Genomic DNA, 113,535 nt, shown 5'->3' with positions numbered 1-113,535 from the left:
GCCGAGTCGGCGGCGGGCCTGACGGCCCGTCACCTCCCGCCGCGTACCGCCGCCCGCCTCCCCCGTACCGCCGCCCGCCTCCTGCCGCGAGGCCGCCCGCCTCCGCCCGCCCGTGAAGAGAATGTGCGGGGCGGGTGGTGGACGGGTGACACGGCTGTCCGGCCCGCTCCGGCTGCCGTACGGTTTCCGCGGATGAGAGAAACACCTCGCCCGCGGGGAACCGCAGGCGAGACCGAGTCGGCGCTTCCCCAGCCCCGGCCCGGCCGTGCCTCGCGCACACCTACGGAGTCCTGGACTCCGGATCTCCTCACCGATCGGACGGCCGCCCGCCCCACACCCCCCGGGGCGCGCGGCACCCGGTCAGCATGGCGGCCCCGGGTCTCCCCCCTGCTCCGGGGCCGCCCCCCTCTCCCCCACTCCGTACGCTGCTGACGTGCCGCTCTCCCCACTGATCCCGCCGCTGTGCGCGCTGCTCCTGGCCCTGCTGTCCTGGCAGGCCGCGACGGACGGGCCGGTGCGCTCGCTCGACGAGCGGTTCGGCCACTGGCTCGCGGAAAGCTCCCTCCCCTCCCCCGCCGCGCAGTTCTTCGCCGACCTCGGCGACGCGGCGGTGGCGCTGCCCGTACTGGTCCTCGCGCTGGCGTACGCGGCCCTGCGCGGCCGGCGCGCCCGCGCCCCCCGCTGGTGGCTGCCCCCGCTCGCCGCCGCCCTCGCGATGGCCGCCGTGCCCGCGCTCGTCGTGCCGCTCAAGACCTGGATCGGCCGCCCGGGACCGCCGCGCATGGCGGGCGGCGCGCACGAGGGCTTCTTCCCCTCGGGGCACGCGGCCACGGCGGCGGTCGCCTACGGCGCCGCGCTCCTGCTACTGCTCCCGTACGCCCGTGAGCGCGCCCGTACGCGTCGGCCTACGCCGTTTATCGCGTACGGGCTGCTTAATGTCGCCGTCGGCGTGGGCCTCGTACGCCAGGGCTACCACTGGCCGCTGGATGTCCTGGGCGCGTGGTGCCTGGCGGGCCTGGTGCTGTGGTGTCTGCACCGGGCCCTGCTCACCGCTCGCCGTCCTGGGCCAGTCCGGCCGCGGCCTCGTGCATCGCGAGCTCCAGGACCGCCGGGTCCGTGAGGGTGCCTTCGCCGTCGGGCACCACGACCCAGCGGACGCCCCCGGTAGCGCGCCCCGGGTAGGGCACGACGATCCAGGTGCCGCGCCCGGCGCCGCGCACGCCGGTGGCCAGCCAGCGGGCCGCCGTGCCCGGCGGCACGAAGAACCCCAGCCGGGAGTCGCCGAAGTCGGCGAGGACCGGGCCGGTCCGGTCCATGAAGCGGGAGAGGACGTCCAGGGTCGGGTAGCCGAGCTCGCCGGGCAGGATCAGGACGTCCCAGAGCCGGCCGGCGGGCAGCAGGGCCACCCCCAGGGGGTTGCGTTCCCACTCCCACCGGCAGGCGTCCGGGTCCGGTGCCACCGACGCCAGCCACTCCACCGCGCTCTTGGCACCCGCGCCGCCACTCATGTCCAAGCCTCCATTCCGTTTCCGCTTGTCGTGCGTTCACGGGTGAGAGGCCGAACGGGGGACGCTGTTACGCGACTTCGGGCTACCAGTTGGTAGTGATATGGCGCACAGGGAACGGACCGCCGTGCGCCCCGGCGCGCCGGGAGGCACATGAGGCGCGCGGGACGCGGCGCGGCGACCCGAAACGTGACGTGCAGTCAACTTCCGTCTCGGTTCGGCTCGGTTCGGCTGCCGAGTCGGACTGCTCGGGCTGCTCGGACGGCGGCGTCAGCTATCGAAGCCGAAACCGGCCCGGTCCAACGCCCGCAGCCACAGATCGCGCCGCCCGCCCCGCTCGTCCGCGCGGGTCATGGACCGCTGGATGAGCCCGATGCCCAGCGACCGGACCGGCTCGGGCGGGAACGGCAGCGGTTTCGTACGGACCAGCTCCAGCCCCGTGCGCTCCGTACGCTCCCCGGCGAGCAGGTCGAGCATCACATCGGCCCCGAACCGGGTCGCGCCCACGCCGAGCCCGGTGAAGCCGAGCGCGTACGCCACGCGTCCGTGGTGCGCCGTGCCGAAGAAGGGCGAGAAGCGGGAGCAGGTGTCGATCGCGCCGCCCCAGGCGTGGCTGAAGCGCACGCCCGCGAGCTGCGGGAAGTACTGGAAGAAGTGGTGCGCGAGCCTGCGGTACGTGGCCGGGTGGTGGTCGTACTCGGCCCGGACGCGGCTCCCGTAGTGGTGCACGATGTCGTAACCGCCCCACAGGACGCGGTGGTCGGCGGTGATGCGGAAGTAGTGGAAGTGGTTGGCGCTGTCGCTGAGCCCCTGGCGCCGCCGCCAGCCGACGGCCGCGAGCCGCTCGGCGTCGAGCGGCTCGGTCATCAGCGCGTGGTCGTAGACGGGGGCGATGTACGGGCGTACGCGCCGGATCAGGCTGGGGAAGGCGTTGGTGCCGAGGGCCGCGTGTCGCGCGAAGACCCGGCCGTACGGGGTGCGGACGGCGACCCCGGGGCCGCGCGAGGACAGCGCGGTGCCCGGGGTGTGCTCGTAGATCCGCACGCCCAGGGCGCGGCAGGCGCGTTTGAGGCCCCAGGCGAGCTTGGCGGGATGCAGCATGGCCACGCCCGTACGGTCCCAGAGCCCGGCGAGGAAGGCCGGCGAGTCGACTTCGGCGCGCACCGCGTCCCGGTCCAGGAACTCCCCGCCGTCCAGCCCGAGTCCGGCCGCCAGGGCCGCCGCCTCGCGCACCTCCGCGACCTGGTGCGGGGCGGTGGCGACGGTGATCTCGCCGGTCCGCTCGAAGTCGCAGTCGAGGCCGTAGCGGGCGACGGCGGCCTCGATGGCGTCGAGGTTGCGGGCCCCGAGTTCTTCGAGCCGGAGGAGTTCACCGGGCCAGCGGGCCTGTCCGTTGGCGAGGCCGTGGGTGAGGGAGGCGGCACAGAAACCTCCGTTGCGGCCGGAGGCGGCCCAGCCGGCCTCCTGGGCCTCGATCAGTACGATGTCTCGGCCCGGGTCGCGCTCCTTGGCGCGCAGCGCGGTCCACAGGCCGCTGTAGCCGCCGCCGACGACGAGCAGATCGCAGCGTTCGTCGCCGACGAGCGCGGGCAGGGCGCGCGGCCGAGCCGGGTCGTCGAGCCAGAACGGGCGCGGTTCGGCGTCGGCGAGCGCCCGAAGCGGGAACGATCCGGGGTTCATGGCAGCTCGTGCCATGTTCTCAGCTCCTTCTGCGGCTGCTGCGACGTGCTTTGTTCCTCGTACGGCGTCCGCCGGCCACTCTGGCGGCCAGGACGCAGCCCACGGCGACGAGGAACATCGCCGTCCCGATGACATTGATCTGAACGGGTGTACCGCGTTGCGCCGATCCCCAGACGTACATGGGGAAGGTCACGGTCGAGCCCGCGTTGAAGTTGGTGATGATGAAATCGTCGAAGGACAGCGCGAAGGAGAGCAGCGCGCCGGCCGCGATCCCGGGGGCCGCGATCGGCAGCGTGACACGCAGGAAGGTCTGCGGCGGGGAGGCGTACAGATCCCGCGCGGCCTGCTCCAGCCGGGGGTCCATGGACAGCACGCGCGCCTTGACGGCCGTGATGACGAAACTCAGACAGAACATGATGTGCGCGATGAGGATGGTCCAGAAGCCGAACCGCACGCCCATGTTGAGGAACAGCGTGGCGAGCGAGGCGGCCATGACGATCTCGGGCATGGCCATCGGCAGGAAGATCAGGGAGTTGACGGCGGTACGGGCGCGGAAGCGGTGGCGGGCGAGCGCGAAGGCGGTCATCGTGCCCAGGACGGTCGCGCCGAGGGTGGCCCACAGGGCGATCCGCAGGCTCAGCCCCAGCGAGCCGCAGAGGTCGGCGACGCCGCACGGGTCGGTCCAGGCGTCGGTGGAGAAGCGCTGCCACGTGTAGTTGAAGCGGCCGTCGGGATCGTTGAACGAAAAGAGCAGCACGACGGCGTTGGGCAGGGTCAGATAGCCGAGCGTGGCCAGTCCCGCCACCACGACCAGGTTGCGGCGCAGCCACCGCCACGGCGCTCTCACAGCAGCTCCTCCGTCCCCGATGTGCGGAGGTAGAGCGTGACCATGGCGAGGATCGCCGCCATGAGGAGGAAGGAGAGCGCGGCGGCCGTCGGGTAGTCCAGCACCCGCAGGAACTGCGACTGGATGACGTTGCCGATCATCTTCTGGTCGGTGGAGCCCAGCAGTTCGGCGTTGACGTAGTCGCCCGCCGCCGGGATGAAGGTGAGCAGGGTGCCCGCGACGACGCCCGGCATCGACAGCGGGAGCGTCACCTTGCGGAAGATCGTGGCGGGCCGCGCGTAGAGGTCGGCGGCCGCCTCGTGCAGTCTGCCGTCGACGCGTTCCAGGGAGGAGTAGAGCGGCAGGATCATGAAGGGCAGGAAGTTGTAGGTCAGGCCGCAGACCACCGCGAGCGGCGTGGCCAGCACCCGGTCCCCCTCGGTGATGCCGAGCCCGCTCGTCACGTCGAGGACGTGCAGCGAGCCGAGGGCGGAGACGACCGGGCCGCGGTCGGCGAGGATCGTCTTCCAGGCGAGCGTGCGGATCAGGAAACTGGTGAAGAACGGCGCGATGACCAGGACCATCAGCACATTGCGCCAGCGGCCCGCCTTGAACGCGATGAGGTACGCCAGCGGATAGCCGAGCACCAGGCACAGCGCCGTCGCGGCGGCCGCGTAGCCGACGGAGCGCAGGAACTGCGGGCTGTAGCGGGCCAGCGCGTCCGCGTACGTCGAGAAGTGCCAGGTGACCCGGAAGCCCTCTTCGAGGGAGCCGGTCTGGAGCGAGGTGGACGCCTGGTAGACGAGCGGGGCGGCGAAGAAGACGAGCAGCCAGAGCATGCCGGGGAGCAGCAGCCAGTACGGGACGAGGCGCTTGCGCGTCGCGGGACCGAGGGGCCGTACGGGCGGCCTGGGCCCTCGTACGGCCGGACCGCGGCCCCGTACGGGCCCGAGCACGCGTACGGGCCTGAGCGCTCGCCTGAAGCGCCTTCCGGGACGCTCCTGGGGCCGTGTCCCGGGGGCGGTGGCCATCAGTTGCCCGCCCCGGAGGGCCCGGAGCGGCGGGCCGCTTCCGCCTTGGCCTCCCTGGCCTGATCGGCGTCGAGCCCGAAAGTGTGCGCCGGGTTCCAGTGCAGGACGACCTCGGCCCCGGGCCTCAGCCGTGTGTTGCGTTCGATGTTCTGCTCGTAGACGACGAGCCCGGCCGCGGCCGGGCTGTCGATGACGTACTGCGTGCTGACGCCGGTGAAGCTGGAGTCGGCGATGCGGCCGGTCAGCCGGTTGCGGCCGGCCGGGATGGCGGCGGCATCGGCGGCGTGGGCGAGGGATATCTTCTCGGGCCGGACGCCGGCCAGCACCTTCCGGCCCGTACGGGCGGAGGCGCGGCACCGCGCGGCGGGCAGCGTCAGCTTCGCCCCGCCGGCCGCCGTCAGCACGAGATCGCCGCCCGCCCGGCTGGACCTGTCCGCCTCCACGTGCTCCGCGACCTCCACGAGACCCGCGGACTCAACGACCTCCGCGACCTCCGCGGCGATGAGGTTGGACGTACCGAGGAAGTCGGCGACGAAGACGGTGCCCGGGTTCTCGTACAGGTCGGCGGGGGCGCCGAGTTGTTCCACACACCCGCCGTTCATGACCGCGACTGTGTCGGCCATGGTCATGACCTCCTCCTGGTCGTGGGTGACGTGCACGAAGGTGATGCCGACCTCCGTCTGGATGCGTTTGAGCTCCAGTTGCATCCGGCGGCGCAGCTTGAGGTCGAGGGCGCCGAGCGGCTCGTCGAGCAGCAGGACCTGCGGGCGGTTGACGAGCGCGCGGGCGAGGGCGACGCGCTGCTGCTGGCCGCCGGAGAGCTGGTGCGGTCTGCGGCGGGCGTGGTCGCCGAGCTGTACGAGGTCGAGCATGTCGCCGACGCGCTGCTTGACGGATCTGATGCCCCGGCGGCGGAGGCCGAAGGCGACGTTCTCGTAGATGTCGAGGTGCGGGAAGAGCGCGTAGTTCTGGAACACGGTGTTGACGGGCCGCTTGTGCGCGGGTAGGGCCGTGACGTCCCGGCCGGCGAGGGAAACGGTGCCGGTGGTGGGTTCCTCCAGCCCCGCGATCATGCGCAGGGTGGTGGTCTTGCCGCACCCAGAGGCGCCGAGCAGGGCGAAGAACGAGCCTGCCGGGATGTCGAGTTGGAGCGGGTGGACTGCGGTGAAGGCGCCATAGGTCTTGCTGATGCCGGTGAGGCGGACGTCGCCGCCGAAGGACTCCGTCATGTGTCCCTTCCGTCAGGGGCGTACGCCCGGTCGGCCGCCGGCAGGGGGCGGCTGGTCGGCCGCCCTGGGCGGATAACCGGTCAGCCGCCGATGAGCCGCGCGAACTTCTCCTCGAACGCCTTCTCCTCCGCGGCCGACAGCGACCTGAAGGTGTGGGACTTCGCCGTCATCTCCCGGTCCGGGATGATCAGCGGGTTCTCCGCGAGCTTTCTGTCGATCCTCGCCAGCTCCCCGCGGACGCCGTCGACCGGGCAGACGTAGTTGATGTACGCGGCGAGCCGGGCGGCGGTCCTGGGCTCGTAGTAGTAGTCGATGAGGCGCTGGGCGTTCCCCCGGTGCCGGGCCCCGGCCGGGACCAGCAGGTTGTCGGTGGACGTCATGTATCCGGCGTCCGGAATGGCGTACGCGACGTCCGGGCTGTCCGCTTGGAGCTGGATGAGGTCGCCCGCCCAGGCGAGGCAGGCCGCGAGGTCTCCCTTGGCGAGGTCCCCGGTGTAGTCGTTGCCGGTGAAGCGGCGGATCTGCTTGCGGTCGACGGCTTCCTGGATACGGGCGACAGCCGCGTCGAAGTCGTCAGCGGCGACGTCCTCGGGCCGCTTGCCCATGTCGAGCAGGGTCAGACCGACGGTGTCGCGCATCTCGGAGAGCAGGGCGACCCGGCCGCGCAGCGCGGGATCGTCGAGGAGCTGGGTGACGGAGGTGACCTGACGGCCGCCGGTCGCCCTCTTGTTGTAGGCGATGACGGCGGGGATGCCCGTCCAGGGATAGGAGTGGACGCGCCCCGGGTCCCAGTCGGGGTCGCGGAACTGGGCGGAGAGATTGGCGCGCGCGTGCGGCAGTTCGGCCGCGTCCAGCCGCTGCGCCCAGCCGAGGCGGATCATCCGCGCGGCGAGCCAGTCGGTGACCACGATCAGATCGCGCCCGGTGTCCTGGCCCGCGGCAAGTTGCGCCTGGATCTTGCCGAAGAACTCGACGTTGTCGTTGATGTCCTCGGTGTACTTGACGCTGATGCCGGTCCGGCGCCGGAACTCGTCGAGGGTCGGGCGGTGCCCGCCGTCCTCGCTGACGTCCATGTACTCGGTCCAGTTGGAGAAGGCGATCCTCTTCTCGCGGGCGGAGTGGTCGGTGGAGGTGTCCGCCTCGCCCTCGCGCCCGGCGGGCGGGATGCCGCAGCCGGCCAGCGCCGCCGGTCCCGGCGCTGCCAGCGCGAGGGCGCCGCCGGCTCGCAGCAACGAGCGGCGGGAAAGCGCCGTCCGGCCCTTGGCCGCGCCGCGGCACGAGGCGGCGCATCGGGCTGAGGAAGGGAGGGCGGGAAGGGCGGGGAGTGCGGCGAGGGGCCGGGCGGGCGGTGCGGGCTCGTGCTGCTGCTCCATGCGTGACGCCCTTCCGAGAAGCGTGCCGCTGCGCATGCGTGCCGATCTCCGGGCAGACGTCGCCCGAAACGAATTCGGTGGCTGATCCTGGCAGAGTCGGCCACCCCCAACAAGGGATTCCGTCGCTGCTTTTTGTTTCCGCGACGGATTCGGTTAAGCGGCCCGCCGCTCCCCCGGCCCCTGCCCGACGCGTTGTCAGTGGCGGCTGTCAGGATCTCCGTAGAAGAAACGGGGGCGGAACAACGGGGGCGAAATGAGCGAGGCATCACCGGGCGGGACGATCGGCACGGCGGCCCGATGGGCGGCCGTCGGCGCCGCGGACGGGCCGCGCTCCGTGGCGGAGCTGACGGCGTCGGCCGCGCGCGGCGAGAAGCTGAAGTACGTCTGGTTCTGGGGGCATCGGCCGCCGCGCGGCGGTGGGGTGGGCAACGGCTGCTTCAGCCAATGGTGGCCCGCCCCGTTCACCGTGGACGGCGTGCCGTACGCCACCGCCGAGCACTGGATGATGGCGGGCAAGGCCCGGCTCTTCGGGGACGCGGAGGCGTGGGAACGGGCCGTGGCGGCGGTCCATCCCAAAGCGGCCAAGGACGCGGGCCGCTCGGTGCGCGGCTTCGACGAGGACGTATGGCGGCGCCACCGCTACGGCCTGGTCGTCGAGGGCAGCGTGCACAAGTTCGGCGGGCACCCGGAGTTGGGCGCGTACCTGCTGAACACGGGGCGCCGGGTGCTCGTCGAGGCCAGCCCGGTGGACCGTGTCTGGGGCATCGGGCTGGCGGCGGACGACGAGGGGGCGCGGGACCCGGCGCGCTGGCGCGGGCTGAACCTCCTGGGGTTCGCGCTGATGGAGGCGCGTCAGCGGTTGGCGTCCGGGCCGGGTACGCGCGCGGGAGCGGACACATGGACGCCGTAGACGTCACCGGGGTCCCCGTGGGTGGTGTGCTCCTCGTCGTCGGCGGCCTGGACGTAGACGACGAGCAGCGCGGCCGTGGCGACGAGCGCGGCGGCGCCCAGGATGATGCCCGCGACGGACTGGCCGCCGGTCCGCGACTCCCCGCGCTTCGCCTTGCCGCGGCCGATGATCCCGAAGATCAGGGCCAGCACGCCGAGGACGAGGCCCATGACGATGGTCGGCGACAGGACCAGGCCGACTATGCCGAGGACGAGGGCGGCGACGCCGAAGCCGTTGTCGGCCGCCGGATGGGGCGCCTGCCACCCGTAGCCGTAGGGCGGCGGCGCGGCGGAATAGCCGTAGCCGGAGCCCGCTCCGGGACCCTGCGCACCTGGCTGCCCGGGGAACGCCTGGCCGTGGGGCGGCGGTCCGTACGGGCCCGTCCCGTACGCGGCCGGTCCGTACGGTACGGGCACGCCGGGGCCGGTCGGCGCGATCGGCGGGGGCGGGACGGAGGCGGGCAGCCCCAGCGCGGGCGCGGGCCCGGGGAAAGGCGGGCCGGGCGGCGCGAAGGGCGGCGCACCGGGGTACGGAGCGGGCGCCGGCCCCGGGCCGTCACCGCGCTCGAAGCCGCCGGGGTACGGGCCGGGGCCAGGTGCCCCGCCGGGCCCGGAGCCATCCGGGCCACCGGCAACGGCCGCCTGCCCCGCCGCCGGCTGCCCTCCGGCCGAACGCTCCGCGCCAGGCTGCCCGTCCGCCGGCGGCCGGGCCGTCGGTACGGAAGGGGGTGCGGCGGCGGTGACCGCCCTCGGCGCGGGGGGCTTCTCCAGATCCACGCGCTGCGCTCCGCGCGCCTCCGGCGGGGCCCACGGGTCGCGGTCCCGTGGCTCCGACGGCTGCCCACCGGCCTTGTCGGCGATGTCGGCCATGGCCCTCCCCTGTCGCTTTTCCGTCATGCTACGGCCTGGGTCCCGCCGCGGCTGCGGCCCCGCATACGATGATCCGAACCTATTGCCCAGCCCTCACCAGCAGTTACCGGAGGCTCCAGGTGCCCGATCTCGCCCCCTTCATCGCCGGTCTCCCCAAGGCGGAGTTGCACGTCCACCACGTGGGCTCGGCGTCCCCGCGCATCGTCGCGGAGCTCGCGGCCCGGCACCCCGACTCCCCGGTGCCCACCGACCCCGAGGCGCTCGCCGACTTCTTCACCTTCCGCGACTTCGCGCATTTCATCGAGGTCTACCTCTCCGTCGTCGATCTGATCCGCGATGCCGAGGACGTGCGGCTGCTGACGTACGAGGTCGCCCGCGACATGGCCCGGCAGAACATCCGCTACGCCGAGCTGACGGTCACCCCGTACAGCTCGACCAGGCGCGGCATCCCGGACGCCGCGTTCGTGGAGGCGATAGAGGACGCCCGTATCGCCGCGGAGGCCGACCTCGGCGTCCGGCTGCGCTGGTGCTTCGACATCCCGGGCGAGGCAGGGCTGACCTCCGCCGAGGAGACCGAGCGCATCGCCACGAAGCTGCGACCGGAGGGGCTCGTCTCCTTCGGGCTCGGCGGGCCCGAGATCGGGGTGCCCCGCCCGCAGTTCGCGCCCTACTTCGAGCGGGCCATCGCGGCGGGCCTGCACTCCGTGCCGCACGCGGGCGAGACGACGGGCCCCCAGACCATCTGGGACGCCCTCACCGACCTGCGCGCCGAGCGCATCGGCCACGGCACCAGCGCCACCCAGGACCCGAAGCTGCTGGCCCACCTGGCGGAGCACCGCATCCCGCTGGAGGTCGCGCCCACCTCCAACATCGCGACCCGCGCCGTGGCCACATTGGAGGAGCACCCGCTGAAGCAGATGGTCGAGGCGGGCTGCCTGGTCACCATCAACAGCGACGACCCGCCCATGTTCGGCACCGACCTCAACTCGGAGTACGCCATAGCGGCCCGCCTGCTGGACCTCGACGCCCAGGGCGTCGCGGACCTCGCGAAGAACGCGGTCGAGGTGTCCTTCATGGAGGCGGCGGACAAGAAGAAGCTGGCCGCGGAGATCGACAGCTACACGGAGGCGGCGCTGCGCTAGCGCGGCGCCGCGTTGGCCACAATGGGCGCCATGATCTGCACCGCCGTCGCCCACCGGGGCGACCCCTATGTCCGGCGTGAGAACACCCTCCCCTCCATCCGCTCCGCGCTGCGGGCGGGCGCCGGGGCGGTGGAGATCGACGTCCGCCTCACCCGCGACGGCGTGCCCGTGCTCCTCCACGACGCGACTCTCGAACGCCTCTGGGGCCACCAGCGGCCCCTGTCCCGGCTCTCGGCGGCCGAGGTGCGCGGGCTGACGGGCGGCGGCGTGCCCACCCTGCGCGAGGCGCTGGAGGAGATCGGGAAGTCCCCCGCGGCCCGGGCGTTCATCGACTTCCCGGACGCGTCGGCGGTGCCGGCCACGGTCGCCGAGGTCCACGCGTGCGGCGCGGCCGAGCGGGCGTACTACTGCGGCGGGCCCGCCGCCATGCTCGCCGTGCGCCGCGCCGACCCCGCCGCCGAGACGGCCCTGACCTGGACGACACTGGCCCGGCCCCGGCCCGTACTGCTGGCCGACATCCGCCCGCGCTGGCTCAACTACCGCTTCGGGCTGGTCTCCCCGGAGCTGGTCGGCCGCGATCACGCCGACGGCCTGCTCGTCTCCGCGTGGACGCCCGACACCCGGCGCTCGATGCGGCGCCTGCTGCGGGCGGGCGTCGACTCCATCACCACGAACCGGGTGGACGCGCTCTGCGCGCTGCTCGCCCGGTGACCGGGGCGGCGGCTCACGGGGGCGGACACGGAGCGGGCCGTACGGGCACCGCCACACGCCGGTGTCCCGTACGGCCCGCGAAGCCGTAATCCAGCTCAGGCGTCGATCGGCTCAGCCGTCGATCGACGTCATCACGTGCTTGACGCGCGTGTAGTCCTCGAAGCCGTAGGCGGAGAGGTCCTTGCCGTAGCCGGACTTCTTGAAGCCGCCGTGCGGCATCTCGGCGACGAGCGGGATGTGGGTGTTGATCCACACGCAGCCGAAGTCGAGCTTCTTGGACATGCGCATCGCGCGCGCGTGGTCCTTGGTCCACACCGACGAGGCGAGCGCGTACTCCACGCCGTTGGCGTGGTTCACGGCCTGCTCCTCGTCCGTGAAGGACTGGACGGTGATGACGGGGCCGAAGACCTCGTGCTGGATGATCTCGTCGTCCTGCTTGAGGCCGGAGACGACGGTCGGGGCGTAGAAGTAGCCCTTCTCGCCGACCCGGTGGCCGCCCGCCTCGATCTTGGCGTGGGCGGGCAGCCGCTCGATGAAGCCGGAGACCTGCTTGAGCTGGTTGGCGTTGTTGAGCGGCCCGTAGAGCACGTCCTCGTCGTCCGGCAGGCCGGTCTTGGTGTCGGCGGCGGCCTTGGCGAGGGCGGTGACGAACTCGTCGTGGATGCTCTCGTGCACGAGCACGCGGGTGGCGGCCGTACAGTCCTGGCCCGCGTTGAAGTAGCCCGCGACCGAGATCTCCTCGACGGCCTTGGCGATCTCGGCGTCCTCGAAGACGACGACGGGCGCCTTGCCGCCCAGCTCCAGGTGGACCCGCTTGAGGTCCTTGGACGCCGTCTCGGCGACCTGCATGCCGGCCCGTACGGAGCCGGTGATCGAGGCCATGGCGGGGGTGTGGTGCTCGACCATCAGCCGGCCGGTGTCGCGGTCGCCGCAGACGACGTTGAAGACGCCCTTGGAGTGGCCGAGGCTCTCCAGGACGCCGCCGATGATCTCGCCCAGCAGGACCGTCGAGGCGGGCGTGGTGTCGGAGGGCTTGATGACCACGGTGTTGCCCGCGGCCAGCGCCGGCGCGAACTTCCAGACGGCCATCATCATCGGGTAGTTCCAGGGCGCGACCTGAGCGCAGACGCCGATGGGCTCGCGGCGGACGATGGAGGTCAGACCCTCCATGTACTCGCCGGCCGAGCGGCCCTCCAGCATCCGCGCCGCTCCCGCGAAGAAGCGGATCTGGTCCACCATCGGCGGGATCTCCTCGGAGCGTACGAGCGCGAGGGGCTTCCCGGTGTTCTTGGACTCCGCGGCGATCAGTTCCTCGGCGCGCTCCTCGATCGCGTCCGCGACCTTGAGCAGCACCTTCTGGCGCTCGCCGGGGATGAGGTCCCGCCAGGCCGGGAACGCGGCCTCGGCGGCGGCCATGGCGGCGTCGACGTCGGCGGCCCCGGAGAGCGCGGCGGTGGCGTATGCCTCGCCCGTGGTCGGGTCGACCACCTCCGTGGTCCGCCCGTCGGCGGCGTCCCGGAACTCCCCGCCGATGTAGTTGCGCAGTGTGCGAAGCCGTCCAGGCTCGGTGGTCACTTGCCACCCCTCCTGTCAGATGTCCGATGGGTGAGATGCCCAGCCTAGTCAGGAAGGCGACGCTTTCGACACACCCACCACGCACAGACAACGGAATCCGTGAAATGCAGAGCTTTCTGCAACGGATTTCATCGATTCAGGGTTGCGGGACAGTCGAGTCCCGTGCACAGTGGGACGCGTGGCCACTCGTAGTACTGATCCGAGAAGCACGCACGGCGCGCAGCCGATCGACGCCGTCTCCCTGGCGATCATCGAACAGCTCCAGGAGGACGGCCGCCGCCCCTACGCGGCGATCGGCAAGGCCGTGGGCCTCTCCGAGGCCGCGGTGCGCCAGCGCGTACAGAAACTGCTCGACCAGGGCGTGATGCAGATCGTCGCCGTCACCGACCCGCTCACCGTCGGGTTCCGGCGCCAGGCGATGGTCGGCATCAACGTCGAAGGGGACCTCGACCCGGTCGCCGACGCGCTGACCGCCATGAACGAGGTCGAGTACGTCGTCATGACGGCGGGCTCCTTCGACCTCCTCATCGAAATCGTCTGCGAGGACGACGACCAACTGCTGCAAATGATCAACAAGCGCATCCGGACCCTCCCCGGCGTGCGCTCCACCGAGAGCTTCGTCTACCTGAAGCTGCGGAAACAGACCTACACCTGGGGAACGCGATAGCCGTGAGCAAGGACCTCTCGAAGACGGCGTACGACCACCTGTGGATGCACTTCACCCGCATGTCGTCGTACGAGAACGCGCCCGTGCCGACGATCGTGCGCGGCGAAGGCACGTACATCTACGACGACCAGGGCAGGAAGTACCTCGACGGGCTGTCCGGGCTGTTCGTGGTCCAGGCCGGGCACGGCCGCGCGGAGCTGGCCGAGGCCGCCGCCAAGCAGGCCCAGCAGCTCGCCTTCTTCCCGGTGTGGAGCTACGCCCACCCGAGCGCCGTCGAGCTGGCCGAGCGGCTCGCGCACTACGCGCCGGGCGACCTGAACAAGGTCTTCTTCACCACCGGCGGCGGCGAGGCCGTCGAGACCGCGTGGAAGCTCGCGAAGCAGTACCACAAGCTGACCGGCAACCACACCAAGTACAAGGTGATCTCACGGGCCGTCGCCTACCACGGCACCCCGCAGGGCGCCCTGTCCATCACCGGCCTGCCCGCCCTCAAGGCCCCCTTCGAGCCGCTGGTGCCCGGCGCGCACAAGGTGCCCAACACCAACATCTACCGCGCGCCGATCCACGGCGACGACCCGGAGGCGTTCGGCCGCTGGGCCGCCGACCAGATCGAGCAGGAGATCCTGTTCGAGGGCCCGGAGACCGTCGCGGCCGTCTTCCTGGAGCCCGTACAGAACGCCGGCGGCTGCTTCCCGCCGCCGCCCGGCTACTTCCAGCGGGTCCGCGAGATCTGCGACCGGTACGGCGTGCTGCTCGTCTCGGACGAGGTCATCTGCGCCTTCGGCCGCCTCGGCACGATGTTCGCCTGCGACAAGTTCGGCTACGTGCCGGACATCATCACCTGCGCCAAGGGCATGACCTCCGGCTACTCCCCGATAGGGGCCGCGGTCGTCTCGGACCGCGTCGCCGAGCCCTTCTACCAGGGCGACAACACCTTCCTGCACGGCTACACCTTCGGCGGCCACCCGGTCTCCGCCGCGGTCGCCCTCGCCAACCTCGACATCTTCGAGCGCGAGGGCCTCAACCAGCACGTCCTGGACAACGAGGCCGCCTTCCACGCCACACTCTCCAAGCTGACCGACCTGCCGATCGTCGGCGACGTGCGCGGCAACGGCTTCTTCTACGGCATCGAGCTGGTGAAGGACAAGGCCACCAAGGAGTCCTTCGACGAGGAGGAGTGCGAGCGGCTGCTGTACGGCTTCGTCAGCAAGAAGCTGTACGAGAACGGGCTGTACTGCCGGGCCGACGACCGCGGCGACCCGGTCATCCAGCTCTCCCCGCCGCTGATCTCCGACCAGTCGACCTTCGACGAGATCGAGTCCATCGTGCGGGGCGTGCTCGAAGAGGCGTGGACCAGGATCTGACGCGCCGACAGTCGCGGTCGGCTCGCGGCGGCCGCTTCCTCCGGCTTCGGTGGAAGCGGCCGTTTTCGCGTGCGTTCGCACCTACACATTCGCGTACGTTCGCCCCTACACATCTGTCATCAGCCCAATGTAATGAGCCCGACCGGAGGAAAGTGGGCCGGTCCTGCGCCGAGCCTCGACGGCAGCTAGTATCCGGGTTCCGTACGGTGCCAGTGACCCATTGGCCTCCGGTTCGTTCACCCGGACAGGGGAACGGACCCCACAGCGACCCGAGGTGCTCGACATGGCGGCCCCGCCGGACAACGACGTGCTCTGGGCACGCGGACTGCACTATTCGCACAGCGGCTCCCCCGCTCTCGCCGGTATCTCCCTCGGTGTCCGCGAGCGCGAGATCCTCGCCGTCACCGGGCCCCGCGGCTCCGGGAAGACCACCCTGCTGAAGTGCCTGTCGGGCCAACTGCCGCCGGAGAGCGGCGAGGTGTGGTTCAACAGCGCGCCGGTGCACACCCTCACCCCGCTGGGCCGGGAGCGGCTGCGGCGCGAGCGGTTCGGCTGGATCGACACCGAGCCGCATCTGGTGCCCGAGCTGACGGGCTGGGAGAACGCCGCCCTGCCGCTGCTGCTGCGCGGCACCGGCAACCGGGCCGCCCGGCAGAAGGCCGTCGAGTGGCTGGAGCGGCTCGATGTCGGTGACTGCGTTCGCAAACGGCCCGCCGCTCTCCTCCAGGCGCAGCGGCAGCGCGTCGCCATCGCCCGCGCCCTCGCCGCCGAGCCGACGGTGCTCTTCGCCGACGAGCCCACCGCGCCGCTGCACCGCCCCGACCGCGCCCAGGTGCTCCGTACGATCACGACGGCGGCCCGCTCGCACGGCATCACGGTCGTCCTCGCCACGCACGACACGGAGGCGGCCACCCTCGCCGACCGGATGGTCTCGGTGGTCGACGGCCGCCGCGTCGGCGCGGTCCCGGCCCCCGAGGCGGAGGGCAAGGCCGCGTGCTCAGTCTCCGCCTAGCCCGCGGCGCCCACCCCCTCGTCCTCCTGCGGCGGCTGCTGCTCACGGCGGTGGCCGGCGGCGTGGGCTTCCTGCTGCTGTGCACGCTGGGGCACGCCGCGACGCACCCGAAGGACATCGACGGCTCCCTCGTGCGCCTCGCCTGGTGCGCGGTGCCGCTGGCCGCCACCGCCCAGCTCGCGGTGGCGATCGCCCGTACGGACCCGGCCACGGGCCCGCGCTCCGGGCTGGCCGCCGCCGGATACGGGCCGGGCCGTCTCACGCTGCTGACCGCCGTGTCGGCCGCCGTGTTCTGCGCGCTCGGCAGCGGCCTCGCGCTCCTCGTCTTCCTCCAACTGCGCGGCGACCTCCTCGGACGGCCGGTCGCCGCGACCGCCGAACTGCTCGGTGCGGGCGAACCGCTGCCCTGGGCCGCGGTCCTCACGCTGCTCGCCGTGGGCCCGGTGACCACCGCAGTCGCGAGCGCCATCGCGCTGCGGCCCCGCGAGCCGCGCGCCGAGAAGTCCGCGCCGTCGGGGATCTCGCACGGCCTGCCGTGGGGCATCGCGCTGACCGCGACGGGCCTCGCGCTGGAGGCGTACGCGGGCCGCGGCCCCGCCCCGGCCCCCGAGTCGCTGTTCCCGCTCCCCGGCCGTCTCGACGGCAGCCCCCCGGGCGTGGTCGGCGGCTGGGCGCTCACCGCGATCGGGCTCGTCCTGGCCGGCCCCGGCCTCGCGCAGCTCATCGGCAAGGTGCTGTCCGCCGGACGGCCGGGCGCGCTGCGGCTGCTGGCCGGCCGGGTGCTCCAGGACGACGCCGTACGGATCGGCCGCCCGCTCGGCGTGGTCTGCGCGGTCGCCTCGGGCGCGCTGGCGGCGGCCGAACTGTACGGCACCGCCTGGGAATCTGCGGGCCCCCGCCCGTTCGGCCCGCTGACCGGCCTGGGCGCCGCGGTCGTCATAGCGTGCGCCACCGCGACGGCGATCACCGCGGGCATGGAGACCCGCGACCGCCGGGGCGAGACCACGGCCGCCCTGCTGCGCCTCGGCGCCCCGGCGTCCGTCCTGCGCGGCGCGGCGGCGCTCCGTACGACCGTACTGCTGACCGTGCTCGCCGCGCTGACGTGGGCGGTCGGGGTGCTCGCGGCGCTCCCGCTGACGCGGTGAGCGGTGGGACGCGCGTCCGCTTCCGGCAGGGAGCGGACGGGCGCGCGTCCGCTTCCGGCGGAAAGCTGCGGGGCGCGCGTCCACGTACGAGGGAGAGCGGCGGGGCACGCGCGTAGGGCTGTGAGCGGTGGGGCACGCGTCCGCGCACGGCGGAGTGTGCCTCACGCCGGGGGGTCGGCCCTGCGGGCCCGGCGGACCCGGCCGGTCGGCACTGGTCCACGGACGACTAACATTTGACCAGTTCTTGACCCGAGGCAACTCTTCCCCCGAAATGCGCGTCTGCCTGACAGAACACAGAGTGCGCACGCGCGAACGGAGCTACTGGTGATCATCGGCCTTCTGACGGCTGTCGCGGCATCCGCCTGCTACGGCACAGGGTCTGTCCTGCAAGCCGTGGGCTCGCGCAAATCCGCCCGGCGGGAGGCCGCGGCCGCCTCCTCGACCGGCACCACCCAGCACGGCGGCCCCAGCCTCGCCTCCACCGCGAAGGCCGCGGTGACCTGGGAGTTCATGGTCGGCACGGTGCTCGACTTCATAGGGTTCGCGCTCGGCGCGCTGGCCGCGCGGCTGCTGCCGCTCTTCCTCTCCCAGACCGTCATCAGCGCCAACCTGGTGATCACCGCCGTGCTCAGCATCAAGCTCCTCGGCATCAAGCTGACCCGCCCCGAGTGGGCCTCGATCGCGGTCGTCTGCTCGGCGCTGGTGCTGCTCGCGACGGCGGCCGGACACGAGGGCGGGGGCAACAGCTCCACGGCCACCCACTGGTGGCTGCTGATGATCTCGATCGTGCTGATGGCGGGCGGCACGGTGGCCGTGCGGCTGCTCGGCTCGCGGGCCGCGATCCTGGCCGGTCTGCTCTCCGGCCTCGGCTTCGGCGCGCTGGGCGTCGGAGTGCGCGTCCTGAACGGCATCGACCCATTCGACCTGCCCACGCTCCTCGCGGACCCGGCGCTCTACGCCATCCTCGTCGCGGGCATCGGCGGCATGTACCTGCACACGGTCGCCCTCCAGATCGGTTCGGTCAACGGCGCCACGGCGGCGCTCGTGGTCGGCGAGACGGTGCTGCCGGGCATGATCGGCGTGCTGTGGCTCGGCGACGCCTCGCGGCCCGGCTTCGCCTGGGTGGCGATCCTCGGGTTCGTCCTGGCGGTGGCGGGCGCGGTGGCCGTGGCCTGGTTCGGCCAGCCGGAGGGCGGCCCGGCGGAGCCGGGGCCGGAGGCACCGCTCCCGGCGCAGGGCTCCGACGACGATGCCCTACGGCACAAAACGGCCTCGCCCACGGGGGGCTGACCAGCGGGGAGCCGGCTCCTAAAGGCTCCCCAGGGGGCCTAAGGGGCGCTGAGCACCACCACTTCGTCCGCGTCGAACGCGACGCCGACCCGCGCCCCCGCCTCCGGCGCGTCCCGCAGCGCGCACGCCGCCTCCAGTCGCGGCCCGTCCCCGGGCCGCAGCATCAGGGCCACGTGGTCCCCGCGGAAGGTGCGCGCCTCGACCGTGCACGGCAGTCCGTCCCGTACGTCCGTCAGCCGCACCCCTGCCGGGCGTACGAGCAGCCGCTGCGTGCCTTGGGGCGCGCCCGGGGGGACCGGGACCTTGCCCCAGACCGTATCGGCGGCCTCCCCCAGCACATCCGCCGCCACGACGTTGTCGAAGCCGAGGAACCGGGCCACGAATTCGGTGGCGGGGCGCTGCCACACCTCCAGCGGCGTGCCGCTCTGCGCGATCCGCCCGTCGCGCATGACGACCACCCGGTCGGCGAGCGCGAACGCCTCGCCCTGGTCGTGGGTGACGGCGAGGACGGTGGTGCCCAAGGTGCTGAAGAGGGTGCGCAGTTCGACGACCAAGCGCTCCCGCAGCCCCCGGTCGAGCTGGCCGAAGGGCTCGTCGAGCATCAGCAGCCGGGGGCGCGGGGCCAGCGCGCGGGCGAGCGCGACGCGCTGCTGCTCGCCTCCGGACAGCGCGCCGACCGCGCGGCGCTGCGCGCCCGGCAGGCCGACCAGGTCGAGGACCTCGTCGACCGTGCGGGCCCGCTCGGCGCGGCCGGCCCCGCGCATCCGCAGCCCGAAGGCGACGTTCCCGGCCACATCGCGCTGCGGGAAGAGCTGGTGGTCCTGGAACATCAGGCCCACGCCGCGCCGGTGGGTCGGAACGCCGCTCTGGTCGCGGCCCTCCAGCGTCACCCGCCCGGCGTCGGCCCGCTGGAGCCCCGCGACGACCCGCAGCAGCGTGGACTTGCCGCTGCCGCTCGGCCCGAGCACGCACACCGTCTCGTGCTCGGCGACCTCCAGGTCCACCGCGTCCAGCGCGGTCCTCGCGCCGAAGCGGACGCTCACGCCGTCCAGTCGCAGCAGGGCCATCTAGAACTCTCCCGAACGGTCGGTGCGCACGCGCTCCAGCGCCAGCAGCGCCACCGCGCACACCAGCATCAACATGGTGCTCAGGGCCATCGCCTGCCCGTAATTCAGCTCCCCGGGCCGCCCCAGGAGGCGGGCCACCGCGACCGGCAGCGTCGGGCTCTCCGGCCGGGCGATGAAGACGGTCGCCCCGAACTCGCCGAGCGAGACCGCGAACGCGAACCCCGCCGCGACCGCCAGCGCCCGCCCCACCAGCGGCAGGTCCACCTCCCGCCAGGCCCGCAGCGGGGACGCCCCGAGCACCGCGGCGGCCTCCCGCAGCCGGACGTCGACGGCGCGCAGCACGGGCAGCATGGTCCGTACGACGAAGGGGACGCCCACCAGCGCCTGGGCCAGCGGCACCAGGATCCAGGAGTCCCGCAGGTCCAGCGGCGGCTTGTCGAGGGTGATGAGGAAGCCGAAGCCGACGGTGACGGCGGAGGTGCCGAGCGGCAGCATCAGGAGCGCGTCGAAGCCCCGTACGAGCCGTCCCGCGCCCCTCGCGCCCCCCTTCGCACCGCCTTTCGCGCCGCCCCGGAGCGTCAGGGCGGCCGCGGCCAGCCCGCCGATGACGACGGCTATGGCGGTGGCGGCGAGCCCGTAGGAGAGCGAGTTGCCGATCGCCTCCAGCGGCGCGACGACGAAGGTGCCGCCGTTGTCCGCGGCCGATTGAAGGGCGCGGTAGAAGACCGGGCCGTAGCCGTCGGGCCCGTCGAAGGAGCGCTGCACCAGCACCGCCAGCGGCAGCAGGATCAGCAGGGTGACGCAGGTCAGCACCCCCGCGAGCAGCGCCCACTGCCCCGCGCCGCGCGGCCGGTGCGCGGTCCGCGCCGCGTCGACCAGCCGGAGCGTCGACTCCCGGCGGCGTACGGTCCAGGCGTGCACGGCGAGCAGTACGCACACGGCCAGCAACTGGACGATCGAGAGCACGGCGGCCGTCGGCAGGTTCAGGAGCTGCGCGGTCTGCTGGTAGATCTCCACCTCCAGCGTCGCGTAGCGCGGGCCGCCGAGGATCTGGATGACGCCGAAGGAGGTGAAGGTGAAGAGGAAGACCATGAGGGCCGCGGCGGCGACGGCAGGCGCGAGCGCCGGGAGCGTCACCCTGCGCCAGGCCGCGAAGCGCCCGGCGCCCAGCACCCGCGCCGCCTCCTCCTGGCGCGGGTCGAGCTGCGCCCACAGGCCGCCGACGGTCCGTACGACGACCGCGTAGTTGAAGAAGACGTGGGCGAGGAGGATGGCCCAGACGGTGGTGTCGAGGCGGACGCCCCACAGTTCGTCGAGCAGCCCGCCGCGGCCGAGCAGCGCCAGGAACGCCGAGCCCGCGACGACGGTCGGCAGGACGAAGGGGACGGTGACCACGGCGCGCAGCACCTGCTTGCCGGGGAAGTCGAAGCGGGCGAAGACGTACGCGCCGGGCAGCGCGAGGGCGAGGGTCAGCGCGGTGGAGGCGGCGGCCTGCCAGGTGGTGAACCACAGCACGTGCCCGATGTGCGGGTCGCCGAGCACCTCCCCCATCCGGCCGAACTGCCATCTGCCGCCGTCCTTCAGCCCCCGGGCGACGATCGCGGCTACCGGGTAGGCGAAGAAGACGGCGAAGAACGCGAAGGGCACGGCCATCAGCGCGAGCCGCGACGCGATGCCCCGCGCGGCGGCCCGGCGGTCCGCCGCGCGGCGTGCGCCGGGGCCGTCCGGCGCGTGCCCGGGGGGCTCTACTTCAGGAGGAGCGACGACCATGACTTGACCCACTGCTCACGGTTCTTGGCGATCTGCTCCGGGGCCAGGGTCTCGGGGTCGGGGATCTTCGCGCCGTACTTCGTGAACACCTCGGGCAGCTTCGCGTCCTGGTTCGCCGGCTTGACGAACATCTGGAGCGGCATGTCCTCCTGGAACTCCTTGCTCACCAGGAAGTCGAGGAGCGCCTTGCCGCCCTCGGTGTTCTTCGCGCCGCTGAGCAGTCCGGCGAATTCGATCTGCCGGAAGCACGTGCCGGTCGCGACCCCGGTGGGCCCCTCCTGCGGCTGCGGCTTGGCGTCCAGCACCTCGGCGGGCGGGCTGGAGGCGTAGGAGACGACGAGCGGTTTGTCGCCCTTGGCCTTCTTTCCGGCGGCGGAGCCGGAGAACCGCTGGTTGTAGGCCTGCTCCCAGCCGTCCACGACCTCGACGCCGTTGTCCTTGAGCCGCTGCCAGTACTTCTGCCAGCCGTCGGCGCCGTACTTGGCGACGGTGCCGAGCTGGAAGGCGAGGCCGGGGGACGAGGTGGCGACGTTCTCGGTGACGAGGAGGTTCTTGTACTCCGGCTTGACGAGGTCGTCGAAGGACCGCGGCGGCGCCAGCTTGTGGTCCTTGAAGTAGGCGCGGTCGTAGTTGACGCAGATGTCCCCGGTGTCGACAGGGGTGGCGCGGTGCTTCGCCGCGTCGAGCTGGAGGTCGCGCGGAACGCGGTCCAGCCCCTTCGCCTCGTACGGCGTGAACAGGCCGTTGTCGAGGGCGCGCGAGAGGAGGGTGTTGTCGACGCCGAAGAAGACGTCCCCCTGCGGGTGCGATTTCGAGAGGATCGCCTGGTTGACGGCCGCGCCGGCGTCGCCGCTCTTGACGACCCGGACCTTGTAGCCGGTCTTCTTGGTGAAGTCGTCGAGCACGGGCTTGGAGGCGTTGAACGAGTCGTGCGAGACCAGGGTGACCGTCTTGGAGTCCGACGCGTCCGAGCCGGAGCCGCCGCAGGCGGCGAGCGTGGCCACGCCGAGGGCGCCGACGACCGCGGCGCCGATGGCACGCCGGATGTTGCTGTTCATGAGTGAGCTGACTCCCTACGCCGGTATGACCCGGATCAGGTCCGAGGGTCTGCGGCCGGGCCGCACTCTCAGCGCTCTGTGCGCTCCCCTGTCGGATTGTTCAATTGTGCGAAAGCACCATATCAGCGCTCGGATGCGGCCAATTGTCCGCAGGCGCCGTCGATCTCCTGCCCCCGCGTGTCCCGCACGGTCACGGGCACGCCATGGGCCGCTATCGCCTCGACGAACGCCTTCTCGTCCTCCGGGCGGGACGCGGTCCACTTGGAGCCGGGCGTCGGGTTGAGCGGGATGAGGTTGACGTGCACCCGCTTGCCCCGGAGCAGCCGTCCGAGCAGGTCGCCGCGCCACGCCTGGTCGTTGATGTCGCGGATCAGCGCGTACTCGATGGAGACGCGGCGGCCGGACTGCTCCGCGTACTCCCAGGCGGCGTCGAGGACCTCGCGGACCTTCCAGCGGGTGTTGACCGGTACGAGCGTGTCGCGCAGCTCGTCGTCCGGGGCGTGCAGGGAGACCGCGAGGCGGCATTTGAAGCCCTCGTCGGCGAAGCGCAGCATCGCGGGCACGAGGCCGACGGTGGAGACCGTGATGCCGCGCTGGGAGAGGCCGAGCCCGTCCGGCTCGGGGTCCGTGAGCCGGCGGATCGCGCCCACGACGCGCTTGTAGTTGGCCAGCGGCTCGCCCATCCCCATGAAGACGATGTTCGAGAGCCGGGCCGGGCCGCCGGGCACCTCGCCGTCGCGCAGGGCGCGCATGCCGTCGACGATCTGGTGGACGATCTCGGCCGTGGACAGGTTCCGGTCCAGCCCGGCCTGGCCGGTGGCGCAGAACGGGCAGTTCATCCCGCAGCCCGCCTGCGAGGAGATGCACATCGTGACCCGGTCCGGATAGCGCATCAGCACGGACTCGACGAGCGTGCCGTCATGCAGCTTCCAGAGCGTCTTACGGGTGGTGTCGTCGTCGCACGAGATGTGCCGCACCACGCTCATCAGCTCCGGCAGCATCTCGGCCGCCAGCCGCTCGCGCGCCGCCGCGGGGATGTCGGTCCACTGCGCCGGGTCGTGCGCGTACCGCGCGAAGTAGTGCTGCGAGAGCTGCTTGGCGCGGAACGGCTTCTCGCCGATCGCGGCCACAGCCTCGCGGCGCTCGGCGGGGCTGAGGTCGGCGAGATGGCGCGGCGGCTTCTTGGCTCCGCGCGGCGCGACGAAAGTGAGTTCTCCGGGCTTAGGCATGGTCCATCCAGTGTGGCAGACATCGGGAAAGGGGCCCGCCGCCCTGTGGACAACGGCCCCCTTCCGGGAAAGACGCAGGTCAGCCGCTGCCGACGAAGATCACCATCAGCAGCCACACCACCGGAGCGGTGGGCAGCAGGGAGTCCAGCCGGTCCATGATCCCGCCGTGGCCGGGCAGCAGCGTGCCCATGTCCTTGATCCCGAGATCCCGCTTGATCATGGACTCGCCGAGGTCGCCGAGGGTGGCGCTGGCCGCGACCGCGCAGCCGAGCAGCAGCCCGTGCCACCAGGTCCCGTCGTCGATCAGGTACTGCATGCACAGCGCGCCCGCCACCATCGCGAAGGCGACCGCGCCGACCAGCCCCTCGCGGGTCTTGCCGGGGCTGATCCGCGGGGCGAGCTTCTTCTTGCCGAACTTCCAGCCCACCGCGTACGCGCCGGTGTCGCTGACGACCGTCAGCACGAGGAAGGTGAGCACCCGCCACGGGCCGTCCTCCGCGGCGAGCATCAGCGCCACGAACGTGGCGAGGAAGGGCACGTAGAACGCCGCGAAGATGCCCGCCGTGACATCCCGCAGATAGTCCTCGGGCGGGTCCGTCATCCGCCACACGAGCACGGCGAGCGCGGTGAAGGCCATGGCCACCCACGCGCCCTCCGGGCCGTCCAGGTAGCCCGCGACGACCATGGCGGCGCCGCCCACCGCGAGCGGCACCAGCGGGGCCTTGACCGCCTTCTTCTCCGCCAGGCGGGAGGTCAGCTCCCACAGGCCGACGACGACGGCGACCACTATCACGCCGAGGAAGACGGGCTTGTAGATGAACAGGGAGGCGACGATGATCGCGCCCAGGCCCAGGCCCACCCCTATGGCGGCCCGCAGGTCGCGGCCCGCGCTCTTCTTCACGGGCGCGGCGGCGGGCTCCGGCGCCATGGGGACGGGCTCGGGCACCGGAGTGGGCTCCTGTTCCCCGTGGGGCCGCTCAGCACGGAACTGTTCGTCACGGGCCCCTTCCTCAGGGAACTGTTCATCGCGGAACAGGGGGCCGCCGAGGTAGGCGGCCCCCTTCTCACGGTCGTCCTGCTCTCCGCCTGCGTCGGGCACGATGGGCATGGGCCGAGTCTGCGCCGCGTCACCCATGTCGTGCACGGGACCCGCCGCACGGGCCGGCCCCCGGTCGGTGGGCCCCCGGTATCCGGCGCTCGGCGGGGCCCCCCAGGAAGAGTCGTTCATCAGACCTCGAGCAGCTCGGCTTCCTTGTGCTTGAGCAACTCGTCCACCTGCGCGACGTACTTCGCGGTGGTGTCGTCGAGCTCCTTCTCCGCGCGGCGCACCTCGTCCTCGCCGGACTCCTTGTCCTTGACGAGCTTGTCGAGGGATTCCTTGGCCTTGCGGCGCACCGAGCGGATCGAGACCTTCGAGTCCTCGGCCTTGCCCTTGGCGACCTTGATGTACTGGCGGCGCCGGTCCTCGGTCAGCTCCGGGAACGTCACCCGGATGATCGTTCCGTCGTTGCTCGGGTTGACGCCCAGATCCGAGTCGCGGATCGCCTGCTCGATGTTGCGCAGCGCGCTCTTGTCGAACGGGGTCACCACGGCCATCCGCGGCTCCGGCACCGAGAACGACGCCAGTTGGTTGATCGGGGTCAGCGCACCGTAGTAGTCCGCCACGATCTTGTTGAACATCGCCGGGTGCGCACGCCCCGTACGGATCGCCGCGAAGTCCTCCTTGGCGACCACGACGGCCTTCTCCATCTTCTCCTCGGCCTCGAGGAGGATCTCTTCGATCACCACTTGCTCCTGGTGTTATCAGTAAGCAGAGCCTCGCCCCTGCGCGCGTCTTCTCCTGCACGGTGTCCGACCGGCAGGCCGTTGTCCATCCCCGTGCCGCGCATCTCGCGCGGCGGGGGTTGCCGTCGTGGCCGCACGGTCCCGGATGGAGGGCGCGTGCCGCTCGTACGGCCGTACGAGCCGTCAGGCCCGGGTACCCCGGTCGCTCACGAGCGTGCCGATCTTCTCACCCTTCACGGCGCGCGCGATGTTCCCCTCGGCGAGCAGCTCGAAGACGAGGATCGGGAGCTGGTTGTCCATGCACAGGGTGATGGCCGTGGCGTCGGCGACCTTGAGTCCGCGGGAGATGACCTCGCTGTACTCCAGCGCGTCGAACTTCACCGCGTCCGGGTTCTTCTTGGGGTCGGAGTCGTAGACCCCGTCCACGCCGTTCTTGCCCATCAGCAGGCACTCGGCGTCGATCTCCAGCGCGCGCTGGGCGGCGGTGGTGTCGGTGGAGAAGTAGGGCATCCCCATGCCGGCGCCGAAGATGACGACGCGGCCCTTCTCCAGGTGGCGCACCGCCCGCAGCGGAATGTAGGGCTCCGCGACCTGGCCCATGGTGATGGCGGTCTGGACGCGGGAGTCGATGCCCTCCTTCTCCAGGAAGTCCTGGAGGGCCAGGCAGTTCATGACCGTGCCGAGCATGCCCATGTAGTCGGACCGGGCCCGGTCCATGCCGCGCTGCTGGAGTTCGGCGCCGCGGAAGAAGTTGCCGCCGCCGATGACGACGGCGATCTCCGCGCCGTCCCGGACGACCGCGACGATCTCTCTGGCGATCTTGTGCACGACGTCCGGGTCGACGCCCAGTCCCCCGCCGCCCGCGAAGGCCTCACCGGACAGCTTCAGCATGAACCGGCGGTGTTTGCCGCCGGCGCCCTTGTCGTCGGCAGCCTGGGTGGCGTCCGCGCCCTGATTCATTGGAGATCTCCTCGTGCACATACGAAGAAGGCCATTGCCGGTGGTCCCTTTCGGTTCCCTCTGCGGCAATGGCCTCCTCGTCACATCTGCGGCCGGCCGGTGGACGGTCGGCTGCGTACGACCCTAGCGGGTCGTGGGTCATTCGCTGACTTCGTCAGGCTCAGACGCCGACGCGGAAGCGGGCGAAGTGCTTGAGCGTGACGCCGGCCTCGTCCAGGACCTTCTGGACGGTCTTCTTGTTGTCCTTGGCGAACGGCTGGTCCAGCAGCACGCTCTCCTTGAAGAAGCCGGTGACGCGACCCTCGACGATGCGCTCCAGGGCGGCCTCGGGCTTGCCCTCCTCGCGGGCGGTGGCCTCGGCGACGCGACGCTCGTTCTCGACCGTCTCGGCCGGGATGTCGTCACGGGTGAGGAACTTCGGCGCGAACGCGGCGATGTGCTGGGCCACGTCCTTGGCGGCCTCGGCGGCGGCCTCGTCGGAGGCGGTGCCCTTGTCCAGCTCGACCAGGACGCCGACCTGCGGGGGCAGGTCCGGGCTGGTGCGGTGCATGTACGCGGCCACGTAACCGCCGGAGTACTGCGCGAAGCGGTCGAGGACGATCTTCTCGCCGAGGGTGGCGTTGGCCTCGTCCACGAAGGCCTGCACGGTCTTGCCGGGCTCGATCTCGGACGCGCGCAGCGCCTCGATGTCGGCCGGGGAGGTCTTGGCGACGTGCTCGGCGAGGGCATCGGCGACGGCGACGAACTTGTCGCCCTTGGCGACGAAGTCCGTCTCGCACTTCAGCTCCAGCAGCACGCCGGAGGACTTGTCGTCGGCGATCAGGGAGACGACGGCACCGTTCTCGGCGCTGCGGCTCTCGCGCTTGGCGACGCCCTTCTGGCCCTTGACGCGGAGGATCTCGACGGCCTTGTCGACGCTGCCCTCGGCCTCGTCCAGCGCCTTCTTGCAGTCCATCATGCCGGCGCCGGTGAGCTCGCGGAGCTTCTTGACGTCAGCGGCGGTGGTGTTCGCCATGGTCTGTGAATCTCTTCTCGAAAGTCGATGTGACTACGGGTGAACGGCGGGGACGGTGCGCGCGGCACCGTCCCCCTCCGTCATCAGCCGTGACGTGTGAGGTCAGGCCTGCTCGGCGTCCGCGGCCGGAGCCTCGGCGGCCGGGGCCTCGGCGGCGGCCGGGGCGTCAGCGGCGGCCTCGGCCGGCTTCTCGGCCTCGGCGGCGGGGGCCTCTTCCTCGGTCTTCTTGGTTTCGAGCAGGTCGCGCTCCCACTCGGCCAGCGGCTCACCGACGGCCTTCTCGCCCTTGGCGTCACCGGAGGCGGCGCCGGAGCGGGCGATGAGGCCCTCGGCGACGGCGTCGGCGATCACGCGGGTGAGCAGGGTGACGGAGCGGATCGCGTCATCGTTGCCGGGGATCTTGTAGTCGACCTCGTCGGGGTCGCAGTTGGTGTCCAGGATCGCGACGACCGGGATCCGGAGCTTGCGCGCCTCGCCGACGGCGATGTGCTCCTTCTTGGTGTCCACGATCCAGACGGCGCTGGGCACCTTCTGCATCTCGCGGATGCCGCCGAGGGTCTTCTCCAGCTTGGCCTTCTCGCGGGAGAGGACCAGGAGCTCCTTCTTGGTGAGGCCGGAGGCGGCCACATCCTCGAAGTCGATGAGCTCAAGCTCCTTGAGACGCTGGAGGCGCTTGTAGACGGTGGAGAAGTTGGTGAGCATGCCGCCCAGCCAGCGCTGGTTGACGTAGGGCATGCCGACGCGGGTCGCCTGCTCGGCGATCGCCTCCTGCGCCTGCTTCTTGGTGCCGACGAACATGATGGAGCCGCCGTGCGCGACGGTCTCCTTGACGAACTCGTAGGCGCGGTCGATGTACGACAGCGACTGGAGCAGGTCGATGATGTAGATGCCGTTGCGCTCGGTGAAGATGAAGCGCTTCATCTTCGGGTTCCAACGGCGGGTCTGGTGACCGAAGTGGACGCCGCTCTCCAGCAGCTCCCGCATCGTGACGACGGCCATGGCCGTACTCCTATGTGCTCGGTTCCCGCGCCGGCCGGGCGGCCGTCGCGCCTGACGCCCCGTCGCGCCCGCCGTGGGCGGCGCCTTTGCGAGGAGCCGTTCCGCGGACCGAGGGACACGGCCACCGGGCTGCCCGAGAGGGCCTGAATCGCCGGTGGCGGGGCGTGCGAAGTCGATCCGGTGACCCGGATCGCCACAAGAAGTGTACGGGACCGCCGCACCGACGGGTGACGCCGTTGTCCACAACCCACCAGTAGTCCACAGATTCGCTCCATGATCCCCGAGCGCCGCGCCTTCTCCGCCACGGTTCTCCCATGCGCCGACCCACGACGACCGCGACCACGGCCCTGCTCTGCGTCCTCCTGACCCTCTACGCCCCGGCCCTCAGCCATGCGGCGGTCCCCGTACCCGCTCAGGTCGGGGCAATCGCTGAAGCAGGCGCCGCGCCCACCCCGCACCCACCTCGTCCGGGCGCGCACGCCGGCGGCCGGACCGAGGCCGACGGGCGGGCCGAGGCCGACGGGCCTGCGCCGGGAGCGAGCCAGGCAGACGCGCCCGCTCGCGCCTGGCCTGTGACCGGGAATGGGGGTGCGCCGCGCCCCCTGGTCGTACGGGCGTGGGAACCGCCCCCAACGCCGTGGGCGGCGGGCCACCGCGGCGTGGACCTCGCCGCCCGCTCCGGTCAGGCAGTACGGGCGGCCGGGGCCGGAAAGGTGTCCTTCGCGGGGAAGGTCGCGGGCCGCGGGGTGCTGTCGATCGAGCTGTCCGGGACCGGCAGCCCGCCCTTGCGCACCACGTACGAGCCGGTGCGCGCGACGGTGCACGCGGGCGACCGGGTGACCGCGGGGCAGCCGGTGGGCGCCCTCCTGCCCGCCCCCTCCCACTGCGGGGCTACGGCCTGCCTGCACTGGGGCCTGCTACGCGGCCACCGTTACCTAGACCCACTCTCCCTGCTCCCGCCGGACATGCTGGGCAGCGGCCACTCCCGGCTCCTACCAGTCTTCGGCATCCCCCTGGGCGCCCCGGCCCCGCCACCCGCACCCCTCCCCGCACACACCTCAGAACGGCTACAACCCGCCGGCTGGACGGACCACACCGCCCCAACCCACGCGATCACGGCTGCCGCCTTGATCACAGCCGCAGCATGCGCCTACCGCATACTGCGCCCCACCCAACGCCCCCAGCGCACGCCGAGCGCCCGCCACGTCAGACCCCAGGAAGCACCATCAGCAGCCACGCGGGGATGAGCGGCACGAATGGCGGGCGAGCCCACGGGACAGCCGACACAACCAACCGAGTACGGACACGGCGGCTCCGGCCCGACTCGGCCGACGGATGAGACGACCGGCGTACGAGTGCGGGGGGCCGACGGGCTGCGCGGAGGGACAGCCACCCGCCCACAAAGGCAAAGGTCCTCGCCCCGCGGAGGCAATCGGCGGGCACCCCATAAGGCTGAGCGACAGGCGGGCTCGGAGCGGGGCGAGGGACAACCCGCCAAGGCCGAGCGGCAGGCAGACAGCACAGGCGAGTCTGAGACAAGCCCGCCAGGCCGCAACAGCGGGCGCCCTCAAAGACAAGCGGCCGAACCACGCGGGAAGGGGGGCCAGCCGACCAAGCCCAGCAGCGGGCACCCTCACAGACGAGCAGTCGACCCACGCCGGAGGCGGGCCAGTCGACCAAGCCAAGCAACGGGCACTCCCGGAGGCAAGCGGTGGGCAACCCACGAGGTCGAGTAGCGGCTGGCCCGCGCAGACGGACCGGGGGCCGCCAGTTCGTCAGGCCGGGTGCCGGGTCCTCGCGCAGGCGAGCGGCGGGCAAGCCACGAAGCCGAGCAGCGGCCGGACCGCCAGGCAAGCATGGGGTCAGCCGACCAGACCGAGTAGCAGCCCTCCCGCGAAAGCGGGGTGGCAGGCAACCCGCCAGGCCGAGCAGCGAGAAGCCCCGCAAAGGCGGGTGGCAGGCAACCCGCCAGGCCAAACGGCGGCCGAAACCGCGAAGAGGGGGCTCGGGCGAGCCCATCAAAGGGAGTGGCGGGGCGTCCCACGAAGGCGAGCGGTGGACAACCCGCCGGGCCGAGCAGCGGACGAACCCCGAGGAGGGGCGCTGGTACGAGCCCGTCAAGCCGAGCTGCGGGCGCCCACGAAGGCGAGTGGCGCTGGCCTCCGCTGAGGCCGTGCAGCGGACGAACCACGCGGGCGGGCACCGCAAGGGGGTGATGGCCGGCCCGCGAGGGCCGTTGGTCAGCCGCGGACGCCCCGCAGGGCCATGGCCACGGCCGCTTCCGTGATGCGGTCCGGCTCCTCGGCCGCGCCGAGCTCGATGCGGCGCACGGCGGCGTCGACCACGCCCTGAAGCAGCATGGCCGCCAGCCGTGGCTGCTCGTGTCCGAGACCGCCAAGCGCCTCCACGACCATCGCGATCAAGCCGCCGTGCGCGGCGCGGATCTTCTCGCGCGCTCCGGCGTCCAGCTCGCCCGCCGAGATGGCGACGACGGCCCGGTGCCGGCGGTCGCCGACGAGCGCGAGCTGCTGCCGCACGTACGCCTCGATCTTCGCCTCCGGCGTGTCGACCCGCTCCATGGCGGACTCGACCTCCGCCGCCCAGACGGGGAAGTCGACGGCGCACAGCTCTTCGACGACGGCCGCCCGGGAGCGGAAGTACTCATACACGGAGGACCGCGCGAGCCCGGTCCGCTCGGCGAGGGCGGGGAAGGTCAGCGCCTCCGTGCCGCCTTCGGACAGCAGGGTGCGGGCGGCGTCCAATAGGGCGCCGCGCTGCATCGTCCGGTGCTCGGCCACTGAAGCCGCTCGAATCCTTGGCACCCTTCCACTCTACGGATGCTCCGCGCGAACGACGACGCTGGTGGGACGATTCAGCGTCCGACATCGGCCAGTTTGGCCCGCAACTGGAGCACGGACTTGGTGTGGATCTGACTGACCCGGCTCTCCGTGACCCCGAGGACATTGCCGATCTCGGCGAGCGTGAGCCCTTCGTAGTAGTAGAGGGTGACCACGGTCTTCTCCCGGTCCGGGAGCGTGTTGATGGCGCGCGCCAGGAGCCGCCGCAACTCCCTGTCCTCGGCGATCTCGACCGGGTTGTCGGCGGCGGTGTCCTCCAGCGTGTCCATCAGGCTGAGCCGGTCGCCGCCGTCGCCGCCGACGTGCAGCAGTTCCTCCAGAGCCACCACGTTGGCGAGCGACAACTGGCTGAAGACCCCGTGCAGTTCCTCCAGCCCGATGTCCATCTCCCTCGCCACCTCCGCCTCCGAGGGCGTGCGGTGCAGGGCCGCCTCCAGTGTGGCGTACGCGCGCTCGACCGCCCGCGCCTTCTGCCGGACCGACCGGGGGATCCAGTCCAGCGCCCGCAGCTCGTCGATCATCGCCCCCCGGATCCGGGTGATGGCGTACGTCTCGAACTTGATGGCCCGCTCGGGCTCGAACTTCTCGATGGCGTCGATGAGCCCGAAGACCCCGGAGGAGACGAAGTCGGCCTGCTCGACATTGGGCGGCAGCCCCACGCTCACCCGCCCCGCCACGTATTTGACCAGGGGCGAGTAGTGCAGGATGAGCTGCTCGCGCAGCCGCCCGTCGCCCGTCGCCTTGTAGGAGCGCCACAACTCGTCGAGCGTCGAGGGCGCGGGAGGGCGCACTGTGCCGCGGGCGGCGGGCGGCGCTGCCGCGCGGTCAGAACCCGAGGTGTGCTGGGGCATTCTTCGCCTTGAGCCGTTCTGCCGTGACGTGGGTGGAGTGCTCCATGGGAACCGGAATTCTTGTGAGCGTAGCGTGACTGGAGCGTCGCAGTGCGCGAAGAGGGAGGGTTCGGTGGTGCGCAGATACGTTCCGCTGCCCGCACTCCGGGATGACGGCCGCCGGGTCGAACGGCGACCGCGACGGGGACGCATCGCGCGCTGTTGCGGTCATCGTCCCTAGCCTTCCATCGAAGCGCCCCAGGTCAAGGACCGCCCCGCCGCGCGCCCGCGCGTTGCCCGGCGCCCTCCGCGCCCCCTGTCCCGCCGATCAACTGCCAGCGTTCGCCGGTGCGTTCGACAAAGCCGAGAGCCCGCAGCTCATAGAGCCTGCCGAGCACCTGGTCCCGGCTCAGACCGGTCTCCCGTGCCAGGCGGTCCCAGGTCGACGCGCCGCTCCCGGGCAGCGCGTCGAGCACCCGCGCCGCCGTGGCCTCCAGCAGGTCCCTGGCCACCACCGGCCCCTCTCTGGCCGGCGCCAGGTCTCCTATGGACCCGACCAGCTCGATCACTTCGTCGGCGTCGCTCACCAGCACCGCCTCCCCTCGCAGGAGTTCATGGACCCCGGCGGACAGCCCCGAGGTCACGGGCCCCGGCACGCCCATCGTCGACCGTCCGAGCCGCTGCGCCTGCCGCGCGGTGACCAGGGAACCGCTGCGGTACTCGGCCTCCACCACGACCGTCCCCCTGGTGAGGGCCGCGATGACGCGATTGCGCAGGACGAAGCGGCTGCGCGTGGGGTGCCCGCCCGGCGGCAACTCGGCCACGACGAGCCCCTGTTCCGCTATCCGCTGGATCAACTCGGCGTGGCCGCGCGGATACGGCACGTCCACCCCTGAGGCCAGCACGGCGACCGTCGCTCCGCCCGCGGCGAGCGCCCCCCTGTGTGCCGCCCCGTCGACGCCGAACGCCGCGCCCGAGACCACCACCCAGCCCCGCTCGGCCAGCCCCGCGCCGAGGAGGGCCGCCATGCGCGAGCCGTAGTCCGTACACGCCCGGGCGCCGACGACGGCGACGGAGCGCAGCGCCCACAGGCGCAGGTCGGCGTCGCCTCGCACCCAGAGGCCGATCGGCACGGCATCCCCGAGGTCGTCGAGTTGCCGCGGCCACTCCAGGTCGCCCGGGCACAGAAAGCGCCCGCCGAGCCGGGCGACCGCCGCGAGATCCCCGGCGGGGTCGCACGCCGCCGCCCGCCGCCGGCACCCCTCGATGCGGTCGGGCCCCGCTCCGGGCGGCGGCTGCGCGCGCCCGGTCAACGCCTCGACCAGCCGCGCCGCCCCCAGCTTCCGCAGCCACCGCCCCACGGCCTCGTCGCCGGGCTCGGTGAGCCGGGTGAGCGCCGCCCGCGCGAGCCGCTCCTTGCCCGGGACGCTCATGGCAGGCTCCCCGCCATGACGGTGCCGCGGGCGATGCCCGTACGCAGCTCCAGCGCGTGGCCGACGTCCTCTTCCAGCGGCCGGTCGTGTCCGGCGAGGTCGGCGACCGTCCAGGCGACGCGCAGCACCCGGTCCAGGCCCCGCGCGGTCAGAAGCCCGCGCTCCATGTCCCGTTCCGCGTCGCTCAACGCGCCCGGCGCGGCCTGCCACCGGGTCCGCAGTTCATGCCCGGGGACCTCGCTGTTGGTGCGCCAGGGGGTATCGGCGTACCGTGCGGCGGCTCGGTCGCGGGCCTCCCGTACCCGCGCCGCGACCTCCGCCGTGGTCTCCGTCGCCGCGTCGGCGCCGACCAGTTCCGATCGGGTGACCGGTTCGACCGTGACCGTGACGTCGACGCGGTCCAGCAGCGGCCCCGACAGCCGGGCGCGATAGCGCTTGACCATCTGGGGCGAGCACTCGCAGCCCGCCCCGGAGAGTCCGTGCCGCCCACACGGACAGGGGTTCGCCGCCAAGGCCAGCAGAAACTTGGCAGGAAGTCTCATCACTCCGCCGGACCGCGCGACGATCACATGCCCCGACTCCAGGGGCTGCCGCAGAGCGTCGAGGACCCGCCCGCTGAACTCAGGCGCCTCGTCCAGAAAAAGCACCCCGTTGTGGGCCAGGGAGACCGCCCCGGGCCGCGGGAGCCCACTGCCACCGCCGACGAGGGAGGGCATGGATGCCGAGTGGTGGGGCGCGTAATACGGGGCGCGTTCGATCAAGGGCTGGCCGGCAGGCAACGCTCCGGCCACGGAGTGCACGGCGGTGACTTCCAGTGACTCCTGCGGCGTCAGCGGCGGCAGCAGCCCGGCCAGCCGCTCCGCCAGCATGGTCTTGCCCGCGCCCGGCGGCCCCTTGAAGAAGAGGTGGTGCCGCCCGGCCGCCGCCACCTCCAGCGCCGCACGGGCCTTGACCTGTCCGGCCACGTCCGCGAGGTCGGGGGGCCGCTCGGCGGCGAGTGCCCCGGCGCCGAGGCCGGCCCCGGGCACCGCCAGCCCGGCCAGCATCGGGTCTGGTCGCCCGTCCATCGGCGATTCCTCCTCGTCGGGCACGGGCTCGTCGCCGAGCACCGCGATGAGCTGGCGCAGCGTCCGTACGCCGAGCACGGAGACGCCCGGCACCAGTGATGCCTCGGCGACGGTGCGCTCTGGGACGACGACCTGCTCGTATCCGGCGTCGGCCGCCGCCAGTACCGCGGGCAGGATGCCGCGGACCGGACGGACCCGGCCGTCCAGGCCGAGTTCGCCGATCATCATCAGATCCGCGATCTGCCTCGGGTCGATCCGCTCCGCGGCCCCGAGCACCGCGCAGGCGACCGCCAAATCGAAACCACTGCCCCCCTTGGGCACGGATGCCGGGCTGAGTCCGACCGTCAGCTTCTTCTGCGGCCACTCGGCGCCGGAATTGACGACCGCGGCCCGGACCCTGTCGCGGCTTTCGACGAGGCTCTTGTCGGGGAGCCCGACCAGCGCGAAGGCCGCGAGGCCGGGTTCGAGATCGGCCTGGACCTCCACGACGACACCTTCGACGCCGACGAGCGCCACGGAGCACGTACGGGCGAAACCCATCACGCCACCCCCTTGGCGTGTTCGACGACCGGAGCGCCCCGGTGCGGCAGCAGCACGCCGATCAAGTCGATGCGCACGCCGCCGGGCGGCGGCCCGCCGTTCCGGTCGAGCCAGCACTCCGCCAGCCGCCGCAGCCGCGCGGCTTTGGCCGGCGTGACAGCGGCCATGGGGTGTTCGTACGGCCCCGCTCGCCGGGTCTTGACCTCGCAGACCACGAGTGCGTCGCCGTCGAGCGCGACGATGTCGATCTCCCCGTCACGACATCGCCAGTTCCGCTCCAGGACGGCCACCCCGGCCTCGGTGAGCTGCCGCGCCGCCAGATCCTCCCCGTACCGCCCCAGCGCGCGACGCCGCACCTGCGCCGGATCACGCCCGGCGCTCGCCTCCCCGTTCACCCCGGCGTGCGCGCCCGCTGGAGATGCTCCACTGCGCGACGCCGCACTCCGTGACGCGGCATCGCGCGTCTCGCCACCGTCTCGTCGGCGCACTCGCCGCGCCCGTCGCGCCTCCCCCGCCTGCTGCGCCCGCCCAGCCTGCAAGGACGACGGCGAAAGTGACGGGCGTGGCGGATGTGACGGCGGCGATGCCTCCACCACCTGCAACGCGGACGTTGCCTGCGATGCCTGTAGTGGCTCCAGCGGCAATCGGGGTTGCTGTGGTCGGCAGGACTGCCGTTCCGGCCGTGCCCCTCGCGCTCGCCGCGACGGCGCAAACTCCGGCTCTCGCGCCTGTCGGGCCTGGCCTGCCAGTAGTGGGGCTGCGGTCGGTCGCTCCCCGGGGTGCAGCAGCATCGGCACCACCTCCGACACCGACTGTGACGCCCCCGGCCAGATCTATTGGATCTTGGTGGATAACTCCGGCGGTTACCGACGGGTTGTGGACAACTCAGCCACTCGGAAGGTCGAGGTCGCTCTTGTTGAGCTCCTCGATATTCACGTCCTTGAACGTCAATACCCGCACCTGCTTGACGAAGCGGGCCGGCCGGTACATGTCCCAGACCCAGGCATCGGCCATCGAGACCTCGAAGAACACCTCACCCTGAACCGAGTGGACCTGCATCTCGTAATCGTTGGTGAGATAGAAACGCCGCTCGGTCTCGATCACGTATTTGAACAAGCCGACGACATCGCGGTACTCCCGGTAGAGCTTCAGCTCCATCTCGGTCTCGTACTTTTCGAGGTCCTCGGCGCTCATGGCGTGTTCCCCTTCAGCCGTGCGTCCCCCCATTGTGCGTCAGGCGCGCTCCGTCTCCAGGAGCACCGGCGTACTCGGGGGCCCCTCGTCGAGCAGGGCGTGCACCAACTCGGCGAGTTTGGTCGGATACACAGTCTCACGCGTCATGAGAAGTTCCTCGCAGGTCCACCACCGCAACCCGGTCACGCTGCGCCGCTCCAGATCCGTCGCCCCGCCGGTCCAGGCCGCCTCCTGATCGGTCCGTGCCAGGTAGTACCACTCCTCCTGGTCCCAGACCCGCCCGTCGAAGAAGAACGAGCAGTGCCGCTGCCAGAGCACCGGCCCCAGCTCGATATCTGTGATCCCTGTCTCCTCGGCCAGCTCCCGGCGCGCCGCCCGCTCCCACGCCTCGTCCCCCTCCAGCCCGCCGCCCGGCGTGAACCACCAGGTCAGCGACGGGTCCTCCGGATCGAAGCCGTGCATCAGGAGGACACGGTCCCGCCCGTCGAGCAGCACCACGCGCGCCGCCTTCCGCCGCCCCTCGACCCCGGGCTCCCGGGCCACGCAGCCCTCGGCCACGGCCTCCCCGGCCGCGGACCCCCAGGCCACGGGCTCCCCAGCCGCGCACGCCTCGACCACAGGCTCCCCGGCCCCGGGCCCCTCGACCACGTGCCCCTCAACCACAGCCCCCTCGGCCCCCTCGGCCGTCACTTCCTCGGCCCCGTCGGTCGCCCGTTCCTCAGACACGAGCCCCACCTCCTTCCACAGCGGCGGTCCCGCCCCGGCCCCGCCGCCCCATGCGGCGCGCGATCGGCCCGTACGCCGCACCGCCCAGGATCAGCACCGCGCCCGCGACCACCGATATCACCACCAGCCGCAGCGGCCCCGGCTGCGAGGTCCCGCCCGGCAGCGCCTCGAAGGCCGCCGGCCGCGGCATCATGCCGAAGCTCTTCATCGGCCAGGCCGTGGCGTCGACCCGCGCCTTCACCGCGCCACGCGGCACGGACCCATGGTCACTGTCGCTCAAGTGCACGCGCGAGTCGAGCGAACTCATGCGGTGGTCGCCCAGCAGGAAGAGCTGCCCGGTGGGGACCGTGGAGGTGAAGGCGGTCGGCGAGGCCGGTCCCTTGTCCGCCAGGTATGGCTCCTCGACGGGTTCCCCGTTGACGGTCAGGTGGCCGCCGCGGTCACAGCAGGCGACCTTGTCGCCGCCGACGGCCACGACCCGCTTGACCATCGGAACCTTGCCCCACACCTTGTCCTCGAAGACGACCACGTCGCCGCGGCGCACCGCCGCGCCGTCTATTCGCTCCGCGAGCACCCGGTCGCCGCGCCCAATGGTGGGGGCCATCGAGTCGGTCGGCACGGTGTAGGGCTGGTAGAGCACGGCGCCCCAGGCGAATCCGCCCAGGAAGAGCACACAGCCGACGGCCACGGCCAGCCCGGACAGCACCCTGCCCGCGCGGCCGTGGCCGTCGCCCGTACGTACAGCTCCGCTCATCCCTGTGCTCCCGCCCCGCGTCGAAGTCGGACCCCATGTGCCAACAGGCACGGAATCGCACACTACCCGGCGGTACGGACCAGGGTCAGCCCACCTGCGAGGCCTTGCTGATCAGCCGGCGCCTGCGCCACAGCACCAGCGGCACCGCGCCCGCGAGCCCCGCGACCGGCGGCGCGACGGCGCCCGCCGCGCTCAGCCCCGGCTGGTCGAAGGTGCCGGGGACGGGGAGCGTGCTCCAGCGGTTGATCGGCCAGGCCACGACGATGGCGCGACCGACGACCTTGCTGACCGGAACGGTGCCGCCGCCGGGCAGGTCCTGGTGGTAGCGCGAGTCCAGCGAGTTCTGGCGGTGGTCGCCCATGACCCAGATCTTCCCCTTGGGGATCTTGATCGGGCCGAACGGCTTGTCTCCGCACGGAGTGTTGCCGGGGAAGATGTACGGCTCGTCGAGTGCCTTGCCGTTGACCTTCACGGGCCCGGTGTTCTGGCATTCGACGGTGTCCCCGCCGACCGCGATGACCCGCTTGATCAGGTCCTTCTCCTGGGACGAGGGCATCAGTCCGATGAAGCTGAGCGCGTCCTGGATCGCGTTGGTCTTCGGGGTGGGTTCGTCGTCGAGCCAGTGCCCGGGGTCGTGGAAGACGACCACCTCGCCGCGCTCGGGCTCCGAGCCGAACCATGGCGTCAGCTTGTCCACCAGCACTCGGTCGCCCTCCAGCAGAGTGTTCTGCATCGAGGCCGACGGGATCGAGAAGGCCTGCACCAGGAAGGTCTTGATCAGCAGCGCGAGCACCAGGGCGATGCCGATCAGGATCGGCAGTTCCTTCCAGAAGGAACGCTGTTTCTTCTGCTTCACGCCGCGGCTCCCCCGTTGCGAGGGGTCCTCCGGTGGCTGCTCCGGGGGCCCGGCCGCTTGCGGCACACCGGTCTCCGGAGCCCCCTCAGTCCCATCGGGCCGCTTTTCGGGCTCTTCGTGACCGGATCGTGCGCCGACCGCCAAATCCCCCACATCCACTCCTCACTCCGCGCTGCCGCCAGACCCACGACCGACGCAGGCCCACAACTCCCATAACGAGCGGGAGTTCCGCAGGGGTCGGGAGTTGGATCATTCCTTGCCGATCCGTGGGGGACAGACTATTCGGCGAACCCCGTGCCCGTGTCGCCTCGGACCGCGCGTCTCGCACCGATGCGAAGGTGTCCGATTCCGAGAGCCGGCTCCAGTGCGAGAACGGCCACGCGATGACGACGGCCCGCCCCACGACCTTCTCCTCGGCGACAGTGCCCTGGTGAGCGTCCTGCAAGTGGTAGCGGGAGTCGCCTGAGTCGGAGCGGTGGTCGCCCATCATGAAGTACCGGCCGGGGGGCACGGTGACGGAGAACTCGATCTTCGAGGGCGGGTTGCCGGGGTGCAGATACGGCTCGTCGAGCGGCGTTCCGTTGACGGTGATTTTGCCGTTCTTGTCGCAGCACTTGACCGTATCGCCGCCGACGCCGATGACTCGCTTGATCAGATCCTGCTCGTCCGCGGACGGCAGCAGCCCAATCGCCGCCAGCCCCTCCTTGACCTGCTTGATCCCCACCGGGTCGGGCTTCGGCTTCGGCTCGTCGCGGAGCCAGCCGCCCGGGTCCTTGAAGACCACCACATCACCGCGGTGCGGCGTGGACCCGAACCAGGGCGTCAACTTGTCCACCAGCACCCGGTCACCGATTCGGATGGTCTGCTCCATCGAACCCGTCGGAATCACGAAGGCCTGCACGAGGAAGGTCTTCAGCACCACGGCGATCAGCAGTGCCACCCCGATCAGGATCGGCACCTCCTTGACCGCGGACCGGCGCCGCTTCCGCTTGGCGCGCTTCGCCGTCTTCCGCCGCTCGGCCCGGCCCCCAGTGCCCGGCGACGCCTGAGGTATCTCGCCGTCGTCCCGCTCGTGCTCGCGCTGCCGTCCCCGGCTACCCATGCGCGCCACCGGGCTCCGGTACGTCCGCGAAGCCGCCCGGCCGCTTCAGCGACGTCATCCGGCCCAAGGGCCAGCCGATCCAGTCCGCGCGCCCGATCACCCGGTCGACGGGCACAGTGCCGCCTCCGGGCTCCCCCAGGTGGTCACGCGAGTCCCGGGAGGCGCCCCGGTGGTCGCCCATGACCCACAGCTTCCCGTCGGGCACCACGACATCGAACGACACCGTCGACGGCGCGTCCCCCGGATACAGGTACTTCTCGGTGATCGGCCGGCCGTTCACCATCAGCCTCCCCCGCTTGTCGCAGCAGGTGACATGATCCCCGCCGACGCCCACGACCCGCTTGATGTAGACGGTGTCGGCCGGCTCCATCAGCCCGACCGCCGAGCCCACTCTGCGCACCAGGCCCACGACCGCGTTCTCGGATGGCGCGTTCTGGAGGAAGGAGTCCGTGCCGTCGAAGACCACGACGTCCCCCCGGCGCGGCTCGTCCCCGAAGCGGTACGCGAGTTTGTTGACCAGTACCCGGTCCCCCACGTGGAGGGTGTTCTCCATGGAGCCGCTGGGGATCAGATAGGGCTGTACCACGAAGCCGCTGACGACCAGTATCAGGACGATGCAGGTGGCCAGCAGCACGCCCGTCCTGCGCAGCGTCCCGCCGCCCGTGAGCCACCGCCAGGCCCCCCGTGGCGAGAGGCCGGGAAAACGCGTGGAGCGCGACCCCTGCTCCCGTCCCTCGTGGGGTTCGGGAGAGCGGTCGCGCTCCGTGAGCTGTGCGTCGGTGTCCATCGAGCCGAGAGCCTATCCGGCCCGACCCGGCCACCGGACGGCAGACTACTTGTCGCGCTTCTCCTTGATCTTCGCGGCCTTGCCGCGGAGCTCACGGAGGTAGTACAGCTTCGCGCGGCGCACGTCACCGCGGGTGACCAGCTCGATCTTCTCGACGATCGGGGTGTGCACGGGGAAGGTGCGCTCCACGCCGACGGAGAAGGAGACCTTGCGGACCGTGAAGGTCTCGCGCACGCCGGCGCCCTGGCGGCGGATGACTACGCCCTTGAACTGCTGCACACGGGAGCGGCTGCCCTCGATGACGCGCACGTGGACGTTGACGGTGTCGCCGGGGCGGAACGCCGGGATGTCGCTGCGCAGCGATGCGGCATCGACGTTGTCGAGAAGGTTCATGACCGTCTGCTTTCTTCGCCGATGCCACAGGTCATCAGCGGAAATTCGTGATGAGAAGTTGAGGGGTGCCGCTCCCGGGGAGTGGCGGCGCTGTGTCGGGCGGACGTCGTTCCCCCTGTGGCAGGGGCGCACGCCGGACGTACAGCAGCGGCCTATTGTTCCACGGCCTGGCCCGGCCGCCCAAATCGGCCGTCGGGGAGCTCCGCCCAGCCCAGTGCCGCGAGGATTTCGCGGTCCTTCTTGTCGAACGACGCGGGGTCGGCGCGCTCGATCAGGTCGGGCCGGTTGGCGGTCGTACGGCGGAATGCCTCGTCGCGCCGCCAGCGGGCGATCTTGCCGTGGTGGCCGCTGATCAGGACGTCGGGGATGCCGTGGCCGCGCCATTCGGGCGGCTTGGTGTAGACGGGCCCTTCCAGGAGGTCGGCCATCGCCCCGGGGGCGAAGGAGTCGTCGCGGTGCGATTCGGCGTTGCCCAGGACGCCCGGCAGCAGTCTGGCGATGGCCTCGACCATCACGAGGACCGGGGCCTCGCCGCCCGCGAGCACGTAGTCGCCGATGGAGACCTCGCGCACGTCGAACCGCTCGCCGTACTCGGCCATGACGCGGCGGTCGATGCCTTCGTAGCGGGCCGGGGTGAAGACCAGCCAGGGCCGCTCGGAGAGCTCCACCGCGAGCTGCTGGGTGAAGGGCACCCCGCTGGGGGTCGGGACGACCAGGGTGGGCCGCGCGTCGTCGGCGCCCGACTCGATGACGGCGTCCAGGGCCTCGCCCCAGGGCTCGGGCTTCATGACCATGCCGGGGCCGCCGCCGTACGGGCTGTCGTCGACGGTGTTGTGCCGGTCGTGCGTCCAGTCGCGCAGATCGTGCACCCGTACGTCGAGCTGCCCCCGGGCGCGCGCCTTGCCGACCAGCGAGACGTTCAGCGGCTCCAGGTACTCCGGGAAGATCGTGATGACGTCGAGGCGCATCAGGCGTCGCCCTGCTTGGCGTCCGAGTCGTCCTGATCGGCGTCCCGGGGGCCCTGTCCGGCCTCCCGGGCGCTCGCGATCTCGGCGCGGCTGTCGTCGATCAGTCCGGGAGGCGGGTCGATGACGGCCCGCTGCGCCTCCAGGTCGATCTCCGGGACGATCTCGGCGACGAAGGGGATCATCACCTCGCTGCCGTCGGGCCGCTCGACGATGAAGAGGTCCTGGGAGGGCAGGTGGGAGATCTCGGTGATACGGCCGACCTCGGTGCCGTCGACGGTGACGACGTCGAGGTCCATGAGCTGGTGGTCGTAGAACTCCTCGGGGTCCTCCGGGACCTCCTCGGGGTCGACCTCCGCGATCAGGAGCGTGTTGCGCAGGGCCTCGGCGCCCGTACGGTCGGTGACGCCCGCGAAGCGCAGCAGCAGCCGGCCGCTGTGCACCCGCCCGGCCTCGATGGTCAGCGGACCGGCGGCGGCCGGGTCCGTGGCCAGTACGGCGCCGGGGCCGAGCCGCAGTTCCGGCTCGTCCGTACGCACCTCCACCGTGACCTCGCCCTTGATGCCGTGGGCGCGGCCGATCCTGCCGACTACGAGCTGCACTGTGCCTGTCTCCTCCGTGCGGCCGGGCCGCGACCGCTCCGGCGGCCGTGGCCGCGCGCCGTCGCGGTTGCTCGTTTCTTGGTCGCTGCCGACAAAGGCCGGGGGCGGCCGAAGCCTCCCCCGGCCCATGCCGGTGCTGTATCGCTGCTCAGTGGACCTGGTCCACGTCGACGAGGTCGACGCGGATGCCGCGGCCACCGAGCGCCCCTACGACGGTGCGCAGGGCACGCGCGGTACGGCCGTTGCGGCCGATCACCTTGCCGAGGTCGTCGGGGTGCACCCGGACCTCCAGAACGCGCCCGCGGCGCAGGACGCGCGAGGCGACCTGTACGTCGTCGGGGTTGTCGACGATGCCCTTCACCAAATGCTCGAGGGCTTCCTCGAGCATCCTCAGGCCTCGGTCGACTCGGTGGACGCGGTGGCCTCGGCCGCCTCGTCCTTCTTCTCCGACTTCTTCGCCTTCGGGGTGATCGCCTCACCCTTCGGCTCGTCGCCGGAGCTCTTGGCGGCGGCCTCGAAGAGGGCGCGCTTGTCGGCCTTCGGCTCGGCGACCAGCATCGGGGCCGGGGCGGGCAGGCCCTTGAACTTCTGCCAGTCGCCGGTCACCTTGAGGATGGCCATGACGGGCTCGGTCGGCTGCGCGCCGACGCCGAGCCAGTACTGAGCCCGCTCCGAGTCGACCTCGATGCGCGACGGGTTCTGGACCGGGTGGTACAGGCCGATCTCCTCGATGGCCCGGCCGTCACGGCGGGTGCGGGAGTCGGCGACGACGATGCGGTAGTGAGGCGAACGGATCTTGCCCAGACGCTTCAACTTGATCTTGACTGCCACGGAAGTGGTGTCTCCTGGTCTTGACGTGGTTGGGCACAACGAGATGCCACGTGGGGTTGCGGTACCCGATCTGCCCGATGGACGCGTCAGCCGGAGGAGAGAGGGATCCTGTGCGACTGTCGAGTACAGCTGTCCATTCTGCCACACGGCGGCCGATCAGCCGACCGCCAGTGCCTCGGGGATGCGGAACGGCTGTCCGCAGCCGCCGCACATGATCGGCGCCTGCGCCAGCACCGATGGCACCACACGGACATTCCGGCCGCAGTCGCACACGGCCTTCACTCGCACCCCGCCGCCGGACGAGCCGTGCCGGGCGGCGGGTCCCCGGAACGTACGGGAGGTGTCGGCGGTGGTGGCGACGGTGTGGGCCTTGAGCGCGCGCTGGAGTCTCTCGATGGTCGGGCGGTAGCGCTTTCGGGCCTCGGGGTTGAGCACGACCAGCGAGAAACCGCTGCTGGGATGCGGCTCCTCGGAGTGGTCCAGGCCCAACTCCTCGGCGATCGCCAGGAATCGGCGGTTGTGGTAGCGGCCGGCGCGTGAGGTGTCGCGGACGCCGCGGGCGGCGGCGATGCCGTGGACTGCCTCATGCAGCAGCCGTTCGAAGGAGAGCTCCGCGCCACAGGCGGACGAGGACTCTCCGATCAGGGATTCGGGCGCGGCCAGGTCCGGCAGCTCGGGGTGGTGCCGTTGAATGTCGGCCCAGGCGAGCGCCAGTTCGGCGGCGAGAACAGGCGGTGTCGTGCTCACGTCGTGACAACGAGCCGGGATGGCCCGGTGTTCCGATACCGGGCCATCCCAAATAATTTGCACGTACCAGTCAGTTCACGCTCATGCGTCCCGACGAGGGCGGGCGCGCCCATGTGCGGAGAAGTCGCGCACCCGTTCCCAAGCCGGGACGTAACCCCGGGTAGGGCCGGAGTCTCAGTAGGCGCGCGCGACGATGGCGACAGTACCCGGGGCGTCGTCCGCGTCCGGCACCGACCCGTCCTCGGCCACCAGGCACCGCACGGACGCCGCCTGCTCGGCGAGGGCCGCCTCGCCCGCCGGGCCCAGATCGGCCCACGGGATGCGCGCCCAGCCGCCGCCGGCCGCCACCTCGGCCGCCTCCGCGACGGTCGTCACCTCGGCCGTACGGGACTCCCGGCGCTCCCGCGACTGGCGCAGCAGCGTCTCCTGGTCCTCTTCGAGGATCTTCGGGAGCAGATCGGCCAGCCCCTCCAGGCGTACGGGCTCCTTGCCGCCCGGAACGCGGCGGGCGAGCATCGCGGTGCCGTTCTCCAGATCGCGCGGGCCGACCTCGATGCGTACGGGCACGCCCTTGAGCTCCCAGTCGACCGCGCGGCGCCCGAAGGGGGTGTCGACGCGGTCGTCGACCTGGACGCGGATGCCCGCGGCAGCCAGCAGGTCGCCGATCTCGCGGACCTTGGCGACGGCCTCGTCGCCCTTGATCGCGAGGACGACGGCCTGGACGGGGGCGAGGCGCGGCGGCACCCGCAGTCCGTTGTCGTCGCCGTGCATCATCACCATGGCGCCGACCATGCGGGTGGTGGAGCCCCAGGAGGTCTGCCAGACGTGCTCCTGGTGCCCGTCCTTGGAGAGGTACTGGGTGTTGAACGCCTTGGCGAAGTTCTGGCCGAGCTCGTGGCTCGTCCCCATCTGGAGGGCCTTCCCGTCGCCCATCATGCCTTCGAGGGTCAGGGTGTTGATGGCGCCCGCGAAGCGCTCCTTGGGCGTCTTGCGGCCGAGGACGACGTCCATGGCGAGGACGTTCTCCATGAAGTCCGCGTAGACCCGGCGGTGGATGAGGGCCGCGAAGTCCCGGGCGTCCTCGTAGGTGGCGTGCGCGGTGTGGCCCTCCTGCCAGAGGAATTCACTCGTCCGCAGGAAGAGGCGCGGACGGAGTTCCCAGCGCACGACGTTGGCCCATTGGTTGATCAGCAGGGGGAGGTCGCGGTAGCTCTGCACCCACTTCGAGAAGTACTCGTTGATGATCGTTTCCGAGGTGGGCCGGATGACGACCGGCTCTTCCAGCTCCTTGCCGCCACCGTGCGTGACGACGGCCAGCTCGGGCGCGAAGCCCTCGACGTGCTCGGCTTCCTTCGTCAGGTAGGACTGCGGGATGAGCAGCGGGAAGTACGCGTTCTGGGCGCCGGCGTCCTTGATGCGCGCGTCCATGCTCTGCTGCATGCGCTCCCAGATCCCGTACCCGTACGGTCGGATGACCATGGTGCCGCGCACCGGTCCGTTGTCCGCCAGCTCGGCCTTGTTGATCAGGTCCTGGTACCAGCGGGGGAAGTCATCCGCCTGAGGGGTGAGAACGGGAGCCTTTGCCATGGCGGGAATGGTACGGGGCACCCGCGACAGAGCGTGAATCGCTCCCAGGGGGGCATCCCCCACTGGACGAGTCGGCGGATGCGGAGTTCCCTGGCATACGGGGGTGTTCCACAACTGCGCGCACGACGGCGTACACGGGGGCGGCGAATCTTGAATACATCACGTCTCTCGGCGGATTGGGGCGCTTTCGATGACATCCACGCTCGTGCGGCGGCATCACCAGGACTTTCGCGCACCCCAGGAGCGGGCCCGTGACTGGGCCGAGATCCAGGAAAGGATGCTGGTACCGCTCTACGAGGCGGTCTACGAACGGCTGGAGGTGGGGTCCGGGACCCGGCTGCTCAGCCTGGGCTGCGGCTCCGGGCTGGCGCTGCTGATGGCGGCGGCGCGGGGCGCGACGGTGAGCGGGGTCGACCCGGACGACCGGCGGCTGGAGCTGGCCCGGCAGCGGCTGCTCCCGGAGCGCACGCCGGCGGACGGTACGCGCCTGGGGCACGGCGGTCCCGGATGCGTCACGGACCCGAGCGGGGCAGCCTTCAATATGGTGACCGCCTTCGACCCTTTGTACTGCGCGGGCGGCAGCGCCCGGACCATGTCGACTGCGCTCGCGGAGGCGGCGGCTCGCGCGGAGCGGGGCTCCCCGGTCGTACTGGCCGGGTGGGGCCCCCAGGAGCGGTGCTCGACGTCTGGGGCGCTGCGGGTCGCGGCCCGGCTGGCGGACCCCATGTGCGCGCCCGCGCGGTGGCGGCCGAGCGGCCGGGACGACCTGGAGAACCTGGCCCGTCTGGCGGGGCTGCGCCCGGCCGGTTCGGGGCGGGTGGCGTGCCCGTTCGGTTACGCGGACATGGACTGCGCGGTACGGGGCCTGCTCTCCACGGGCGCGTTCGACGCGGCGGCGCGGGCGACCGACCAGGCGCAGGTGGTGAAGGAGCTGACCGAGTCGCTCCACCCGTATCTGCGGGAGGACGGCACGGTCTGGATGCCCAATGTCTTCCGTTACCTGATCGCCCTGGTCTGATCGGCCCTGGTCCGGATGGCGGTACGCCGGGCCGCCGGGGTCCTCGTCAGCCCACGGGCTTGTCGAGACGGGTGATCCCGGCGACGCGGTACGCCTCATCCTCCTCCAGGGTCTCGTTGGCGAGCAGCGCCTCGGCCAGGGCGTCGAGCTGCGCCCGGTGCTCGGTCAGCAGGCGGCACGCCTCCTCGTAGCAGTCGTCGACGATGCGCCGCATCTCGTTGTCGACGGCGTCCAGGGTGGCGGGGGCGGCGGAGAGCCCGTACGCCTGCTGGGCGTCGCTGGGGATGGCCGTGAGGCGGCCCACGCGCTCGCTCATCCCCCAGCGGCCGACCATGCCGCGGACGATCCCGGTGACCTGCTCCAGGTCGTTCTCGGCGCCGGTGGTGATCACTCCGAAGACGGTCTGCTCGGCCGCCATGCCGCCGAGCGCGCCGATGATCCGTCCGCGCAGGTACTCCTCGGTGTAGGCGTAGCGGTCGGCGTCGGGGGTGGAGAGGGTGACGCCGAGCGCCCTGCCGCGGGGCACGATGGTGATCTTGCGGACGGGGTCGGCGCCGGGCTGGAGCATGCCGAGCAGGGCGTGGCCGCTCTCGTGGAAGGCGGTGCGGCGCCGTTCCTCCGCGGGCATCACCAAGGGCCGTTCGGCGCCGAGCTGGACCTTCTCCAGGGCGTCGGAGAACTCGGCGGGGCCGACGACCGACTGTTTGCGCTTGACGGCGAGGAGCGCCGCTTCGTTGGCGAGGTTGGCCAGGTCGGCTCCGGTCATGCCGGGGGTCGTACGGGCGACCTGGGCGAGGTCCACGTCGTCGGCGAGCGGGATGCGGCGGGTGTGGATGCGCAGGATCGCTTCGCGGCCGTCACGGTCCGGCGGGCTGACGGTGACGGTGCGGTCGAAGCGGCCGGGGCGGGTGAGGGCCTTGTCGAGGATGTCCGCGCGGTTGGTGGCGGCGATGACGACGACGCCTTCGGAGCCGGAGAAGCCGTCCATCTCGGTGAGGATCTGGTTGAGGGTCTGCTCGCGCTCGTCGTGGCCGCCCATGCCGCCGCCACCGCGGGCCCGGCCGATGGTGTCGATCTCGTCGATGAAGATGATCGAGGGGGCGACCTTGCGGGCCTCGGCGAACAGCTCCCGGACCCGGCCGGCGCCGACGCCGACGATCATCTCGATGAACTCGGAGGCGGAGGCGGAGAAGAAGGGCACGCCGGCCTCGCCCGCGACGGCGCGGGCGAGGAGCGTCTTGCCGGTGCCGGGCGGCCCGGCGAGCAGGACGCCGCCGGGCATCCGGGCGCCGAGCCTGCGGTAGGCGTCGGGGTTCTTGAGGAAGTCGACGATCTCGGTGAGTTCGGCCTCGACCTCGTCGATGCCGGCGACGTCCTCGAAGGTGGTGCGCTTGCCCTCTTCGGGCACCACGGGCTTGGGCGGGGCCTTGCGGCCGAAGCCGCCCATTCCGCCGCCCATGGCGCCGCGCATCCTGCGGGCGATGAAGATCCAGAGGACCACCAGCAGCAGCATGGGCGCGAGGGAGATCAGCAGGTTGTAGAGGAAGCTGCGTTCCTTGACGACCGGCTCGGCGGTGACGGTGACCTTGTTCTTGGCCAGGGTCTCCCAGAGCTTGTCGTTGGCGAAGGCCGGGCGCTGGGTCTCGAACTGCGTGTAGTCGCCCTTGCCATCCGGAATGGGCTTCTTCGCCTTGAGTTCGCCCTGGATCGACTCGCCCTTGGAGTAGAGCTTGGCGATGTTGTCGGCGTTGAGCTGGTTGCTGAACTCCGTGTACGAGATCGACTTGGTGTCGCTGCCGCCGAAGAAGGAGAGCAGGACGTCGGTGATCAGGAAGACGGCGATGGCGGTGAGGACCAGCCGGCCCCAGCCGCCGGGCATCTTGCGCTTCGGCCCCGGTGCTGGCGGCGTGCCCTCGGCCCGCCAGGGCTGATCGGGGTTGCCACGCGGGGGTACGGGGTTGCTCACTCCTGGTCTCCTTCTGCCAGAGCCCTGCCGTCGGACCCTGCCGCCGCGACCGCCTCGGAGAAATCACACTAATCGGAGCATCACGAAGTGCATCTCCGGACCCCTTGTCAATATCCAGAATCCTGGTTACTGTCGTATGCGTGAACGGGATTGATGAGCGGTTCCTGACCCGCAATGGCCTGGCTGCCCGGCAGCTCGCGGCCCTGCTGCTCAACCACGAGCAGGACACCCGGCTGCCCCGCGTCCGCGACTTCGCCGGAGAGCTCGGCGTCGGCAACGGCACCGTTCAGGCGGCGCTGCAGATGCTGGAGGAGGCGGGCGCGATCGAGACGGTCGCCCGCGGCCACCTCGGCACCTTCCTGGTACGGGCCGACCGGACCATACTGTGGCGGCTGGCCGGCCTCGGCACCCTCCTCGCGGCGATGCCCCTGCCCTACTCGCGGCGCTACGAGGGCCTGGCCACCGGCCTGCGGGACGCCTTCGAAGACGCCGGCGCGCCCTTCGCGATCACCTTCATGCGCGGTGCCAGCGCCCGCGCAGCCGCCCTGCTGGAGGACAAGGTCGACCTCGTCGTCCTCTCCCGCTTCGCCGCCGACCGGCTCATCGAGGAACATCCGCTGGAGCTGGTCGCGGACCTGGGTCCGGCCACGTACGTCGGCGCGCACGGCATGCTGCTGCGCCACGGCACCTCGCTGGAGCAGCGGCTGCGCGTCGCGATCGACCACTCCTCCGAGGACCAGCGGATGCTCACGGAGCGCGCCTTCGCGGGCCGCACGGACATCGAGTGGGTCGAGACCTCGTACATGCAGTTGGGCGACCTCTTCGCGAGCGATCAGTTGGACGCCACCGTGTGGAACCTCGACGAGGTGCCGCATGGCCAACTCGGCGCTTCGGTCGACATATTGCCGCTCGGGGACGAGATCACCCGGGATCTGTCGCTGCGCAACTCCAGCGCCGCCATCATCGGCCGCGCGGCGGGGGCGGCGGCGCTGACCGCCGTGCGGGAGGCGCTCGATCTGTCGGTCATCACCACATCGCAGAGCGAGGTGCTGCGCGGTGAGCGCATCCCCTCCTACTGACCATCCGCACTGCTTGACCATCCGCACGGCTGAAAGCAGACCCCTATGTACGACCAAGGGCCGGGGGCGGTGGCACTCGCCGCCGGTGGGCACCACTCACTGAGCCTCTCCCCCACGCAGATCGTTCTGACCGTCGTCATCTGCGCGCTCTCGGCGCTGCTGGTGAACATGGCGGTGGCCGTCTTCCACGACGGCGTACGGCCGTTCATGCTCGACTACCGCCAGGGGCGGATGAAGCGGCGCGAGATCGCGACCATCGCCTTCAGCCTCTCCTCCGGCTTCATCTTCGGGCTCGGCGCGCCGATGGCCTTCTCGACCGGTGTGCTCAACCCCTGGCTGCTCTTCCTGCCGACCGACATCCTCGGCCTGCTGGCGCCGCGGCGGTGGCTCGCCCCGGTGCTGGGCGCGGCCTGGGCGCTGCTGGTGATATTCGGTCTCGCGGGTGCCACGGACGCCGCGCAGGCGCTGCCGGTGGACTTCCTCACCGCGATGCAGGCGCTGTCCGACCCGGTGATGTATCTCTTCGCCTTCTTCCCGGCCGTGGCCATCGCCTACCAGTTCGGCAAGGCGCGCGGCGGGATCGCCTTCGCCGTCGAGGGCCTGATCATGCTGGCCACGGCGTACTTCTGGAAGAGCCTCTTCCCGGGAGCGCTGGCGATGGCCGTGGGCATGGCCATGCTGGTCGCCTTCGCGGTACGGCGCGACGTCGTCAACCGGCGCACGGCGCGGGCGGAGGCCGCCGCGAGGGGTGAGGAGTTGCCCGTGGTCGACACGTCGGCGGCCGACTCGCTCTTCGGGGAGAACGCGAGGCGGCTGCGCAAGTATCTGCCGTGGCTGCTGCTGCTCGGCGGGCTGACGGGCGCGCTCTGCGCTACCGGGGTGTTCGCGGGCGGCGAGGCGACGAGTTACATCGTGCAGAAGGGAGACATGGGCAATGCGGCGCAGATCGACTTCTACCGCACCTTCGGCTTCATCCCGCTGATCGGCCTGACCTCGCTGGCCTCCGGCGTCTACGCCACCAACGGCATGAACTTCGTGTACGCGGCGGGTTATATAGCGGCGCCGAACCTGCTGGTCGGCGGCGTGGCCGGGGTGGTGGTCTTCGGCGTGGAGGTCCTGGCGCTCTCCCAGCTCGGCCGGCTCTTCGCGAAGGTGCCGTCCATGCAGGACGCCTCCGACCACATCCGCAACGCCATCAACCAGGTTCTGGAGATCGCCGTGCTGTTCGGCTCGATCCTGGCCGGGATGCATATGGGCGGCGGGGTCGGGGTGGCGCTGGTCGGCGGGCTCTATGTGCTGAACGAGGCCATGGGGCGGCCCGTCATGCGGCTGGCGGCGGCGCCGTGTGCCGTGATCCTGGTCGGCATCATGCTGAACCTCGCGAGCTGGGCCCATCTGTTCACCCCGATCAAGATAGCCGGGTGATCGCGTGTCCGCTGCCGCCCTCGATCGTACGAATCGGGACTTAAGTCACTCCCGAAAATCCAAAATCCTGGTTACTGTCGAATTTGTGGAAAGGATGACCATGGATGACAAGCTCGCCCTCCGCATCCAGCTCTTCCGCGAGAGCGGTCAGGTACGGCCCGAGGTGGCCGACTTCGTGACCAGTGAGCTGCGGGCCCTCTCCTCCGAGGGCCGCACCGTCACCGAGGACACCGCCGGGATGCTCACCAGCCATCTGATGATGGCCCTCACCCGGCTGCTGGACGGGGAGCCGATCGAGCAGTTCCTCACCGACGACCAGGTGGCCGCCGAGCTGGCCGGGCACCCCGACGCCGTCGACCGGGCCCACGCCATCTCCGCCCGCGCCAAGCGGGTGCTGGGCGCCCCGCTCCCGGAGTCCGAGATCAACTTCCTCGGTATGCACCTCGCCGTGCTCGCCCAGCACTCCCCCGCTTCCTGACCGTCCGAACGCACACCATCAGCAGAGAGAAGGCCCCAGTCATGACGAAGATCCTCACCGGCGGCGTCGGCAAGGTCGAGGTCGCGGAGACCGTCAAGAAGCTCGCTCTCGACGGCGTCGAGATCACCGTCTCCAGCGACATGGACGCCGCGATGAAGCTCCGCGCCGGCCAGGCCGACTACTTCCTCGGCACCTGCCACACGGGGGCCGGCGCCTCCCTCGGCGTCCTCGTCGGCCTCATGGGCAAGGACGCCTGCCACACCTTCGGCCGCACCGTCCCCACCGAGGACGACGTCAACGGCCTGCTCGCCGAGGGCAAGAAGGTCTTCGGCTTCGCCATCGACCAGATCGACCTGGTGGCCCCCGTCATGGCCCGCGCCATCGCGGCCCGCGGCTGACCCAAGGACACCGGGACGCCGGGAGAAACACCTGCCGGAACACCGGGGCACAAAGGAGTGACCTGTGAGTACGACCCTCGCCGCCGCGAGCCACGGCCTCAGCTTCACGCTGCCGCAAGAGCTGACCGTCATCGTCCTGTGCGCGCTGACCGCGCTCATCTCGCACATGGCGCTTGCCGTCTTCAACGACGGCGCCCGCCCCTTCATGCTCGACTTCATCCAGGGGCGGTCGACGCGCAGCGCCATGACCGCGGTGTCGTTCGGGCTGTCGGCGGGCTTCATCTTCGGCCTCGGCGCGCCGATGGCGCTGTCCACGGGCGTGCTGAACCCCTGGCTGGTCTTCCTGCCCACGGACATCCTCGGCATCCTGTCGCCGAAGAAGTGGCTCGCCCCGATTCTCGGCGGCGCCTGGGGCGCGGTCATCGTCTTCGGGCTGAACGGCGCGAACAACGTCGCGCATGACCTGCCCGTCGACTTCATCACCGCCATGCAGCAGATGTCGACGCCGATCCTCTTCCTCTTCGCGCTCTTCCCCGTCCTCGCCATCACCAAGCAGTTCGGCAAGGTGCGCGGCGGTATCGCGGGCGTCGTCGAGCTGGCGCTCGTCGTCATGACGATGAAGCTCTGGCCCAACATGTTCGCGGGCGCCCTGGCCATGGCCGTCGGCGTGCTGATGCTGATCGGCTTCGCGATCGACAAGGACATGCGGCAGCGGAAGGCGGACCGTGCCGCGGCGGCCGAGGCCGCGGCCGCGGACACGGGCAAGGGCAAGGGCACGGATACGGACACGGGGGCCGATGAGGCGGCGGAGGACCCGATGGCCTCGCTGTTCAGCGCGAGCGCGGCCCGGCTGCGCAAGTACCTGCCGCTGTTCATGGTGCTCGGCGCGGGCGTCTGTCTGCTGGCGCAGATGCACATCTTCGGCGGCGGCGAGGCCACCAGCTTCCTCATCGCCAAGGGCGACTACAGCGGCGCCGCCCAGGTCGACTTCTACCGGGTCTTCGGCTTCATCCCGCTGATCGCGACCACCGCGCTCGCCTCCGGCGCGTACGGCATCGCCGGCTTCACCCTCGTCTACCCGATCGGCTACCTGCTCCCGAACCCCTGGCTCGCGGTCATCGTCGGCGCGCTCGTCTTCGCCTGCGAGGTGCTGGCCCTGTCCTGGATCGGCAGGGTGCTGGGCAAGCTGCCGTCCGTCCGCGACTCCTCCGAGCACCTGCGCAGCGCGATCTCCGAGACCCTGGGGCTCGCGATCCTCTTCGGCTCCCTGATGGCGGCGAACGCCATGGGCGGCGGCCTCGGCATCCTCATAGTCGGCGGGCTCTACATGCTCAACGAGGCGATGGGCCGGATCGTGGTCCGGATGGCGGCGGCCCCCGCCGCGGTCATCGTCGGCGGCATCATCCTCAACCTCCTGTACTGGCTGAACCTGTTCACCCCCGTCAAGGGATGACGACAGGGCCCCTCGCCAGGAAGGCACAGCTTTCATGAACCACCTCCAAACCGTCACCGGCCCCCTCTCCCCCACCGACATCCAAGGCCCCGTCCTCACCCACGAACACCTCGTCCTCGACCTCAGCCGGGACGCCGACCGCGCGGCGGTCCTCAGCCCGGCGGAGCACGCCGGGCCGGTGACCGCGGAACTGGCGGCGCTGCGCGAGGAGTTCGCGCTGTCGCTCGTCATCGAGCAGACCTGCCGGGGCATGGGCCGTGACCCCGACGCCCTGGCCCGTATCTCCGAGCGGTCCGGCGTCGCGGTCGTCGCGGCCACCGGCTGGTACTACGAGCCGTTCCACCCGAGCGAAGTGGGCGCGGCCGGGCCGGCCGAGCTGACCGAGACGCTCGTCCGCGAGATCGAGGACGGGTTCGGGGCGAGCGGCATTCGGCCGGGGCTGATCGGCGAGGTCGGAAGCCACGGCGACCGTCCGAGCCCCGCCGAGAGGCGCACCCTGCTGGCCTCCGCCCGCGCCGCCGTCGCCACGGGGCTGTCCCTGGCCACCCACGCCCAGCTCGGCCACGGCGGGCTCGCCCAACTGGAGCTGCTGACGGGCGCCGGGCTGCCCGCGCACCGGGTCTGCGTCGGCCACCAGGACCTGCTGGACGACCCGGCGGTCCACCGGGAGCTGGCGGCGGCGGGAGCGTACGTCGCCTTCGACACGGTGGGCAAGGAGAGCTATCAGAGCGACGACACGCGGCTGCGGCTGCTGCTCGCGCTGGTGGAGGCCGGGCACGCCGACCGCGTACTGCTCAGTTGCGACATCTCGCGCCACGGCTATCTGGAGAGCGAGGGCGGCCAGGGCTACGGGCACCTGTTCCGCTCCTTCCTGCCCAAGGCGCGGGCCGCCGGGCTCGACGACGGTCTGATCGACCTGATGACCCGCCGCAACGCGGTGCGCTTCCTGACCGGCTCGACCACGGAGGAGTTCTGAGATGAACGCGGTACTGCCGCAGACCTTCCCGCTGGCGACGGTCCCCCTCGACAAGGCGGTCGCCAAGCAGTTCCGGCTGATCGAGTGCACCGCCCGGCACTTCGAGGGGGCGCAGCTCTTCGAGGCGGACGCGGGCGTCGTACCGGGCCTCGGCCGGCCGCGCACCACCGCGCGGGTCGAAGCGGTCCTCACCGACTACTTCGGGGCCGAGGACGCCGCGTTCGTCCAGGGCGCCGGCACCGGGGCGATCCGCGCCGCGCTCAACGGGGCCGTCAGCGCGGGCGCCCCGCTGCTGATCCACCGCGCGCCCGTCTACCGCACCACCGAAGTCACCCTGCGCGGACTCGGGGTGGAGACCGTGGAGGTCGACTTCAACGACCCGGCGGCGCTGGCCGACGCGTTGGCCTCCGGCCGCTTCCGGTGGGCCTATGTGCAGCACACCCGGCAGCGGCTCGCCGACTCCTACGACCCGGGCGGGGTGCTGGCCGCCTGCCGCGCCGCCGGGGTGCGCACCATCGTGGACGACAACTACGCGGTCATGCGGGTCCCCGAGAGCGGGGTGGAGCTGGGCGCCGACGCCTCCTGCTTCTCGCTCTTCAAACTGCACGGCCCGGAAGGCGTCGGCGTCGTGGTGGGCGCGCGCGACGTCGTCGAGCGGGTGCGGGCCGACAACTACTCGGGCGGCGGCCAGGTCCAGGGCCACCAGGCGCTGGACGCGCTCAGAGCCCTCACCCACGTGCCCGTGATGTGGTCCGTGCAGTCGAGAGTCGGGGCGGAGGTCGCCGAGCGGCTGGCCGCGGGCGAGGTGGCGGGCGTGGCGGAGGTCCGTATCGCCAACGCGCAGGACCGCTGCCTGCTCGTACGCCTCGACCGGCCCGTCGCGCGCGACCTGCCCGCGGCCGCCGCGCGGTACGGCGCGGCCCCGTACCCCGTCGGTTCGAACTCCCGTTACGAGGTGGCCCCGCTCTTCTACCGGATGTCCAGCTCGTCGCTCGACGACGCCCCGGAGCTGGCCGACTGGACGGTGCGCATCAACCCGATGCGGGCCGGCGCGGACCTCGTGATCGACATCCTCCGCCGTGCCCTGCGGGACATCCCGCGCGACGCGCACCACTCTCGCGAACTCAAGGATTGACCGTGTTCCTCGACACCGTCCTCACCCGCAACCCTCGACTGGCCGACGCCGCGACCGCGTTGCACCAGTCCGGGGAGGTCCCGCCCAACACGTACGTGGTCGACCTCGACGCCGTCGAGGCCAATGCCGCGATGCTGGCCGCCGAGGCCGAGCGCGTCGGCCTCAACCTCTGGTTCGTGGTCAAGCAGATCGGCCGCAACCCCGAGCTGATCCGCGCCATCGCCCGGCACATCCCCAAGTTCGCCGCCATCGAGCCGCCCGAGGCGCGCGTGCTGCATGCCGCCGGGGCCCGGGCCGGGAACCTCGGCCACCTGGCGCAGATCCCGCGCCGCGCCCTCCCGGAGATGCTCGCCTGGCGGCCCGAGACCGTCACGGTGTACGACCTCGACAACGCCCGTGCCGTCTCCGAGGCCGCCGGCCGGCTCGGCTTCGTCCAGGACATCCTGATCCGGCTGGAGGGCGCCGAGGGCTCCGTCTACCCCGGGCAGGAAGGCGGTGTCCCGCTCGATGGGCTGGACGCCTTCGCGGCGGAGGCGGAGCGGCTGCCGGGCGTGCGGATCGCGGGCGTGACCGCGTTCCCCTGCGTCCTGTGCGACCCGGCGGACTCCCTGCCCCGGCCCACGCCCAATTTCGAGCTCGCTCTCAAGGCACGGCAGGCCCTGGCCGCCCGCGGCCACTCGGGCCTGGCGCTCAGCGCCCCCAGCGCCACCTCCATGGCCACCCTGCCGATGCTCGCCGAGCTCGGCGCCACACACGGCGAGCCGGGCCACTCCCTCACCGGCACCACGCCGCTGCACGCCGTGGACCCGCACCAACCGGAGATCCCCGCGTACGTCTACGTCAGCGAGGTCGCCCACACCCTCGCGGACGGCCGGCCCGCCCTGTTCGGCGGCGGTTTCTACGCGCGTTCCGGCGTCAAGGAGGCCCTGCTGCCGCGCACCGGGCTCCGGCTGCCCGTCCAGGACGCGCCCGCCGAGAACATCGACTACTACCGCCTGCTGGAGGCCCCCGCACCCGGCCAGGACGTACGCGCCGGCGACACCGCCGTCCTCGCCTTCCGCACCCAGATCTTCGTCACCCGCAGCACCGTGGCCGTCGTCTCCGGCCTGTCCTCCGGCGCGCCGCGGCTGACCGGCCTGTACGACCCGCTGGGCCGCGCCTACTGAAAGGCACCGCGGCCGTCGAAGGGCACCGAGCGTACTGAGCGGCACCGAGCGCGCCGAACGGCACCGAGCGTTCTGAAAGGCACCGACATGAGCAAGACCGTCATCGTCGTCATCGACGGATTCGGCATCGGCGCGATGCCCGACGCGGGCGCGCTGCGCCCCGGCGACATCGCGGCCGACACCTGCGGCCACATCCTCGACCGCTGCCGCGAGAAGCTGGGCCGCCCGCTGCGCCTGCCGTCCCTCGGCGCGCTCGGCCTCGGCCTGATCCACGGGCACCGGGACCTCGTGCGCACCACCCGGCTGCCGGTCGCCGTCGGCCGGGCCGCGCTCGGCTACCCCGGCGCGGACACCTACGCGGGCCACCAGACGATGATGGGCGCCGACTTCAGCAAGGTCACCGTGGCGCGCCTCGGCGAACACCTCGACGAGGTGCGCGCCGCGCTGGAGGCGGCGGGCCACCGGGTGGCGGAGCTGAACGGCAGGCCGCTGCTCGTCGTCGACGGGTGCGTCCTCGTCCACGACAACCTGGAGGCCGACCCCGGCATCAATTGGAACGCCTCCGGGAGCCTCGACGACTTCCCCTTCGACCACATCCTGTCCATCGCCCGCACGGTCCGCGCCGTCGCGCCCGTGGCCCGCGTCATCGCGGTCGGCGGCCACGCCGACGGCCCGCTCCCCGGCTTCGTACGGGACGGCGAGCACGGCACGTACGGGCTCGACACCCCGGCGACCGGCTTCTACCGCAACGGCGGGCTCGAAGTGCAGCACCTGGGCGCGCCGCTGGACCACACCCGGCAACTGCCCGACCTGGCGGCCCGCGCGGGCGTCCCCGTCACCCTGGTCGGCAAGGCCGCCGACATCCTCGCCTGCGACGCCGCCGTGCGCCGCCCGGCGGTGCCCACGGCCGACGTGCTCGCCCACACCCTGGAAGCCGTACGGACGCCGGGTCCGGGCCTCGTCGTCGCCAACGTGCAGGAGACGGACCTGGCCGGACACCAGCAGGACGTGCTGCGCTACGGCGAGGTCCTGGAGCAGCTCGACGCGGGCCTGGCCGAGCTGATCGCGCTGCTCGACGCCCCCGGCGACCGCCTCGTCGTCACCGGCGACCACGGCAACGACCCGACCATCGGGCACGCCTTCCACACCCGCGAGTACGTGCCCGTCCTCATCCACCGCCCCGAGGCGGCCGGTCTGGAGCTGCTGCCGGACGCCGCGTCGCTCGCGGACGTGGGCGCCACCGCGGCGCTCTCCCTGGGCCTGAGCCCGTCGGGCCTGGCGAACGGTGCGCCGATACGCGCCGCGTAACGCGTCACGGCAGGCGGCACTTCGCGGTGCCCGGTGTTCACCACGGCACGCGCCGCGCAGGCAACACAGCCGATTTGGCCATGAACAGCGCGACCCCCGCCCTCGCTCCGGAGGGCCGGGGCGGGGACGGGGGAGGAAAACGCTATGGACGGCGCGTACCGTCGCTTACTTGTCCGACGGCGGAAGCATGTCCCGGAACTCCTTGGGGAGTTCGAACGAGCCCGCGTCCTGGCCGGCGCCCGGGAGACCGAAAGCACCGCCCTGCTGACCGGGCTGCCCGCCCTGGGCGGCCGCCTCGCGCCGCGCCGCCGCGGCCTGCTCCTCGGCCTTGCGCTTCATCGGGTTGCCGCTCTTGCGCTTGCCCTTGGCCTGCTTGGCCTGCTTCTTCTGGCGGCCCGGGCCACCGCCCGTACCCGGCATGCCCGGCATCCCCGGCATTCCGCCGCCCTGCGCCATCTTCGACATCATCTTGCGCGCGTCGAAGAAGCGCTCCACGAGGCTCTTGACCGCGCTCACGTCCACGCCCGAGCCCCGGGCGATACGGGCCCGCCGGGAGCCGTTGATGATGTGCGGGTCCTTGCGCTCCCCCGGCGTCATCGACTTGATGATCGCGGCGGTGCGGTCCACGTCCTTCTCATCGAGGTTGTTGATCTGGTCCTTGATCTGCCCCATGCCGGGCAGCATGCCGAGCAGCTTGGAGATGGAGCCCATCTTGCGGACCTGCTCCATCTGCGCCAAGAAGTCGTCGAGCGTGAACTCCTTGGGCCCCTTCGCCAGCTTGGCCGCCATCTGCTCGGCCTCTTGCTGGCTGAAGGTCTGCTCGGCCTTCTCGATCAGGGAGAGCATGTCGCCCATGCCCAGGATGCGGGACGCCATGCGGTCCGGGTGGAACGCGTCGAAGTCGTCCAGCTTCTCGCCGTTGGAGGCGAACATGATCTGGCGGCCGGTGACGTGCGCGATGGAGAGCGCGGCGCCGCCTCGGGCGTCGCCGTCCAGCTTGGACAGGACGACGCCGTCGAAGCCGACGCCGTCGCGGAACGCCTCCGCGGTGTTCACCGCGTCCTGGCCGATCATCGCGTCGACGACGAACAGCACCTCGTCGGGCTTGACGGCGTCGCGGATGTCCGCGGCCTGCCGCATCAGCTCCTGGTCGATGCCGAGGCGGCCGGCGGTGTCGACGATGACGATGTCGTGCTGCTTGGACTTGGCGAACTCGATCGAGTCCTGCGCGACCTTGACCGGGTCGCCGATGCCGTTGCCCGGCTCCGGCGCGTAGATGGCGACACCGGCGCGCTCGGCGACGACGGAGAGCTGGTTGACGGCGTTGGGGCGCTGGAGGTCGCAGGCGACGAGCAGGGGGGCGTGCCCCTGGCCCTTGAGCCAGTGGCCGAGCTTTCCGGCGAGGGTCGTCTTGCCGGCGCCCTGGAGGCCGGCGAGCATGATGACGGTCGGCGGGTTCTTGGCGAACCGCAGGCGGCGGGTCTCGCCGCCGAGGATGCCGATCAGCTCCTCGTTGACGATCTTGATGACCTGCTGCGCGGGGTTCAGCGCCTGGGAGACCTCGGCCCCGACCGCGCGCTCCTTGACCTGCTTGATGAAGGAGCGGACGACGGGCAGCGCCACGTCCGCTTCGAGCAGGGCGATGCGGATCTCACGCGCGGTGGCGTCGATGTCCGCCTCGGACAGGCGGCCCTTGCCCCGGAGGCTCTTGAACGTCGCTGCAAGGCGGTCGGAGAGGGTATCGAACACGGTGGTCGCAGATCCTTCGGGTCGGAAGCCGTTCGCCGGTCTCGTCGTGCCGGTGGCCAGGACGAGAGCCTGACTGTTGTCAGGGGACGAGTACGTCGCGCCCCCAAGGGTATCCGGCCCTCCAGGGTACGGTCAGCCGCCCAGCGCCCCCTGCACGGTACGGGCCAGTTCGGCGGCCTCCACGCTGCCCAGCGGGGAGCCCTTCGGACCGGTCACGTAGAAGGCGTCCACCGCGTTCGCCCCCAGCGTCGAGACGTGGGCGCTGCGGACCGCGACCCCGGCGTCCTCCAGGGCGCGCCCGATGCGGTGCAGCAGGCCGGGGGCGTCCTGGGCGCGTACCTCGACGACCGTCGCGAGCCGCGAGCTGTCGGGCACGACGGTCGCCGTCGGGGGCGGCGCGGGCATCCGGCGGCGCCGCTTGCCGTATGCGGCCTCCCGCTCCGCCAGCCGGGCCGCGATGTCCAGCTTTCCCGCGAGCGCGCGCACCAGGTCGTCGCGGAGCCGGACCGCATGCGGCAGCGAGCCGTACTCGGCGGCCACCCGCCATCTGAGCAGCAGCACCTCCGCCCGGGGCGCTACGGCGTCCGCGTCCGCCCGCGCCCCCTCGACGGCCCTCGGATCAGCCGGTTCGCGGCGGGCCCCCGGGTCGGCCGGCGGGCGGACAGCCAGCAGGTCCTCCCCTACGGGCACCGCCCGCGGCCCCTCCGGTACGGGCACGGCCCACAGCTCCTCCGGTACGGGCACGGTCCGCAGGTCCGCGGCGCGTACGGTCAGCCGGTGCAGGGCGAGCACGCCGGCCGCCGCGGGCAGCACGCCCGGCTGGTCGGGCACGGCGATGAGCAGTTCGACGCCCACAGGCTCGCCGCCCTCGGTCCCGCCCCCTTCGGCGTCGTCCCGCACGGGCTCGGCATCCCCGGGACCGGCACGGCCCCCACTCGGCTCCCGCGGCCCCTGTCCTTGCGGCCCCTCCTGCCGCTCGCTCCGGGTGCACAGGGTCAGGACGGGCCCGCCCGTGCGCCACGCCTCGACGGCCAGGCGCTCGTGCTCCGCCGTCGGCGCCCGCGGTTCATCGCGCTCCGCGACCGGTTCGCCCGCCAGGACCGCCGCGACGCGCTTGACCAGGTCCGCCACGAGCGAGCCGCGCCAGGTGCTCCACGCGGCGGGCCCGGTGGCGAGCGCGTCCGCCTCCGTCAGGGCGTGCAGCAGCTCCAAGGTGCCGGGGCCGCCGACCGCCTCCCCGACGGCGCGCACGGTCGCCGGGTCGTCGAGGTCGCGGCGCGTGGCCGTGTCGATCAACAGCAGATGGTGACGGACGAGCGTGGCCAGGACGGAGGTGTCCGCGGAGTCGAACCCCAGGCGCGCGGCCACGTCGCGGGCGATCGTCTCGCCCGAGACGGAGTGGTCGCCCGGCCACCCCTTGCCGATGTCGTGCAGCAGCGCGGCGACCAGCAGCAGGTCGGGGCGGCCGACGCGGCGGGTCAGTGCGGCGGCCCGTACGGCCGTCTCGATCAGGTGACGGTCGACGGTCCAGCGGTGCACCGGGTTGCGCTGCGGGCGGCAGCGGACCCGTTCCCAGTCCGGGAGCAGCCGGGAGACGACGCCCCCGGCTTCGAGGGCCTCCCAGACCGAGACGGTCGGCTCACCCGCGCCGAGCAGCGTCACCAGCGCCTCGCGGGCCTCGGCCGGCCACGGCACGGGCAGCACGGCCGCGGTGGGCGCGCCGAACCGGCGGACCGCGTGCGGCGAGAGCGGCAGCCCGGACAGCGCGGCAGCGGCGGCCGCCCGCAGCGGCAGCACCGGGTCCCGGTCGGGCCGCGCGGTACGGGCGAGCACGGCCTCGCCGTCCTGCTCGACGACGCCCTCGGCGAGCGGGCTGCGCTCGCCCTCCCCGGCGCCCCGGCCGCCCAGCAGTCCGCGCAGCCGGGGCCGCGCGGAGCGGGCCCGCAGTACGCGTTCCACTTCGCGCCAGGTCACGTCGCTCGCGTACGAGACGGCGCGCGCGGCCTCGTACACCCGCCGCAGCAGGGTGTCCGCGTCCAGCACGCCGAGGTCCGCGGCCACTTGTTCCTGCTCCTGCAGCGCGAGCCGGTCCGTGGCCCGGCCGGTGGCGAGGTGCAGCGCGTCGCGCGTGTCCAGCAGCAGGGTGCGGGCCTCCTCCAGCCCCTCGCGCGGGGCGTCCGCGATCCAGGAGGCGGCGACGGCCCGCAGCGCGGTCGCGTCGCGCAGCCCGCCGCGCGCCTCTTTGAGGTCGGGCTCCAACAGGAACCGCAACTCGCCGTGGCGGCGCGCGCGTTCCGCGCAGAGTTCGGAGAGTTCCGGCAGCCGTTTGGGGGCCTGGGCGCGCCAGTCGGCGTAGGCGGTGGCACGCAGGGCGGCGGTCAGTTCCGCGTCGCCCGCGAGGTGCCGGGCGTCGAGCAGCCCGAGGTGCACCTTGAGGTCGCGGGCCGCCGCCCCGCGCGCCTCGACGGGGGTGCGCACGGAGTGGTCGAGCGCGAGGCCCATGTCCCACACCGGGTACCAGACGCGGTCGGCGAGGGCCGCGATCCGTCCCGCGTCCGCGGAACCGTCGTGCAACAGCACGACGTCGAGGTCGCTGCGCGGGGAGAGTTCACCGCGCCCGTAGCCGCCGACGGCCACGAGCGCGGCGCCCGGGGCCGCGCCGAAGAGCGCGCCCAGCCATTGGTCGGTGAGCGCGGCGAGCGCGGCGCGGCGCGGCGGCCCGGCCGTCGATCCCTCGTGGAGGAGTCGCAGCCGGGCCGCCGCGTAGCCGCCGGGCAGCGGGTCGCCGCCGGTCTTCGTCCGTACGCTGTCCGTCACTTCCGGCTCCCTGTCGACCCGTACCGCGTCCCTGTCCCGCCCCCTTCACGGCCTTCCCGAGGCCGCCCCGCCCGCGCCGCGGCCCGTGCGCCGCCCGCGTCCCTCAGCCGCTCATACCGCGTCCGGGCCGCGCTCGCCGGTACGGACCCGTACGGCCGTGTCCACGGGTACGGACCACACCTTGCCGTCGCCGATCTTGCCCGTTCGGGCCGCCTTGACGATCGCCTCGATGACCTGCTCGGCATCGTCGTCCTCGACGAGCACCTCGATACGGACCTTCGGCACGAGGTCGATGGTGTACTCCGCGCCGCGGTAGACCTCGGTGTGCCCGCGCTGCCGGCCGTAGCCACTCGCCTCAGTGACCGTCAGGCCGCGCACGCCCGCGGAGCGGAGGGCTTCCTTGACCTCGTCGAGCCGGTGCGGCTTGACGACCGCGGTGATGAGCCTCATACATCCACCTTCTTGCCCGTCGTACCCTTCTCGTTCTTCTCGTCCTTCTCTCCCTTCGACCGGATGGCCGCTCCGGGCGCACCACCCGCTCCGGGCGCACCACCCGCGCCGGACGCACCAGGCGCGAGAGCCGGCACGTGGGCGCGGGACTGCGCGACGCCGCCCACCGCGCTGAAGTCGTAGGCGGCCTCGGCGTGGAACGCCTGGTCGACGCCGCTGATCTCGTCGTCCTCGGCCGCCCTGAAGCCGATCACCCGGTCGATGAACCGGGCGAGCAGCCACGAGACGGTGAAGGAGTACGCCATCACTGCGAACGCCCCGGCGGCCTGCCGGCCGAGCTGGGCCGCGCCGCCGACGCCGTCGACGGCGAGGACGCCGACGAGGAGGGTGCCGATGACACCGCCGACCAGATGCACGCCGACCACGTCCAGCGAATCGTCGAATCCCAGCCGGTACTTGAGGCTGACGGCCCAGGAGCAGGCGGTACCGGCGGCGACCCCGATGACGAGCGCGCCCAGCGCGTTCACGGCGGCGCCGGACGGGGTGATGGCGACCAGCCCCGCGACGGCCCCGGAGGCGGCGCCCAGCGTGGTGAACGCGCCGTGCCGCACGCGTTCGTACCCGAGCCAGCCGAGCATCGCCGCGGCGGTGGCGACCTGGGTGTTGAGTGCCATGGTGGCGGCCGTGCCGTCGGCGGCCAGCGCCGAGCCCGCGTTGAAGCCGAACCAGCCGAACCACAGCAGCCCCGCGCCCAGCATCACCAGCGGCAGGCTGTGCGGCCGCATCGGGTCCTTCTTGAAGCCGACGCGCGCCCCGACGACCAGGACCGCCGCGAGGCCGCCCACGCCCGCGTTGATATGGACCGCGGTGCCGCCCGCGAAGTCGATGACCTTGAGCTGGTAGAGCCAGCCGTCCGGCTGCCACACCCAGTGCGCGACCGGGAAGTAGACGACCGTGACCCACAGCGTGATGAACAGCGACCAGGCGCTGAACTTCACCCGGTCCGCGAGCGCCCCGCTCATCAGCGCGGGGGTGATCACCGCGAACATGAGCTGGAACAGGGCGAAGGCGAAGACGGGGATGCCGGTCCGCCCACCGGTCAGCGTCCCGGCGTCGATGCCCGCGAGGCCGAGGTGGTCGAGGCCGCCGACCAGCCCGGCGCCGCTGTCCTCGCCGAAGGCAAGGGAGTAGCCGTAGAGCACCCACAGCACGGAGACGATGCCCAGCGAGATGAACGACATCATGAGCATGTTGAGCGCGCTCTTCACCCGCACCATGCCTCCGTAGAAGAAGGCCAGGCCGGGTGTCATCAGCATCACGAGCGCCGCACTGATCAGTACGAACGCGGTATCTGCGCCATTCAACGTGGACGTCTCCTCGGGGCGGGCGGCCCGCGCGGGGCAGGGACTCGGTGGACCGGCTGACGCCATGAGGCTGTCGCAGCGCGGTTTCCGCCGATGCGCGGGCGTGTTTCACCGCGGTGACGAAGGGCGCGGGAGTGTTACGGGCGGGTGAATCACCGGACGGCGGGCGGCGTCGGCCGTTACGGTCCCGTCCACACAACAGACCGACCGCGGCGATCACCCGGTTGACCTGGCGTGGGGGAGCCGAGTCGGGCTGTACGGGGTGGTCGCCGCGGCCGGAGTCCAGAGGCCGGTCGGGCGGTCGGCGGAGAAGCGAGTCGGGCCGTCGATGGCGGTGGATCGGGCGGTCGGCGGCAGTGGATCGAGGGCGAACGAGTCCGAAGAGACGGGGGCCGGCTGTCTGGTGCGGAGGGGGCGGGGGCGGCGGTCGCGGGGCGCTGCCCTCCCCGGCGAGGCACCGCCCCAGCGGGCCGCCGCCCCCGAAGGGCCCCGCCCCCGTCCTCAGATCGCCTGAGCGGCGGCCTCCGTCACGTCCGGCAGTTCGACGGCGAGTTTCTCCGTGAGGTCGACGACTTCGGCGACCTCACCGAAGTCGCGGACCGCCACGTCGACGGTCTTGCGGAGCCGGTTGTTCACCCGCTCCGAGCGCACCCGCTTGGCGATCTTCAGCGCCCGGCCCGCGAGTTCGGCGGACTGCTCGGGCTCGCGCCGCATCAGATGGACCGTGGACATTCCGATGAGGTTGAGCGCGTACGACCGCTGGTGCTCGTCGTCCTTGCCGAAGAGCTCCACGGCGCGCTCCATCCTCGGGAACGCCAGGTGCGCGTAGGTGGGGCTGCGGCCCGCCACATAGGCGAGGTCGCGGAAGGAGTGGGCGTTCTCCGCGTTCAGTTCGGCCTCGGAGAAGAAGCGGATCCAGTCGGGGTCGCCCTCGTCCGGAGTGCAGTCCTCGAAGGCGTCCTCGGCCATGTTCACGGCGCGCTTGCACTTCGCGGGCTGCCCGGCGTTCGCGTACGCGCGCGCCTCCATCGCGTACAGCATCGCGGTCGTACGGGAGGTGGCCTGCTCCCTGGAGCCGTACTGCGCGAGGTGGATCAGTTCCAACGCGTCGTCCGGCCGGCCGAGATGGATCATCTGGCGGCTCATGCTGGAGAGCACGTACGAGCCCAGGGGGCGGTCACCGGCCTCCTTCGCGGCGTGCAGCGCGAGGACGAAGTACTTCTGCGCGGTGGGCTGGAGCCCTATGTCGTAGCTCATCCAGCCGGCCAGCTCGGCCAGCTCGGCGGCGACCTTGAACAGCCGCCGGGACGTCTCCTGCGGATGCGACTCCTGCAACAGGTCGGTGACCTCGTGCAGTTGGCCGACGACGGCCTTGCGGCGCAGCCCGCCGCCGCACTGGGCGTCCCACTGGCGGAACATCATCGTCGTGGACTCCAGCAGTTCCAGCTCGGGCTGGGAGAGCCGGGAAGCGCGGCGGGAACGGTCCGCGGTGGCCTCCGCGGCGACGGCGCGCGCCCCCTCGTGGCCGACGGGCCCGGGCACCAGCCAGCGCTGCATCGGCTCGATGAGCGCGGGCCCGGCCGCGAGCGCCAACGACGTGCCGAGGAAGCCGCGCCGCGCCAACATCAGGTCGCTGCGGGAGAATTCGCTGATCAGCGAGACGGTCTGGGGGCCCGCCCAGGGCAGGTCGACGCCGGATACGGACGGTGACTGATGCGCGGTGCGCAGCCCGAGGTCCTCGATGCCCACGACGCAGCCGAACAGCTCGGAGAACAGCTCGGAGAGGATTTTCGGGATCGGCTCGCGCGGCTGTTCGCCGTCGAGCCAGCGGCGCACCCGGGAGGTGTCCGTACTGATGTGGTGGGCGCCCAACTGCCGCGCGCCCCTGTTGACTTGGCGGGCTAGTTCGCCCTTGGACCAACCACTGCGCAGGAACCATGAACCCAACCGCTCGTTGGGGCGCTTGTCAGCGCTGCCACTCCCGCTGCCGTTGCCGCCCACTGGAAGGCCCCCATTTCGACTGTGCTGTGCGCGAACCGCCAACAGAATGCCGCCTCCTGCGGCTTCCTGTCCGGTGATGCACCGACTCGACGGAGCGTAAACAGCCGACGTGACGAGGCGTCATGCCTCCGGCATACCCGCCGGGTGGGCACCTCCGGGGTTCATGCACCGAAAGTAATCCTACGATCACGGGCGTCGCGAGTCCGTTCCGGTAAACGCCACCATTCGCCACCCCACCGAATGGCCCTCCGCGCCACCCCGCGCGATTGACTGGGGCGCGGGAAGATCGGGAGCTGGCGCAGTGAGGCGCGAGGGAGCGCGGCCGCCACGTTGCACCACCGGCCGCACCGCCTCACGCCCCCCACGAACGGGTGTCGACAACCGTGCGTGTTCGCAAGACTCCGGGTCGTAACCATCACTGAAGACGACCCGTTGGAGGGAGCATGGGCTTCACGATCGGCGGTATCCGGGACATGCGTTCCGGCACCCGGCGGCGCGCACGCGCCACCGGGTGTGCCATGACAGCGATGACAGTGGCGGAGTACACCGGCCTGTGGGGATGGGACGTGGCGCCCGGCGCCCGCGCCTCGCGCCACGGTTCCGATGGCCGTACGGACTGCTCGTGCGGCGTCGCCGACTGCCCCTCCCCCGGCGCCCACCCGCTGCGCTTCGCGCCGCCCGTCGCGGCGGGCGCCACCCTCGACGAGGCGACCGCCGCCTGGGCCGAGGTCCCCGGCGCGGCGGTGCTGCTGCCCGTCGGCCGCGCCTTCGAGGTGCTGGAGGTGGCGGAGCCGGCCGGCCTGCACGCGCTGGTCCGGCTGGAGCGGATGGGGCTGCCGCTGGGCCCGGTCGCCGCCACGCCGCACGGCCGCGCGCTGTTCTTCGTTGCCCCCGGCGCGGCGGCCGAACTCCCCGCGCTGCTCTACCGCATGGGCTGGGACGACGCCGGCCTCGACCTGCGCTGCCTGGGGCCCGGCGAGTACGTGACCGCGCCGCCCTCCGACCTCGGCGGCCTCGGCCCGATGCGCTGGCTGCGCCCGCCGACCCTGGACACCGCGGGCTGCCCGCCCCAGGCCAGGCTCCTGGTGGGCACGCTGGCCTACGTCTGCCACCGCGCGGGGTCACGTTTCTGCGCCTGACCGAGGCCCGGCGAGGGCACCGCCTGAACCAGGGCCACCGACACATCACGGAAGATCGCAGAAGGGCCCCTCCCCGGCCGCTTGAGCGGCGGGGAGGGGCCCTTCTTGTCGTTGTCCGCGTGGGCCGACGGCTTCCCTCTCGTACGCGTGGAGTACGGGTGGAGTACGTATGGGCCAGTGGGCCGTCAGGCGTCCGGGGCCGTCAGGCCCCCGCCGTCACTCGCCGATCAGCGCGTCGACGAAAGCCTCCGGCTCGAACGGCGCGAGGTCGTCCGCGCCCTCGCCGAGGCCCACCAGCTTCACCGGAACGCCCAGCTCGCGCTGGACGGCCACGACGATGCCGCCCTTGGCGGTGCCGTCGAGCTTGGTGAGCGCGATGCCCGTGATGTCCACGACCTCCGCGAACACCCGCGCCTGCACCAGGCCGTTCTGGCCGGTGGTGGCGTCGAGCACCAGCAGCACCTCGTCCACGGAGCCGTGCTTCTCCACGACCCGCTTGACCTTGCCCAGCTCGTCCATGAGCCCGGTCTTGGTGTGCAGCCGGCCGGCGGTGTCGATAAGGACGACATCGGCGCTCTCGGCGATGCCCTCCTTCACCGCGTCGAAGGCGATCGACGCGGGGTCGCCGCCCTCGGGGCCGCGGACCGTACGGGCGCCGACGCGCTCGCCCCAGGTCTGGAGCTGGTCGGCGGCGGCGGCGCGGAACGTGTCGGCCGCGCCGAGCACGACGGACTTGCCGTCGGCGACCAGGACGCGCGCGAGCTTGCCGGTGGTGGTGGTCTTGCCGGTGCCGTTGACGCCGACGACCATGACGACGCCGGGCTTCTCCGCGCCGCTCTCGCTGACGCCGCTCTCGGTGTGGACCGTACGGTCGAGGTCGGTGCCGACGAGGGTCAGCAGCTCCTCGCGCAGCAGGCCGCGCAGTTCCTGCGGGGTGCGGGTGCCGAGCACCTTCACGCGCTCGCGCAGCCGGTCGACGAGCTCCTGGGTGGGGGCGACGCCGACGTCGGCGACGAGGAGGGTCTCCTCGATCTCCTCCCAGGTGTCCTCGTCGAGGTGCTCGCGGGAGAGCAGCGTGAGCAGCCCCTTGCCCAGGGAGTTCTGGGAGCGGGAGAGCCGGGAGCGGAGCCGCACCAGGCGGCCCGCGGTGGGCTCGGGCACCTCGACGGCGGGGGCCGGGGGCTCCTCGACGACGGGCGCCTCGGCGGGGGCCGGGGCCTCGGCCGCCGGCAGGTCCACCTCCTCAATGGTCCGGCGCGATTCCTCGGGCGCGGTATCGGCTTCCTCGCCGACCTGCGGCTCCGCGGGCGGCGTGGTGACGGACGGGCTGCTCGGCGGGGCCGGCGGCAGCGGCTTCTTCTTGCGGCTGCTGACCACGAGCCCGCTGATCGCGGCGACCGCGACCACAGCGATGACTACAGCAAGGATGACGATTTCCATAACGGACCCAGTATCGGCCACGTCCGGAGTTCTCGGCCGGGCCGCGCACGGGACGGCGCGTAACGACCGGTGCGCGGGGACCGGGGCGTACCCCGTCGAGCGGGCGGCCGCCCGGCTACGGCGGCCGGCCGCGTACTCGCTCGTGGGAACCTCCAACGTCACCCACCGGCGGCAGCGCGCCCTCGGGCGCGACGGCGCTCCCGCCCTGCTGCGGCATCCGTCCCGGTCTGACCCGGGGCCCGGCTGGGTAGAGGACCAAAGCGGCCAATTGGCCAAAGTTGGAGCAAACTACGATGGTGTGGCACGATGCAACGCGCGTAGAGTCCCATCGTCCCCCCGCTGACCAGGCACCTCGCCACTGCATGACATGCACGGAGTTCGACCTATGGACACAGCGTCCAACACGGCCTCAGCGGCCACCGCGGCCCACGCCGATTTCGAAGGCGCCATCGAAGTCCGCGGCATCGAGCCCGTGCCGGACCACGAGCGCCACGGAAGAGTCCGCGAGCTCTTCCCGACGTGGGTCGCCGCCAACATCAGCGTGCTGCTGCTCACCATGGGCGCGTCCCTGGTGGTCTTCAACAAGTTGAACTTCTGGCAGGTGCTGGTCGTCGCCGTGTGCGCCGCCGTCGTGTCGTTCGGCATGGTGGGCGTGTTGTCGGTGTCCGGGAAGTGGGGCGGCGCGCCGGGCGCGCTGCTCTCCCGCGCCGCCTTCGGCGTCCGCGGCAACTACTTCCCGGGCGCGATCCTGTGGGTGGCCCGCTTCGGCTGGGAGACCATCAACGCGGTCACCGGCGCATACGCCGTGCTGACCGTCCTGGACCTGCTCTTCGGCGTCAAGAGCAACACCGCGCTGATCGTCATCACGCTCGTCGCCTTCGTCGCCTGCACCTTCCTGGTGAGCGGCATGGGCCGCAAGGCGCTCAACGTGTGCAACAAGTGGTCGACGTATCTCTTCGGCATCTTCAGCGTGCTCGTGCTGGTCTACCTGATCGCCAACATGGCCTGGAGCGACGTCTTCTCCAAGCCCGCGGGCACCACCGCCATGATGATCGCGGGCGTCGGTACCATCGCCGCGGGCGGCATCAGTTGGGTGCCCACCGGCCCCGACTTCGCCCGCTACCTGCCGCACGCCGCCTCGGGCAGGAAGATCGTCGGCGTTACGGTCTCGGGCGCGGGCCTGGTCATGGCGCCGATGGTGCTGATGGGCGCCGTCATGGCCGTCGCCACCCCGGACCTCGCCTCCGCCCCGGACCCCGTCTCCTTCCTCGGCGACATCCTGCCGACCTGGATCGCGGTGCCGTACCTGATCACCGCGCTGGTGGGCATGCTGCTGATCAACAGCCTGTCGATGTACTCGGCCGGCTTCACGGCGCAGACCATGGGCGTCAAGCTGCCGCGCGCCATGGCCGTGTCGATCAACGCGATCATCTCCCTGGTCGGCGGACTGCTGCTGATGCTGGTGGCGAAAAGCTTCCTGGGCTCCTTCATCGCCTTCCTGACCCTGCTCGCCGTCTCCTTCTCCGCGTGGATCGGCGTCTACGCCGTCGACATGGCGCGCCGCCGGGGCCGCTCGCTGCGGTACGACCCGGACGCGCTGATGGACACCGGCCGCACCAGCCGCTACTGGTACGCGGGCGGCTTCTGCTGGCAGGCGATGACGGCGTGGTTCGTGGCGCTGGTCGCGGGGCTGTGCTTCACCAAGGTCGACTGGTTCACCGGCCCGCTGGCCACCACCTGGATCGGGGAGCACGGCCTCGGCTGGGCGACGACGATCGTGATCGCCGCGGTGCTCTCGCTGGCCCTCCCGAAGCCACGGGAAGGCGCGGCGGAGACCGGGCGGGAGCCCACGCCCCGCACGAAGGTCCCGGCCTGACCGCCCACCCAAAGGCTCAGAAGGGCCCGAAGGCCCCGGCCCGAGCCATGACAGTCCCCTCCCGAGCCGCCGAACGGACGTCCACAGGCGCTCTGTTCAATTGATCAGGTCTCGGCTAGCGTCCCCTTCTGCCACCCACGGCGAAGGGGACGTCTGCCATGCCCACCACGGTCGTTCGGTTCAATCTCGTCGATCCCGCCGCCACTCCGGAGAGCCTCTCCGAGCGCTACCGCGCCGCCGTCGAGATGGCCGCGTACGCCGATGAGCACGGCATCACCACCGTGCAGACGGAGGAGCACCACGGCACGGACAACGGCTGGATGCCCTCGCCGATCGCGTTCGCGGGCGCGGTGCTGGGCGCCACCCGCCGGATCGCCGTGACGCTCTGCGCGATCGTCACCCCGCTGTACGACCCGCTGCGGCTCGCCGAGGACATAGCCGTCCTGGACCTGCTGAGCGGCGGCCGGCTGGTGACGGTCGCCGGGATCGGCTACCGCCCCGAGGAGTACGCCGCCCACGGCCGCTCCTGGGAGAACCGGGGCCGGCTCCAGGACGACGCGCTGGAGACGCTGCTCGCGGCGTGGACGGGCGAGCCCTTCTCGTACCGGGGGCGCACGGTGCGGGTGACCCCGCGCCCGTACACGCGGCCGCATCCGCTGCTGCTGGTCGGCGGCGCCTCCAAGCCGGCGGCGCGGCGGGCGGCCCGGCTCGGGCTGCCGCTGTTCCCGAGCGCGCACCTGCCGGAGCTGGAGGCGTACTACAAGGAGCGGTGCGCGGAGTACGGGACCGAGGGCTGGGTGCTGATGCCGGCGGCCGAGACCCCGCTGCTGCACATCGCCGAGGACGTGGACCGGGCGTGGGCGGAGCACGGCGCGCATCTGCTGCACGAGGCCCGTACGTACGCGTCCTGGCAGTCGTCGGACATCCGCTCCGCGGTGCGGTCCGCCGCCGAGGATGTCGAGGGGCTGCGCGGCGAGGGCGTCTACCGGATCGTCACGCCCGAGGAGTGCGTGGCGCTGGCGCGCGAGAGCGGCGACGACGGGCCGGGGCTGGTGCTGCATCCGCTGTGCGGCGGGATGCCGGTCGAGGAGGGCTGGCGGAGCCTGCGGCTGTTCGCGGAGCAGGTGCTGCCGCGGCTCAAGGACTGACTCGGGGACTCGTCCGAGGACCGAGCCGCGGAACGGGCGCTGCCCCGGCTCAGGGGCTTCCGGAGCCGAAGGGCTTCCGGAGCCGAGCCGGGGCAGCGACCGAACGCGAGGAGACGGGCAAGGGCGGGGTTGGTCAGCCCATCTCCTCCAACGCCTTGCCCTTGGTCTCCTTCACGAACTTGAGCACGAAGGGGATCGAGAGCAGGGCGAAGGCCATGTAGATGATGTACGTCGCCGAGAGGTTCCAGTCCGACAGGCTCGGGAAGCTCGCGGTGATGGCCCAGTTGGCGATCCACTGGGCGGAGGCGGCGACGCCCAGCGCGGCGGCGCGGATGCGGTTCGGGAACATCTCGCCGAGGAAGACCCAGACGACCACGCCCCAGGAGAGGGCGAAGAAGAGCACGAAGCAGTGGGCCGCGATGAGGGCGACGACGCCCTGGGCGTGGGGCAGGGTGCCGCCGGCGGTCTTGGCCGAGAAGGCCCATGCCTCCAGGGCGAGGCCGATCACCATGCCCGTCGAGCCGATCAGTGCGAGTGGCCGGCGGCCGATCCGGTCGACGAAGATCATCGCGATGACGGTGCCGATGATGTTGATGATCGACGTGGTGAAGGAGTAGAAGAACGAGGCGCTCGGGTCGATGCCCACCGACTGCCACAGCGTGGCCGAGTAGTAGAAGGCCACGTTGATGCCGACGAGCTGCTGGAAGATCGAGAGGCCGATGCCGATCCAGACGATCGGCAGGAAGCCCGCGCGGCCGCCCAGCAGGTCCTTGAAGGTCGACTTGTGCTCGCTGCGCATCGCCTGCTCGATCTCGGCGACACGCGTGTCGAGGTCGACGCCGCCGCCCTCGACGTCGGCGAGCACGGCCTTGGCCTTGCCGATCTTGCCGGCGGAGATCAGGAAGCGCGGCGACTCCGGGATGGCGAAGGACAGCAGCCCGTACAGGACGGCCGGCACGACCATCACGCCCAGCATGACCTGCCATGCCTCCAGGCCGATGAGCTTGCCGCGCTGGTCGCCGTCGGCGAGGTTGAGGATGCCCCAGTTGACGAGCTGCGAGACGGCGATGCCGACGACGATCGCGGCCTGCTGGAAGGAGCCGAGGCGGCCGCGGTAGGCGGGCGGCGAGACCTCGGCGATGTAGGCCGGGCCGATGACCGAGGCCATGCCGATCGCGATGCCGCCGAGCACCCGCCAGAACGCCAGGTCCCACAGGGCGAAGGGGAGCGCCGAGCCGACCGCGCTGACGGTGAAGAGCACCGCGGAGATCTGCATGACGCGGATGCGGCCGATGCGGTCCGCGATGCGGCCGGCGGTGGCGGCGCCGATCGCGCAGCCGATCAGCGCGATGGCGATGACCTGCGCGAGTTCGCCGGAGCCGATGTGGTATTTGCCGCGAATGCCCTCGACCGCACCGTTGATCACGGAGCTGTCGTAGCCGAAGAGGAAGCCGCCCATCGCCGCCGCCGCGGTGATGAAGATGACATGGCCGAGATGGTCCGGCTGGGCTCCGCGGCCCTCCGGAACCTGTGCGCTCGCGGTGCTGGTCAACGTGTACTCCTGTGGCCCGGCGGCGTTGCCGGGCGTAGGGGGCTGGACCTTCCAGTGGGGCATAACTTCCCGAAAGCCACCACTTGGCGGTATAAGCAACGTTGCAGACCCTATGCCTTCAAGTCTCGAAGTCAATAGGTCGTAACCAAGATTTTTTCCAGAAACTTCTCCCTTTAGACTTCAAGCCTTGAACACATGCGGGTGGATCGCCGGAGCAGCGGGCGGCGGTCAGCGCAGCCGCTGGCTGATCACCTTGGAGACGCCGTCGCCCTGCATCGACACGCCGTACAGCGCGTCGGCGACCTCCATCGTGCGCTTCTGGTGCGTGATCACGATGAGCTGGGAGCTCTCCTGGAGCTCCGCCATGATCCCGATCAGCCGCTGCAGATTGGTGTCGTCCAGGGCCGCCTCGACCTCGTCCATCACATAGAACGGGCTCGGCCGCGCCTTGAAGATCGACACCAGCAGCGCCACCGCCGTCAGCGACCGCTCGCCGCCGGACAGCAGCGACAGCCGCTTGACCTTCTTGCCCGGCGGGCGCGCCTCCACGTCCACGCCGGTGCCCAGCATGTCGTCCGGATCGGTCAGCACCAGCCGTCCCTCGCCGCCGGGGAACAGCCGCGAGAAGACGCCCTCGAACTCCCGCGCCGTGTCGCGGTACGCCTCGGTGAAGACCTGCTCCACGCGCACGTCGACCTCCTTGATCACTTGGAGGAGGTCGGCCCGGGTCTTCTTCAAGTCTTCAAGCTGCTCGCTCAGGAAGTTGTGCCTCTCCTCCAGCGCCGCGAACTCCTCCAGGGCGAGCGGATTCACCTTGCCCAGTTGCTGGTACGCCCGTTCGGCGGCCTTCAGCCGCTTCTCCTGCTCGGCGCGCACATAGGGCACCGGCTGGTTGCGCGGGTGCTCCGGGTCCGCCGGCAGCTCCTCCCCCTCGGCCGGGGGCGAGGGCGGTACGGGCTGGTCGGGACCGTACTCGCCGACCAGCGCGGCGGGCTCGACGCCCAGCTCCTCCAGCGCCTTGGCCTCCAACTGCTCGACGCGCAGCCGTTTCTCCGCGCCCAGCACCTCGCCGCGGTGCACCGAGTCGGTCAGTTTGTCCAGTTCGGAGGAGAGTTCGCGCCCCCGATTGCGCTCGGCGATCAGCTCCTGCTCGTGCCCGGCCTTCGCCTGTTCGGCGGCGCGCCGCTCCTCGTCGGCCCGTACGAGCGACACCTCGACGTGTGCCAGGAGTTGGCGGGCGCCCGCCGCGACGGCCGCCGCCACCGTCGCCTCGTGCCGCAGCCGCGCCCGGCGCCGCTCCGCACGCGCCCGCGCCTCACGCTCGGCGCGCGCCCCCCGGTCCAGCGCGTCCGCCCGCCCCGCGAGCCCCTTCACGCGCTCCTCATGCGTACGGACCTGGAGCCGCGCCTCCATCTCGGTCTGCCGGGCATTGGCCCCGTCCGCGGCGAGCCGGTCCCGTACGGACGTGTCCGGCTCCTCGGCGCCACCGTCCCCGGCAGCGGCGGCCTCCTCCGCGACGGCCAGCCGCTCGGCCAGCTCCTCCGCCTCGGCGGTCGCCCCGGCCAGCGCCTCCTCGGCCCGCGCCGTCGACGCCGCCAGCCGCTCGGCCTCCCCCGCGGCCGCCCGCGCCTGCCCGCCGAGCTGCCCGAGCACCTGCGCGACCTGCGACTTCTCCCGGTCCGCGGCGGTACGCCGGGCCCCCAGCTCCTCGGCCCGCGCCGCCCAGCGCGCCCGCCGCTCGCCCGCCTCCCGCTCCGCGCCGGCCAGCTCCTCGCACCGTACGGCCAGCTCCGCGAGGCGCCCGGCGGCCTCGTCGACCGACGCCTGCACCTCCAGCAGGCTCGGCGCGCCGGCGGACCCGCCCTGCGCGAAGTGCGCCCCGAGCACGTCCCCGTCGCCGGTCACGGCCGTCAGCTCGGGATGCGCCGCGATCAGCTTCTCGGCATCGTCGAGCGAGCCCACCACGACGACGTCCCGCAACAGCCGCCGCACGGCGGGCAGCAGCCCGTGAGGCGCGCGTACAAGCTCTACGGCCGGCACGGGCCCAGCGCCGCCGGGCTCGGGAAAGGTCTCCGTACCGCCGGGCTCGGGAGAGACGTCCGTACCACCGGCCCCGGCGGCGGATTCCTGCCCCGCCTCGGCGCCATCCCCCGCCCCGCCGCCCACCACCAGCGCCGCGCGCCCCGCGTCCTGCTCGCGGAGGAGGCGCAGGGCGTCGGCGGCGGTGGCCGGGCCGTGTACGGCGAGGGCATCGGCGGCGGCGCCGAGGGCGGCGGCGACGGGAACCTCGAAGCCGGGGGCCACCGTCAGCAGCTCGGCGGCGGGGCCGAGGAGGCCGGCCAGGCGGTCGCCGGCGGCGAGGAGCGCGCCCGTGCCGTCCTTGCGGCGCAGGCCCAGCGCCAGCGCCTCGTGCCGGGCGGCCGTCGCGGCGCGGTCGCGCTCGGCCGCCACCGCCGCCGTGCGCGCCTCGGTCAGCGCCGTCTCGGCGGCCGCGAGTTCGCGCTTGGCGCGCTCGTGCTCGTCGGCCAGTTCGGCGTCGCCCGCCTCCAGCCCGCCGACCTCGGCGGCCCGCCGCTCGTACTCCTCCTCGGCCGCGGCGGCCCGCTCCCGGGCCTCGTCGCGGGCGGCCGCCATCCGGTCGATCTCGGCCCGTGCCGAAGCGGCCCGGCCGCGTGCCGCGTTGACCTGGCCGTGCAGCCGGGCCAGTCCCTCGCGGCGGTCGGCGATGGCGCGGGCGACGTCCCGCAGCCGCCGTTCCTCCCGCGCCAGCCTCTCCTCCAGTTCGGCGCGGTGCTCGACGGTGTCGTCCAGGGCCCGGCTCGCCGCCTCCAGCGCGGCCTCCAGCTCGGCCTCCGTCTCCCGGATGCGGGCGGCCTCGCGCTCCATGTCCTCGGGGTCGCGGCCACGGGGCTCCTCGCCGGGGGCGGCGGTCGCGCTCTTGACCCGCGCGTCGGCCAGCCCGATGGTGCCGCGGACCCGCTCGGCGAGCTGCGACAGCTCGTGCCAGGTCTGCTGGGCGCGCTGGAGCCGCGGCGTGAGCGTGCGCACCCGCTCCTCCAGTTCGGCCTCCCGCTGGAGCGCGGCCTTCAGCTCGGCGTCGGCGGCGTCCTTGCGCGTCTTGAGCGCCGCCTCGTCCTCGATCTCGGTGCGCAGTTTCTCGCGCAAGGTGACGAGGTCGTCGGCGAGCAGCCGCAGCCGGGTGTCGCGCAGATCGGCCTGGATGACGGCCGCCCGGCGTGCGACGGCGGCCTGGCGGCCGAGCGGTTTGAGCTGTCTGCGCAACTCGTCGGTCAAATCCTGTACGCGTGAGAGATTGGCCTGCATCGCGTCCAGTTTCCGCAGCGCCTTCTCCTTGCGCTTGCGGTGCTTGAGAACTCCGGACGCCTCCTCGATGAAGGCGCGCCGGCCCATCGGATCGGCGTGCAGAACGGAGTCGAGCTGGCCCTGGCCGACGATGACGTGCATTTCGCGGCCGATACCGGAGTCGAAGAGCAGTTCCTGGATGTCGAGCAGCCGGCACGTATCGCCATTGAGCTGGTATTCGCTGCCGCCATTGCGGAACATGATCCGCGTGATGGTGACTTCCGTGTAGTCGATGGGAAGCGCGCCGTCGGAGTTGTCGATGGTCAGCGACACCTCGGCGCGACCCAGCGGAGGCCGTCCGGTGGTTCCGGCGAAGATGACGTCTTCCATCTTGCCGCCGCGCAGCGACTTGGCCCCTTGTTCGCCCATGACCCAGGAAAGGGCGTCCACGACATTGGACTTGCCGGAGCCGTTGGGACCTACGACGCACGTGATACCCGGCTCGAAGCGGAGCGTCGTAGCCGAGGCGAAGGATTTGAAACCTCGGAGGGTCAGGGACTTGAGATGCACGCCGTGGGACTCTACCGCCCGACCCTGGTCCAGCCCCGGTCCCGGCGCGGGCGCGGGGCGCGCCGGTTGTTTTTCGGTTTCACCGGTTATGGTGCAGGGCACATCTGACGGTGAGGAGACGGCGGGAAGGCGGCCAGAAGCCGCCGAAAAAACGAAGGGACGCCGAAGCGTCCCTTGCGGATTCTCAAGCGGCTGACATTGCAGCCCGACCGACCCTGGGGTAAGGGTGGAGGTCAGGCCAGCGCAGGCTCCGCCTGCGGTACGTCGATGCTGTCAAGCAGCGAGTCGCCGTGGTGCGCGGCGGCGTACAGCGCGTCGTTCTCGGCCTGAATCCGGACGAGCTCGGATTCGAGGTCCTGGACACGCTGCTGAAGCCGTCGCATCTCGGAGAGAACTCGGGGGTCGGAGCCGCCGACGTAACCGAGAAGCGCCTTTGCCATGATGGATGGTCCTCCACACTGAGTGACCGACCGAAGCGGTGTGGGTCGTGAGGGATTCGCACCCGCGGTGTCTGCCATCACTACTGTGTTCAATGCCAAACAGCTAAGGTGCGCGGGGCTTCCAGCGTCTCACCAAAAAGTTTGACGGTCAACACGATCACGCCCCGTATCAAGGGGCAACCCAGGGGCGCGCGGCGGCTCAATGCGCGGCGCTTCCTCTTCCCGGGCCCGTCGGGGGCGTGGAGATCATCCGTTGAGGGGCAGCCTTGCACGGGCGGGCGCACTTGGCAACCATCAGGCCGTTTCTGCCCGTCGCGGATGCCGGAGGCGCTCGGACCACTCGTACGGACTCAGTTCACGGGGCCTCTCGGACGCCCCTCGGTCCCGGCGCGCGAGCGCGCGGTCAGCGGATCTCGAACCCCTCGTATCCCCCGCGCGGTGTGTCCCAGATCTCCGTCACGCCGTCGACCCGCCCGGGCGTGTCGCCCGTACGCAGCCATTCGAGCAATTGTTCGCAGCCGGCCTTCGGGCCTTCGGCGACGACCTGCACGCGGCCGTCGGAGAGATTGGAGGCGAATCCGGTGAGGTCCCCGATACGGAGCGCGTTGGCGCGGGTGAACCACCGGAAGCCGACCTCTTGCACATGGCCACGAACCCAGGCGGTCAGGCGGACATTCTCGTTCATGACCGCACGCTAACCGGCCAATTACTCACGGAGCACGCCGCCCCCGATGACCATGGCGTACAGTCGCCGCTCGTACGACTACTCGCCCGTGCGGGTGACACATGTCGATGCCTGGCAACGCGCGACGCACGTAAGGAAGGCAGCACATGGGCCGCCATGGACGCCCCACCCCGCCGCCGGCGGCGACGGCACCCCCCTCCGCCCCCGAGCCGGCCTCCGGGCGGCACCGCGAGGGCGGCCGCGGCCGGGCCAGAGCCAAGGCTCCGGTACGCACCGGGCTGCTGGGCGCGTCCGCCGCGCTGGCGATCGGCGCGGTCGCCGTGACCTCCGGCCTGCTGCCGGGCGGCGGGAAGTTCGACCTCGGCGGGCACGACGGCCCGAGCGGCGAGGTACGCGCGGACGGCCCCCCGGACAGCGGCTCCCCGGAGGCCGGGAGCTCCGAGTCGGCGTCTCCGGCCGACCGCGGTCCGACGCCCGCGAGCCGCGGCGGGGAGCGCGCCCACGCGCCGTCCCTGACGCCCTCGACGCCGCCCGCCTCGCCGTCCGCCAGCCCCTCCCCCGTACGGACCGAAGAGCGCGCCGAAGCCGGGGCCGGGGCCGACCCGCGTGCGGACCACGGCGCCTCGGACCGCGCCGCGCCCCCGCCCCGTACCGGCGACGCGGCACCCGCCCCGGCCACGCCCGGGAAGCCCGCGGAGGCCCCGGCGGACGCCGACCGGGTGGCGGCGGCCCGCGGTCAGGTGCTCGCCCTGGTCAACCAGGAGCGGGCGAAGGCCGGCCGCGCCCCGGTGACCGCGAGCGGGCCACTCGACGCGCTCGCCGGCGCCTTCAGCCAGGACATGGCCCGGCGCGGCTTCTTCGCCCACACCGACCCGGACGGCAAGAGCCCCTGGGACCGGGCCGCGAAGCGCGGCGTCAAGAATCTGGGCGGCGAGAACATCGCGCGCGGCCAGGCCGACGCCAAGGCCGTCATGGACACCTGGATGCACAGCCCCGGCCACAAGGCGAACATCCTCAACCCCGACTACAAGAAGCTGGGCATCGGGGTGCACTTCGGCCCCGGCGGCCCCTACTGGACCCAGGACTTCGGCTTCTGAGAAGTCCGCTCCCCTGGGAGCGGCCCCACGAAGGCGGCGCCTGGCGGGCCGGACCCCGGCCGTCAGGGCCGGACGGCCGCCGGACGCGGCGGGCGCTGGCAGCGCGGGCAGAAGTAGCTGGAGCGGTTCATCCAGGGGCGGCGGCGCATGGCCGTCCCGCAGCGGCGGCAGGGCTCGTCCTCGCGCCCGTACGCGTCCAGGGAGCGGTCGAAGTACCCCGACTCGCCGTTCACGTTGACGTAGAGGCTGTCGAAACTCGTGCCGCCCACCGCGAGGGCCGCGTTCATCACCTCGCGCACGTGGCCGAGGAGTTCGGCGCTGCGCGGGCGGGTGAGGGTCGCGGTGGGCCGCTCGTAGTGCAGCCGCGCGCGCCACAGCGCCTCGTCGGCATAGATGTTGCCCACGCCGCTGATCAGCGACTGGTCCAGCAGGGCGCGCTTGACGGTCGTACGGCGGCGGCGCAGCGCGGCGTGGAAGGCGGCCTCGTCGAAGGCGGGGTCCAGCGGGTCGCGGGCGATGTGCGCGATGACGTCCGGGAGGCCGTCCGGGTCGCCGGGTACGGCGTCGTGCAGCGAGAGCCCGCCGAAGGTGCGCTGGTCGACGAAGCGCAGCTCGGTCCCGGCCGCGTCGGCGAAGCGGACGCGGACGCGCAGGTGCTTCTCGTCCGCGGCGTCGTGCGGCTGGACGAGGAGCTGGCCGCTCATGCCGAGGTGTGCGAGCACGGAGATCTCGGCGGCGCGCTCCGCCGGCCGGCCGGCGTTCTCCATGGGCAGCCAGAGGTACTTGCCGCGGCGGCGGGGCTCGCCGATGCGGTGGCCGGTCAGCCGGGCGGCGAAGTCGGCGGGGCCGGCGACGTGGCGGCGGATGGCGCGCGGGTGCAGCACCTCGACGGCGTCGACGGTACGGCCGCGGACCCATCGGTCCAGTCCGCGCCGGACGACCTCGACCTCGGGCAGCTCGGGCACGCTCTCTCCTGGGTGGCATGGGGCGGGATACGGCCGCGCCCACCCGTCCCCGGCGGGGTCGGGTGGGCGGTCGGCCTTCGTGCGGCGGGCGCGGGCGGCTCAGGCGGGCCGGCCGCCCTCGGCGGTCGGCGCGCTGTCGGCGGTCGCGCCGCCCGCCGGGTCCGCCGCGGCGGTGGATCCCTTGGCCACGTCGGCGGCGCGGGCCTCGGCGGCCTGCTGGATCGCGCGCCAGGCGGCCTCGGCCGCCTGCTGCTCCGCTTCCTTCTTGCTGCGGCCGGTGCCGGTGCCGTACGTGACACCACCGACGCGGGCAGCAGCCGTGAAGACCTTCTCGTGGTCGGGGCCGGTCTCGGAGACGAGGTACTCGGGGACGCCGAGCCCTTCCGTCGCCGTGAGCTCCTGGAGGCTGGTCTTCCAGTCCAGGCCGGCGCCCAGGTTCGAGGAGCGGGCGATCAACGGGTCGAAGAGCCGGTGCACCAGCTCGCCGGCGGCGTCGAGGCCCTGGTCGAGGTAGACCGCGCCGATGACGGCCTCAAGGGTGTCGGCGAGGATGGACGCCTTGTCCCTGCCGCCCGTTCCTTCTTCACCGCGGCCGAGCCGGATGAAGGCGCCGAGGTCGAGGCCACGGCTGACCTCGGCGAGCGCACGCGAGTTGACCACCGCGGCCCGCAACTTGGCGAGCTGGCCCTCCGGGAGGTCGGGGTGGATGCGGTACAGCGTGTCGGTGACCACCAGGCCGAGCACCGAGTCCCCGAGGAATTCGAGCCGTTCGTTGGTGGGCAGTCCGCCGTTCTCGTACGCGAAGGAGCGGTGCGTCAGCGCACGCACCAGAAGGGCGGACTCAAGGTGATACCCGAGCCGCCCTTCCAGAAGCGTGTGGGACGAGGCTGTGTCCGCCGACGTCTTTTTCGAGGAGGTGTTCCTCGACGAATCAGCGTCTGACATGGAGCCTGTCACCCGCCGTTCAGACGTCGAGGACCTGGCGGCGGTTGTAGGTGCCGCAGCTCGGGCACGCGATGTGCTGCTGCTTCGGCTCGTGGCAGCGCTCGCACGCCACCAGGGTGGGGACCGCAGCCTTCCACTGCGACCGGCGGTGGCGCGTGTTGCTGCGCGACATCTTCCGCTTCGGAACAGCCACGGCTACTTCTCCTGAGGTTCATCCCCGCTGGCGCGGGGGGCGTTGTCCTTCTCGCCGTCCTGGATGGTCCCGGCGAGTCCCTGCAAAGCCGCCCAACGGATGTCGACGGCCTCATGGTGGTGGTCCGGGTCGTCCGCCAGCCGCGCCCCGCACTCGGAGCACAGGCCGGGGCAGTCTTCCCGGCACACCGGCTGCAGCGGCAGTGCGAGCACCACCGCGTCGCGCAGCACGGGTTCGAGGTCGAACATGTCGTCCTCGATGAAGAGGGTGTCCTCATCTTCCTCGGCGTCGTCGCCGGTGTCCGCGGTGCGGCTCCGGGCGTCGGCGTCGGGGTAGGAGAACATCTCCTGGAAGTCCGCTTCGAGCTCTCGCTCCAGCGGCTCCAGACACCTTACGCACTCCCCTGTGAGCGGCGCACGGGCGGTGCCTGTGACGAGCACCCCTTCCATGACCGACTCCAGTCGGAGGTCCAGCTCCACGGTCGCGCCCTTGGCCACCCCGATGACCTCGATGCCGAGGTCATCGGGGGCGGCGATGGTGCGGGAGACCCGCTTCAGCGCACCGGGACGCCGACCCAGCTCGTGTGTGTCGAACACGAGAGGGGCGCGGTGGTCGAGGTGGGCGTTCAGGGCTTCCTGCTTTCTACGCTGCGGTGACGGCCGCCCGGTGCGGATGTACTGGGGCAGCCGTGATCGCGGACGTACGCGCGACCGAAGAGCCAGGATACTGGACCTGTCGCTGTACACCCAATCCGCGCCCCGGGGGCCCGGGCGCCGCGGCGGAGGAGGTCAGCGGCCCTGCTCGTACGCGCGGAGCTGGTCGAGATTGATCATGCTCGTGTCGAAGAGGCTGGTCTCGTCGAGGGCCGCGGCCTGCTGCTGGCCCCCGTGGGGCTGGGGCTGCTGGTGCTGGAGGTGCGGATCGGCGGCGTACCCGGCGTGCGGGTCGTACGCCTGCTGTCCCTGCTGCCAGCCGTAGGCGTCCTGCTGGTAGCCGCCCTGCGCCTGGTACGGGTCCGGCTGCGCGTACTGCTGCTGATAGCCGTACGCGTCCTGCTGCTGGTAGCCCGCGGCCGCCGCGTAGTAGTCGGGCTGGGCCTGGCCGTGGTCCTGGGGCTGGACCGCCTCCTGGACCTGCGGCTGTGCGGGCCGCGCCGGGGCGTCGGCCGGCTCCTGCGGGAGGGCGAGGCCGGCGAGGAAGTCCGCGTCGCTGGTGTGCGGGCCGTAGCCGTCCGTGGCGTCCGCGAGGGCGCCCAGCTCGTCCGTGGGACGCACGCCGAGCAGCTTCTGCCGGCCGCGGCCGACGGCCTCCAGGGTCTTGGCGAGCACGGCGGAGACCGCGCCCAGCTTGGCGTCCACGTATTCGTCGGCGCGCTCGCGCTGGGTCCGCGGGTCGGCGCTGCGCTCCGGGCCGTCGTCGTACTGGCCGTCCCCGTCCGCGAAGCCGTCGGGGCCGCCGTCCCGGCCCAGCAGCTTGTCCCGGCCCCGGTCGACGGAGCCGATGGTCTTGGTGAGGACGACCTCGAAGTTGGCGAGCTTGCTGTCGACGTAGTCGTCGGCCTCGGCGCGGATCTCCTCGGCCTCCCGGCGGGCCTCCGAGAGGATGCGGTCGGCCTCCTCCTGGGACTGCCGGGCCACCTCGGTGTCGGAGATCAGCGAGGTGCGCTGGGCGTGCGCGGACTCGATGATCCGCTCGGCCTCCTGGCGGGCGTCCTCGACCATCTGTTCGCGGCCGCCGATCAGCTCCTGCGCCTGGGCGAGCGAGCCGGGCAGGGCGGCCCGGACCTCCTCCAGTTGGGCGAGCAGCTCGGCCCGGTTGATCACGCACGAGGCCGACATGGGCATGGACCGGGCACCGCCGACGGTCGCGACGATGTCGTCGAGCTTCTTCTGCACGTCCACCTGGTGCTCGCCACTCTCTACGGCCGAAGGGTCAGGACGGGACCGACTGTACGGCCAGTGGGCCTCCGGCCGACACCTGCTGACACCCCGTCAGCCCATCAGCGCTTCGCGAGCCGCTCGGTGAGGGCCCGGAGCACCAGCGGCGGCACCAGGTGCGCGACGTCGCCGCCCCAGGCCGCGACCTCCTTGACCAGACTGGAGGAGAGGAAGCTGTAGGTGGGGTTGGTGGGGACGAACAGCGTCTCCACGCCGGACAGCCCGTTGTTCATCTGGGCCATCTGGAGCTCGTAGTCGAAGTCGCTGACGGCCCGCAGCCCCTTGACGATGGCGGGGATGTCGCGCTCCTTGCAGAAGTCGACGAGCAGCCCGTGGAAGGACTCCACCTTCACATTGCCGTACTCGGCGGTGACCTGGCGGAGCAGGTCGATCCGCTCGTCGACCGTGAACAGCCCCTTCTTGGACTGGTTGATCATCACGGCGACATGGACGACGTCGTACAGCCTGGAGGCGCGGGCGATGATGTCGAGGTGTCCATTGGTGACGGGGTCGAAGGACCCCGGACAGACTGCGCGGCGCAAGAGTGGCTCCTCGCTCTCCGATCCGGTCATGACGCGGCTGTGCGACATGAGGCGGCGCGACCGTACCAAAGCGTCCCCTCGCCGTAACGACGGGCCCTGAGCCCCTCGAACCCGTCCGGCCAGCGGAATTCGCCGCCTCTGGTGCTGCGCTCCACGGTGACGAGCGCCTCACTCGCGAGCCAGCCCCGCGCCAGGAGTGTGAGGAGTATCTCCCGCAGCTCGTCGTCGCCCACCGCGTACGGCGGATCGAGGAAGACCGTGTCGTACGGGGCGCCCGGCGGGGACCCGGCGGCGATCTGCTCGGCCCGGCCCGCGCGGACCTCCGCCCCGGGCAGGCCGAGGGCGCGGACGTTCTCCCGGATGGTGCGGGCCGCGCGGGCGTCGGCCTCGACGAGCAGCACGTGCTCCGCGCCGCGGGAGAGCGCCTCCAGGCCGACCGCACCGGAGCCGCCGTACAGGTCCAGGACCCGCGCCCCGGTCAGCGGCCCGTCCAGCGACTCCCAGGTGGAGAACAGGCCCTCGCGCGCCCGGTCGGAGGTGGGGCGGGTGCCGCCGCCGGGCGGCACCGCGAGGCGCCGCCCTCCGGCCGCACCGGCGATCACGCGGGTCATGGTGGTGGCTCACCCTTCCGTTTCGACGTGCACACGCTGCCCCCTCATTATCGGCGGCGCCGCCGGACGCGGCCCGCCCGGCCCGGTTGGGGCCGGGCGGGCCGAGAGCACCGGGGTCAGCCGGCGCCGGGGCCGTCGCCCGGGGCGTCGCCCGCGCCCAGGAGCGCCGGCGAGGCGTAGCGCGACCAGGAGAGGCAGCCGTCGGGCGGGCAGTACTCGGGGCGGCGCGGGTCGTGCCCCAGCTCGCGCAGTTTCGTACGCACCGAGTCCGGCGTACGTCCGAAGCGGGCGGCTATCCGGGCGATGGTCTCGCCGCCGTGGAAGCGGTGGGTGAGGTCCTCCTCGTGCTGGGGCACCCAGGGGGCGCCGTGGCCGGGGAACAGCTCGCGCAGCACGTCCCGGTCCGGGATCGGCTCGGCGACGTCGGCGACGAGCGCGAGGGCGCGCAGCGCGCGGTTGAGCGCGATGCGCAGCGGCGGGACTTCGGTCAGCGGCAGCGTCAGGGCGCCGGAGGCCAGCAGTGCCTCCGGGGCGTCCTCGTGCCAGCCGGTGAGGGTCAGGGTGACAGTGGCGTCGTCGTCGCTGGCGAGCTCGATCCGGAAGATCTTGTCGCCGAGCGGCAGCTCGTTGATATGGCGGAACGACATGAAAGCAGCCCCCTATGGCCCAACTCAGCCGATCTCGGAGCGGATCGGTTCGGACTGTGTCCATTCTCTCAGGGGGGTCTGACAATTCCTCTGGCCGAGCGGCGGGCCCGCGGCCCCTCATCCCTTGTCGAGATACCGCTCCCGCTCGTCGTCGAGGAGGGCGTCCAACGCGGTGCGCAGCGCCGGGAATCCGTCGAGCTCCGGGTCGGCCGCGACGACCGCGGCGGCCTCCTCGCGGGCCGCCGCGATGACCTCCTCGTCGTCGATGACGGCGAGCATCCGCAGCGACGAGCGGACGCCGGACTGCGCCTGCCCGAGCACGTCGCCCTCGCGCCGCTGCTCCAGGTCGATCCGGGACAGCTCGAAGCCGTCGAGGGTGCCGGCGACGGCGTTGAGCCGGGCGCGCGCCGGGCTCGCCTCGGACGCCTCGCTGACCAGCAGGCAGAGCCCCGCCGCCGAGCCGCGGCCCACCCGGCCGCGCAACTGGTGGAGCTGGGAGACGCCGAACCGGTCCGCGTCCATGATCACCATGACCGTGGCGTTCGGGACGTTGACGCCGACCTCGATGACGGTCGTCGCCACGAGCACGTCCACCTCGCCCGCGGCGAAGCGGCGCATCACGTCGTCCTTCGCGTCCGGCTGCATCCGCCCGTGCAGCACCTCCACGCGCAGCCCGCCGAGTGCCCCCGCCGTCAACCGCTCGGCGATGTCGAGGACCGCGAGCGGCGGCCGGCGCTCGCCGTCCGGCCCCTCGTCCTCCCCCGGCGTCTCGTCCTTCTTGCTCGCCCCCGCCTTCTTCTTGGTCTCCTCCGGCTCGTCGCCGATGCGCGGGCAGACCACGTACGCCTGGTGGCCGCCCTCGACCTCCTCGCGCACCCGCTCCCAGGCACGCGCCAGGAAGTGCGGCTTGTCCTTCGCGGGCACCACATGGGTGGCGATCGGCGAGCGCCCGGCGGGGAGTTGGTCGAGCACGGACGTCTCCAGGTCGCCGAAGACGGTCATGGCGACGGTCCGCGGGATGGGCGTCGCCGTCATCACCAGCAGATGCGGCGTCCGCTTTTCCCCCTGGGAGTCCCCCTTGGCCCGCAGCGCGTCCCGCTGCTCCACCCCGAACCGGTGCTGCTCGTCCACCACGACCAGCCCCAGATCGTGGAACCGCACCTTGTCCTCGATCAGCGCGTGCGTCCCGATGACGATCCCGGCCTCGCCGGTCACCAGATCCAGCAGCGCCTGCCGCCGCGCCGGCACCCCCATGGAGCCGGTCAGCAGCACCACCTTGGTCCCCTGCTCGGCCCCGCCGAGCATGCCCCCCTCGGCCAGCTCCCCCATCATCTCGGTGATGGACCGGTGATGCTGCTGCGCGAGCACCTCGGTCGGCGCGAGCATCGCGGCCTGCCCGCCCGCGTCCACGACCCCGAGCATCGCGCGCAGCGCCACCAGTGTCTTCCCCGATCCGACCTCCCCCTGGAGGAGCCGGTGCATGGGGTGGTCGGTGGCGAGGTCGTCGAAGATCTCGGCGGAGACCTTGCGCTGGCCGTCGGTGAGGGTGAAGGGGAGCCGGGCGTCGAAGGCGTCGAGGAGGCCGCCGGGGGCGGGTCGCCGGGGTACGGCCGGGAGTTGGGCGTCGGCGTGGCGGCGGCGGGCCAGGGCGACTTGGAGGACGAACGCCTCGTCCCACTTGAGGCGGTCCCGGGCGTAGTCGATGTCCGCCTTGGAGCGCGGGCGGTGGACCTTGCGGAAGGCGTCGGGCAGGTCGGCCAGGGCGCGGCCCTCGCGCAGCGCGGCCGGGAGCGGGTCGACGATGTGCTCCCAGTTCTCCGCCTCGAAGAGGTCCAGGAGGGTGGAGACGGCCTTGGTGAGCTTCCACGCCTGGAACTGCTTGCACGCCGGATAGATCGGCACCATCTGGTTGGCGAAGGACTCGGCGGCCTCGCTGCCGCTCTCCCGGTCCAGGAGCTCGTAGTCCGGGTGCAGGAGCTGGCGGGTGCGGTTGAAGACGGAGACCTTGCCGGCGAACATGCCCCGCCGCCCCGGCAGCAGCTCCTTCTCGCGCGCGTACGCGCCCCTGCCGAAGAAGACCAGGGTCAGGGACCCGCTGCCGTCCGTCACCACGACCTCCAGGCGGACGCCCTTGCCGTGGTTGAAGGTCTTCATGGCCGCCTTGGCGACCTGCGCGACGACGGTGACGTGCTCGTCGAGCGGCAGGTCGGCGAGGCGGGTCAGCTCGCCCCGCTCCGCGTACCGCCGCGGATAGTGGTGCAGCAGGTCGCCGACCGTGTGCAGGTCGAGGTGGTCGGCCATCACCTTCGCGGTGTTGCCGCCGAGGATCTTCTTCAGTGGTTCATCGAGCGCGGGCACGCCGTCCATTGCACACCATGGGTGTGACAACACGGCGGCAGCGCCGTGCGACGCCCGCTATTCGACGCCCGTCGTGCGACGCTCCCTATGCGATCTATGCGATCCCTATTCGATGCCGATCAGCAGCGGCGCGGACTGCTGCTCGCCCCGGTAGACCACGGTGTCCACGGCGAGGTGCCCGTCGCGTACGTACCGCTCCAGGCGGTCCGCGACGGCGCTCGGCACCCCCGCGCCGAGCACCAGGGTGACCATCTCGCCGCCGGCGGCGAGCATGCGGTCCAGGACGGCCTCGGCGGTGGCGGCCAGTTCGGCGCCGATCACCGCGACATCGCCGTCGATCAGGCCCAGTACGTCGCCGGCCTGGCAGACGCCGGCCATGGTCCAGGACTGCCGTTCGGCGACGGCGAGTTCCGCGTAGCGGGTGGCGCCGGCGGCGGAGGTCATGGCGACGACGTCCTCGTCGAAGCGGCGGCCGGGCTCGTGCACGGCGAGCGCGGCGATGCCCTGCACGGCGGACCGGGTGGGGATCAGGGCGACGCGTACGCCCTCGGTGCGGGCCTGTTCGGCAGCGGCGGCGGCGGTGTGCCGCAGGTCCGCGGCGTTGGGCAGGAGGACGACCTCGCGCGCGTGCGCGCGCCGGATCGCGTCGAGGAGTTCGCCGCTGGCGGGCGGCTCCCCCGGCCGGGTGGCCACCACGGTCGCCCCGGCCTCCGCGCAGAGGCCGGCCAGCCCCTCGCCGGGCACCACGGCGACGACGGCCCGTGCGGCGCGCGGCCGGCGCTCCGCCGTCTCGGCGCGCTCCTCGCGCGCCCCCGTTGCGTGCGCCCGCTCCGCGTCCGCCCCGAAGTGGGTGATGCGGATGCGGTACGGCCGTCCCGCCTGGATGCCCGCCTCGACGGCCGCGCCCGCGTCGTCCACGTGGACGTGGACGTTCCACAGCCCGTCGCCGCCGACGACGACCAGGGAGTCGCCCAGGGCGTCGAGCCGGCCCCGCAGGGCCGTGACGGCGTCGTCGTCGGCCTCCAGGAGGTAGATCACCTCGAAGGCGGGCCCGTCCTCGGCCGGGCGCGGGCCGCCCCCGGGGCAGTCGCACGTCGCCCGGGCGACCGCTGCCGCCGGTATGCCGGCCGCGGGCGTCCGGGCGTCCGGGCCGCTCCCCGACAGCGTCCGTACGAGGGCCCCCAGGACCGCGACCAGGCCGCGGCCCCCCGCGTCCACGACGCCCGCGCGGCGGAGGTCGGCGAGCTGGCCGGGGGTCGCTTCGAGGGCGGTGCGCGCCCCCAGGTAGGCGGCCCGCGCCACGTCGGCGCCGTCGCCCCGGGCCGTCCCCGCGGCGTCGGCGGCGGCCGCGGCGACGGTGAGGACGGTGCCTTCGACGGGGTGCGCGACGGCGGTGTACGCGGAGTCGGCCGCCTGCCGGAGCGCGCGCCGGAGCGCGTCGGCCCCGTCGGGCTTCCCGTCCGCCGCCGCGCCCCCGCCGGGGGCCGTGCCCCCGCCCGCACGCCCTTGCGCGTCCGGAACGTCACCGCCAGGGGCAGGCGGAACGCCATCGCCTGGGGCAGGGCCTTCCGCCAGTACCTGTGCCATCCCCCGCAGGAGCTGCGCCAGGATCGTGCCGGAGTTCCCGCGCGCCCCGATGAGGGCGCCGTGCGCCATGGCCCGTACGGCGTCGGCCAGGGTGGGTACGGCTTCGGTGGCGGCGTGCCCGTCGAAGGCGGCGTCGACGGCCCGGGCGGCGGATTCGACGGTGAGGTAGAGATTGGTGCCGGTGTCCCCGTCGGCGACCGGGTAGACGTTGATCGCGTCGATCTCCTCGCGGGCCCGGCCGAGCTCGTCCAGCGCCAGAGCGCACCAGGTGCGTACCGCGGCGGCGTCCAGCGTGTGCGGCACCTGCGTCCTCCTCGTAGATCCACCCGCCCGGACCCGTCCGGCCGACCCGCCCGAGCCCGCCGTGTTGGGCCCGATACGCCCCGGTTCGTCGCGTCCGCGTCACCCGCGGGCCGCGGGCACAGGTCGGCACAGTAGTGCCGGGCCGAGGGGCCGCCCGGGGCGGGGGCCAGGGCCGCCATGGTAGTTTCGTTGTACGGGAGCGGTCGTTGTATGCTGCTCCGGTTGCCTGATGAGAATCAGGACATTCCCCCTGGCACCGCCGGTCATCGGTTCTTTCCCGATTCCGGAGTGCCGGGATTTCACCGTAAGAGCATCTGAAGTCTTTGGAGTGACCCGTGGCTGCCAACTGCGACGTCTGCGGCAAGGGGCCGGGCTTCGGCAACGCTATTTCGCACTCGCACCGCCGTACCCCCCGCCGTTGGAACCCCAACATCCAGCGGGTGCGTGCAGTGGTCGGGAGCACGCCGAAGCGGCTCAACGTCTGCACCTCGTGCATCAAGGCCGGCAAGGTCTCGCGCTAGCGAGCGGTCCTCCCCGCACCAGCGGGGGTGAGCCGGTCTCGCACCGACGGTCACGTCGAGGCGCAGCCCCCTCCGGTTGCCTGACAGGCCGGTCCGTCCCGTACGGACCGGCCTTTCGCGTGTCCCAAAAAGCCCGGGGTCCTCAGCGGGTGCGCCACCCGTGGTCCACCGGTCCGATCCCCTCCCCCAGCGGGAAGCCCGCCGCGATCGCCCCCGTGACGTACTCCTTCGCCGCTGCCACCGCCGCCGGGACCGTACGCCCCTTGGCCAGCTCCGAGGCGATGGCGCTGGCGAGGGTGCAGCCGGTGCCGTGGGTGTGCCGGTTGTCGAGCCGCGCGGAGCGCAGCCAGTGCTCCTCCGCGCCGTCCGTGAGCAGGTCCACGGCGTCCCCGTCGAGGTGGCCGCCCTTGATCAGCGCCCAGCCGGGCCCGTATCCGAGCACCGCGTCCGCCGCCCGCCGCAGGTCGTCCTCGGCCGCCACCCGTACGCCCGTGAGCTGGGCCACCTCGTCCAGGTTGGGGGTGGCGACGGTCGCCGTCGGCAGCAGCTTCGTGCGGACCGCGTCGAGGGCGGTGGCGGCGAGCAGCGCGTCGCCGTGCTTGGAGACGCCCACCGGGTCGACGACCACGGGGGCGCCGACGCCCGTGAGCAGGCCGGCGACGGTCTCGACCAGTTCCGCCGAGGCGAGCATGCCGGTCTTGACGGCCTGCACGCCGATGTCGTCGACGACGCTGCGGAACTGCGCCCGTACGGCCTCGGCGGGCAGCGGCCACGCGCCCTGCACACCGCGCGAGTTCTGCGCCGTGACGGCGGTGAGGACGCTCATGCCGTGCACGCCGAGCGCGAGCATCGTCTTGAGGTCGGCCTGGATGCCCGCGCCGCCGCCGGAGTCCGATCCGGCGACGGTGAGCACCCGCGGCGGCGCCGGGGCGCGCGGCGGCGCGGGCGCGGACTGCGGGGTGGATATCTCGCTTGCCATACGGGCGAATCTACCCGGCGCCGCCGCTGCCCGGCCGTCTCCCGGCGGCGTTACTCCTCCGTCTCCAGATCGCCGAAGTGGTCCCAGCCGCCGGCCTTGTCCCAGGGCGCGCCGTCCACGGTGACCTGCGGCAGCGCGGACGGGTGGAGCACGTCACCGATCACCTGCCAGCGGGCGGGCAGTTTCACGTCGGGCGGGAAGGTGGCGACGATCGCGTGGTCCTCTCCCCCGCCGAGCACCCAGTGCAGCGGGTCGACGCCGACGGCCTGCCCGATGTCGTGCATCTGGCTGGGCACGTCGATCGCGGCCGTGTGCAGGTCGATCCGGACCTTGCTGGACTCGGCGATGTGGCCGAGATCGGCGATGAGGCCGTCGCTGATGTCGGTCATCGCGGTGGCGCCGAGCCCGGCGGCGGCGGGGCCCGCGTGGTACGGCGGTTCGGGTCTGCGGTGCGCCTCGACGAAGGCGCGGGGGGAACGGAAGCCGCGGGAGAGGACGGCGTGCCCGGCGGCGGACCAGCCGAGCCAGCCGGTGACGGCGACCACGTCGCCGGGCTGTGCGCCGCAGCGGGTGACGGGTTCGTGGTTGCGCAGGTCGCCGAGGGCGGTGATGGCCACGGTGATCGTCTCGCCGCGTACCACGTCGCCGCCGACCACGGCCGCGCCGGCGACCTGGCACTCGTCGCGGATGCCGTCCATCAGCTCGGTCGGCCAGGTGGCGGAGAGTTCGGCGGGGACGACGAGGCCGAGCAGGACGGCGGTGGGCACCGCGCCCATCGCGGCGATGTCCGCGAGGTTCTGCGCGGCGGCCTTACGGCCGACGTCGTAGGCGGTCGACCAGTCGCGGCGGAAGTGCCGTCCTTCCAGCAGCAGGTCCGTGCTGGCCACTACGCGCCGGTCGGGGGCCGCCACCACCGCCGCGTCGTCCCCCGGCCCGAGCCGTACCGCCGGGGTGGTGGTGAGCCGGGAGGTGAGCTCTCTGATGAGCCCGAATTCCCCCAACTCGCCCACGGTGCCCTTCATCCTGTTGCCCCTTCGCACTCGTGCTCCGCTGACCGCCGCGCCGCGCAGGCCGCGCGGGTCTCCCCGCGCCGTGCGGCGACGCGGTACCGTGGCGTCTCTTTCCCCCACATGATCCTCGTCGCCGCCCAGGAGGTTCCGTGGTACAGGCGTACATCCTGATCCAGACCGAGGTCGGCAAAGCGTCGACCGTGGCCGAAGTCATCGCGAAGATCGCAGGCGTGATACAGGCCGAGGACGTGACCGGTCCGTACGACGTGATCGTCCGCGCCCAGGCCGAGACCGTGGACGAACTCGGCCGCATGGTGGTCGCCAGAATCCAGCAAGTGGACGGCATCACCCGCACCCTGACCTGCCCGGTGGTCCATATCTAGTCCCCCCGTATGCTCGGCCGGTGAGATTCTCCATCCGCCCGCGCGTCTGGCTGCCCTTCGTCGCCGTACTGACCGCCGTCGGCTGCTCGTCCACGGACGGCGCCGCGAAGGTGAGCGCTCCCTCGCCGTCGGCGGCGGAGGCCGGGTACTGCAGGGCGTTGCACGCGAAGCTCCCCGATGCCGTGAACGGAATGAAGCGGCGGACGACGGTGCCTGCCTCGGACTACACCGCGGCCTGGGGCGATCCGGCCATCGAACTGCGCTGCGGGGGACCGCGGCCGGAGATCCTCACGCCCGGCAACGAACACTACAACCCCAGCGCGGACGCCATGGAGCTCAACGGCGTCTCGTGGCTGCCCGAACGGCTCCCGGGCGGCGGCGTCCGCGCCACCACGACGCTGCGCAAGGCGTTCGTCGAGGTCGTCATCCCGAGCAAGTACACCGGCGAGGCCGGTGACGTGAGCGCGCTGACCGACTTCGCGGACGCCGTGCGGCAGGCCGTCCCGACGGGCATCTGACCGACTTCGCGGACGCCGTGCGGCGGAGGACCGTCCCGACGGGCATCTGAGCGCCGCCTGGACGGCGTCGGTCAGCGCGACGGCGTCCGTCAGCGCAGTCCCGTGGTGCGGCGCAGCGCGGCCTGGACGAGCAGGTCGACCAGTTCCGGGTAGCTGACGCCGCTCTCCTGCCACATCCGCGGGTACATGGAGATGGGCGTGAAGCCGGGCAGCGTGTTGATCTCGTTGATCACGAACTCGCCGTCCTCGCCGAGGAAGAAGTCCGCGCGGACCAGGCCCTCGCAGGACGCCGCGTCGAAGGCCCGTACGGCCAGTTCCCGGACCCGCTCGGTCTGCTCCGCGGTGAGCGGCGCGGGCACCAGGCCGGGGGCGGAGTCGATGTACTTGGCCTCGAAGTCGTAGAAGTCGTGGCTGGAGACCGGCGGGATCTCGGCGGGCACGCTGGCGCGCGGGCCGTCCTCGAACTCCAGCACCCCGCACTCGATCTCGCGGCCCCGCAGCAGCGCCTCCACGAGGATCTTCGGGTCGTGGCGGCGGGCCTCCTCGATGGCCTCGTCGAGCCCGTCGAAGCCGTCGACCTTGGTGATGCCCATCGAGGAGCCGCCGCGGGCGGGCTTGATGAACAGCGGCCAGCCGTGCTCGCCGGCGAAGTCCGCGATCTTCCGGCGGGCGGCGTCGCGGTCGTTGTCCCACTCGCGCGGCCGGATCACCTCGTACGGGCCGACGGCCAGGCCGAAGGAGGTGAAGACGCGCTTCATGTACTCCTTGTCCTGCCCGACGGCGGACGCGAGCACCCCGGAGCCGACGTAGGGCACTCCGGCGAGCTCCAGCAGGCCCTGGAGGGTGCCGTCCTCGCCGTACGGGCCGTGCAGCACGGGGAAGACGACGTCGACGTCGCCCAGCGCCTTGGGCACGGCGCCCGGTTCGGTGTAGACGATCTCGCGCGAGGTGGGGTCCGCGGACAGCACCACGGCGCCGTCCGGGGACTCGGTGAGCTGCGCGACGGACGGCAGCTCGCGGTCGGTGATCGCCATCCGCTCGGGATCGTCGGCGGTCAGCGCCCACCGGCCGTCCGTGGTGATGCCGATCGGCAGCACGTCGTACTTGGTGCGGTCGATGGCGCGCAGTACGGCTCCGGCGGTGACGACGGAGATCGCGTGCTCGGAGCTGCGGCCGCCGAAGACGACGGCGACGCGCGGCTTCCGGCTCTGCTCAGGGCTCTGGGGAGGGATGTCGCTGCTCATATCGGATCGAGACTACCTGGTGACGGATGGCACGTCAGTGCCGCTGGGCCCGCGCGTGGTTCGTGCCCCGCCCGGCCGCGGCGCCGCCGGTCAGTGCCGCTCGGCCTTGGCGGAGCGGGACATCAGCTCCTTGAGCGCGACGAGTGGCGGCTTGCCCTCGTGGACGATGCCGACGACCGTCTCGGTGATCGGCATGTCGACGTCGTGGCGGCGGGCCAGGTCGAGTACGGACTCGCAGGACTTGACGCCCTCGGCGGTCTGCTTGGTGACCGCGATGGTCTCCTCCAGCGTCATGCCGCGGCCGAGGTTGGTGCCGAAGGTGTGGTTGCGGGAGAGCGGCGAGGAGCAGGTGGCGACGAGGTCGCCCATGCCCGCGAGGCCGGCGAAGGTGTGCGCGTCGGCGCCCATGGCCAGCCCCAGCCGGGTGGTCTCGGCGAGGCCGCGGGTGATGAGGGACGCCTTGGCGTTGTCGCCGAGGCCCATGCCGTCGGCGATGCCCACGGCGAGGGCGATGACGTTCTTGACCGCGCCGCCGAGCTCGCAGCCGACCACGTCGGTGTTGGTGTACGGGCGGAAGTACGGGGTGTGGCAGGCGGCCTGGAGCCGCTGGGCGACGGCCTCGTCGGGGCAGGCGACGACGGCGGCGGCGGGCTGCCGGGCGGCGATCTCCTTGGCGAGGTTGGGGCCGGTGAGCACCGCGACCCGCTCCGGGGCGGCCTTGCCGACCTCCTGGATCACCTCGCTCATCCGCTTGGCGGTGCCCAGCTCCACGCCCTTCATCAGGGAGACGAGGACGGTGTCGGCGGGCAGCAGCGGGGACCACTGGGAGAGGTTCTCGCGGAGTGTCTGGGACGGCACGGCGAGGACCGCGAACTCCGCGTCGCGGGCGGCGGCCGCGGGGTCGGTGGTGGCCCGTACGGCGTCGGGGAGCCGCACCCCGGGGAGGTAGTCGGGGTTGCTGCGGCCGGTGTTGACTGCCTCGACGAGGTCGGCGCGGCGGCCCCACATCGTCACCTCGCAGCCCGCGTCGGCGAGCACCATGGCGAAGGCGGTGCCCCAGGATCCGGTGCCGTATACGGCGCAGCGCGTCACTCGTCGTTCTCCTTGGCATGCTGGGCCTTGCGGCGGGCTTCGGCGCGCGCCCGCTTGTGGTCGTAGAGCTCCGCGGGCGCGGGCTCCTGGCGGAGCTCGGCGAGGAGTTCGGTGATGGCGGCCATGATGGTGTCGGTCGCCTGGCGCAGCACCTCGGCGGTCGGCTCCTGCCCGTAGTACGCGGAGAGGTCGACGGGCGGGCCGGCCAGCACCTTGAGGGTCTTGCGGGGGAAGAGCCGGAGCTTCTTCTCCTTGGCGTACGGCGGCATGGCCTCGTGGGCGCCCCATTGCGCCACGGGGATGACCGGCGCCTTGGTCAGCAGCGCGACGCGGGCGGCCCCGGACTTGCCCTGCATGGGCCACAGCTCGGGGTCGCGGGTCAGCGTGCCCTCGGGGTAGAAGGCCACGCATTCGCCGCTCTCGATGGCGGCGACGGCGGCGCGGAAGGCGACGGCGGCGTCGGTCGACTGTCGGTAGACCGGGATCTGACCCGTGCCGCGCAGCAGCGTGCCCACGAAGGTCGTCTTGAAGAGGCCGGACTTGGCGAGGAAGCGCGGCACGCGGCCGGTGTTGTACTGGAAGTGCGCATAGGACAGCGGGTCCAGATACGAGTTGTGGTTCACCGCGGTGATAAAGCCGCCGTCCGCGGGAATGTGCTCCATTCCGCGCCAGTCCCGCTTGAACAGAACCACGAGCGGCGGTTTCGCCAACACCGCCGTAAAGCGGTACCAGAAGCCGATTCTGTGGCGGGACACTCGGACACCCTTCTCTTTGGACCTGGGATGGAGCGGGTTGCTGCGATCCCGGGGGCCGGACAAGTGTGGCCCCAGGTACCCGGTCTGTCGAGAACACGGTAACCCCGTGCCCTCCGGGCGACTGCGGCAGCAGGTGACAATGAGGTCGATGCGAAGAGACGGAGCGGGTGTGGTCTGGACCGTTGTGGTACCGCTGAAATCCCTGGCGCGAGCCAAAAGCCGCCTCTCCGGGGCCGCTGGGACAAGGGGCGACGGCCTTCGGCCCGCTCTCGCGCTCGCCTTCGCCCTCGATACGGTGGCGGCCGCGCTGGCGGCGCGCCAGGTGGCCGGTGTGGTGGTCGTCACGGACGATCCGCTGGCCGCCCCGAAGCTGGCGGATCTCGGCGCGCGCATCGTCGCGGAGCCGCCAGGCGGCGGGCTGAACGCGGCTCTCGCCCATGGCGCGGACGCCGTACGGGCGCGGGCGCCGGAATCCGGGGTGGTGACGCTGAACGCCGATCTTCCCGCTTTGCGGCCGGCCGAGCTGACCCGGGTTCTGAACGCCGCGGCCGCCTTTCCGCGCGCATTTCTCGCGGATGCCGCGGGAATCGGGACGACGTTGCTCTCGGCCGCTCCCGGAGTGATGTTGGCGCCGGCTTTCGAGGGCCTCTCACGGGCCCGTCATCGGGCGTCCGGGGCGAACGAGATCCTTCTCGACGGGGTCGATTCGGTGCGTCAGGACGTGGATACGCCGCAGGATTTGCGGGCCGCGCTGGCACTGGGCGCGGGGGCCCGTACCACCGAGGCCGCGGCGGGACTGCTGATAGCCGATTGACAGCGGATCAGGGCGGAACACCCGCCCTGTCGGACCCAGGCCCTAAGCTTTCTCCTATGCAGGCGACCGCTTACACCTACGACCCGCGAACCCGTGCCGGGAGCGTCCTTCTGGACGATGGCACGCCGCTGCCGTTCGACGCGGCGGCCTTCGACGCGGGCGGGCTGCGGCTGCTGCGTCCGGGCCAGCGGGTGCGGATCGAAGTCGAGGCCGAGGCCGCCGAAGCAGCCGAAACAGCGGCGAAACCGGAAGCGGCCCCGGAGCGGGCCGCGGCCGAGGAACCGCAAGCGGCGGGCGCCCCCGGGAAGGGCCGGGCCGCCGGGCGCCGGGTGACGCTGGTGACCCTCCAGACCTTCTGAGCCGTACGCGCGTTTGTCCCGGGCGCTTCCGTGGGCGCTTCCGTGTGCGTACCGGGCGTCCCGGACATGCCTGAGCGCACGCCGCGGGCCGGTCTCCCCGGAGGGAGCCCGGCCCGGCGCGGGGCGCTCTGGCTGTCGCCGCCCTTACTTCTTCTTGGCAGTGGCCTTCTTGGCGGTGGTCTTGCGCGCGGTGGTCTTGCGCGCCGGAGCCTTGGTCGCCGTGGCCTTCTTGGCGGGCGCGGTCTTCTTCGCGGTCGCCTTCTTGACCGTCGCCGCCTTCTTCGCGGGCGTGGCCTTCTTGGCGGCGGCCTTGGTGGCCGTGGCCTTCTTGGCGGGCGCCGCCTTCTTCGCGGTGGCCTTGGTGGCCGCCTTCTTCGCGGTCGCCGTGGTCTTCTTCGCGGGCGTCGCGGTGGTCTTCTTGGCGGTGGTCTTCTTCGCCGTCGCCTTCTTGGCGGTGGCCTTCTTGGCCGCGGCCTTGGCGGTCGTACGGGCGGAAGAACCGCCCGAGAGGCTGCCCTTGGGGGCCTTCTTGACGGCCACGTCGTTCTTCGGGAGCTTCTTCGAGCCGCTCACCAGGTCCTTGAAGCCCTGGCCCGCGCGGAAGCGGGGCACGGAGGTCTTCTTGACCCGCACCCGCTCACCCGTCTGCGGGTTGCGGGCGTACCGGGCCGGGCGGTCGACCTTCTCGAACGAGCCGAAACCGGTGACCGAGACCCGGTCGCCGGAGACCACCGCACGGACGATCGCGTCGAGTACCGCGTCGACAGCGTCGGCCGCCTGCTGGCGGCCGCCTACCTTGTCGGCAATCGCTTCAACGAGCTGCGCCTTGTTCACGTCTTCCCCTTCGGAGACATTGCTGGAACGAATGCGATCCAGCCTTTTCGCACGTTAGGCAGATATATACCGCAAATCAAACACGAAACGGTCTAATCACCCTTGTGCCGCAACGAACTCGACCATCATCGAGTTCCGTCGGTGTCGCGTTCTGGGGGGAAACGGCCCTCGTCGAGGTCGTTCATCAACCGGTCCAGACGCTTTGCCGCGCCTGAGAGATCGTGCTTCGCCGCGGCCGTGATGGCCAGCAGCTTCCGGGACAGCGCCATCCGTACGCCCTCCGGGACTTGCAGTGTGCGCACCGTGGCGTGCGCTTCCTTTAGTTGGTCGGCAACGAGCCCGTAGAGCTTGAGTTGGCTGTCGCGTTCCATGCACCGATTGTGCCATCTGAGGCGAGTTGTCGCTTCACGGGGCCTCAACAAGCCGATGCGCCCCCTGTCCGAAGACAGGGGGCGCATCATGTCAAACGCCGGGTGAACAGCGGAAATCGGGGCCCCGGCGGGGGGTGTCAGACGACGGCCGTGGAGGGCTTGAAAGAGGGCCGCTTCCCTTCGTACGCCGCGATTTCGTCGCTCTGCCGCAGGGTCAGGTCGATGTCGTCCAGCCCCTCCAGCAGCCTCCAACGCGCGTTCTCGTCAAGCGCAAAATCAGCCGTGATGCCCTGGGCCCGCACCTGGCGGTCGACCAGGTCCACGGTGACCTCCGCCGCCGGGTCCTCCTCGATGAGCTTCCACAGCAGCTCGACCGTCTCCTGGGGGAGCCCGACCGTCAGCAGACCGTTCTTGAGCGAGTTGCCCCGGAAGATGTCGGCGAAGCGGGAGGAGACCACGGCCCGGAAGCCGTAGTTCTGGAGCGCCCAGACGGCGTGCTCGCGGGAGGAGCCGGTGCCGAAGTCCGGGCCGGCCACCAGGACGGAGGCGCCCGCGCGCTCGGGCCGGTTGAGCACGAACTCCGGGTCCTTGCGCCACGCCTCGAAGAGCCCGTCCTCGAAGCCGTCGCGGGTGACCTTCTTCAGCCAGTGCGCGGGAATGATCTGGTCCGTGTCGACGTTGCTGCGGCGCAGCGGCACGGCCCGGCCGGTGTGCGTGGTGAAAGCTTCCATGGGGCTCAGGCCTCCACGAGAGTCGGGACGTCGGACAGGTCGGCGGGCGAGGCCAGGTGGCCGAGGACCGCGGTGGCGGCGGCGACCTGCGGGGAGACCAGGTGGGTGCGGCCGCCCTTGCCCTGCCGGCCCTCGAAGTTGCGGTTGGAGGTGGACGCGGAGCGCTCCCCGGGGGCGAGCTGGTCCGGGTTCATGCCCAGGCACATCGAGCACCCGGCGTGCCGCCATTCGGCCCCGGCCGTGGTGAAGACCTTGTCCAGGCCCTCCTCCACGGCCTGCAGCGCGACCCGTACGGAGCCGGGCACGATCAGCATCCGGACGCCGTCGGCGATCCGGCGGCCCTCCAGGACGGCGGCCGCGGCGCGCAGGTCCTCGATCCGGCCGTTGGTGCATGAACCTACGAAGACGGTGTCCACGGTGATGTCGCGCAGCGCCTGACCGGCCGTCAAACCCATGTATTCCAGGGCCTTTTCGGCGGCGAACCGCTCCGAAGCGTCTTCGTACGAAGCGGGGTCGGGGATCCGGGCCGACAGCGGCGCGCCCTGCCCGGGGTTGGTCCCCCAGGTGACGAACGGCGCGAGTTCGGCGGCGTCGATGACCACCTCGTGGTCGAAGACGGCGTCGTCGTCGGTGCGCAGCGTCTGCCAGTACGCGACGGCCGCGTCCCAGTCGGCGCCCTTCGGGGCGTGCGCGCGGCCCTTCAGATAGTCGAAGGTGGTGGCGTCGGGGGCGATCATGCCGGCCCGGGCGCCCGCCTCGATCGACATGTTGCAGATCGTCATCCGGGCCTCCATCGAGAGCTTCTCGATGGCCGGGCCGCGGTACTCGATGACGTAGCCCTGGCCGCCGCCCGTGCCGATGCGGGCGATGACGGCGAGGATCAGGTCCTTGGCGGTGACGTCCTCGGGCAGCTCGCCCTCGACGGTGACCGCCATGGTCCTGAAGGGCGCCAGCGGCAGCGTCTGGGTGGCCAGCACGTGCTCGACCTGGCTGGTGCCGATGCCGAACGCGAGCGCGCCGAACGCGCCGTGCGTGGAGGTGTGGCTGTCGCCGCAGACCACGGTGGTACCGGGCTGGGTGAGGCCGAGCTGGGGGCCCACCACGTGCACGACGCCCTGCTCGACGTCGCCGAGCGGGTGCAGCCGGACGCCGAACTCCGCGCAGTTCTTGCGCAGCGTCTCCAACTGGGTGCGGGAGACGGGGTCGGCGATCGGCTTGTCGATGTCGAGCGTGGGGGTGTTGTGGTCCTCCGTCGCGATGGTGAGGTCCGTGCGGCGGACCGCGCGGCCGGCCTTGCGCAGGCCGTCGAACGCCTGCGGGCTGGTCACCTCGTGGAGCAGGTGGAGATCGATGAAGAGAAGGTCGGGCTCGCCCTCGGCGCGCGTGACGACATGGTCGTCCCAGACCTTCTCCGCCAGTGTCCGTCCCATCGCTGTCCCTCCGGCCGGCGTCGCCGCCGACCCAACTCGTATGTCTGCGGGGTGCTGGCGTCCAGGTTGGCGCTTCTCGGAGAAAATTGAACTTGCGTTTCACAGTGTGAGACGGGAGTATCGTTTCATGGACAACTCTAGCGGCGTCGGCGTTCTCGACAAGGCGGCTCTGGTACTGAGCGCTCTGGAGTCGGGGCCGGCCACTCTTGCCGGACTGGTCACGTCGACCGGCCTCGCGCGGCCCACGGCCCACCGCCTCGCGGTGGCGCTCGAACACCACCGGATGGTGGCCAGGGACATGCAGGGCCGGTTCATCCTCGGGCCGCGGCTGAGCGAACTCGCCGCGGCGGCGGGCGAGGACCGGCTGCTGGCCACGGCCGGCCCGGTCCTCACCCACCTGCGGGACGTGACGGGCGAGAGCGCCCAGCTCTACCGCCGCCAGGGCGAGATGCGGATCTGCGTGGCCGCGGCGGAACGGCTGTCCGGACTGCGGGACACGGTGCCGGTCGGCTCCACCCTGCCGATGAAGGCGGGCTCGGCGGCCCAGGTCCTCATGGCCTGGGAGGAGCCGGAGCGGCTGCACCGCGGGCTGCAGGGCGCGCGCTTCACGGCCACCGCGCTCTCGGGCGTACGGCGCCGGGGCTGGGCCCAGTCCATCGGCGAGCGCGAGCCGGGCGTCGCCTCGGTCTCCGCGCCGGTCCGGGGCCCCTCCAACCGCGTGGTCGCCGCCGTCTCGGTCTCCGGCCCCATCGAGCGCCTCACCCGCCACCCGGGCCGCATGCACGCCCAGGCCGTCATCGACGCGGCAGCCCGCCTCAGCGAAGCACTGCGCCGTACGGGATGAGGGGCCACCCCCGCCCCAGGGGCCAAGTGCCGGTCGACGGGGCGGGGTTGAGGCGATGTCACGACCTCGCCCTGGCTGCCGTCGGGGCCCGCGAGGCAGACAGGGGCGACGCGATGAGGCTGCGGTGACGCGCCATCAGTTCGCAAGGGCCGTACGGTCGTCAGGACCGGCGTGGCGGAGGCGCCCACGAAAAAGCCCCCCGCTCGCGCGGAGGGCGTCTCGATCGCGTACCCCCGACCGGATTCGAACCGGCGCTACCGCCTTGAGAGGGCGGCGTGCTAGGCCGCTACACAACGGGGGCTAGCATGCGGACCGCAGGTCCGCGTTTTTCGGATATCTGCTGTGGACTATCCGAAGCTGGGCTACCAGGACTCGAACCTAGACTAAGGGAACCAGAAACCCTCGTGCTGCCAATTACACCATAGCCCATGGTATAGACCAGTACCCCCGACCGGATTCGAACCGGCGCTACCGCCTTGAGAGGGCGGCGTGCTAGGCCGCTACACAACGGGGGCCCTAGCGATCCTTACGTCGTCGCATCCGGGAGCGACCCGAAGGCGACGGAGAGAAAGGATCTGTACCCCCGACCGGATTCGAACCGGCGCTACTGCCTTGAGAGGGCAGCGTGCTAGGCCGCTACACAACGGGGGCTTGTACTGCTGAATCAAGAGAACTCATAATGACGATCTCTTGCTGGGCTACCAGGACTCGAACCTAGACTAACGGAACCAGAAACCGTCGTGCTGCCAATTACACCATAGCCCACCAAAACACAACCCCCTGAAGGGCCTTGCTTGGCTTGCGCTTTCCGCTCCGGCCTCTCGGCCCGCTCGGGCGGCGCAGGAAGAACATTACCCGATCGGCGTCGGCGCTCCAAAACGGGTATCGCCGCGCAGCAGCGCCGGGAGCTGGTCGAGACCGGTGATGCGATGCACGCCGGCCGGCAGCTCCCCGGGGGCGCCTCCCCGGTCCAGCCAGATGCCGGTGAGCCCGGCGTCCCGGGCCCCGCACGCGTCGATGTCGATCTTGTCCCCGACGTACGCGACCTCTCCGGGCGGCAGCCCGAGCGCCTCGCAGGCCGCGCGGAACGCACCGGCCTCCGGCTTGCTGACGCCCAGCTCATCGGCGCAGACCAGCACCTCGAAGCGGTCGCGGACGCCGAGTACGCGCAGTTTGCGGTCCTGATTGCGGGCACTGGAATTCGACAGCACCCCGTGCCGATATCCGGGGGTGAGCCCGTCGAGCGCCGGAACCGTGTCCGGAAACAGCGCCCAGGCCGCCTCGTAACGCCTCAGATAACGCGCGAACCACGCGTCCGCCTCGGCATCACTGGCCTCCTCCCCCAGAAACTCCCGCACCCGCCCCCGGCGCTGCCCCTCGAAATCCACCTTCTTCGCCTCGAACCGCGCCCAATGAATCGCGGTGACCTCCCGCCATCGCCCCAACACCGCCTCCTCCACCCCACCCGCCTCCAGCAGCCCCTCCGCCCGCAGATGCTCCAGCACCCCAGTGCGGTCCGCCGTGGCGTAGTCGAAAATGGTGTCGTCGATGTCCCAGAGGACGGCGCGAATCGGCATATCGCCGACGCTACCGGGGGGTGCGCCCGCCGGTCAGGGTTTCGCGGGGCGTCCAAGCCGGTCACCTTTGATCACGGCGAGGAACCCGCGCAGGGCACCGGGGGCTATGGACAGGACCGCGTCGGGGGCGTCGCTCTCCCGGAGGCGAACGGTGCCGTCCGGGGCAGCCGCGACGTGGACGCAGTTGGCTCCCTCCGTGCTGTACGAGGACTTCTGCCAGGCACCATCTCGGCTCCTCTCAGGTGCTCTGCGTGGCTACCCGGCTACCAGGTGATGCCGCTCAGCCGATCGCCCTTGATCATGGCGAAGAGCCCTCGCAGTGCACCCGGCGCTATGGACAGGACCACATCAGGGGCGTCGCTCTCCCGGAAGAGGATCGTGCCGTCCGAGGCGGCCGCGATATTGACGCAGTTGGCGCCTTGGTTGCTGTAGGAGGACTTCTGCCAGGCCAAACCGTTCATACCTGCTCCTCTTAGGTGCTCCGCACGACTCGGCGGATGAAGTCTCGACTCTTGCCACTGGAGAGAGCGCATGCCTCCATGCGGTCCAGGACGCACCGGTACCTGGCAAGCTTCGCTTCGGCATCCAGGAGATCGCACCCGTGATCGGAGTCCAGAAGGACAGTGTCCAGTTGCGGAACGGGGCCGGACGCGTAGCTGATGGGCTGCCCGGAGATCGGAAAGTCCGCCCGCTCGAACGGAACCACCAGGACCTTCACGTTCGACCGCTCGCCCATCACGATCAAGTGCTCCAGTTGGCGACGCTTGACCTCCGGCCCGCCGACACCCATCCGCAGAGCGGCCTCATGAACGATCGCGGTGTACGTCGTCTCCGGCTCCCGTGGTCCAGCGTCTGGAGCAGCCCGGGCATCGCCACCACGACTGCCACCCGCAGTGCGGTGGCGTGGTGCTCGAACTCCGCGACCTCCACGAGCGCCGCCGGGAGCAATTCGCGGGTACTCGTCCCACCAGGCACGACCCCGGCCGCCGGTCATGGCCGCCAGCGCCTCGACCAGATCGGTGTCATCACAGGCATATGTGTGCGCCAGGGCCCTCACACGGTCCGCGCTCACCGCGTAGCGCCCCGCTTCGATCATGCTCATCCGGGCTTGCTGCACACCGACGTGCGCCGCGGCGGCAGTGGAGCTGAGTCCGGCTCGCTCGCGCATCTTGCGGAGCTCGGAGCCCAAACGGCGCTGCCTCAGCGTCGGCGGCATCCCCGTCGCCATCGATCTCCTTCCGTCAGGGCACGTACCAACGCGTCACAGCTCCCCCTGCCCGTCCCGACAACTTCGACCCGGAAATCCGCGAGCTGGTCGAAGCGACCGCGCCACGGCTATTCGCCGTAGTCGAGGAGTACGCCACCACGGAAGGTGAGCGGGACGCTCATGTCGCCGCCCGGGGGCTCGCCTACGAGGACGGGAGTGCTCACGTCGCTTCTGCGGCGGCCGGGTTTCGGTGGCGGTGCGGAGGCCGGAGCGTGCGGCGCAGTTGATCTCTCTGCGGCCCGGCAGCGTGGGCAGTGTCGCGTGGCCCGGTCTCGGCACGTATACGGGCGGTCACGACGAGTGAATGGACGGTCGCGGGCGTTCACGGTTGGCTCGGGCGCGTAAGACCGGGGGTCCTGGATGCGGTCGGGAAGGGCTGGCCTCTACCGTGGGCCCCGTCAATCTGACGGCGGCCTGATCACCACGCTCGTACACCAAGGGCCCGGAAGCCGCTAAGCGGTTTCCGGGCCCTTGGCCGTACGGCGTCAGGCCGTGAGCTTGGCCAGCGCCGCGTCGATGCGCGGCAGGGTGCGGGCGCGGCCGAGGATTTGGAGGGACTCGAAGAGGGGGAGGCCGACGGTGCGGCCGGTTACGGCTACGCGGACGGGGGCCTGGGCCTTGCCGAGTTTGAGGCCGTGCTCCTCGCCGGCGGCGAGGACGGCCTCCTTGAGGGCGTCGGCGCTGCTCCAGTCGGCGTCGGCGAGCTTGGCGCGGGCGGTGCGCAGGAGCGCGTCGGAGCCTTCCTTCATGGCCTTGTTCCAGGACGCCTCGTCCTCGACCGGGGTCTGCCGGAAGAGGAAGTCGACGTTGGCCGTGATGTCGGACAGGACCGTGACCCGCGTCTGCGCGTACGGCGCGATCGCCTCCCAGGCGGCCTGGTCGAAGTCCTCGGGCGCCCAGTTGGCGTGCGGGGCCTCCAGCCAGGGGGCGCAGGCCGCGGCGAAGGCGGCCGGGTCGAGCTGCCGGATGTGGTCGGCGTTGATCGCCTCGGCCTTCTTCAGGTCGAAGCGGGCGGGATTGGCGTTGACGTCCTCGATCTCGAACTTCGCCACCATCTCGTCGATGGAGAAGACGTCCTGGTCGGCGGAGAAGGACCAGCCGAGCAGCGAGAGGTAGTTGAGCAGCCCCTCCGGCAGGAAGCCGCGCTCGCGGTAGAGGTTCAGCGATGCCTGGGGGTCGCGCTTGGAGAGCTTCTTGTTGCCCTCGCCCATGACGTACGGGAGGTGCCCGAACTCCGGCGTCGTCTTCGCGATGCCCAGTTCCGTCAGCGCCTTGTAGAGCGCGATCTGGCGCGGGGTCGAGGAGAGCAGGTCCTCGCCGCGCAGCACGTGCGTGATCTCCATCAGCGCGTCGTCGACCGGGTTGACCAGCGTGTAGAGCGGTGCGCCGTTGGCCCGTACGATCCCGTAGTCCGGCACGTTCTCCGCGGTGAACGTCAGCTCACCGCGGACCAGGTCCGTGAAGGTGATCGTCTCGTCCGGCATACGGAAGCGGACGATCGGCGTCCGGCCCTCGGCCCGGTATGTCGCGACCTGCTCGGCGGTCAGGTCGCGGCACTTGCCGTCGTAGCCGGACGGCTTCCCCGCCGCGCGGGCCGACTCGCGGCGCGCGTCCAGTTCCTCGGTGGTGCAGTAGCAGTCGTACGCGTGGCCGGCGTCCTTGAGCCTCTGGGCGACGTCGCGGTAGATGTCCATCCGCTGCGACTGCCGGTACGGCTCGTGCGGGCCGCCGACCTCGGGGCCCTCGTCCCAGTCGAAGCCCAGCCAGCGCATCGCGCCGAGCAACTGCTCGTACGACTCCTCGGAGTCGCGGGCCGCGTCGGTGTCCTCGATGCGGAAGACCAGGGTGCCCTGGTGGTGGCGCGCGAACGCCCAGTTGAAGAGGGCGGTGCGGACCAGGCCCACGTGGGGGTTGCCGGTCGGCGAGGGACAGAAACGAACACGCACGGAAGAGGAGGGGGATGCGCTAACCACGCTTGATCACCTTATTGGTGAGAGTGCCGATGCCTTCGATGGTGACGGCGACCTCGTCGCCGACGTTGAGGGGGCCGACGCCCGCCGGGGTGCCGGTGAGGACGACGTCGCCGGGGAGCAGCGTCATCGCCTCGGTGAGGTTCACGATCAGGTCCTCGATGGAGTGGATCATCTCGCCCGTGCGGCCGAGCTGGCGCTGTTCGCCGTTGACGGTGCACATGATCCCGAGGTCCGCCGGGTCCAGCTCGGTCTCCACCCAGGGGCCCAGCGGGCAGGAGGTGTCGAAGCCCTTGGCCCGCGCCCACTGCTTCTCGCGCTTCTGGACGTCGCGCGCGGTGACGTCGTTGGCGCAGGTGTAGCCGAGGATGACGTCCTTGACGCGTTCCCGCGGCACCTCGCGGCACATACGGCCGATGACCACGGCCAGCTCGGCCTCGTGGTGCACCTCCGAGGAGAAGGAGGGGTACGCGATGGCGTCGCCGGGGCCGATCACCGAGGTGGACGGCTTGAAGAAGGCGAAGGGCGCCTCGGGGACGGCGTTGCCCAGCTCGGCCGCGTGCTCGGCGTAGTTGCGGCCGACCGCGACGACCTTGTTGGGGAGGACGGGCGGCAGCAGCCGCACCTTGTCCAGCGGAACCTTCTGGCCGGAGCGTTCGAACTCGGCGAAGGGGTGTCCCTTGATGATGTCGAGGACCGGGCCGCCTTCGGCGGTCCCTGCCTTGGCTGCTTCGACATCTCCTTCTACGACGCCGAAGGCGACGTTGCCGTCGATGGAGAACCTGGCGATGCGCACGGGAAGCCGCTACCCCTTCACTTTCACTGCTCGGAATCCGCCGGCCGTCCGTCGGCCGGAGAGTGACGCTCCAGGCTAACGCGGGGTACGGCGGGACCCCGGCCGCCTTCCGGTGGATTCGCGGCGGAGGGGGCGTTCGTGGGCGGGGCCGGCCCTCGGGGGCGTTCGCCCGCCTCAGACCTTGGGCGCGTTGGCCAGCGTCGTGCGGCGCGGGTTGGCCGTCTGCGTGGGCAGTTCGACGGAGTGCTCCGGCGCTTCCGCCACCGGCGTCACCAGTTCCTCGGCGTCCTTGAGGTGCGCGAGGGTCGTACGACGCGGGTTGGCTATGTTCCGGAACATCATCGTCTTCTTCACTGCGGGGCCGCCTCGCGGTTGTCGTTTCCGTTGCCTGTGTAAACGTCAAGGCTAGGCACCGCTATCCCCACTGATCCGCGAGAAAAGTCACGTGAAGCATGTGAGTTTCCTCACGAGGTCTATGACAAAAGCCCCATAAGCGGCGGCACGCCCGCCCCCGCGAAACGGACATTGCACCACCGAACCAGACGTTCCGCTCCCGATTACCGCTACCGGGGCAGGCGACGCCCGCGAGCGACTCGTACCCATAAGTCCGAAATCACGGACGCGACTTTGCACGCCTGGTGACCCCCGCCGCACATAGCGTTACTCACATCGTCTGCACGACTGCTGCTCTTGTTGGAGATCCTGCACTGTGCTGGAATTCCACGGACCGCCGTACGAATCATCCGGCGCGCGATGGGCGCAGAACCGCGCCGAAGCGGCGGTCGGAATGACATGAGGGGTGGCGCGCCGGAACTCACGACCGCCATGGGGGGCCGCGCGGTCCCCCACGACTCGACACCGTTCCGCCGCTCGCGGAGGGACGCCTGGTCCAGAGGTTGCGACGCTAGTGCAGGGACGTTTCAAGAGAGATGGCAACGCCGCGGCGGAGCCGGAGCCACGCGGTTCGACCGACCGCGGAGCTGCCGGCGCGGCTGCCGACGCGCCGAGTGGCGGCGAGCCGTCCGAGCGGCCGAAGGCGAAGAAGCAGACCGGCCCCGGTCCCCGCGTTGCCCTGCGCAACTGGCGCATCAGTACCCGTCTGGTCTCCCTGCTGGCCCTCCCGGTGGTCGCCGCGACGACCCTGGGAGCGCTGCGTATCCAGGACTCGCTGGAGAAGATCGACCAGCTCGACCACATGAAGCTGCTCACCGAGATGACGCAGCAGGCCACCCGGCTCGCCGACGCGCTCCAGGAGGAGCGGGACAAGTCCGCGGGCCCGCTGACCGGTGGGCAGAAGAAGGACGACCAGGGCGTCATCGCGCCGCGCCTGGGCACCGACCGCGCGATCGCGGCGTTCAAGCAGGCCACGGACAAGGTCAAGCCCGAGGACCCGTCGATGGTCGGCGTCCGGACCACGCTCGTCGACATCTCCAAGCAGCTCGACAAGATCAAGGACATCCGCGCGGGCGCGTACGACGACAAGGAGTACATCTCCCGGACCGTCGGCAACTACGACGCGCTGATCACCTCGCTGCTCTCGCTCTCCCAGGACATGGCGCAGGCGACCAGCAACCCCGAGATGATCACGAGCACCCGCGCGCTCGCCACGTTCTCCTCCGCCAAGGAGTACGCGTCCATCCAGCGCGCCGTGCTCAGCGCCGCGCTCGCCAACCCTTCCAAGGGCCCGCACCTCTCCGAGAACGACCGGCAGTACGGCAAGTCGGCCCTGGAGAGCGAGGACGAGGCGCTGCGCCGCTTCACCGCGATCCGCTCGGGCGCCTCCACCGAAGAGCTGATGCGGGCGCTCAACGGCGGCCAGACCGAGATCACCACCGCGAACGCCAACGCGGAGCGCTGGCTCGGCAAGCAGGACGGCGTCAAGTCCGAGAAGACGTCGTACCAGGACTGGTACGACCAGGACAGCGTCAAGCTCGAAGAGATGTCCAAGATCGAGCAGACGCTGCTGACGCAGATGGACCAGAAGGCGCGCGAGCTGCGCGCCGACGCCCAGCAGGACGCGATCCTCAACAGTGCGCTGATCGTGCTGGTGCTCGGCATCTCGCTGGTCGGCGCGTTCGTCGTGGCGCGCTCCATGGTGCGCTCGCTGCGCCGGCTCCAGGACACCGCGCAGACGGTCGCCCAGGAGCGGCTGCCCGAGCTGGTCAAGCAGCTCTCCGAGATCGACCCGCAGGACGTGGACACCTCCGTCGAGTCCGTCGGCGTGCACAGCCGGGACGAGATCGGCAAGGTGGCCGCGGCCTTCGACGACGTGCACCGCGAGGCCGTCCGCCTCGCCTCCGAGCAGGCCATGCTGCGGGGCAACGTCAACGCGATGTTCACCAACCTCTCGCGCCGCAGCCAGGGCCTCATCCAGCGCCAGCTCTCGCTCATCTCCGAGCTGGAGAGCCGCGAGGCCGACCCGGACCAGCTCTCCTCGCTCTTCAAGCTGGACCACCTCGCGACCCGTATGCGCCGTAACGGCGAGAACCTCCTCGTCCTCGCGGGCGAGGAGCCGGGCCGCCGCTGGACCCGGCCCGTCCCCCTCGTCGACGTGCTGCGCGCCGCCGCGTCCGAGGTGGAGCAGTACGAGCGCATCGAACTCAGCGGGGTGCCGCCGACCGAGGTCGCCGGCCGCGTCGTCAACGACCTCGTGCACCTCCTCGCCGAGCTGCTGGAGAACGCCACGTCGTTCTCGTCCCCGCAGACCAAGGTCAAGGTCACCGGTCACGCGCTGCCCGACGGGCGGGTGCTCGTCGAGATCCACGACACCGGTATCGGGCTCTCGCCCGAGGACCTCGCCGCGATCAACGAGCGGCTCGCCAGCCCGCCGACGGTGGACGTGTCCGTCTCCCGGCGCATGGGCCTCTTCGTGGTCGGCCGGCTCTCCCTGCGCCACGGCATCCGCATCCAGCTCCGGCCGTCCGACTCGGGCGGCACGACCGCGCTCGTCATGCTGCCGGTCGACGTCGCCCAGGGCGGCAAGAAGCCGGTGCCGAGCAACGCGCCCGGCGGGTCCGCGCCCGGCGCCCCCGGCGGCAACCCCAACGCCGGCCCCGGCCTCGTCGACTCCGCGCCGCCGCGCCGTCAGATGCCCGGCCCCGGATCGCGTCCGGCGCTGCCGGGCAAGGGGGGCCAGGGCGGCCAGGCGGGCCAGGCCGGTCAGGGCGGCCTGCCCGGCAGGCCCGGTCAGGGCGGCCCGGGGGCCGGCCCCGGCGACCAGTCCGGCCGTCCCGGCACCACCGAGAGCGGCCTGCCGACCCGGCCCGTCGGCGCGGGCCTCGCCCCGGCCGCGCCCCCGTCGGGCGGCGCCAGCCTCTTCGACAGCGGCGCCCCGCGCCCCGCCGGTACGGAGCGGATGAGCACCCGTCCCGACGGGCGTCCGGCGATCCAGCCGCGCGGCAAGGGCCCGGGCCCCTCCGTCGCCCCGCCGACCGGCGCGCCCGGCTCGGGCGACCGGGCCCGCCGTCCGCAGCTCCCGCCCCGCGGCCCCGCGGGCGAGCTGTCCGGCGGCCCCGCCGACGGCCTCGCCGGCCGCAGTTCCCGGCAGCCCGCCACGAGTTGGGGCAGCGACAACGAGCAGCGCCCCGGCTCCGGCTCCCCCGTGGACGACTGGCCGCTCGCCGAGGACGGCTCCCCGCGCGGCCGGCAGGACAGCCCGCGCGGCCACGAGGACGTGGACGCCCCGTCCGCCTTCAACCGTCTCGGCACCCGCGACACGGACGGCGCCGGCGCGCCGCTGGCCGGCCCCGGCGACACGGGCGGGTTCACCCGGCCCGGTTCCGGTGGCCCCCGCGGCCCCCAAGACAGCGGACAGTTCGCCCAGCCCGGCCAGGGCGGTCGCGGCGACACCGGCCAGTTCCCCCGCCTCGGCCAGGGCGGCGACAGTCTCGGCGAGACCTCGCAGTTCCCCAGCATCGGCGGCCCCGGCGACACCGGGGAGTTCGCGCAACCGGGTACGGGCGCGCGCAACGACACCGGCGAATACACCCAGCCCGGCCGCGACGCACTGGGCGACACCGGCCCGTACGCACAGCCCGACCAGGGCGGCGACCGCGCCGACACGGGCCGGTTCGCGCAGCTCGGTCAGGGCGGCAACGACCTCGGCGAGACGTCCCAGTTCCCGCGCATCGGGGGCCCCGGCGACACGGGCGAGTTCGCACAACCGGGTACGGGCGCGCGCAATGACACCGGCGAATACGCCCAGCCCGGCCGCGACGCACTGGGCGACACCGGCTCGTACGCACAGCCGGGGCAGGACGGCCGTAACGACACCGGCCAGTTCGCGCGGCCCGGTCAGGGCGGCAACGACCCCGGCGAGACCTCGCAGTTCCCCAGCATCGGCGGCCCCGGCGACACGGGCGAGTTCGCACAGCCGGGTACGGGCGTACGCAACGACACGGGCGAGTTCGCGCAACCGGGTACGGGCGCGCGCAACGACACCGGCGAGTTCGCGCAGCCCGGCCCCGACGCGCTGGGCGACACCGGGCAGTTCCCGCGCGGGCCGCTTCCCACCCGCGGTGGTCAGCCGGGCGGTGCGCAGCACATGGGCGCTCCCACGCAGGAGGGCGCGCTGCCGCCCGCCGGGCCCGGGGACGGCCGGACGCCGCTGTTCGACACGCTGGAGTCGGACTGGTTCAGCGGGCCCCGCGAGGACGCCGCCGGTTCCGTACCGTCGCAGCCCACCCCGCAGGCGCCCGCCCCGGCGCCGGGCCTGCCGCGGCGTGAGCCGCAGGCCGCGCTCCAGCAGCCGGCGCCGGGTCAGGACCAGGGCCGGCCGCAGGGCCAGGGCGGTCCGGGCCTGGAACCGGTGGCTCCCGCCGACGGCTGGCGCAGCTCGCCCAACGACGAGCGCTGGCGGCGGGCCGAGCAGATACGCGAACCGGCCGCGGGCGGCATCACGTCATCCGGGCTGCCGCGGCGCGTGCCGCGGGCGAATCTCGTGGAGGGGACCGCGCAGCAGCAGTCCCATCCGGCCGGCCCGCAGGTCTCCCGCGCACCGGACGATGTGCGCGGGCGACTGACCAATCTTCGCCGCGGTATCCAGCAGGGGCGTCAGGCCGGCAGCGGTCAGACCACCGGCAACCACGGCATTGACCCCAATTACCAGCAGGAGCGTTAGTTGAGTCCGATGAGCCAGGCGGCGCAGAATCTGAACTGGTTGATCACCAACTTCGTGGACAACACCCCGGGGGTGTCCCACACGGTGGTGGTCTCCGCCGACGGACTGCTTCTGGCGATGTCCGAGGGGTTCCCGCGCGACCGCGCCGACCAGTTGGCCGCGGTCGCCTCCGGCCTGACCTCCCTCACCTCCGGGGCCTCCCGGATCTTCGAGGGCGGCAGCGTCAACCAGACCGTGGTGGAGATGGAGCGCGGCTTCCTCTTCATCATGTCCGTGTCCGACGGTTCTTCGCTGGCCGTACTCGCACACCCCGAGTGCGACATCGGTCTCGTCGGCTACGAAATGGCCCTGCTCGTCGACCGGGCGGGCACTGTCCTGACGCCCGATCTCCGTGCCGAATTGCAGGGCAGCCTGCTCAATTGACCGTCCGCCCACCGTCCGTCCGTCCGACCGTACGGCCGAAAAGCCCCCACCGGCCCCCGCTCGACGGCATTATTGCCATCCTGCTGTCCCGCCCGGAGGATCAATGACCCCGCCCGTCTCGCCCGGCCCGTACGGCGCCTCTCACCACGCGCCGTACGGGAACGAAGGCGACCAGCCGCTGGTCCGCCCCTACGCCATGACGGGAGGCCGGACCCGGCCGCGTTACCAGCTCGCCATCGAGGCGCTGGTCAGTTCCACGGCCGACCCGGTCCACCTGCAGGGCCTGCTCCCCGAGCACCAGCGGATCTGCCACCTGTGCCGGGAGGTCAAGTCGGTCGCGGAGATCTCCGCGCTGCTGAGCATGCCGCTCGGTGTGGCCCGGATTCTGGTCGCGGACCTCGCGGAGGCCGGAATGGTGGCGATCCACCAGCCGGGCGGCAGCGGCGAGTCCGGCGGGACGCCGGATGTGACACTGCTCGAAAGGGTGCTCAGTGGACTTCGGAAGCTCTAGCGGCGGGTCGCCCGCACCCGCCCGCTCCACCACCTCCGCGAAGATCGTGGTGGCGGGAGGCTTCGGCGTGGGCAAGACGACCTTTGTCGGCGCGGTCTCGGAGATCAATCCGTTGCGCACCGAGGCCGTGATGACCTCCGCCTCGGCCGGGATCGACGATCTCAGCCATGTGCAGGACAAGACGACCACCACGGTCGCGATGGATTTCGGCCGCATCACGCTCGATGACGACCTGATCCTCTATCTGTTCGGGACGCCCGGCCAGGACCGTTTCTGGTTCATGTGGGACGACCTGGTACGCGGCGCCATCGGCGCCATCGTCCTCGTCGACACCCGCCGCCTC

The 113,535-nt window shown here is 71.9% G+C and carries 104 protein-coding genes, 5 tRNA genes, 2 pseudogenes and 1 riboswitch; of the genes and pseudogenes, 34 read left to right on the top strand and 77 right to left on the bottom strand.

Annotated elements, in window-relative coordinates; all coding sequences use genetic code 11:
* The first annotated feature begins 433 nt into the window (after positions 1-433).
* Positions 434-1,120 carry a phosphatase PAP2 family protein gene (locus IF55_RS25510; protein ID WP_063764035.1) on the top strand — a complete coding sequence of 229 codons (687 nt, stop codon included), beginning with the start codon at positions 434-436 and terminating at the stop codon, positions 1,118-1,120.
* On the opposite strand, the gene IF55_RS25505 is transcribed toward IF55_RS25510, so the two are convergent.
* From IF55_RS25505 to IF55_RS25480, 6 genes are all read right to left on the bottom strand, one after another.
* A complete protein-coding gene (locus IF55_RS25505) occupies positions 1,047-1,508 on the bottom strand; it encodes a hypothetical protein (protein WP_030885088.1) in 462 nt (153 codons plus the stop codon). The genes IF55_RS25510 and IF55_RS25505 overlap by 74 nt on opposite strands.
* Positions 1,509-1,775: 267 nt before the next feature.
* Positions 1,776-3,200, bottom strand: a complete 1,425-nt coding sequence (locus tag IF55_RS25500; RefSeq protein ID WP_030885085.1) for an NAD(P)/FAD-dependent oxidoreductase — start codon at positions 3,198-3,200, stop codon at positions 1,776-1,778.
* Between the two features lie 4 nt (positions 3,201-3,204).
* Positions 3,205-4,032: an ABC transporter permease gene (locus tag IF55_RS25495; protein WP_030885081.1), complete on the bottom strand. Its 828-nt coding sequence runs from the start codon at positions 4,030-4,032 to the stop codon at positions 3,205-3,207.
* The gene (locus IF55_RS25490) at positions 4,029-4,967 is read right to left on the bottom strand and encodes an ABC transporter permease (protein ID WP_030885075.1); all 939 of its coding nucleotides are present in this window, start codon (positions 4,965-4,967) and stop codon (positions 4,029-4,031) included. The genes IF55_RS25495 and IF55_RS25490 overlap by 4 nt, the downstream gene beginning before the upstream one ends.
* Before the next feature lie 74 nt (positions 4,968-5,041).
* Positions 5,042-6,271 carry an ABC transporter ATP-binding protein gene (locus IF55_RS25485; protein ID WP_030885073.1) on the bottom strand — a complete coding sequence of 410 codons (1,230 nt, stop codon included), beginning with the start codon at positions 6,269-6,271 and terminating at the stop codon, positions 5,042-5,044.
* A gap of 80 nt (positions 6,272-6,351) precedes the next feature.
* The gene (locus IF55_RS25480; protein WP_030885070.1) at positions 6,352-7,644 is read right to left on the bottom strand and encodes a polyamine ABC transporter substrate-binding protein; all 1,293 of its coding nucleotides are present in this window, start codon (positions 7,642-7,644) and stop codon (positions 6,352-6,354) included.
* 253 nt (positions 7,645-7,897) lie between these two features.
* Between IF55_RS25480 and IF55_RS25475 the strand changes: the two genes are divergently transcribed.
* Complete coding sequence (locus IF55_RS25475) at positions 7,898-8,554, top strand: riboflavin biosynthesis intermediates N-glycosidase (RefSeq protein WP_037965678.1); 657 nt, start codon at positions 7,898-7,900, stop codon at positions 8,552-8,554.
* On the opposite strand, the gene IF55_RS25470 is transcribed toward IF55_RS25475, so the two are convergent.
* A complete protein-coding gene (locus IF55_RS25470) occupies positions 8,497-9,462 on the bottom strand; it encodes a DUF4190 domain-containing protein (protein WP_048832427.1) in 966 nt (321 codons plus the stop codon). The genes IF55_RS25475 and IF55_RS25470 overlap by 58 nt on opposite strands.
* 119 nt (positions 9,463-9,581) lie before the next feature.
* Here IF55_RS25470 and IF55_RS25465 point away from each other — a divergent pair, with 119 nt between their 5' ends.
* Together IF55_RS25465 and IF55_RS25460 are read left to right on the top strand one after the other, a co-directional pair.
* Entirely contained in the window at positions 9,582-10,604 is a 1,023-nt protein-coding gene (locus IF55_RS25465; protein WP_030885060.1) for an adenosine deaminase, read from the top strand.
* Between the two features lie 21 nt (positions 10,605-10,625).
* Positions 10,626-11,315, top strand: coding sequence for a glycerophosphodiester phosphodiesterase (locus IF55_RS25460; protein ID WP_030885057.1), 690 nt, complete (start codon positions 10,626-10,628; stop codon positions 11,313-11,315).
* A gap of 111 nt (positions 11,316-11,426) precedes the next feature.
* On the opposite strand, the gene IF55_RS25455 is transcribed toward IF55_RS25460, so the two are convergent.
* Positions 11,427-12,890, bottom strand: a complete 1,464-nt coding sequence (locus IF55_RS25455) for a gamma-aminobutyraldehyde dehydrogenase (RefSeq protein WP_030885054.1) — start codon at positions 12,888-12,890, stop codon at positions 11,427-11,429.
* Between the two features lie 178 nt (positions 12,891-13,068).
* On the opposite strand from IF55_RS25455, the gene IF55_RS25450 reads away from it, so the two are divergent.
* From IF55_RS25450 to IF55_RS25430, 5 genes are all read left to right on the top strand, one after another.
* Complete coding sequence (locus tag IF55_RS25450) at positions 13,069-13,557, top strand: Lrp/AsnC family transcriptional regulator (protein ID WP_030885052.1); 489 nt, start codon at positions 13,069-13,071, stop codon at positions 13,555-13,557.
* Positions 13,542-14,921 (top strand): aspartate aminotransferase family protein, encoded by a 1,380-nt coding sequence (locus tag IF55_RS25445; RefSeq protein ID WP_030885048.1) that lies wholly within the window; start codon positions 13,542-13,544, stop codon positions 14,919-14,921. Before IF55_RS25450 ends, IF55_RS25445 begins: the two co-directional genes overlap by 16 nt.
* 283 nt (positions 14,922-15,204) lie before the next feature.
* Positions 15,205-15,933, top strand: coding sequence for an ABC transporter ATP-binding protein (locus IF55_RS25440; RefSeq protein WP_030885045.1), 729 nt, complete (start codon positions 15,205-15,207; stop codon positions 15,931-15,933).
* A complete protein-coding gene (locus IF55_RS25435) occupies positions 15,915-17,078 on the top strand; it encodes a hypothetical protein (RefSeq protein ID WP_030885041.1) in 1,164 nt (387 codons plus the stop codon). Before IF55_RS25440 ends, IF55_RS25435 begins: the two co-directional genes overlap by 19 nt.
* A gap of 324 nt (positions 17,079-17,402) precedes the next feature.
* Positions 17,403-18,368 carry a DMT family protein gene (locus tag IF55_RS25430; RefSeq protein WP_063764034.1) on the top strand — a complete coding sequence of 322 codons (966 nt, stop codon included), beginning with the start codon at positions 17,403-17,405 and terminating at the stop codon, positions 18,366-18,368.
* A gap of 38 nt (positions 18,369-18,406) precedes the next feature.
* Here IF55_RS25430 and IF55_RS25425 read toward each other — a convergent pair whose 3' ends face one another.
* The 9 genes from IF55_RS25425 to rpsB all read right to left on the bottom strand — a co-directional run bounded on the left by IF55_RS25425 (position 18,407) and on the right by rpsB (position 28,251).
* A complete protein-coding gene (locus IF55_RS25425) occupies positions 18,407-19,435 on the bottom strand; it encodes an ABC transporter ATP-binding protein (protein ID WP_030885036.1) in 1,029 nt (342 codons plus the stop codon).
* On the bottom strand, positions 19,436-21,205 hold the full coding sequence (locus tag IF55_RS25420; protein WP_048832425.1) for an ABC transporter permease: 1,770 nt from the start codon (positions 21,203-21,205) through the stop codon (positions 19,436-19,438).
* Positions 21,181-22,263: a thiamine ABC transporter substrate-binding protein gene (locus tag IF55_RS25415; RefSeq protein WP_030885031.1), complete on the bottom strand. Its 1,083-nt coding sequence runs from the start codon at positions 22,261-22,263 to the stop codon at positions 21,181-21,183. The genes IF55_RS25420 and IF55_RS25415 overlap by 25 nt, the downstream gene beginning before the upstream one ends.
* Positions 22,259-22,363: riboswitch (TPP riboswitch) on the bottom strand. (Overlaps the previous gene by 5 nt.)
* 22 nt (positions 22,364-22,385) lie before the next feature.
* Complete coding sequence (rlmN, locus tag IF55_RS25410) at positions 22,386-23,492, bottom strand: dual-specificity RNA methyltransferase RlmN (protein ID WP_030885028.1); 1,107 nt, start codon at positions 23,490-23,492, stop codon at positions 22,386-22,388.
* 79 nt (positions 23,493-23,571) lie between these two features.
* Positions 23,572-24,720: a phosphatidate cytidylyltransferase gene (locus IF55_RS25405; protein WP_030885025.1), complete on the bottom strand. Its 1,149-nt coding sequence runs from the start codon at positions 24,718-24,720 to the stop codon at positions 23,572-23,574.
* The gene (gene frr / locus IF55_RS25400; protein ID WP_030885022.1) at positions 24,720-25,277 is read right to left on the bottom strand and encodes a ribosome recycling factor; all 558 of its coding nucleotides are present in this window, start codon (positions 25,275-25,277) and stop codon (positions 24,720-24,722) included. Before frr ends, IF55_RS25405 begins: the two co-directional genes overlap by 1 nt.
* 183 nt (positions 25,278-25,460) lie before the next feature.
* Entirely contained in the window at positions 25,461-26,237 is a 777-nt protein-coding gene (gene pyrH, locus IF55_RS25395) for a UMP kinase (RefSeq protein ID WP_030885018.1), read from the bottom strand.
* 160 nt (positions 26,238-26,397) lie between these two features.
* A complete protein-coding gene (gene tsf / locus IF55_RS25390) occupies positions 26,398-27,252 on the bottom strand; it encodes a translation elongation factor Ts (protein ID WP_030885014.1) in 855 nt (284 codons plus the stop codon).
* A 102-nt stretch (positions 27,253-27,354) separates the two neighbouring features.
* Positions 27,355-28,251, bottom strand: a complete 897-nt coding sequence (gene rpsB / locus IF55_RS25385) for a 30S ribosomal protein S2 (RefSeq protein WP_030885011.1) — start codon at positions 28,249-28,251, stop codon at positions 27,355-27,357.
* Positions 28,252-28,565: 314 nt separating this feature from the next.
* On the opposite strand from rpsB, the gene IF55_RS37645 reads away from it, so the two are divergent.
* Positions 28,566-29,498: a M23 family metallopeptidase gene (locus IF55_RS37645; protein WP_078645175.1), complete on the top strand. Its 933-nt coding sequence runs from the start codon at positions 28,566-28,568 to the stop codon at positions 29,496-29,498.
* Positions 29,499-30,491: 993 nt separating this feature from the next.
* Here the strand turns inward: IF55_RS37645 and IF55_RS25380 are convergent.
* The 18 genes from IF55_RS25380 to proS form a co-directional block, all read right to left on the bottom strand.
* Entirely contained in the window at positions 30,492-31,031 is a 540-nt protein-coding gene (locus IF55_RS25380; protein WP_037965718.1) for a TetR/AcrR family transcriptional regulator, read from the bottom strand.
* Between the two features lie 92 nt (positions 31,032-31,123).
* Entirely contained in the window at positions 31,124-31,960 is an 837-nt protein-coding gene (gene whiG / locus IF55_RS25375; protein WP_048832424.1) for an RNA polymerase sigma factor WhiG, read from the bottom strand.
* Positions 31,961-32,202: 242 nt separating this feature from the next.
* Positions 32,203-33,372 carry a DNA-processing protein DprA gene (dprA, locus tag IF55_RS25370; RefSeq protein ID WP_048832423.1) on the bottom strand — a complete coding sequence of 390 codons (1,170 nt, stop codon included), beginning with the start codon at positions 33,370-33,372 and terminating at the stop codon, positions 32,203-32,205.
* Positions 33,369-34,979 carry a YifB family Mg chelatase-like AAA ATPase gene (locus IF55_RS25365; protein WP_030885001.1) on the bottom strand — a complete coding sequence of 537 codons (1,611 nt, stop codon included), beginning with the start codon at positions 34,977-34,979 and terminating at the stop codon, positions 33,369-33,371. Before IF55_RS25365 ends, dprA begins: the two co-directional genes overlap by 4 nt.
* A complete protein-coding gene (locus IF55_RS25360) occupies positions 34,979-35,335 on the bottom strand; it encodes a YraN family protein (RefSeq protein ID WP_030884998.1) in 357 nt (118 codons plus the stop codon). The genes IF55_RS25365 and IF55_RS25360 overlap by 1 nt, the downstream gene beginning before the upstream one ends.
* Before the next feature lie 529 nt (positions 35,336-35,864).
* Positions 35,865-36,173 carry a DUF2469 domain-containing protein gene (locus IF55_RS25355; RefSeq protein ID WP_004944840.1) on the bottom strand — a complete coding sequence of 103 codons (309 nt, stop codon included), beginning with the start codon at positions 36,171-36,173 and terminating at the stop codon, positions 35,865-35,867.
* Between the two features lie 39 nt (positions 36,174-36,212).
* A complete protein-coding gene (locus IF55_RS25350) occupies positions 36,213-36,716 on the bottom strand; it encodes an NUDIX hydrolase (RefSeq protein WP_030884992.1) in 504 nt (167 codons plus the stop codon).
* A gap of 175 nt (positions 36,717-36,891) precedes the next feature.
* Positions 36,892-37,653, bottom strand: a complete 762-nt coding sequence (lepB, locus tag IF55_RS25345) for a signal peptidase I (RefSeq protein WP_030884990.1) — start codon at positions 37,651-37,653, stop codon at positions 36,892-36,894.
* A gap of 85 nt (positions 37,654-37,738) precedes the next feature.
* Positions 37,739-38,653 carry a signal peptidase I gene (gene lepB, locus IF55_RS25340; protein ID WP_030884987.1) on the bottom strand — a complete coding sequence of 305 codons (915 nt, stop codon included), beginning with the start codon at positions 38,651-38,653 and terminating at the stop codon, positions 37,739-37,741.
* Entirely contained in the window at positions 38,595-39,611 is a 1,017-nt protein-coding gene (gene lepB, locus IF55_RS25335; RefSeq protein WP_030884985.1) for a signal peptidase I, read from the bottom strand. The genes lepB (IF55_RS25340) and lepB (IF55_RS25335) overlap by 59 nt, the downstream gene beginning before the upstream one ends.
* A complete protein-coding gene (gene lepB / locus IF55_RS25330; RefSeq protein WP_030884983.1) occupies positions 39,604-40,398 on the bottom strand; it encodes a signal peptidase I in 795 nt (264 codons plus the stop codon). Before lepB (IF55_RS25330) ends, lepB (IF55_RS25335) begins: the two co-directional genes overlap by 8 nt.
* Positions 40,399-40,443: 45 nt before the next feature.
* Positions 40,444-40,791, bottom strand: a complete 348-nt coding sequence (rplS, locus tag IF55_RS25325; protein WP_030884981.1) for a 50S ribosomal protein L19 — start codon at positions 40,789-40,791, stop codon at positions 40,444-40,446.
* Between the two features lie 152 nt (positions 40,792-40,943).
* Positions 40,944-41,759: a tRNA (guanosine(37)-N1)-methyltransferase TrmD gene (trmD, locus tag IF55_RS25320; protein WP_030884978.1), complete on the bottom strand. Its 816-nt coding sequence runs from the start codon at positions 41,757-41,759 to the stop codon at positions 40,944-40,946.
* Complete coding sequence (gene rimM, locus IF55_RS25315) at positions 41,759-42,358, bottom strand: ribosome maturation factor RimM (protein WP_030884976.1); 600 nt, start codon at positions 42,356-42,358, stop codon at positions 41,759-41,761. Before rimM ends, trmD begins: the two co-directional genes overlap by 1 nt.
* Before the next feature lie 148 nt (positions 42,359-42,506).
* A complete protein-coding gene (locus IF55_RS25310) occupies positions 42,507-42,746 on the bottom strand; it encodes an RNA-binding protein (RefSeq protein ID WP_030884973.1) in 240 nt (79 codons plus the stop codon).
* Between the two features lie 2 nt (positions 42,747-42,748).
* Entirely contained in the window at positions 42,749-43,189 is a 441-nt protein-coding gene (gene rpsP, locus IF55_RS25305) for a 30S ribosomal protein S16 (RefSeq protein ID WP_030884970.1), read from the bottom strand.
* A gap of 156 nt (positions 43,190-43,345) precedes the next feature.
* Positions 43,346-43,936 carry a hypothetical protein gene (locus tag IF55_RS25300; RefSeq protein WP_030884967.1) on the bottom strand — a complete coding sequence of 197 codons (591 nt, stop codon included), beginning with the start codon at positions 43,934-43,936 and terminating at the stop codon, positions 43,346-43,348.
* Positions 43,937-44,110: 174 nt separating this feature from the next.
* Positions 44,111-45,523 (bottom strand): proline--tRNA ligase, encoded by a 1,413-nt coding sequence (gene proS, locus IF55_RS25295; RefSeq protein ID WP_030884964.1) that lies wholly within the window; start codon positions 45,521-45,523, stop codon positions 44,111-44,113.
* A 190-nt stretch (positions 45,524-45,713) separates the two neighbouring features.
* On the opposite strand from proS, the gene IF55_RS25290 reads away from it, so the two are divergent.
* On the top strand, positions 45,714-46,541 hold the full coding sequence (locus IF55_RS25290; RefSeq protein WP_030884962.1) for a class I SAM-dependent methyltransferase: 828 nt from the start codon (positions 45,714-45,716) through the stop codon (positions 46,539-46,541).
* Between the two features lie 46 nt (positions 46,542-46,587).
* Here IF55_RS25290 and ftsH read toward each other — a convergent pair whose 3' ends face one another.
* Positions 46,588-48,507 (bottom strand): ATP-dependent zinc metalloprotease FtsH, encoded by a 1,920-nt coding sequence (gene ftsH / locus IF55_RS25285; protein ID WP_030884960.1) that lies wholly within the window; start codon positions 48,505-48,507, stop codon positions 46,588-46,590.
* A gap of 140 nt (positions 48,508-48,647) precedes the next feature.
* On the opposite strand from ftsH, the gene yhfZ reads away from it, so the two are divergent.
* The 9 genes from yhfZ to IF55_RS25240 all read left to right on the top strand — a co-directional run bounded on the left by yhfZ (position 48,648) and on the right by IF55_RS25240 (position 57,925).
* Positions 48,648-49,586 (top strand): GntR family transcriptional regulator YhfZ, encoded by a 939-nt coding sequence (yhfZ, locus tag IF55_RS25280; RefSeq protein ID WP_030884957.1) that lies wholly within the window; start codon positions 48,648-48,650, stop codon positions 49,584-49,586.
* Between the two features lie 45 nt (positions 49,587-49,631).
* Positions 49,632-51,011, top strand: coding sequence for a YhfT family protein (locus IF55_RS25275; protein ID WP_030884954.1), 1,380 nt, complete (start codon positions 49,632-49,634; stop codon positions 51,009-51,011).
* Between the two features lie 100 nt (positions 51,012-51,111).
* Positions 51,112-51,489 carry a PRD domain-containing protein gene (locus IF55_RS25270; RefSeq protein WP_030884953.1) on the top strand — a complete coding sequence of 126 codons (378 nt, stop codon included), beginning with the start codon at positions 51,112-51,114 and terminating at the stop codon, positions 51,487-51,489.
* Between the two features lie 41 nt (positions 51,490-51,530).
* Positions 51,531-51,887, top strand: a complete 357-nt coding sequence (locus tag IF55_RS25265; RefSeq protein WP_030884948.1) for a DUF2620 domain-containing protein — start codon at positions 51,531-51,533, stop codon at positions 51,885-51,887.
* A gap of 64 nt (positions 51,888-51,951) precedes the next feature.
* Positions 51,952-53,340 (top strand): YhfT family protein, encoded by a 1,389-nt coding sequence (locus IF55_RS25260; RefSeq protein ID WP_030884945.1) that lies wholly within the window; start codon positions 51,952-51,954, stop codon positions 53,338-53,340.
* Between the two features lie 34 nt (positions 53,341-53,374).
* A complete protein-coding gene (locus IF55_RS25255; protein ID WP_030884941.1) occupies positions 53,375-54,316 on the top strand; it encodes a phosphotriesterase family protein in 942 nt (313 codons plus the stop codon).
* Between the two features lies 1 nt (position 54,317).
* Positions 54,318-55,451: an aminotransferase class V-fold PLP-dependent enzyme gene (locus IF55_RS25250; protein WP_030884937.1), complete on the top strand. Its 1,134-nt coding sequence runs from the start codon at positions 54,318-54,320 to the stop codon at positions 55,449-55,451.
* 2 nt (positions 55,452-55,453) lie between these two features.
* The gene (locus tag IF55_RS25245) at positions 55,454-56,617 is read left to right on the top strand and encodes an alanine racemase (protein ID WP_030884934.1); all 1,164 of its coding nucleotides are present in this window, start codon (positions 55,454-55,456) and stop codon (positions 56,615-56,617) included.
* Between the two features lie 87 nt (positions 56,618-56,704).
* Complete coding sequence (locus IF55_RS25240) at positions 56,705-57,925, top strand: phosphopentomutase (RefSeq protein WP_030884931.1); 1,221 nt, start codon at positions 56,705-56,707, stop codon at positions 57,923-57,925.
* A gap of 165 nt (positions 57,926-58,090) precedes the next feature.
* Here IF55_RS25240 and ffh read toward each other — a convergent pair whose 3' ends face one another.
* The 5 genes from ffh to nsdA all read right to left on the bottom strand — a co-directional run bounded on the left by ffh (position 58,091) and on the right by nsdA (position 66,306).
* Complete coding sequence (gene ffh / locus IF55_RS25235; protein WP_030884928.1) at positions 58,091-59,674, bottom strand: signal recognition particle protein; 1,584 nt, start codon at positions 59,672-59,674, stop codon at positions 58,091-58,093.
* A gap of 132 nt (positions 59,675-59,806) precedes the next feature.
* Positions 59,807-62,491 (bottom strand): [protein-PII] uridylyltransferase, encoded by a 2,685-nt coding sequence (locus IF55_RS25230; RefSeq protein WP_030884926.1) that lies wholly within the window; start codon positions 62,489-62,491, stop codon positions 59,807-59,809.
* 111 nt (positions 62,492-62,602) lie between these two features.
* Positions 62,603-62,941, bottom strand: coding sequence for a P-II family nitrogen regulator (locus IF55_RS25225; RefSeq protein WP_030884922.1), 339 nt, complete (start codon positions 62,939-62,941; stop codon positions 62,603-62,605).
* Positions 62,938-64,305 (bottom strand): ammonium transporter, encoded by a 1,368-nt coding sequence (locus IF55_RS25220; protein WP_030884920.1) that lies wholly within the window; start codon positions 64,303-64,305, stop codon positions 62,938-62,940. Before IF55_RS25220 ends, IF55_RS25225 begins: the two co-directional genes overlap by 4 nt.
* A gap of 501 nt (positions 64,306-64,806) precedes the next feature.
* Positions 64,807-66,306, bottom strand: coding sequence for a transcriptional repressor NsdA (gene nsdA, locus IF55_RS25215; protein WP_078645173.1), 1,500 nt, complete (start codon positions 66,304-66,306; stop codon positions 64,807-64,809).
* A 443-nt stretch (positions 66,307-66,749) separates the two neighbouring features.
* Between nsdA and IF55_RS25210 the strand changes: the two genes are divergently transcribed.
* Positions 66,750-67,445 (top strand): bifunctional DNA primase/polymerase, encoded by a 696-nt coding sequence (locus IF55_RS25210; protein ID WP_030884916.1) that lies wholly within the window; start codon positions 66,750-66,752, stop codon positions 67,443-67,445.
* Positions 67,446-67,661: 216 nt separating this feature from the next.
* On the opposite strand, the gene ftsY is transcribed toward IF55_RS25210, so the two are convergent.
* Positions 67,662-68,885: a signal recognition particle-docking protein FtsY gene (gene ftsY / locus IF55_RS25205; protein WP_030884912.1), complete on the bottom strand. Its 1,224-nt coding sequence runs from the start codon at positions 68,883-68,885 to the stop codon at positions 67,662-67,664.
* A gap of 385 nt (positions 68,886-69,270) precedes the next feature.
* Here ftsY and IF55_RS25200 point away from each other — a divergent pair, with 385 nt between their 5' ends.
* Positions 69,271-70,761 (top strand): purine-cytosine permease family protein, encoded by a 1,491-nt coding sequence (locus IF55_RS25200; RefSeq protein WP_030884909.1) that lies wholly within the window; start codon positions 69,271-69,273, stop codon positions 70,759-70,761.
* A gap of 158 nt (positions 70,762-70,919) precedes the next feature.
* Complete coding sequence (locus tag IF55_RS25195; protein WP_030884906.1) at positions 70,920-71,909, top strand: LLM class flavin-dependent oxidoreductase; 990 nt, start codon at positions 70,920-70,922, stop codon at positions 71,907-71,909.
* Positions 71,910-72,042: 133 nt separating this feature from the next.
* Here IF55_RS25195 and IF55_RS25190 read toward each other — a convergent pair whose 3' ends face one another.
* From IF55_RS25190 to IF55_RS25175, 4 genes are all read right to left on the bottom strand, one after another.
* The gene (locus tag IF55_RS25190) at positions 72,043-73,524 is read right to left on the bottom strand and encodes a sugar porter family MFS transporter (protein WP_281181041.1); all 1,482 of its coding nucleotides are present in this window, start codon (positions 73,522-73,524) and stop codon (positions 72,043-72,045) included.
* A 165-nt stretch (positions 73,525-73,689) separates the two neighbouring features.
* Entirely contained in the window at positions 73,690-77,334 is a 3,645-nt protein-coding gene (gene smc / locus IF55_RS25185) for a chromosome segregation protein SMC (protein WP_030884899.1), read from the bottom strand.
* A gap of 233 nt (positions 77,335-77,567) precedes the next feature.
* Entirely contained in the window at positions 77,568-77,774 is a 207-nt protein-coding gene (locus tag IF55_RS25180; protein ID WP_030884897.1) for a hypothetical protein, read from the bottom strand.
* A 403-nt stretch (positions 77,775-78,177) separates the two neighbouring features.
* Entirely contained in the window at positions 78,178-78,459 is a 282-nt protein-coding gene (locus IF55_RS25175) for an acylphosphatase (RefSeq protein ID WP_030884894.1), read from the bottom strand.
* A gap of 146 nt (positions 78,460-78,605) precedes the next feature.
* Between IF55_RS25175 and IF55_RS25170 the strand changes: the two genes are divergently transcribed.
* Positions 78,606-79,556, top strand: coding sequence for a CAP domain-containing protein (locus tag IF55_RS25170; RefSeq protein WP_030884885.1), 951 nt, complete (start codon positions 78,606-78,608; stop codon positions 79,554-79,556).
* 62 nt (positions 79,557-79,618) lie between these two features.
* Here IF55_RS25170 and mutM read toward each other — a convergent pair whose 3' ends face one another.
* The 10 genes from mutM to IF55_RS25120 all read right to left on the bottom strand — a co-directional run bounded on the left by mutM (position 79,619) and on the right by IF55_RS25120 (position 89,644).
* Complete coding sequence (gene mutM, locus IF55_RS25165) at positions 79,619-80,521, bottom strand: bifunctional DNA-formamidopyrimidine glycosylase/DNA-(apurinic or apyrimidinic site) lyase (RefSeq protein ID WP_030884880.1); 903 nt, start codon at positions 80,519-80,521, stop codon at positions 79,619-79,621.
* A gap of 99 nt (positions 80,522-80,620) precedes the next feature.
* The gene (rnc, locus tag IF55_RS25160) at positions 80,621-81,466 is read right to left on the bottom strand and encodes a ribonuclease III (protein ID WP_030884877.1); all 846 of its coding nucleotides are present in this window, start codon (positions 81,464-81,466) and stop codon (positions 80,621-80,623) included.
* Positions 81,467-81,485: 19 nt separating this feature from the next.
* Positions 81,486-81,659: a 50S ribosomal protein L32 gene (rpmF, locus tag IF55_RS25155; protein ID WP_030884875.1), complete on the bottom strand. Its 174-nt coding sequence runs from the start codon at positions 81,657-81,659 to the stop codon at positions 81,486-81,488.
* A gap of 2 nt (positions 81,660-81,661) precedes the next feature.
* On the bottom strand, positions 81,662-82,255 hold the full coding sequence (locus IF55_RS25150; protein ID WP_211270036.1) for a YceD family protein: 594 nt from the start codon (positions 82,253-82,255) through the stop codon (positions 81,662-81,664).
* Positions 82,256-82,447: 192 nt separating this feature from the next.
* Positions 82,448-83,560: an ATP synthase F0 subunit B gene (locus tag IF55_RS25145; protein WP_030884867.1), complete on the bottom strand. Its 1,113-nt coding sequence runs from the start codon at positions 83,558-83,560 to the stop codon at positions 82,448-82,450.
* Between the two features lie 98 nt (positions 83,561-83,658).
* A complete protein-coding gene (coaD, locus tag IF55_RS25140; protein ID WP_281181040.1) occupies positions 83,659-84,138 on the bottom strand; it encodes a pantetheine-phosphate adenylyltransferase in 480 nt (159 codons plus the stop codon).
* A 26-nt stretch (positions 84,139-84,164) separates the two neighbouring features.
* Positions 84,165-84,749 carry a 16S rRNA (guanine(966)-N(2))-methyltransferase RsmD gene (gene rsmD, locus IF55_RS25135; protein WP_030884862.1) on the bottom strand — a complete coding sequence of 195 codons (585 nt, stop codon included), beginning with the start codon at positions 84,747-84,749 and terminating at the stop codon, positions 84,165-84,167.
* Between the two features lie 116 nt (positions 84,750-84,865).
* Complete coding sequence (locus IF55_RS25130; RefSeq protein ID WP_030884859.1) at positions 84,866-85,396, bottom strand: hypothetical protein; 531 nt, start codon at positions 85,394-85,396, stop codon at positions 84,866-84,868.
* A gap of 117 nt (positions 85,397-85,513) precedes the next feature.
* Entirely contained in the window at positions 85,514-87,763 is a 2,250-nt protein-coding gene (recG, locus tag IF55_RS25125; RefSeq protein ID WP_030884857.1) for an ATP-dependent DNA helicase RecG, read from the bottom strand.
* 96 nt (positions 87,764-87,859) lie between these two features.
* The gene (locus tag IF55_RS25120) at positions 87,860-89,644 is read right to left on the bottom strand and encodes a DAK2 domain-containing protein (RefSeq protein ID WP_030884855.1); all 1,785 of its coding nucleotides are present in this window, start codon (positions 89,642-89,644) and stop codon (positions 87,860-87,862) included.
* Positions 89,645-89,979: 335 nt separating this feature from the next.
* On the opposite strand from IF55_RS25120, the gene rpmB reads away from it, so the two are divergent.
* Positions 89,980-90,165 (top strand): 50S ribosomal protein L28, encoded by a 186-nt coding sequence (rpmB, locus tag IF55_RS37635; RefSeq protein WP_078645170.1) that lies wholly within the window; start codon positions 89,980-89,982, stop codon positions 90,163-90,165.
* 142 nt (positions 90,166-90,307) lie between these two features.
* Here the strand turns inward: rpmB and thiD are convergent, their stop codons facing one another.
* Positions 90,308-91,144, bottom strand: coding sequence for a bifunctional hydroxymethylpyrimidine kinase/phosphomethylpyrimidine kinase (gene thiD, locus IF55_RS25115; protein WP_030884854.1), 837 nt, complete (start codon positions 91,142-91,144; stop codon positions 90,308-90,310).
* Positions 91,145-91,194: 50 nt separating this feature from the next.
* The gene (locus IF55_RS25110) at positions 91,195-92,166 is read right to left on the bottom strand and encodes a thiamine-phosphate kinase (protein ID WP_030884852.1); all 972 of its coding nucleotides are present in this window, start codon (positions 92,164-92,166) and stop codon (positions 91,195-91,197) included.
* Positions 92,167-92,303: 137 nt separating this feature from the next.
* On the opposite strand from IF55_RS25110, the gene IF55_RS25105 reads away from it, so the two are divergent.
* Positions 92,304-92,537, top strand: a complete 234-nt coding sequence (locus IF55_RS25105; protein WP_030884850.1) for an Lrp/AsnC family transcriptional regulator — start codon at positions 92,304-92,306, stop codon at positions 92,535-92,537.
* Positions 92,538-92,557: 20 nt separating this feature from the next.
* Positions 92,558-93,055, top strand: coding sequence for a DUF3515 domain-containing protein (locus IF55_RS25100; RefSeq protein WP_037965662.1), 498 nt, complete (start codon positions 92,558-92,560; stop codon positions 93,053-93,055).
* An 89-nt stretch (positions 93,056-93,144) separates the two neighbouring features.
* Here IF55_RS25100 and IF55_RS25095 read toward each other — a convergent pair whose 3' ends face one another.
* The 3 genes from IF55_RS25095 to IF55_RS25085 form a co-directional block, all read right to left on the bottom strand.
* A complete protein-coding gene (locus tag IF55_RS25095) occupies positions 93,145-94,299 on the bottom strand; it encodes a D-alanine--D-alanine ligase family protein (protein ID WP_030884848.1) in 1,155 nt (384 codons plus the stop codon).
* A gap of 90 nt (positions 94,300-94,389) precedes the next feature.
* On the bottom strand, positions 94,390-95,391 hold the full coding sequence (locus IF55_RS25090; protein ID WP_030884846.1) for an NAD(P)H-dependent glycerol-3-phosphate dehydrogenase: 1,002 nt from the start codon (positions 95,389-95,391) through the stop codon (positions 94,390-94,392).
* The gene (locus IF55_RS25085; RefSeq protein WP_030884844.1) at positions 95,388-96,146 is read right to left on the bottom strand and encodes a lysophospholipid acyltransferase family protein; all 759 of its coding nucleotides are present in this window, start codon (positions 96,144-96,146) and stop codon (positions 95,388-95,390) included. Before IF55_RS25085 ends, IF55_RS25090 begins: the two co-directional genes overlap by 4 nt.
* 169 nt (positions 96,147-96,315) lie before the next feature.
* Here IF55_RS25085 and cofC point away from each other — a divergent pair, with 169 nt between their 5' ends.
* Both cofC and IF55_RS25075 read left to right on the top strand, forming a co-directional pair.
* Positions 96,316-96,960, top strand: a complete 645-nt coding sequence (cofC, locus tag IF55_RS25080) for a 2-phospho-L-lactate guanylyltransferase (RefSeq protein ID WP_030884842.1) — start codon at positions 96,316-96,318, stop codon at positions 96,958-96,960.
* A gap of 56 nt (positions 96,961-97,016) precedes the next feature.
* A complete protein-coding gene (locus IF55_RS25075; RefSeq protein ID WP_030884839.1) occupies positions 97,017-97,319 on the top strand; it encodes a hypothetical protein in 303 nt (100 codons plus the stop codon).
* 144 nt (positions 97,320-97,463) lie between these two features.
* Here the strand turns inward: IF55_RS25075 and IF55_RS25070 are convergent, their stop codons facing one another.
* The 4 genes from IF55_RS25070 to leuC all read right to left on the bottom strand — a co-directional run bounded on the left by IF55_RS25070 (position 97,464) and on the right by leuC (position 100,685).
* The gene (locus tag IF55_RS25070; RefSeq protein WP_030884836.1) at positions 97,464-98,153 is read right to left on the bottom strand and encodes an HU family DNA-binding protein; all 690 of its coding nucleotides are present in this window, start codon (positions 98,151-98,153) and stop codon (positions 97,464-97,466) included.
* Between the two features lie 125 nt (positions 98,154-98,278).
* Positions 98,279-98,524: an SCO5555 family protein gene (locus tag IF55_RS25065; protein ID WP_030884834.1), complete on the bottom strand. Its 246-nt coding sequence runs from the start codon at positions 98,522-98,524 to the stop codon at positions 98,279-98,281.
* A 137-nt stretch (positions 98,525-98,661) separates the two neighbouring features.
* Entirely contained in the window at positions 98,662-99,255 is a 594-nt protein-coding gene (gene leuD, locus IF55_RS25060; protein ID WP_030884833.1) for a 3-isopropylmalate dehydratase small subunit, read from the bottom strand.
* 5 nt (positions 99,256-99,260) lie between these two features.
* Positions 99,261-100,685: a 3-isopropylmalate dehydratase large subunit gene (gene leuC, locus IF55_RS25055; protein ID WP_030884831.1), complete on the bottom strand. Its 1,425-nt coding sequence runs from the start codon at positions 100,683-100,685 to the stop codon at positions 99,261-99,263.
* 127 nt (positions 100,686-100,812) lie between these two features.
* Here leuC and ndgR point away from each other — a divergent pair, with 127 nt between their 5' ends.
* On the top strand, positions 100,813-101,529 hold the full coding sequence (gene ndgR / locus IF55_RS25050; protein WP_030884830.1) for an IclR family transcriptional regulator NdgR: 717 nt from the start codon (positions 100,813-100,815) through the stop codon (positions 101,527-101,529).
* A gap of 228 nt (positions 101,530-101,757) precedes the next feature.
* Here ndgR and IF55_RS25045 read toward each other — a convergent pair.
* The 12 genes and pseudogenes from IF55_RS25045 to IF55_RS24995 all read right to left on the bottom strand — a co-directional run bounded on the left by IF55_RS25045 (position 101,758) and on the right by IF55_RS24995 (position 107,493).
* A tRNA-Glu gene (locus tag IF55_RS25045) sits at positions 101,758-101,830 on the bottom strand.
* A 56-nt stretch (positions 101,831-101,886) separates the two neighbouring features.
* Positions 101,887-101,958 (bottom strand) — tRNA-Gln (locus IF55_RS25040).
* 13 nt (positions 101,959-101,971) lie between these two features.
* Positions 101,972-102,044, bottom strand: a tRNA-Glu gene (locus IF55_RS25035).
* Between the two features lie 63 nt (positions 102,045-102,107).
* A tRNA-Glu gene (locus IF55_RS25030) sits at positions 102,108-102,180 on the bottom strand.
* A 42-nt stretch (positions 102,181-102,222) separates the two neighbouring features.
* Positions 102,223-102,294 (bottom strand) — tRNA-Gln (locus IF55_RS25025).
* Between the two features lie 86 nt (positions 102,295-102,380).
* Entirely contained in the window at positions 102,381-103,106 is a 726-nt protein-coding gene (locus tag IF55_RS25020; protein WP_030884828.1) for an HAD family hydrolase, read from the bottom strand.
* 33 nt (positions 103,107-103,139) lie between these two features.
* Positions 103,140-103,316 (bottom strand): annotated as a pseudogene (locus IF55_RS37630) (DUF397 domain-containing protein); the annotation flags it as partial.
* 53 nt (positions 103,317-103,369) lie between these two features.
* Positions 103,370-103,567: a DUF397 domain-containing protein gene (locus IF55_RS25015; protein WP_030884825.1), complete on the bottom strand. Its 198-nt coding sequence runs from the start codon at positions 103,565-103,567 to the stop codon at positions 103,370-103,372.
* Positions 103,568-103,578: 11 nt separating this feature from the next.
* A pseudogene (locus tag IF55_RS25010) lies at positions 103,579-104,334 on the bottom strand (helix-turn-helix domain-containing protein).
* A 524-nt stretch (positions 104,335-104,858) separates the two neighbouring features.
* A complete protein-coding gene (gene gltX, locus IF55_RS25005; protein ID WP_078645167.1) occupies positions 104,859-106,346 on the bottom strand; it encodes a glutamate--tRNA ligase in 1,488 nt (495 codons plus the stop codon).
* Positions 106,339-107,139, bottom strand: a complete 801-nt coding sequence (locus IF55_RS25000) for a fumarylacetoacetate hydrolase family protein (protein WP_030884817.1) — start codon at positions 107,137-107,139, stop codon at positions 106,339-106,341. The genes gltX and IF55_RS25000 overlap by 8 nt, the downstream gene beginning before the upstream one ends.
* A 174-nt stretch (positions 107,140-107,313) precedes the next feature.
* Entirely contained in the window at positions 107,314-107,493 is a 180-nt protein-coding gene (locus tag IF55_RS24995) for a hypothetical protein (protein ID WP_030884814.1), read from the bottom strand.
* Between the two features lie 553 nt (positions 107,494-108,046).
* Between IF55_RS24995 and IF55_RS24990 the strand changes: the two genes are divergently transcribed.
* The 4 genes from IF55_RS24990 to IF55_RS24975 form a co-directional block, all read left to right on the top strand.
* A complete protein-coding gene (locus IF55_RS24990) occupies positions 108,047-112,258 on the top strand; it encodes a nitrate- and nitrite sensing domain-containing protein (RefSeq protein WP_030884811.1) in 4,212 nt (1,403 codons plus the stop codon).
* Between the two features lie 9 nt (positions 112,259-112,267).
* On the top strand, positions 112,268-112,681 hold the full coding sequence (locus tag IF55_RS24985) for a roadblock/LC7 domain-containing protein (RefSeq protein WP_018087204.1): 414 nt from the start codon (positions 112,268-112,270) through the stop codon (positions 112,679-112,681).
* A gap of 103 nt (positions 112,682-112,784) precedes the next feature.
* Entirely contained in the window at positions 112,785-113,192 is a 408-nt protein-coding gene (locus IF55_RS24980) for a DUF742 domain-containing protein (protein ID WP_030884787.1), read from the top strand.
* A partial coding sequence (locus IF55_RS24975; RefSeq protein ID WP_211270035.1) for a GTP-binding protein occupies positions 113,173-113,535 on the top strand: 363 nt, incomplete at its 3' end. The genes IF55_RS24980 and IF55_RS24975, both read left to right, overlap by 20 nt.

The organism is Streptomyces varsoviensis, assembly GCF_000718635.1.
GTDB classification, from domain to species: Bacteria; Actinomycetota; Actinomycetes; order Streptomycetales; family Streptomycetaceae; genus Streptomyces; species Streptomyces varsoviensis.
The sequence above is the reverse complement of the archived record's forward strand: the minus strand, read 5'-3'. Positions and strand labels throughout refer to the sequence as shown.

Excerpts from the sequence above, each read along its gene's own strand:
- IF55_RS25380 (WP_037965718.1), bottom strand. The coding sequence starts at position 31,031 with ATGCAGCGCGGCGCCCTATTGGACGCCGCCCGCACCCTGCTGTCCGAA.
- lepB (WP_030884990.1), bottom strand. The coding sequence starts at position 37,653 with ATGAGCGGAGCTGTACGTACGGGCGACGGCCACGGCCGCGCGGGCAGG.
- IF55_RS25200 (WP_030884909.1), top strand. The coding sequence starts at position 69,271 with ATGGACACAGCGTCCAACACGGCCTCAGCGGCCACCGCGGCCCACGCC.
- IF55_RS25355 (WP_004944840.1), bottom strand. The coding sequence starts at position 36,173 with ATGAGCGCCGAGGACCTCGAAAAGTACGAGACCGAGATGGAGCTGAAG.
- IF55_RS25175 (WP_030884894.1), bottom strand. The coding sequence starts at position 78,459 with ATGAACGAGAATGTCCGCCTGACCGCCTGGGTTCGTGGCCATGTGCAA.
- IF55_RS25195 (WP_030884906.1), top strand. The coding sequence starts at position 70,920 with ATGCCCACCACGGTCGTTCGGTTCAATCTCGTCGATCCCGCCGCCACT.
- IF55_RS25480 (WP_030885070.1), bottom strand. The coding sequence starts at position 7,644 with ATGGAGCAGCAGCACGAGCCCGCACCGCCCGCCCGGCCCCTCGCCGCA.
- ndgR (WP_030884830.1), top strand. The coding sequence starts at position 100,813 with ATGGACAACTCTAGCGGCGTCGGCGTTCTCGACAAGGCGGCTCTGGTA.
- IF55_RS25210 (WP_030884916.1), top strand. The coding sequence starts at position 66,750 with ATGGGCTTCACGATCGGCGGTATCCGGGACATGCGTTCCGGCACCCGG.
- IF55_RS25415 (WP_030885031.1), bottom strand. The coding sequence starts at position 22,263 with ATGAACAGCAACATCCGGCGTGCCATCGGCGCCGCGGTCGTCGGCGCC.
- IF55_RS25420 (WP_048832425.1), bottom strand. The coding sequence starts at position 21,205 with ATGGTCGTCGCTCCTCCTGAAGTAGAGCCCCCCGGGCACGCGCCGGAC.
- IF55_RS25130 (WP_030884859.1), bottom strand. The coding sequence starts at position 85,396 with ATGTCGTTCCGCCATATCAACGAGCTGCCGCTCGGCGACAAGATCTTC.
- IF55_RS25110 (WP_030884852.1), bottom strand. The coding sequence starts at position 92,166 with ATGAAGGGCACCGTGGGCGAGTTGGGGGAATTCGGGCTCATCAGAGAG.
- lepB (WP_030884985.1), bottom strand. The coding sequence starts at position 39,611 with ATGGGTAGCCGGGGACGGCAGCGCGAGCACGAGCGGGACGACGGCGAG.
- IF55_RS24985 (WP_018087204.1), top strand. The coding sequence starts at position 112,268 with ATGAGCCAGGCGGCGCAGAATCTGAACTGGTTGATCACCAACTTCGTG.
- IF55_RS25505 (WP_030885088.1), bottom strand. The coding sequence starts at position 1,508 with ATGAGTGGCGGCGCGGGTGCCAAGAGCGCGGTGGAGTGGCTGGCGTCG.
- rlmN (WP_030885028.1), bottom strand. The coding sequence starts at position 23,492 with ATGCCTAAGCCCGGAGAACTCACTTTCGTCGCGCCGCGCGGAGCCAAG.
- rsmD (WP_030884862.1), bottom strand. The coding sequence starts at position 84,749 with ATGACCCGCGTGATCGCCGGTGCGGCCGGAGGGCGGCGCCTCGCGGTG.
- trmD (WP_030884978.1), bottom strand. The coding sequence starts at position 41,759 with ATGCGCCTCGACGTCATCACGATCTTCCCGGAGTACCTGGAGCCGCTG.
- IF55_RS37645 (WP_078645175.1), top strand. The coding sequence starts at position 28,566 with ATGCGCCGACCCACGACGACCGCGACCACGGCCCTGCTCTGCGTCCTC.
- dprA (WP_048832423.1), bottom strand. The coding sequence starts at position 33,372 with ATGAGCGTCCCGGGCAAGGAGCGGCTCGCGCGGGCGGCGCTCACCCGG.
- IF55_RS25020 (WP_030884828.1), bottom strand. The coding sequence starts at position 103,106 with ATGCCGATTCGCGCCGTCCTCTGGGACATCGACGACACCATTTTCGAC.
- leuC (WP_030884831.1), bottom strand. The coding sequence starts at position 100,685 with ATGGGACGGACACTGGCGGAGAAGGTCTGGGACGACCATGTCGTCACG.
- ftsY (WP_030884912.1), bottom strand. The coding sequence starts at position 68,885 with ATGGAAATCGTCATCCTTGCTGTAGTCATCGCTGTGGTCGCGGTCGCC.
- IF55_RS25065 (WP_030884834.1), bottom strand. The coding sequence starts at position 98,524 with ATGGAACGCGACAGCCAACTCAAGCTCTACGGGCTCGTTGCCGACCAA.
- IF55_RS25270 (WP_030884953.1), top strand. The coding sequence starts at position 51,112 with ATGGATGACAAGCTCGCCCTCCGCATCCAGCTCTTCCGCGAGAGCGGT.
- lepB (WP_030884983.1), bottom strand. The coding sequence starts at position 40,398 with ATGGACACCGACGCACAGCTCACGGAGCGCGACCGCTCTCCCGAACCC.
- IF55_RS25365 (WP_030885001.1), bottom strand. The coding sequence starts at position 34,979 with ATGGGTTTCGCCCGTACGTGCTCCGTGGCGCTCGTCGGCGTCGAAGGT.
- rpsB (WP_030885011.1), bottom strand. The coding sequence starts at position 28,251 with ATGGCCGTCGTCACGATGCGGGAGCTGCTGGAGAGCGGCGTCCACTTC.
- IF55_RS25190 (WP_281181041.1), bottom strand. The coding sequence starts at position 73,524 with ATGCCCCACTGGAAGGTCCAGCCCCCTACGCCCGGCAACGCCGCCGGG.
- whiG (WP_048832424.1), bottom strand. The coding sequence starts at position 31,960 with ATGCCCCAGCACACCTCGGGTTCTGACCGCGCGGCAGCGCCGCCCGCC.
- IF55_RS25275 (WP_030884954.1), top strand. The coding sequence starts at position 49,632 with ATGTACGACCAAGGGCCGGGGGCGGTGGCACTCGCCGCCGGTGGGCAC.
- proS (WP_030884964.1), bottom strand. The coding sequence starts at position 45,523 with ATGGCAAAGGCTCCCGTTCTCACCCCTCAGGCGGATGACTTCCCCCGC.
- IF55_RS25250 (WP_030884937.1), top strand. The coding sequence starts at position 54,318 with ATGAACGCGGTACTGCCGCAGACCTTCCCGCTGGCGACGGTCCCCCTC.
- thiD (WP_030884854.1), bottom strand. The coding sequence starts at position 91,144 with ATGGCAAGCGAGATATCCACCCCGCAGTCCGCGCCCGCGCCGCCGCGC.
- rplS (WP_030884981.1), bottom strand. The coding sequence starts at position 40,791 with ATGAACCTTCTCGACAACGTCGATGCCGCATCGCTGCGCAGCGACATC.
- IF55_RS24980 (WP_030884787.1), top strand. The coding sequence starts at position 112,785 with ATGACCCCGCCCGTCTCGCCCGGCCCGTACGGCGCCTCTCACCACGCG.
- pyrH (WP_030885018.1), bottom strand. The coding sequence starts at position 26,237 with ATGAATCAGGGCGCGGACGCCACCCAGGCTGCCGACGACAAGGGCGCC.
- IF55_RS25225 (WP_030884922.1), bottom strand. The coding sequence starts at position 62,941 with ATGAGGCTCATCACCGCGGTCGTCAAGCCGCACCGGCTCGACGAGGTC.
- IF55_RS25500 (WP_030885085.1), bottom strand. The coding sequence starts at position 3,200 with ATGGCACGAGCTGCCATGAACCCCGGATCGTTCCCGCTTCGGGCGCTC.
- IF55_RS25170 (WP_030884885.1), top strand. The coding sequence starts at position 78,606 with ATGGGCCGCCATGGACGCCCCACCCCGCCGCCGGCGGCGACGGCACCC.
- IF55_RS25095 (WP_030884848.1), bottom strand. The coding sequence starts at position 94,299 with ATGAGCAGCGACATCCCTCCCCAGAGCCCTGAGCAGAGCCGGAAGCCG.
- IF55_RS25180 (WP_030884897.1), bottom strand. The coding sequence starts at position 77,774 with ATGGCAAAGGCGCTTCTCGGTTACGTCGGCGGCTCCGACCCCCGAGTT.
- IF55_RS25075 (WP_030884839.1), top strand. The coding sequence starts at position 97,017 with ATGCAGGCGACCGCTTACACCTACGACCCGCGAACCCGTGCCGGGAGC.
- IF55_RS25240 (WP_030884931.1), top strand. The coding sequence starts at position 56,705 with ATGAGCAAGACCGTCATCGTCGTCATCGACGGATTCGGCATCGGCGCG.
- IF55_RS25255 (WP_030884941.1), top strand. The coding sequence starts at position 53,375 with ATGAACCACCTCCAAACCGTCACCGGCCCCCTCTCCCCCACCGACATC.
- IF55_RS25470 (WP_048832427.1), bottom strand. The coding sequence starts at position 9,462 with ATGGCCGACATCGCCGACAAGGCCGGTGGGCAGCCGTCGGAGCCACGG.
- tsf (WP_030885014.1), bottom strand. The coding sequence starts at position 27,252 with ATGGCGAACACCACCGCCGCTGACGTCAAGAAGCTCCGCGAGCTCACC.
- IF55_RS25485 (WP_030885073.1), bottom strand. The coding sequence starts at position 6,271 with ATGACGGAGTCCTTCGGCGGCGACGTCCGCCTCACCGGCATCAGCAAG.
- recG (WP_030884857.1), bottom strand. The coding sequence starts at position 87,763 with ATGGACGGCGTGCCCGCGCTCGATGAACCACTGAAGAAGATCCTCGGC.
- IF55_RS25475 (WP_037965678.1), top strand. The coding sequence starts at position 7,898 with ATGAGCGAGGCATCACCGGGCGGGACGATCGGCACGGCGGCCCGATGG.
- IF55_RS25425 (WP_030885036.1), bottom strand. The coding sequence starts at position 19,435 with ATGGCCCTGCTGCGACTGGACGGCGTGAGCGTCCGCTTCGGCGCGAGG.
- IF55_RS25310 (WP_030884973.1), bottom strand. The coding sequence starts at position 42,746 with ATGCTCGAGGAAGCCCTCGAGCATTTGGTGAAGGGCATCGTCGACAAC.
- IF55_RS25015 (WP_030884825.1), bottom strand. The coding sequence starts at position 103,567 with ATGAACGGTTTGGCCTGGCAGAAGTCCTCCTACAGCAACCAAGGCGCC.
- rnc (WP_030884877.1), bottom strand. The coding sequence starts at position 81,466 with ATGTCAGACGCTGATTCGTCGAGGAACACCTCCTCGAAAAAGACGTCG.
- IF55_RS25460 (WP_030885057.1), top strand. The coding sequence starts at position 10,626 with ATGGGCGCCATGATCTGCACCGCCGTCGCCCACCGGGGCGACCCCTAT.
- IF55_RS25440 (WP_030885045.1), top strand. The coding sequence starts at position 15,205 with ATGGCGGCCCCGCCGGACAACGACGTGCTCTGGGCACGCGGACTGCAC.
- IF55_RS25405 (WP_030885025.1), bottom strand. The coding sequence starts at position 24,720 with ATGAACGACTCTTCCTGGGGGGCCCCGCCGAGCGCCGGATACCGGGGG.
- IF55_RS25290 (WP_030884962.1), top strand. The coding sequence starts at position 45,714 with ATGACATCCACGCTCGTGCGGCGGCATCACCAGGACTTTCGCGCACCC.
- IF55_RS25265 (WP_030884948.1), top strand. The coding sequence starts at position 51,531 with ATGACGAAGATCCTCACCGGCGGCGTCGGCAAGGTCGAGGTCGCGGAG.
- leuD (WP_030884833.1), bottom strand. The coding sequence starts at position 99,255 with ATGGAAGCTTTCACCACGCACACCGGCCGGGCCGTGCCGCTGCGCCGC.